71 protein-coding genes, 2 tRNA genes and 1 pseudogene are annotated in these 85,895 nt (G+C 41.9%); 38 read left to right on the top strand and 36 right to left on the bottom strand.

Annotated features, from left to right (window positions below):
• The 3 genes from Q7J63_RS10110 to Q7J63_RS10100 form a co-directional block, all read right to left on the bottom strand.
• Positions 1 to 258, bottom strand: a 258-nt coding sequence (locus Q7J63_RS10110) for a ribose-phosphate pyrophosphokinase-like domain-containing protein (protein ID WP_304885841.1), incomplete at its 3' end; no start/stop codon positions are given.
• Complete coding sequence (locus Q7J63_RS10105) at positions 248 to 1,729, bottom strand: nicotinate phosphoribosyltransferase (RefSeq protein WP_304885839.1); 1,482 nt, start codon at positions 1,727 to 1,729, stop codon at positions 248 to 250. The genes Q7J63_RS10110 and Q7J63_RS10105, both read right to left, overlap by 11 nt.
• A gap of 228 nt (positions 1,730 to 1,957) precedes the next feature.
• Positions 1,958 to 2,764: a DMT family transporter gene (locus Q7J63_RS10100; RefSeq protein WP_304885845.1), complete on the bottom strand. Its 807-nt coding sequence runs from the start codon at positions 2,762 to 2,764 to the stop codon at positions 1,958 to 1,960.
• 192 nt (positions 2,765 to 2,956) lie between these two features.
• Between Q7J63_RS10100 and Q7J63_RS10095 the strand changes: the two genes are divergently transcribed.
• The gene (locus Q7J63_RS10095) at positions 2,957 to 3,403 is read left to right on the top strand and encodes a peroxiredoxin (protein WP_304885837.1); all 447 of its coding nucleotides are present in this window, start codon (positions 2,957 to 2,959) and stop codon (positions 3,401 to 3,403) included.
• Between the two features lie 350 nt (positions 3,404 to 3,753).
• Here Q7J63_RS10095 and Q7J63_RS10090 read toward each other — a convergent pair whose 3' ends face one another.
• Positions 3,754 to 4,437, bottom strand: coding sequence for an ABC transporter ATP-binding protein (locus Q7J63_RS10090; protein ID WP_019598463.1), 684 nt, complete (start codon positions 4,435 to 4,437; stop codon positions 3,754 to 3,756).
• A gap of 137 nt (positions 4,438 to 4,574) precedes the next feature.
• Between Q7J63_RS10090 and sucC the strand changes: the two genes are divergently transcribed.
• The 3 genes from sucC to Q7J63_RS10075 all read left to right on the top strand — a co-directional run bounded on the left by sucC (position 4,575) and on the right by Q7J63_RS10075 (position 6,916).
• The gene (gene sucC, locus Q7J63_RS10085; protein WP_019598464.1) at positions 4,575 to 5,801 is read left to right on the top strand and encodes an ADP-forming succinate--CoA ligase subunit beta; all 1,227 of its coding nucleotides are present in this window, start codon (positions 4,575 to 4,577) and stop codon (positions 5,799 to 5,801) included.
• Positions 5,802 to 5,839: 38 nt separating this feature from the next.
• A tRNA-Arg gene (locus tag Q7J63_RS10080) sits at positions 5,840 to 5,913 on the top strand.
• A 163-nt stretch (positions 5,914 to 6,076) separates the two neighbouring features.
• Positions 6,077 to 6,916, top strand: a complete 840-nt coding sequence (locus tag Q7J63_RS10075) for a universal stress protein (RefSeq protein ID WP_304885835.1) — start codon at positions 6,077 to 6,079, stop codon at positions 6,914 to 6,916.
• Between the two features lie 130 nt (positions 6,917 to 7,046).
• Here the strand turns inward: Q7J63_RS10075 and Q7J63_RS10070 are convergent, their stop codons facing one another.
• A complete protein-coding gene (locus Q7J63_RS10070; RefSeq protein ID WP_304885833.1) occupies positions 7,047 to 7,955 on the bottom strand; it encodes a DUF3078 domain-containing protein in 909 nt (302 codons plus the stop codon).
• Positions 7,956 to 8,165: 210 nt separating this feature from the next.
• On the opposite strand from Q7J63_RS10070, the gene Q7J63_RS10065 reads away from it, so the two are divergent.
• The 5 genes from Q7J63_RS10065 to Q7J63_RS10045 all read left to right on the top strand — a co-directional run bounded on the left by Q7J63_RS10065 (position 8,166) and on the right by Q7J63_RS10045 (position 10,485).
• Positions 8,166 to 8,753: a DUF4136 domain-containing protein gene (locus Q7J63_RS10065; protein WP_019598467.1), complete on the top strand. Its 588-nt coding sequence runs from the start codon at positions 8,166 to 8,168 to the stop codon at positions 8,751 to 8,753.
• Positions 8,754 to 8,946: 193 nt separating this feature from the next.
• Positions 8,947 to 9,303 (top strand): response regulator, encoded by a 357-nt coding sequence (locus Q7J63_RS10060; RefSeq protein ID WP_019598468.1) that lies wholly within the window; start codon positions 8,947 to 8,949, stop codon positions 9,301 to 9,303.
• Positions 9,304 to 9,420: 117 nt separating this feature from the next.
• Positions 9,421 to 9,930 (top strand): hypothetical protein, encoded by a 510-nt coding sequence (locus Q7J63_RS10055; RefSeq protein ID WP_019598469.1) that lies wholly within the window; start codon positions 9,421 to 9,423, stop codon positions 9,928 to 9,930.
• Between the two features lie 71 nt (positions 9,931 to 10,001).
• Positions 10,002 to 10,208, top strand: coding sequence for a hypothetical protein (locus Q7J63_RS10050; RefSeq protein ID WP_019598470.1), 207 nt, complete (start codon positions 10,002 to 10,004; stop codon positions 10,206 to 10,208).
• Positions 10,209 to 10,332: 124 nt separating this feature from the next.
• Positions 10,333 to 10,485 carry a hypothetical protein gene (locus Q7J63_RS10045; RefSeq protein ID WP_019598472.1) on the top strand — a complete coding sequence of 51 codons (153 nt, stop codon included), beginning with the start codon at positions 10,333 to 10,335 and terminating at the stop codon, positions 10,483 to 10,485.
• Between the two features lie 59 nt (positions 10,486 to 10,544).
• Here Q7J63_RS10045 and Q7J63_RS10040 read toward each other — a convergent pair whose 3' ends face one another.
• The gene (locus tag Q7J63_RS10040; RefSeq protein ID WP_026333707.1) at positions 10,545 to 12,107 is read right to left on the bottom strand and encodes a peptide MFS transporter; all 1,563 of its coding nucleotides are present in this window, start codon (positions 12,105 to 12,107) and stop codon (positions 10,545 to 10,547) included.
• A 311-nt stretch (positions 12,108 to 12,418) separates the two neighbouring features.
• On the opposite strand from Q7J63_RS10040, the gene pckA reads away from it, so the two are divergent.
• Positions 12,419 to 14,029 (top strand): phosphoenolpyruvate carboxykinase (ATP), encoded by a 1,611-nt coding sequence (gene pckA, locus Q7J63_RS10035; RefSeq protein WP_370691886.1) that lies wholly within the window; start codon positions 12,419 to 12,421, stop codon positions 14,027 to 14,029.
• A 225-nt stretch (positions 14,030 to 14,254) separates the two neighbouring features.
• Positions 14,255 to 14,689 (top strand): peptidylprolyl isomerase, encoded by a 435-nt coding sequence (locus Q7J63_RS10030; protein ID WP_019598475.1) that lies wholly within the window; start codon positions 14,255 to 14,257, stop codon positions 14,687 to 14,689.
• 228 nt (positions 14,690 to 14,917) lie between these two features.
• Here Q7J63_RS10030 and Q7J63_RS10025 read toward each other — a convergent pair.
• From Q7J63_RS10025 to Q7J63_RS10010, 4 genes and pseudogenes are all read right to left on the bottom strand, one after another.
• Positions 14,918 to 16,204, bottom strand: a pseudogene (locus Q7J63_RS10025) (NupC/NupG family nucleoside CNT transporter).
• A 118-nt stretch (positions 16,205 to 16,322) separates the two neighbouring features.
• On the bottom strand, positions 16,323 to 16,928 hold the full coding sequence (locus Q7J63_RS10020) for a bifunctional nuclease family protein (protein ID WP_304885826.1): 606 nt from the start codon (positions 16,926 to 16,928) through the stop codon (positions 16,323 to 16,325).
• A gap of 5 nt (positions 16,929 to 16,933) precedes the next feature.
• On the bottom strand, positions 16,934 to 17,902 hold the full coding sequence (locus Q7J63_RS10015; protein ID WP_304885823.1) for an electron transfer flavoprotein subunit alpha/FixB family protein: 969 nt from the start codon (positions 17,900 to 17,902) through the stop codon (positions 16,934 to 16,936).
• A gap of 30 nt (positions 17,903 to 17,932) precedes the next feature.
• The gene (locus Q7J63_RS10010; protein WP_019598479.1) at positions 17,933 to 18,670 is read right to left on the bottom strand and encodes an electron transfer flavoprotein subunit beta/FixA family protein; all 738 of its coding nucleotides are present in this window, start codon (positions 18,668 to 18,670) and stop codon (positions 17,933 to 17,935) included.
• A gap of 73 nt (positions 18,671 to 18,743) precedes the next feature.
• Here Q7J63_RS10010 and Q7J63_RS10005 point away from each other — a divergent pair, with 73 nt between their 5' ends.
• A complete protein-coding gene (locus Q7J63_RS10005; protein WP_019598480.1) occupies positions 18,744 to 19,073 on the top strand; it encodes a hypothetical protein in 330 nt (109 codons plus the stop codon).
• A gap of 81 nt (positions 19,074 to 19,154) precedes the next feature.
• Here Q7J63_RS10005 and Q7J63_RS10000 read toward each other — a convergent pair whose 3' ends face one another.
• From Q7J63_RS10000 to dnaB, 3 genes are all read right to left on the bottom strand, one after another.
• Positions 19,155 to 20,168, bottom strand: a complete 1,014-nt coding sequence (locus Q7J63_RS10000; RefSeq protein ID WP_304885821.1) for a zinc-binding dehydrogenase — start codon at positions 20,166 to 20,168, stop codon at positions 19,155 to 19,157.
• A 340-nt stretch (positions 20,169 to 20,508) separates the two neighbouring features.
• The gene (locus Q7J63_RS09995; protein ID WP_304885820.1) at positions 20,509 to 21,705 is read right to left on the bottom strand and encodes a PD-(D/E)XK nuclease family protein; all 1,197 of its coding nucleotides are present in this window, start codon (positions 21,703 to 21,705) and stop codon (positions 20,509 to 20,511) included.
• A gap of 440 nt (positions 21,706 to 22,145) precedes the next feature.
• Entirely contained in the window at positions 22,146 to 23,732 is a 1,587-nt protein-coding gene (dnaB, locus tag Q7J63_RS09990) for a replicative DNA helicase (protein ID WP_019598483.1), read from the bottom strand.
• A gap of 394 nt (positions 23,733 to 24,126) precedes the next feature.
• Between dnaB and murC the strand changes: the two genes are divergently transcribed.
• Positions 24,127 to 25,500, top strand: coding sequence for a UDP-N-acetylmuramate--L-alanine ligase (murC, locus tag Q7J63_RS09985; RefSeq protein WP_304885817.1), 1,374 nt, complete (start codon positions 24,127 to 24,129; stop codon positions 25,498 to 25,500).
• 1 nt (position 25,501) lies between these two features.
• The gene (locus Q7J63_RS09980) at positions 25,502 to 26,308 is read left to right on the top strand and encodes a 3'-5' exonuclease (protein WP_019598486.1); all 807 of its coding nucleotides are present in this window, start codon (positions 25,502 to 25,504) and stop codon (positions 26,306 to 26,308) included.
• A gap of 35 nt (positions 26,309 to 26,343) precedes the next feature.
• Here the strand turns inward: Q7J63_RS09980 and Q7J63_RS09975 are convergent, their stop codons facing one another.
• Positions 26,344 to 27,144: a M48 family metallopeptidase gene (locus Q7J63_RS09975; RefSeq protein ID WP_019598487.1), complete on the bottom strand. Its 801-nt coding sequence runs from the start codon at positions 27,142 to 27,144 to the stop codon at positions 26,344 to 26,346.
• A gap of 107 nt (positions 27,145 to 27,251) precedes the next feature.
• On the opposite strand from Q7J63_RS09975, the gene Q7J63_RS09970 reads away from it, so the two are divergent.
• The gene (locus Q7J63_RS09970; RefSeq protein ID WP_304885814.1) at positions 27,252 to 27,728 is read left to right on the top strand and encodes a DUF4442 domain-containing protein; all 477 of its coding nucleotides are present in this window, start codon (positions 27,252 to 27,254) and stop codon (positions 27,726 to 27,728) included.
• Positions 27,729 to 27,985: 257 nt separating this feature from the next.
• Here the strand turns inward: Q7J63_RS09970 and Q7J63_RS09965 are convergent, their stop codons facing one another.
• A complete protein-coding gene (locus Q7J63_RS09965) occupies positions 27,986 to 28,723 on the bottom strand; it encodes a hypothetical protein (RefSeq protein WP_304885813.1) in 738 nt (245 codons plus the stop codon).
• Between the two features lie 205 nt (positions 28,724 to 28,928).
• Here Q7J63_RS09965 and Q7J63_RS09960 point away from each other — a divergent pair, with 205 nt between their 5' ends.
• Complete coding sequence (locus Q7J63_RS09960) at positions 28,929 to 29,804, top strand: tRNA glutamyl-Q synthetase (RefSeq protein WP_019598490.1); 876 nt, start codon at positions 28,929 to 28,931, stop codon at positions 29,802 to 29,804.
• A 106-nt stretch (positions 29,805 to 29,910) separates the two neighbouring features.
• On the opposite strand, the gene Q7J63_RS09955 is transcribed toward Q7J63_RS09960, so the two are convergent.
• The 3 genes from Q7J63_RS09955 to Q7J63_RS09945 all read right to left on the bottom strand — a co-directional run bounded on the left by Q7J63_RS09955 (position 29,911) and on the right by Q7J63_RS09945 (position 34,185).
• Entirely contained in the window at positions 29,911 to 31,395 is a 1,485-nt protein-coding gene (locus Q7J63_RS09955; protein WP_304885810.1) for a S10 family peptidase, read from the bottom strand.
• Positions 31,396 to 31,608: 213 nt separating this feature from the next.
• Complete coding sequence (locus tag Q7J63_RS09950; RefSeq protein WP_019598492.1) at positions 31,609 to 32,283, bottom strand: potassium channel family protein; 675 nt, start codon at positions 32,281 to 32,283, stop codon at positions 31,609 to 31,611.
• 228 nt (positions 32,284 to 32,511) lie between these two features.
• A complete protein-coding gene (locus Q7J63_RS09945; RefSeq protein WP_304885807.1) occupies positions 32,512 to 34,185 on the bottom strand; it encodes a cation:proton antiporter in 1,674 nt (557 codons plus the stop codon).
• A gap of 555 nt (positions 34,186 to 34,740) precedes the next feature.
• Between Q7J63_RS09945 and Q7J63_RS09940 the strand changes: the two genes are divergently transcribed.
• Complete coding sequence (locus tag Q7J63_RS09940; protein ID WP_019598496.1) at positions 34,741 to 35,151, top strand: OsmC family protein; 411 nt, start codon at positions 34,741 to 34,743, stop codon at positions 35,149 to 35,151.
• A 164-nt stretch (positions 35,152 to 35,315) separates the two neighbouring features.
• Here the strand turns inward: Q7J63_RS09940 and Q7J63_RS09935 are convergent, their stop codons facing one another.
• On the bottom strand, positions 35,316 to 37,868 hold the full coding sequence (locus tag Q7J63_RS09935; RefSeq protein WP_304885803.1) for a phosphoenolpyruvate carboxylase: 2,553 nt from the start codon (positions 37,866 to 37,868) through the stop codon (positions 35,316 to 35,318).
• 246 nt (positions 37,869 to 38,114) lie between these two features.
• Between Q7J63_RS09935 and Q7J63_RS09930 the strand changes: the two genes are divergently transcribed.
• From Q7J63_RS09930 to Q7J63_RS09890, 9 genes are all read left to right on the top strand, one after another.
• A complete protein-coding gene (locus Q7J63_RS09930; RefSeq protein ID WP_304885801.1) occupies positions 38,115 to 40,421 on the top strand; it encodes a putative monovalent cation/H+ antiporter subunit A in 2,307 nt (768 codons plus the stop codon).
• A gap of 1 nt (position 40,422) precedes the next feature.
• Complete coding sequence (locus Q7J63_RS09925) at positions 40,423 to 40,833, top strand: Na+/H+ antiporter subunit B (RefSeq protein ID WP_019598499.1); 411 nt, start codon at positions 40,423 to 40,425, stop codon at positions 40,831 to 40,833.
• Between the two features lies 1 nt (position 40,834).
• A complete protein-coding gene (locus Q7J63_RS09920; protein ID WP_019598500.1) occupies positions 40,835 to 41,191 on the top strand; it encodes a Na+/H+ antiporter subunit C in 357 nt (118 codons plus the stop codon).
• Entirely contained in the window at positions 41,184 to 42,707 is a 1,524-nt protein-coding gene (locus tag Q7J63_RS09915; RefSeq protein WP_019598501.1) for a proton-conducting transporter membrane subunit, read from the top strand. The genes Q7J63_RS09920 and Q7J63_RS09915 overlap by 8 nt, the downstream gene beginning before the upstream one ends.
• Positions 42,704 to 43,183 (top strand): Na+/H+ antiporter subunit E, encoded by a 480-nt coding sequence (locus tag Q7J63_RS09910; RefSeq protein WP_304885797.1) that lies wholly within the window; start codon positions 42,704 to 42,706, stop codon positions 43,181 to 43,183. Before Q7J63_RS09915 ends, Q7J63_RS09910 begins: the two co-directional genes overlap by 4 nt.
• On the top strand, positions 43,180 to 43,455 hold the full coding sequence (locus tag Q7J63_RS09905) for a cation:proton antiporter (RefSeq protein WP_019598503.1): 276 nt from the start codon (positions 43,180 to 43,182) through the stop codon (positions 43,453 to 43,455). The genes Q7J63_RS09910 and Q7J63_RS09905 overlap by 4 nt, the downstream gene beginning before the upstream one ends.
• Positions 43,448 to 43,843: a monovalent cation/H(+) antiporter subunit G gene (gene mnhG / locus Q7J63_RS09900; protein ID WP_019598504.1), complete on the top strand. Its 396-nt coding sequence runs from the start codon at positions 43,448 to 43,450 to the stop codon at positions 43,841 to 43,843. The genes Q7J63_RS09905 and mnhG overlap by 8 nt, the downstream gene beginning before the upstream one ends.
• Positions 43,844 to 43,847: 4 nt before the next feature.
• Entirely contained in the window at positions 43,848 to 44,987 is a 1,140-nt protein-coding gene (locus Q7J63_RS09895) for a lactonase family protein (protein WP_304885794.1), read from the top strand.
• 182 nt (positions 44,988 to 45,169) lie between these two features.
• Positions 45,170 to 45,361, top strand: a complete 192-nt coding sequence (locus tag Q7J63_RS09890) for a cold-shock protein (protein WP_019598506.1) — start codon at positions 45,170 to 45,172, stop codon at positions 45,359 to 45,361.
• Between the two features lie 54 nt (positions 45,362 to 45,415).
• Here Q7J63_RS09890 and Q7J63_RS09885 read toward each other — a convergent pair whose 3' ends face one another.
• Positions 45,416 to 46,510, bottom strand: a complete 1,095-nt coding sequence (locus Q7J63_RS09885; RefSeq protein ID WP_304885791.1) for an o-succinylbenzoate synthase — start codon at positions 46,508 to 46,510, stop codon at positions 45,416 to 45,418.
• Positions 46,511 to 46,629: 119 nt separating this feature from the next.
• Between Q7J63_RS09885 and Q7J63_RS09880 the strand changes: the two genes are divergently transcribed.
• Positions 46,630 to 47,859, top strand: a complete 1,230-nt coding sequence (locus Q7J63_RS09880; protein WP_304885789.1) for an S-adenosylmethionine:tRNA ribosyltransferase-isomerase — start codon at positions 46,630 to 46,632, stop codon at positions 47,857 to 47,859.
• Positions 47,860 to 47,866: 7 nt separating this feature from the next.
• Here the strand turns inward: Q7J63_RS09880 and Q7J63_RS09875 are convergent, their stop codons facing one another.
• Together Q7J63_RS09875 and Q7J63_RS09870 are read right to left on the bottom strand one after the other, a co-directional pair.
• Entirely contained in the window at positions 47,867 to 48,286 is a 420-nt protein-coding gene (locus Q7J63_RS09875; RefSeq protein ID WP_304885787.1) for a LytTR family DNA-binding domain-containing protein, read from the bottom strand.
• A gap of 364 nt (positions 48,287 to 48,650) precedes the next feature.
• Positions 48,651 to 49,694 carry a hypothetical protein gene (locus Q7J63_RS09870; RefSeq protein WP_304885785.1) on the bottom strand — a complete coding sequence of 348 codons (1,044 nt, stop codon included), beginning with the start codon at positions 49,692 to 49,694 and terminating at the stop codon, positions 48,651 to 48,653.
• A 771-nt stretch (positions 49,695 to 50,465) separates the two neighbouring features.
• Between Q7J63_RS09870 and Q7J63_RS09865 the strand changes: the two genes are divergently transcribed.
• The gene (locus Q7J63_RS09865) at positions 50,466 to 52,022 is read left to right on the top strand and encodes a hypothetical protein (RefSeq protein ID WP_304885783.1); all 1,557 of its coding nucleotides are present in this window, start codon (positions 50,466 to 50,468) and stop codon (positions 52,020 to 52,022) included.
• Positions 52,023 to 52,304: 282 nt separating this feature from the next.
• Here the strand turns inward: Q7J63_RS09865 and Q7J63_RS09860 are convergent, their stop codons facing one another.
• Positions 52,305 to 52,583 (bottom strand): hypothetical protein, encoded by a 279-nt coding sequence (locus Q7J63_RS09860; RefSeq protein WP_304885781.1) that lies wholly within the window; start codon positions 52,581 to 52,583, stop codon positions 52,305 to 52,307.
• 325 nt (positions 52,584 to 52,908) lie between these two features.
• On the opposite strand from Q7J63_RS09860, the gene Q7J63_RS09855 reads away from it, so the two are divergent.
• The 3 genes from Q7J63_RS09855 (at position 52,909) to Q7J63_RS09845 (ending at position 54,064) form a co-directional block, all read left to right on the top strand.
• Entirely contained in the window at positions 52,909 to 53,094 is a 186-nt protein-coding gene (locus tag Q7J63_RS09855; RefSeq protein ID WP_304885780.1) for a hypothetical protein, read from the top strand.
• A gap of 266 nt (positions 53,095 to 53,360) precedes the next feature.
• A tRNA-Ser gene (locus tag Q7J63_RS09850) sits at positions 53,361 to 53,452 on the top strand.
• 429 nt (positions 53,453 to 53,881) lie between these two features.
• Positions 53,882 to 54,064, top strand: a complete 183-nt coding sequence (locus Q7J63_RS09845) for a hypothetical protein (RefSeq protein WP_304885778.1) — start codon at positions 53,882 to 53,884, stop codon at positions 54,062 to 54,064.
• Between the two features lie 55 nt (positions 54,065 to 54,119).
• On the opposite strand, the gene Q7J63_RS09840 is transcribed toward Q7J63_RS09845, so the two are convergent.
• From Q7J63_RS09840 to Q7J63_RS09790, 11 genes are all read right to left on the bottom strand, one after another.
• Positions 54,120 to 55,394, bottom strand: a complete 1,275-nt coding sequence (locus Q7J63_RS09840) for a glycoside hydrolase family 88 protein (RefSeq protein ID WP_304885777.1) — start codon at positions 55,392 to 55,394, stop codon at positions 54,120 to 54,122.
• 5 nt (positions 55,395 to 55,399) lie between these two features.
• Entirely contained in the window at positions 55,400 to 57,397 is a 1,998-nt protein-coding gene (locus tag Q7J63_RS09835) for a hypothetical protein (protein ID WP_304885775.1), read from the bottom strand.
• Complete coding sequence (locus Q7J63_RS09830; protein ID WP_304885773.1) at positions 57,384 to 58,439, bottom strand: dihydrodipicolinate synthase family protein; 1,056 nt, start codon at positions 58,437 to 58,439, stop codon at positions 57,384 to 57,386. Before Q7J63_RS09830 ends, Q7J63_RS09835 begins: the two co-directional genes overlap by 14 nt.
• Positions 58,436 to 59,452 carry an NAD(P)-dependent oxidoreductase gene (locus Q7J63_RS09825; RefSeq protein ID WP_019598520.1) on the bottom strand — a complete coding sequence of 339 codons (1,017 nt, stop codon included), beginning with the start codon at positions 59,450 to 59,452 and terminating at the stop codon, positions 58,436 to 58,438. The genes Q7J63_RS09830 and Q7J63_RS09825 overlap by 4 nt, the downstream gene beginning before the upstream one ends.
• A gap of 21 nt (positions 59,453 to 59,473) precedes the next feature.
• Positions 59,474 to 60,685, bottom strand: coding sequence for an Nramp family divalent metal transporter (locus Q7J63_RS09820; protein ID WP_304885770.1), 1,212 nt, complete (start codon positions 60,683 to 60,685; stop codon positions 59,474 to 59,476).
• 2 nt (positions 60,686 to 60,687) lie between these two features.
• Positions 60,688 to 62,172, bottom strand: coding sequence for a PQQ-dependent sugar dehydrogenase (locus tag Q7J63_RS09815; RefSeq protein WP_304885768.1), 1,485 nt, complete (start codon positions 62,170 to 62,172; stop codon positions 60,688 to 60,690).
• Positions 62,173 to 62,175: 3 nt separating this feature from the next.
• Positions 62,176 to 63,675 carry a BNR-4 repeat-containing protein gene (locus tag Q7J63_RS09810; RefSeq protein WP_304885766.1) on the bottom strand — a complete coding sequence of 500 codons (1,500 nt, stop codon included), beginning with the start codon at positions 63,673 to 63,675 and terminating at the stop codon, positions 62,176 to 62,178.
• A gap of 286 nt (positions 63,676 to 63,961) precedes the next feature.
• The gene (locus Q7J63_RS09805; protein WP_370691885.1) at positions 63,962 to 65,428 is read right to left on the bottom strand and encodes a RagB/SusD family nutrient uptake outer membrane protein; all 1,467 of its coding nucleotides are present in this window, start codon (positions 65,426 to 65,428) and stop codon (positions 63,962 to 63,964) included.
• 8 nt (positions 65,429 to 65,436) lie between these two features.
• A complete protein-coding gene (locus Q7J63_RS09800; protein WP_304885765.1) occupies positions 65,437 to 68,928 on the bottom strand; it encodes a TonB-dependent receptor in 3,492 nt (1,163 codons plus the stop codon).
• A 151-nt stretch (positions 68,929 to 69,079) separates the two neighbouring features.
• The gene (locus tag Q7J63_RS09795; RefSeq protein WP_304885763.1) at positions 69,080 to 70,099 is read right to left on the bottom strand and encodes a FecR family protein; all 1,020 of its coding nucleotides are present in this window, start codon (positions 70,097 to 70,099) and stop codon (positions 69,080 to 69,082) included.
• Between the two features lie 264 nt (positions 70,100 to 70,363).
• Positions 70,364 to 70,975, bottom strand: coding sequence for an RNA polymerase sigma factor (locus Q7J63_RS09790; protein WP_304885761.1), 612 nt, complete (start codon positions 70,973 to 70,975; stop codon positions 70,364 to 70,366).
• A gap of 290 nt (positions 70,976 to 71,265) precedes the next feature.
• Here Q7J63_RS09790 and Q7J63_RS09785 point away from each other — a divergent pair, with 290 nt between their 5' ends.
• The 7 genes from Q7J63_RS09785 to Q7J63_RS09755 all read left to right on the top strand — a co-directional run bounded on the left by Q7J63_RS09785 (position 71,266) and on the right by Q7J63_RS09755 (position 82,159).
• A complete protein-coding gene (locus Q7J63_RS09785; RefSeq protein ID WP_304885759.1) occupies positions 71,266 to 72,462 on the top strand; it encodes a PmoA family protein in 1,197 nt (398 codons plus the stop codon).
• Between the two features lie 785 nt (positions 72,463 to 73,247).
• Entirely contained in the window at positions 73,248 to 73,841 is a 594-nt protein-coding gene (locus Q7J63_RS09780) for a TetR/AcrR family transcriptional regulator (RefSeq protein WP_304885757.1), read from the top strand.
• Positions 73,842 to 73,954: 113 nt separating this feature from the next.
• Positions 73,955 to 74,242 (top strand): cupin domain-containing protein, encoded by a 288-nt coding sequence (locus tag Q7J63_RS09775; protein ID WP_304885755.1) that lies wholly within the window; start codon positions 73,955 to 73,957, stop codon positions 74,240 to 74,242.
• 13 nt (positions 74,243 to 74,255) lie between these two features.
• Entirely contained in the window at positions 74,256 to 75,593 is a 1,338-nt protein-coding gene (locus Q7J63_RS09770; protein WP_304885752.1) for a TolC family protein, read from the top strand.
• Positions 75,594 to 75,603: 10 nt separating this feature from the next.
• Entirely contained in the window at positions 75,604 to 76,662 is a 1,059-nt protein-coding gene (locus Q7J63_RS09765; RefSeq protein ID WP_304885750.1) for an efflux RND transporter periplasmic adaptor subunit, read from the top strand.
• A gap of 113 nt (positions 76,663 to 76,775) precedes the next feature.
• A complete protein-coding gene (locus Q7J63_RS09760) occupies positions 76,776 to 79,895 on the top strand; it encodes an efflux RND transporter permease subunit (protein ID WP_304885748.1) in 3,120 nt (1,039 codons plus the stop codon).
• Between the two features lie 638 nt (positions 79,896 to 80,533).
• Positions 80,534 to 82,159 (top strand): long-chain fatty acid--CoA ligase, encoded by a 1,626-nt coding sequence (locus Q7J63_RS09755; RefSeq protein ID WP_304885746.1) that lies wholly within the window; start codon positions 80,534 to 80,536, stop codon positions 82,157 to 82,159.
• Positions 82,160 to 83,055: 896 nt separating this feature from the next.
• Here the strand turns inward: Q7J63_RS09755 and Q7J63_RS09750 are convergent.
• Positions 83,056 to 85,419 (bottom strand): ABC transporter permease, encoded by a 2,364-nt coding sequence (locus Q7J63_RS09750; protein WP_304885745.1) that lies wholly within the window; start codon positions 85,417 to 85,419, stop codon positions 83,056 to 83,058.
• Between the two features lie 284 nt (positions 85,420 to 85,703).
• On the bottom strand, positions 85,704 to 85,895 hold a 192-nt coding region (locus tag Q7J63_RS09745; RefSeq protein ID WP_304885743.1), incomplete at its 5' end, for a hypothetical protein.

Genomic DNA, 85,895 nt, shown 5'->3' with positions numbered 1-85,895 from the left:
CAGAAAGATGGATTTTGCGCCATATTTAATCAAGGCATAAGCAAGGTCATAAATTTCTAGGGTATCGGTATCTGCCACGGTTCCTCCGATCAAGACCACATCCCTACCACTCACATCCGTCTGGATTCTTTGGTACCGCTCGCCATCGGGAAATAACTTAACCTCTATTTTCCCTTTTTCAAAGTCGCCCAACAACAAGACTTCATCTCTTAAATAGCGGTAAGATTGAATACTGAATATGATTTTTTTATTCTCCATTGTAGTTCTTCATTTTAAATACCAAGTCAGTCCTTAACTGATACAGGGATTCTTCCAATCCAACTGGATAGGTGTGTGGATTTACCAATCTTTTGTGCGCTTTATCGAAATAGGAAAGGTTTGTCTTCGCTCTTTCTCGGATGGTGTGGATATCGGGTATTTTGTAAATCATTTCACCATTCCTGAAAATAGGCTTCAGCAAAATTTCCTGGTCCATTCCCTTGGTAAAGATTTTCTTTCTTTTGGTCGGATCCACCGGATCGATAATGACAAAAGTTTCCTTGTCAATATCTTCCCCCTCCAGGTAAATCATGTCTGCTACCACCTTATCGTTTTTCGAATACCGAATAACCTCTTGATTTCCTGGAATATTAATTTTGATGGTTTGTTGGGAGATCTTTATTTTGGGCTCCCATTGGCCATCTTCTGACTTGATGGCGGCAAGTTTATAGACTGCCCCAAGCGCCGGCTGGTCATAGGCTGTCACCAATTTGGTTCCAATACCCCATGTGTCGATCGTGGCTTCTTGGGATTTCAAGGAGGCAATTATGTGCTCATCGAGATCGTTGCTCGCAACAACTTTGGCATTTGGAAAACCCGCTTCATCCAGCATTTTGCGGGCAACATTGCTGAAGTAGGCCAGATCACCAGAGTCTATCCTCACCCCTTCCATTTCATTTCCTGTTTCCCTCAACTGCTTCCCCACTTGAATGGCATTTTTGATCCCATTGACCGTGTCGTAAGTGTCGACAAGAAATACGCATTTGTCAGGGAAAGCTGCTGCATAGGCCTCAAATGCAGCGATTTCGGTGCTGAAGGCCATGATCCAACTGTGGGCATGTGTGCCCGAAACTGGAATATCAAATAATTTTCCCGCCATCACATTGCTTGTTGCCGAGCATCCTCCGATATAGGAAGCACGGCTGGCAGCCAATGCACCGTCAATTCCCTGCGCTCTTCTCAAACCAAATTCCAGCACGGCATCCCCTTTTGCCGCAAAGACAATCCGGGAGGCCTTGGTGGCGATCAGTGTCTGAAAATTAATGATATTCAAAAGGGGAGTTTCAAGCAATTGACATTGCAACAATGGCCCCGTCACCTTGATGATGGGCGAATGCGGGAACACTACCGTACCTTCTTCGACAGCATCAATGTCACATGAAAATTTCATGTTTTGGAGATACTCCAAAAAAGCAGTTTCAAATGTCGGAGAACCATCCTTATTTTTCATCTCCCTCAAATACCCCAAATCCCTCTCGTCAAAAGCAAAATTTCTGCAATAGTCAATGACGTAATCCAAGCCTGCGGCCAAGGTATATCCCCCATGGAATGGGTTTTTTCGAAAAAATAAATTGAAAACTGCTGTTTCCTCTGCCTTTCCTGATTTCCAATAGGCATAGGCCATTGTCAATTGGTAAAAATCCGTCAAAAGGGCCAATGAGCCTTGATAGAGATCTTTTGTGATTTTCATGTTCGAGAAATGAATTTATAATTTTTCAGACTAAACCCAATAAAGCTACCGATTCACGAAATTAATGATCTCTGCGGAATTCGGGTGTTTAAAACAACAAATTAAAAAAATAAGAATGAGCGTTCAACCAATGATTCATCTTTAGGCTTTGGTTGGTAAAAGGAAAGGCTACCCCATAATTGATCGGTCTTATTGATGTGAATGGGGTTCAAAAAAATGAATCTGGATTTACTTTTTAGAAGTGATGTTCAAAATCACCCCAGCCAAAACCAAAATCATCCCCAAATAGGTGTATAAGTTGTGGGTCTCGCCAAAGAAAACAAAGCCAAACCCGAGGGCATAGATAATTCCGATGTAGCTCAAACTTGCCACTTTGGACAAATTGGCGTTTTGGTAGGCCATGGTCATGAAGTATTGGGCAAATTGGGTCAAAAGCCCAATGGCCAAAAGAATCACCCAATCCCAGCCTTGGGGCTGCACCCAAACAAATAAGCTGATCACGGAGGCAATGGGAATGGTGATCAAAGGGAAATAAAACATGATCACCAGCGGATCTTCAGTGGTCTTGAGTTTCCGGATGATGTTATAGGCGATCCCCATCGCAAAAGCCGCGGTAAGACCGATCAGCAAATCCGTTATCGCAATCCTCGGATCATAGCCCTGAATGATGACCACTCCTACGAAAGAGATCGCAAAATAAATGAAACGGCGGGAAGCGACTTTTTCCTTGACGATGAAAATCCCCAAAATCGTGGTGAATATCGGGGCGAGAAAATTGATCGTCACGGCACTTGCCAGAGGGATGGTCTGTAGCGTGTAGAAGAACGCCATCAATCCTACCGAACCTGCAATGCCTCTGAGGATCAAAAGTTTTTTGTTGTTTCCCAAGACGGGAATATTTTTTGATTTGAGGAAAAAATAAGTCAGTATCAAACTGAACACCGATCTAAAAAGAATGATTTCAAGCGCCGGGATATGAGGAATCAGTTTCACTGAAACATTCATAAAGGCGAAAAGAACACCTGCGATCAGCATGTGCTGGATACTTTTTTTGCTCAAAACTTGGGATGGATTATACAGAAAACTAATGGAAAAAGGATTATAAAATCCAATTGGTTCATTTGAGTCGCAAATTTGAGGTAAACAATTGTGTAATCTTTATTGTCTTTTCAAATGGATATTCATTCCACTCACATTTTCCAAAACAATCTAAATAAAGTTTCCTTTATGCCACTTAAAATAGGACAAAAAGCACCGAATTTTACACTCCCATCCACTTCCGGAAAAGATTTTAACTTGGAAAAGGACTGCAAGGGAAAAAGTTGCATCATCTATTTCTACCCCAAAGATTTCACCAAGGTATGTACTGCGGAAGCTTGTGATTTCCGTGATCAGTTTTCGGCTTTCCGGGACTTGGATATCCCGGTATTGGGGATCAGCCGAGACAGTATCCCCACGCATTTGCGTTTTAAAAAAGAGAACAAACTTCCTTTTGAACTTTTGTCCGATACCAAGGGAAATGTATGCAAAGCATATGACGCCTCCATCCCTATTTTGGGCATGCCAAAAAGAGTCACTTATTTTCTGGACAAAGACCACAAGGTTCAGGGCGCATTTTCTGATCTGTTTGCCTCCAAAAAACACGTGGATGAAATGCTGAAGTTGCTAAAGTAAAACCTCTTTTCCATTTTACAGAAAAGACTCAATTCCTTCAACCGGTTTTCCCTTTGAGCACGTATTGTGGATTACAAAGGCAATTCGGGCCTTTAATTATCAATGATCAATAAGTTGTCAACTATTTTTGATTCCACCCTTTCAATGCCTCGTCATATTGTCCAAATAGTTTGATTTTCTTGCAGTTTAACCCCCTAAGGTATTCTTATGCCTATTTGAGGTTGAATAAATTCGAAAAAGTTAAATATTCAAAGTGGTTATATCCATAATTTAGAAGGCAATATTGTCACCAATTTAAATTGCTCACATCCGGCATGTTCCAAATCCAATAGATAAAGATCAGCATGTCCCTATTGGGATGGCAATTTGGGATTTCGCACTTCACTCAGGATTTTGCCATCGTGCATGGTGAGCATCCTGTCGGCCATTTGTGCCAAGTCCTGATTGTGCGTCACAATGACGAATGATTGCCCGAATTTCTTCCTCAATTCAAAAAACAACTCATGTAAAGACTGCGCATTGTGGGAATCCAAGTTGCCACTCGGCTCATCGGCAAAAATTATTTTGGGATCATTGATCAATGCCCTCGCCACGGCGACTCTTTGCTGCTCACCTCCTGACAACTGTGACGGTTTGTGATCCAACCTGGATCCGAAGCCAAGAAGTTCGGCCAATTCCTTTGCGCGTTCCTTCAATTTCTTTTCGGGAGTTCCAGCGATCAAACCAGGGATCATGATGTTTTCCTCAGCTGTAAATTCAGGGAGCAGGTTATGAAATTGAAAAATAAAACCGATTTCCTTGTTCCTGAATTCGGCCAGCTTGTCCCCCTTCAATTTAGAAATCAAGGCACCGCCAACTTCCACGTCTCCTTCGTCAGCTTGGTCTAAAGTACCAAGAATATGAAGCAAAGTGCTTTTGCCGGCACCGGATGCTCCCACGATCGACACCACTTCCCCAGATTGGATGGTAACATCCACGCCCTTAAGGACATGAAGATCCCCATAATTTTTATGTATTCCTTTTGCGCTTAACATGGAAGAAATTTATTGATCCGAAATTTAAATTACTTTCTTAATTTACCTCAAAAATGCCACAAATTTCCCAAAAAGAGCATAGGTTAATTTGAAAATCAATTGTAAGCGCTTAACTTCGGGCAAAAATTATCACAAGAATGAATATACACGAATATCAAGCAAAGGAAGTTTTAAAGAGTTATGGGGTCGCCATCCAGGAGGGCATAGTTGCCGATACCCCTGAAGCGGCACTAGAAGCGGCCAAAAAACTGAATGCGGAAACGGGTACCTCTTGGTATGTAATCAAAGCACAGATTCATGCCGGTGGACGTGGTAAAGGTAAGATTCAGAGTACGGGTTCAAACGGTGTGGTCTTGGCCAGAGGTTTGGACGAAGTAATGGAGAAAGCCAAAAACATCCTAGGAGGAACCTTGGTCACACACCAAACTGGTCCTGAAGGCAAAAAAGTAAATAAGATATTGATCGCGCAAGATGTGTACTATCCAGGAGCATCCGAGCCAAAAGAATATTATTTGTCCATCCTTTTGGACAGAGCCAAAGGTTGCAATGTAATCATGGCATCTACCGAAGGCGGAATGGACATTGAAGAGGTGGCTGAAAACCATCCAGAAAAAATAATCAAAGAATGGATCGACCCAAAGGTAGGTCTTCAAGGATTCCAGGCAAGAAAGTTGGCTTTCAAACTTGGGCTTGAAGGAACTGCTTTCAAGGGTATGGTGAAATTCATCACCTCCTTATATGAGGCTTACATTGCAACCGATTCTTCTCAATTTGAGATCAATCCAGTATTGAAAACATCAGATGATAAAATCCTTGCTGTCGATGCAAAGGTTAATCTTGATGACAATGCGCTTTTCAAACATAAACACCTTGCCATCCTAAGGGATTTCGAAGAAGAAGATCCTTTGGAAGTTGAAGCCGACAAATACGGTTTGAACTATGTCAAATTGGATGGAAACGTTGGCTGTATGGTCAATGGAGCAGGTTTGGCCATGGCTACCATGGACATGATCAAGCTTTCCGGCGGTGAGCCTGCCAACTTCCTAGACGTAGGTGGCGGGGCCAATGCAACAACAGTAGAAGCTGGCTTCCGTATCATCCTTCAAGATCCAAATGTGAAAGCTATTTTGATCAACGTTTTTGGTGGTATCGTAAGATGTGACAGAATCGCTAACGGCGTAGTGGAAGCTTACAAAACGATCGGTGACATTAAAGTTCCGATTATCGTAAGACTTCAAGGAACCAATGCTGAAGAAGGCGCAAAAATCATAGATGAATCCGGATTGAAAGTATCTTCTGCCATCACTTTGAAAGAAGCGGCGGAGAAGGTGAAAGCCGCAATTCTAGTTCCATCAGAAAAATAAATCCCATTGAATGCTGACTTGTCACCAAGCAGCATCCTGCGTGCGTAGTTCAACTGGATAGAATATCAGATTTCGGCTCTGAGGGTTGAGGGTTCGAATCCTTCCGCGCGCACAAAAGCCTCCCAGTTATGGGAGGCTTTTGTTATTTAAGCTCATTTTTTTATTGTGAATTTTTCTGATTTTAATCACTTTTTAAATATTGCCAAATCTTGTGATATTCCCAGATTAAAATTAACTTTATAATGGTTATTTTTATAATTCTTAATTTTTCGATCATGAACAAAAAGATACTGGTTCCCACAGATTTCTCGGATTGCGCCAACGCTGCTGTTACCTATGCATTTCATTTGGCCAAGAAAACAGAATCCGAATTGATTTTCCTTCACACCATGATCACTCCGGTCAATTGGTCAAAACTTACCAAGGAGCAGGAACTCCTTTTTCCTGAAACGAAATCAAAAATTTCTGAGGCAAAAGAAAAACTCAAAGAACTCATCAAGAAAGCAAATGAGGAGGGATTGACCGCAAAAAAATTACTCATTTACAGCGATGGAAAAGAAAGAATTGAAAAATTTGTCGAATCCGAAAACGCAAATTTGGTCGTCATGGGTTCCCATGGGCAATATGGTTTCAGAGAACATATTCTTGGGACCAATACCTATGGCATGATCAGAAAAGCCAAAGTCCCTGTCATTATCGTCAAAGAGTCCAATACCAAATTGAATTTGGATACTCTTGTGATCTCCACGAATTTCAAGGAAGAATCAGGACCATCTTTTTCGGATTTGGAAAGACTTGCAGAATTTTTAAAGTTAAAATTGAAGATCTTGTTTGTAAACACGCCTACCTATTTCATGGAAACAAATGACATCCTCAAGATTGGTGAATCCTTCCTTTCCACATTCAGCAGTTACCAGCATGACATACATATCCAAGATGCATTCAAAGAAGAGCGTGGGATAATCCAATTTGCTGAAAAAGTAAATGCAGATGCCATCGCCATCATCACCCATGGGAGATCCGATCTCATGCAATATTTTTCCCCGAGTATCACGGAGAACTTGATCACAATGATCGATTTACCTATAATAAGTATAAAGATCCAGAATAAATAAAAAAGCAGGAGAATCTCTCCCGCTCTTTGTATGAAAACTAAACCAACTATTATTTAACTATCCCAATAAAACAAATAAATCAGATAAATCCAAAAAACAGTATAATTATTGTGTCTGAGGAGATTTTCCTTTATTTTTTATTGCTGATCTTGTACAACACACCCAATGCCAAGGCCTGACTATATTGGATCCCCGGATCCATATCAATGTCATACAGATTGATACTGGTAAAAGTCACATCAATAAAACTGGTGATTTTTGCCACCAAAGTCACATCCAATCGGTGATCGATATTCTTGAAAGAAAGCGTTTCATAATTCCCAAACATCTGATACCTGGAATTGATCGTGAAATTCTCACTGATTTGCTTTTTCCAGGTGGCATAAACCAAGAATGCGAGTAATTCGCCCCTGACCTTCTTTCCAGGATCAACACCATAATTATTTGGGACGTTGTTGATGATTTCAGTATTGGTCACAAAGGTTAATCTTGGGGAAAAAGGAGACAATCTCAGCGCAAACTCATCATTGGGCTTGTATTCCAGTCCCAATGAGGTTGTCAAAAAACCTGGGGCAAGAAAACTTGAGATAAGCAAATCATTGCCGTTGTCTCCATACTCGAACCCATCAGCGAACTGGGAAATAAAATTGACCGCTGTAAAATATCCCCAATGGTCTGAGATTTTGTATCCCAACTTTGAATCCAAGAAAATCCTATCCGCCGCCTTCCTTGTACCTTGTCCTTCATTTTTCACAATCCCAAATAGAAACTCCAGGTCATTGTCCCAAGAAATCTTCTCCTTGGCATAATTGGCTTTTCCTGAAATGATGGAGCCGAACGCCACGGAATTAACCCCACCTGATTTCCAGTTTCCACTGAAGGCTGCCTGATTGAAATTGAGCCCAGCGCTGATTTCTGAGTTCCAATAAGTTGTGTCTTTTAATGCCGTCACAGGACTGGGAACAACTTCAATAACGTCCTGCGCTTGAGAAGCATAACCCAACAGTCCAAAGAATAAGATTAAAATCGAATTTTTCATGGTTCCGAAAATTTAAGTTTAGAAAGTATACACAAATAAAATAATAAACAATTTGAAGAAAAAATATAAGCTTTCATTTTGTGTTTTATAATTGAAAATAGCCTTACAGAAAAATTACCTAATCCCGATACCAATAAAATCTATAAATTACAGCACATTGATCCGAAATTCAATTTCAAGCGTTAGATAAGAAGACAAACCGAAATCACAATGAAAATCAATCTATTGAATCCTTATTTTGCACTGATCATTTTCGTTTGCATGGGATGCAGTTCCATCGAAATATTCAAGGAAAATACGGAAATCGCACCTTATAAAGCCTACACCAGTTTTGTACTGATCAATAAAGAAATAGGCATGAAGGGATTTGACGATGACCTTTTGGATGCCCAAGTTTCCCACGACTTACAGGAGCAACTGGAAGCCATCGGCATGAAATATGAGAGAACCAATCCCGACTTGGTCATCCGATATGCCTCAAATGAAGATCTTAGACAAAAGGAGATATACCAAAACAGGTATCCAATGTGGGGATGGAGGGTTTGGGACCCATGGATGTTTGATCCGAGAATGAACAATCGATTCAACACCGTGACCACAAAGGATTATGAGTTGATCCAATTGATCGTGGATTATATAGATCCAAAGGAAGATAAAATCCTAATGCGGCTCACCGCTGTGAGCGAAAGCAACAGCCCAAAGGAAAAAAGGAAAAGACTATCCAAATCAGTCTCTCAGATAGTGAAAACATACCAAGAGCATCTTGACACCTACCTTCCGGAATTAAGAGATAAGTAAATATCAAGTCCTATCCGGAGAATTTTATCAAAATAGGGTCTATCCCTTTCTCACGAAATGCTTGTTTTAATTTTAGAAAAAAAAATAATTGGTTTTAATAAAAATTAATATCGAAGCCATGTTGCAATTCAAAACTATTCCGTTATTTTTGTATTAATAATTTTGCATTTCAAAACATGTATTTTGCATCTTAATGGTTCGGATAGTATTAATCGACGATGATCCCATAAGTACCTTTATTACTGAAAAGCTTATTTTCAACAACATAAAGGTGCCCTGTACAATTTTTAAATTCCAAAGTGCCATAGAAGCACTCAAGGATATTTCCAGTATTAGTCCAAACTACCTTTTTTTGGATTTAAACATGCCGGAAATGACAGGTTGGGATTTTTTGGAAGAATTTGAGCCCAAAACCTATAAGCCGGAAGTTTATATCCTGAGCAGTTCCGTCGATGAAAGAGACATCAATAAAGCTTCAAATTACTCCTTGGTCAAAAAATATTTATCAAAACCACTGATCAAAAAATATATCAAAACCATTTTTAAATAAATCTTCTTAATCATAAATTTTAAAAGGTTCCGTCATTGATAGAGCCTTTTTTTTATGCATTTCTAAAACCTGAATGCCATTTTATGGTTATATTGATAGAACAACAATTGAAGTGAAATGGCAAAAAACAATCTTGATCTCATCAAAGCATTCAGAAAAACGATCGTAAAACTGAAAAATGGGGCACCCTATCAATGGGGCCACATGGGGGCTTGCAACTGCGGAAACCTTGCACAGGAAATCACTCAATTGAGCAAAGCTGAAATCCATCGCTTTGCCATGCAAAGGATGGGTGATTGGAACGAACAGTTGATCGATTATTGCCCCACCAGTGGATATCCGATGGATTTGATGATCGATAAAATGTTGGAAGCTGGATTGACCCTCGATGAATTGAAGCATTTGGAAAGGCTTTCCGACCCAAAAATCCTCAAAGAAATTCCCTTTGAAGAAAGGAATAACCTTCTTAAAAACAGGAAAGAAGATGTAATTCTATATCTCGAAACTTGGACAGGAATTCTTGAAAAGGAATGGCTGGATAGTCAACAAATCCAATTGGAGATCAAGAACCATTTCCTGCCTGATCAAAATCCAAATGGCAAAAAGAAAGCGCTGATCTTGGTGTAAAAAAATATTTTGATTGTTTAGTGAAAATCAATGCAATTAATATATTTGCATCATTAACCAACGTTCACACCATGGAGGATTTTGAAGAGGAATTAGATGATTTCGTAGAAGAAGAGGAAGATGAGTTTGCTGAGCAATTTAAAGACGAGGCATATGACTTGGACGATGACAGTGAGCTTCTCGACGACCATTTTGTAGATTTTGACGACGACGACGACGACGACCTTGAAGACTTCGAAGATGAGGATTTCGAAGACCTTGACGACGAAATTGACTGAGTCAGAAAAACAAAGGCAGATGGAATGGCATTTCCTTCTGCCTTTTTTTGGATCTTTCTTTGAGCAACAAACCTTCTGTATTATCTTTCGAAAAAATTAAGCAATTCATTTAATCCCATATATCATGCTATTACAGATTTTTAATTCCCCAATCGCACCAGGTGCACAATTGTTCCTTTTAATCGTTTGTATCTTGATCGGTGTGGGCGCTGGACTTTCGGCAATGGATGCCCGAAAAAGCCTTTTCAAAAAAGAGGATGACAAGAAAAATCACTGAGTTTATTCGTTAATTTAGAAAAAAAAAGAGAGGACTTTAAAAGTCCTCTCTTTTTTTTTCTAATGGACATTTCCCATCAATTTTCTAATGGGCTTGCTGAGCAGGAGCAAAACCACGCCAGCTCCTATTGCCGTGTAAATGATCATCATGTATTGGTCTGGCATCTGGGCCAAAGCTTCCTCAGTCCCCCCACTTGCCTCGCCAGCGATGATTCCAGCAATCAAATTTCCAAGTGAAACCGAAAGGAACCAAATCCCCATCATTTGCCCTCCATATTTTGCAGGGGCAAGTTTGGTAACCAAACTCAATCCAACTGGACTAAGACTCAGCTCACCGAAGGTGTGAAGCATATAAGTAAAGATCAACCAGGTAGGAGCAGCCAAATCCCCTGACGCCGCAATTTTAGCGGCAAAATACATCACAAAGAAACCAATCCCCAAAAGCAACAAGCCCATTGCAAATTTCAAAGGGGAACTTGGTTCTAAATTTCTTCTTCCAAGCCATACCCACATCGCACCAAATACAGGCGCAAAAATAATGATGAACATGGAATTGACAGATTGAAAATATCCCGCTGGGATTTCCCATCCCAATAAGGATCTATCCGTAAATCGTTCTGCAAATAGATTGAGGGTGGATCCCGCTTGCTCAAAACCTGACCAAAACAAAGCTGAAAATAGAAAGAGGATGGCGATCACCATCACTTTTTTCCTTTCATCCGCATTCAATCCCCCGAAAAGAATCACATATCCCAGGTAAACGAATGCCACGATGGCTATAATTGTCCCAGAAGCATTTGCCAAATCACTGACATTGATCGGAATGATACCCATAAAGAGCAGGGACAAAACAAATAATACTACTGCACCGATGATCAACAGGATTTTTATCAATTTTTTTCTATCCCCAATTTCCTCGTCGGTTTTGAAGGCAATATCCTCACCATAACCCTCCAGGAATTTACTTGTAAATCTGTATTGGATCAGGCCGATGACCATTCCCAATCCAGCCAAGCCAAAACCCAAATGCCAATCGTAGATCGCCAAGGTGCTGCAAGCAATCGGGGCTATCAAAGCGCCAATATTGATCCCCATATAAAAGATGGAGAACCCTGCGTCTCTTTTTGAACTTCCCGCAGGATACAACTGCCCAACTACAGAACTGATATTGGGTTTCAGCAATCCTGTTCCCAAAACAATAAGGATCAATCCCATGAAAAAGGTGTTGGTATCAAAAGAAGAAAGACTTTCCTTTACTTCCGAACCATCCCCGATCAAATTGACCAATCCAGGAAGTGCCATGGTAAAATGGCCCAAGGCAATGATAATTCCACCGTACCACACAGATTTCTTCAACCCAAAAAGCCGATCGGCGAACCAGCCTCCCGGTAATGCCAACAAATAAACCCCCATAGTGTAAAGACCATAGATAGCCCCGGAGGTTTTGTCGTCAAATCCCAAACCTCCATCCACAATGGCTGTGGTCATGAACAAGATCAAAAGGGCACGCATCCCATAATAACTGAACCTCTCCCACATTTCTGTGAAAAAGAGCGTCATCAACCCCTTGGGATGACCAAATATCGTAGGACCTAGGAAGAGATCCTCTCCTACGGATTTCATAGCATTATCTGGGATATTTTCCAAAGTATAATTAAAGTTAATGGGTGGTAGATACGAATGAATTACAATGATAAGAGATTTTTTCATTTCTTGCTACAATTGGTATCGAATTGGCCCAAAGGGAAACCAAACTGATTAAAAATCGAACAGTCTTTGTTTTCCAGCCAAAAACCACAAGTCCAATAGCTATATTTAATTAGCATTAAATCTTTACGTAATCGATTGAATTTGTAAAAAAAGCATTTTTTTGGATAAATGATCTGTCAAGATTTTATATCTTTGAGCAGAAATATAAACCCATTTAAAACTTAATGAATATGGCATATCCGGAGATTAAATCAAGCCAAAAAAGCTTGGCAGAACTAGGTCTTGATAATTCCGACAAAATTTTTAGAAATCTCAGCCCTGCTGAGCTTATAGAACACGCTCTTCTTCGCCAAGAAGGCGTTCTGACCGACACCGGTGCTTTGATGGTCAGCACAGGTGAATTCAGTGGAAGATCTCCAAAAGACAGATTTATTGTCATGGATGCACAAACCAAGGATTCCGTTTGGTGGGGTGATATCAATATTCCCCTTGAAGAAGAGAAATTTGATCAACTCTACAAACAGATGGTTGATTATCTGAAAGACAAAGACCTATTCGTAAGAGAAGCCTATGCTGGAGCGGCACCTGATTACAGGCTAAACCTTACCATTATCAACACCCTGGCATGGCAAAACCTTTTCTGCTACAACATGTTTCTGAGGCCTTCTTCCGAAGAATTGGAGGGATTCCAGACTGACTTTACGATTATTTGCATCCCTGAATTTGAGGCAGATCCTAGTGCGAACGGGACAAGACAAAAGAATTTTGCGATCATCAACCTGTCCAAAAAAATAATCTTGATCGGGGGTACAGCTTACGCAGGTGAAATCAAAAAAGGTATTTTTTCCGTATTGAATTATTTGCTGCCACACGAGCGCAATGTACTATCCATGCATTGCTCATCCAATCTTGGTGACAAAGGCGATACTGCCATATTCTTTGGCCTATCCGGAACGGGTAAGACCACACTTTCTGCAGATCCAAACCGAAGCTTGATCGGCGATGACGAACATGGCTGGAATGATGACACGGTTTTCAATTTTGAAGGTGGGTGCTACGCAAAAGTCGTCAACCTTGAGGAAGAAAATGAACCTGACATTTGGAATGCCATCAAGTTTGGGGCAATCGTGGAAAACACCAAATTTTACCCAGGTACCAGAACTGTCAATTACAGAAACATTGATCTCACTGAAAACACAAGAACGGCCTATCCGATTCATTTTATAAAAAATGCAATGGAACCATCCGTAGGAGGAATACCCAAAAATATATTTTTCCTGACAGCGGATGCTTTTGGAGTGATTCCTCCAATTTCAAAACTGAACAAAAGCCAAGCGATGTATCATTTTATTTCAGGTTATACGGCTAAGGTGGCAGGAACAGAAATGGGAATCACGGAACCCAAAACCACGTTTTCAGCTTGTTTCGGGGCAGCATTCCTCCCCTTGCATCCTACAAAATATGCAACTCTGTTTGGAGAAAAAATGGAGCAGCACGACGTCAATGTTTGGTTGATCAATACAGGTTGGACAGGTGGTCCCTATGGAATCGGTTCTAGAATGAAATTGAAATATACACGGGCGATGATCACCGCTGCCCTCGAAGGACATTTGGATCATGTAGGCTTCAGGAAACACAGTGTATTCGGAGTGGCAATTCCCGAATCCTGCCCCAATGTCCCAAAAGAGGTTTTGAGCCCACGTGCCACATGGGAAGACAAGGACGCCTATGACAAAAAAGCCAGGGAACTGGGACAGTCCTTCATCGCCAACTTTAAAAAATTCGAAGACTATGCCAGCAATGAAATTCTGGCAGGTGCCCCAAGTTGGGAATAAAAACCATAAATAAACCCAAATAATTAAGGGGAGCTTTGCTCCCCTTTTTTGCGGTTTTTTTTCTGAATCGGAACTTCAAATTTTCAAAATTTTGAATAATCTATTTAACCAGCAGTTTTTGCGTGTATATTTGTAACAATTAAATTCAAAAAAAAAATTGAGGATTTTGCGATTCATTTGCATCAAATCACAATCGGATCAGTTTACAATTTTACTAATACCATTATGACTACAGGAGAAATTCACACCGAAAAAGGTGTTATGAAAGTTGAGTTTTATGATGAAGATGCACCAAAAGCTGTTGCGAATTTTATCAAACTTTCCAAAGAAGGATTTTATGATGGATTGAAATTTCATAGGGTAATCCCTGATTTCATGATTCAGGGTGGCTGTCCACAAGGCACTGGCACCGGAGGCCCAGGTTACAAAATTGATTGTGAACTTACCGGAGAACTTCAATACCACGATCGTGGTGTTCTTTCCATGGCGCACGCAGGAAGAAATACAGGTGGATCCCAATTCTTCATTTGCCACAGCAGAAACAACACCAGCCATCTTGACAGAAACCACACATGTTTCGGAAAAGTAGTTGAAGGGTTGGAAACAATTGATCTGATCAAACAAGGTGATAAAATCGAAAAAATCGTAATCCTTGACTAAAAAATAAAAGGCTTAAATCAATTTTAAGCCTTTTATTTTTTTTAAAAATTCAAGTTGGTTCAACCCGTTTTATGCATTATGAACTCAATTCAATAGTATAATTAACTGATGTTCAATTAGTTGTTGTTTTTTTTGACTTCACCCTATTGGTGTCATGAATTTGTCTCACAATAATCTGATTTTTTTGCAGTTTCACCCCCTTAAGGAAAGCCAATGCAAATTTCGGGTTTAACCAAATAGTGCACCTGCAATCGTAGCAGTCATCATACAAGCCAAAGTAGCAGCCAAAAGTGCCCTCATTCCCAATTTCGAAAGATTGCCTTGCTGGTTTGGGGCGATACTTCCAATTCCTCCAACCTGAATAGCGATAGAACTGAAATTAGAAAAACCACATAGTGCATAGGTTGCAATTACGATGGATTTGGGTGCAAGCGTTCCAGCCTCCTTCATTTCAGCCAAACCCAGATAGGCCACAAACTCATTGATGACCGTCTTTTGACCCAGCAAAGATCCTACCTGAAGGGTATCTGTCCATTGAACACCGATTACCCAAGCAAATACCCTAAAAACCTGCCCCAGAATATACTCCAATGAAAAACCAGTAAACTGCCCATCCGTACTGGAAATCACCATTGCATTGAGCCCAGTATAATGTCCTATCAAGCCTGAAAGTATATAGTTCAGGGCCGCAATGACGGCGATAAAAGCCAGAAGCATTCCTCCTACATTCAAGGCAAGTTAGAGTCCATCACTGGCCACTATCGACATGGCGTCGATCAGATTGACACCTAAATTCTCTTCATTTACTTCCAACTTTTCATTTACTTTTTCTTTCTGCGTTTCCGGGATCATGATTTTTGACATTACGATCGCGGCTGGAGCATTCATGATGCTGGCTCCAAGCAAATAGGCTGCAAATTTACTTTGCTCTTCAAGGCTGTCCCCTCCAAGGAAAGCTACATAGCCCGCCAAAACTCCACCTGCGATTGTGGCCATTCCTCCCGTCATCAAGCACATCAATTCGGACCTGGACATGGTGGGAATAAAGGGTCTCACAAGCAAGGGCGCTTCTGTTTGACCCAAAAATATGTTACCTGCAGCCGACAGACTTTCGGCCCCCGAAAGTCTCATGGTCCTGGCCATAACCCAAGCAATGGCGAAAACTATTTTTTGAAGCACTCCCAAATAATACAGCCCGGCAGAAACCGTGGAAAAGAAAATGATCGTGGGTAGAACCTGGAAAGCAAATATAAATCCGAAAGAACTCGTCGCTAAATCCCCAAACAGGAAAGTGGCACCGTCGGAAGAAAAACTCAGGAATTTGACAAAACCCCTGCTCACCAAAGCAAAGATACTGGCAACAAAAGGGACTTTTGTAATGAGGAAACCGAAAATGGCCTGAAGAACCACTCCTATACCTACCAGCCTCCAATCCACAGACTTTCTATGGGATGAAAAAGCAAAAGCCACAAGTAATAATACAAAGATCCCAAGTAAACCTCTAATATATTCCATGAAAGTATGCTAAGCGTATAAATGTTGGGATTTTGATAAATTCTAAAGTGTGGGAAACACCAGCTGTTGGGCACATAAAGCTAAATTGAAAAGCCTGGTAGAGGCCAGGCTTTTCAATTCAATTCCTTTTGTTGATCTCGTCACGGATCCGAGCGGCTCTTTCGTAGTCTTCGTTTCCGATGGCCTCATCCAAAAGTTGGTTAAGCTTATCAAGACTGAAATCTTTCAGCGAGTCCGCGGGTTTACCCGAGGTTACGCTACCTTGACGAGAAGCTTTGCTTGGCTTTTTCGACTCCTTTTTTTCCTCCTCCTCGTTGAATTCAATCGCAGCTTCTGACATCACGCTTTCGGCGCAGAATATCGGTGCATCAAATCTCACCGCTATCGCAATCGCATCAGATGGTCGAGCATCCAATTCAATCGATTTTGAACTGTTCCTACATACGATTTTGGCAAAGAACACTCCCTCTTTCATCTCTGAAATCAGGATTTGCTCAATTGAAAAATTAAAATTGGAGGAAAAGGCCTTGAACAGATCATGGGTCATCGGCCTGTTGGGGACAATTTTTTCTATCTCAATAGCGATTGCTTGGGCCTCAAACATACCAATGACAATCGGCAATCTTCTTATACCGCCAACTTCCCCCATGACCAAGGTAAACGACCCAGATTGGGAGTGATTTGATGATAAGCCAAGAATTTCTAATTCGACAGTTTTATCCACGGATGTTATTTTATAGCTTTTATTGCTGAAGTTAATTTTGGCAACACCTCAAATGCATCTCCTACGATTCCGTAGTCAGCAGCTTTGAAAAATGGCGCCTCAGGGTCTTTGTTGATCACCACGATGCACTTTGATGAATTGACACCTGCAAGATGTTGAATAGCACCCGAAATTCCAACTGCTAGGTATAAACTAGGTGCAACTTTTACTCCGGTCTGTCCAACGTGTTCGTGATGAGGTCTCCAACCGATATCCGATACAGGCTTGGAACATCCCGTTGCAGCGCCCAATTCTTTGGCCAAATCTTCTATTAAGTTCCAGTTTTCCGGACCTTTCATTCCCCGGCCACCAGAAACCACAATGTCTGCTTCTGGCAAAAGAATTTCGCCTGTTGCTTTGTCAGTCGAGATAATTTTGGTGCTAAAATTATGGTCATCAAGATTCAACTCCAATGTTTCCACTACAGCCGCAGCACCGTCTGTTTTTAAAGGAACCGCGTTCTTTTTGACGGCAAGGATTTTATTTTCCGAAGTCATTTCCGTCTGCGCAAAAGCTTTTCCTGTATAAATACTTCTTTTTACTTTAAAACCTGAGGAAGTATCAGGCAATTCCACAACGTTGGAAACCAAACCAGCATTTAACTTAATGGAAAGACGAGCCGCCACTGCATCTCCCAAGGAAGATTTAGCCATAACGAGTGTCTTCGCCCCTATTTTATTAAACACTTGAGCAACTGCTTCTGCATGTGCTTGGATGATTCCAGAAGTCAGTCTGCTGTCTTTTACATGAAGGACTTTGGAGGCTCCTGCAGTACCCGTTTTGGTCAATTCGTCATCGGCAATGTCACCCAAAGCAACGGCAACGACTTCTCCCCCTCCGATTTTCTCCGAAAATGCTTTTGCAAAGGAAAGTGCCTCTAAACTTGATTTTTTGATTGCACCTTCCGATTGCTCTATATATACTAATATGGACATGATTATCTGATTTTTTGGATTCAAAATTAATTAAAGAACTTTTGCTTCATTTTTCAACAACCTCACCAATTCTTCGACATTGTCTTTATCCACAAGTTTGACACCCGCCTTGGCTGGAGGAAGTTCATAGGAAATCACGCGAGAGTTTCCTTCTTCCACTACAGGTTCCACTACTGAAAAAGGTTTGGTTCTTGCAGACATAATCCCACGCATGTTCGGTATCTTCCATTCAGCGATGGGTTCTTGGCAACCTGCAATTAGCGGCAATTTTGCTTCCACATATTCTTTTCCGCCTTCGATTTCCCTTGACATTTTCACTGTATCACCCTCTACTTCCAGTTTCATCACCGGAGAAATAGAAGGCATTCCCAACAGTTCACCAACCATCCCATGAACCATTCCTCCATTAAAATCGATGGATTCTCTTCCCATCAAGATCAACTCATAGCCATTGCTTTTGGCAATATGGGCGATTTGATTGGCGACAAAAAGTGAGTCTTTCGGGAAAGCGTTGACCCTGATGGCATCATCCGCACCGATGGCCAATGCTTTTCTCAAGGTAGGGTCCGAATCAGATTCCCCAACATTCATAACCGTAAGACTTGCACCCAACTGCTCCTTCAACTCCACCGCTCTTGCCAGAGCATAGTCATCATAAGGTCCAATAATAAACTGAACGCCGTTTTTGTCAAATTGGGTATTGTTCTCAGTAAACTGAATTTTGGATGTAGTATCCGGCACGTGTGTGATACAGACAAGAATTTTCATTACGTATATTTAGGTTATTTATTTATAATTTTGTGTGAATTTAGCAATTAAGGCTTTAATTAAAAAAAAATTCATGAGCAATTTGTCCCGCATAGAAATCCTGAAAGAATATGCAGACCAAGAACCCGAAAATCCCTTTAATTGGTACGCTTTGGCCTTGGAATACCAAAATTTTGACTTGGAAAAAACAAGCTATTGTTTCAATAAACTCCTGAAAGAACATAAAGGTTATCTTCCCACCTATTATCATGCAGCCCTCTTTTTCTCGGAGAGAAACCAAATTGACTTTGCAAAAACCATTTTTGAAACCGGGATTGACTTGGCAAAAGACCAAAACAATGAAAAGGCTTTGAGGGAATTGCAAAATAGCTTCCAGAATTTCATTTTTGAAAATGATCTTTGATTTTCAAACATTAAGGAATAATATCAAAGCTTTCTTTTAAATTTTAGATGGGATTAAATCAGAAAATCCCTCCACATAATTCTATTCCTTAGCCGAAGCAATTTTCACCACTATTTTCCCCAATTGCAAACCCGCTTTCATCTTATCAAAGGCCAAAACAGCATCCTCTAGTGGGAATATTTGATCCACAATCGGAATTATTTTGGATGCATTCACCAATGCAAGCATGTTGGCAAAATCCTGGTCACTTCCCATCGTAGTCCCAATGATTTGGATTTGATTCCAAAAGACCTTTCTCGCATCCAAAACTCCCGGATTTCCTTTGGTCGCGCCATAGAGCACAATTTTCCCTCCCGGACGTGCGGCTTTTATCAATTGTGACAATGTATTGCCCATCGCACTGTCGATAATCAAATCAAATCCTCCCGTCAGCGTAAGGGCTTCTTCTGTCCAATTTTCATCCTTGTAATCGAACCCAGCAGTAACGCCCATCCCAATTGCTTTGTCAATCTTGGCCTCACTGCTGCTGCTCACATACACTTCAGCACCTAGCGCCAGAGCAAATTGAACGGCAAACTGGGCCACTCCTCCTCCAAATCCTGTCACCAGAACTTTTTCCCCTGCAGCGACTTTCCCTTGATACACAACAGCCCTGTAAGCGGTCACTCCTCCCAAGGGCAACGCTGCGGCTTCTTCCCAACTCAAATGCTCCGGTTTTGGATGAATACGGTCCGAGGGAACTTGCACGAATTCGGCCAAGGTCCCATGATCCGGCATGCCGATGATTTTAAATTCTTTGGATTGGGCTTTTTGGTTGTCTCCCCAATGAAGTGCGGGGTTGATAATGACCTCCTTCCCCAGTAAATTGGAATCCACATTCGCGCCGATTGCATCCACCACTCCTGCACCGTCCGAACCCAGTATCACCCCATCTTTCAGACCAGGATAAAGCCCCTGCCTGCACCATTCATCACGATGGTTTAGGGCCGCGGCGACAAGCCTGACCCTCACTTCGTTTTCCCCAATTCCGGGCAATTGGATTTCGGATAACTGAATTTTTTCTGGTAAAGAGCTATTGTAGAATATTGCTTTCATGGATTTAAGTGGATAATTTATAGACAAATAGATAGTAAATTATTTACTTTGACTTCAATTATTTTGATGGTATGAGATCTTAAAACTCAAACAAGATGTTATCTTGGTATTCTATAATTTTAAATTAAAATATTAAAATACAAAATCAAATTCATTTATCAGAAATAGGAAGGCGAAAAATTATAAAAATTAACATATTGAATTATAAAATTCAAAAATCAAAAATCATCTCCTTTTGTTATTCATAAAACACTATAAAATTAATCCATAGCTAATATATATAAATTAAAATATTTAGCCAAAATAACTCATTTCATTATATTAATAATTAGCAAGTAATTCATTTGAACTTATCGATTAAAATTTTACAATTATCTATAAATTTCTTCATTTCTACCCAATTGTCTGATATAAACTTTTTCCTATATTCAAAGTTACTTAATCGTAAGGTTTCCTCTCCACTAAATATTTCAAAATTAATGTTAGGATAAATGTTTTTTCTTCCTAGCCAAAAACTATTTTTTAAATGTTCCGAAAATTCCTCTATATCTTTTGCCATTACGTTGAATTTTTCATCTAAGCAATTTTTCCTTATTCCATTTTCATCAATAACAACAAGTCCATAATATAAGTCTCCTAGACCCCTTTCTATATAAATACAAAAAATTTCATTTTCAACTCGATCTATTTCGAACATTATTCCGTACCATGCATTCCTATTTCTGGATCCATGAATTACACTGTTTAATTTATTCTCGGAATATTGAAAATATTTTAAAACTGCAAATTCATTTGATATTACAGAAGAAAAATCTTGCCAAAAATCCCATTCCGTAAACCACTTGATATGTAGCCAGTTGCTAGCAATTTTATGACCTATGAGAATATTATCATTTTCACTCATTAATTTAAAAATTTCTTTTTTTTCATCTGCTAACATAGCTGTTCCGGTTAAATCTGATATTAAGTTTTGATATTGCGCAAGAGTTTCTCTTAAATTTGGATATAAAGGTGTTAATTTGATACTTTCTTCAATCCATGATTTTATATGGAATACATATGAACCTAGTATTAAATTTTTTTCAATATTTTTTAATTCACCAACACTATGATCAGAAGGTTCCCTTCCATTTAAAGTTAGGTAAATAATTGTAATTTTTTTCACTCCTTCGCTTAAAAGCTTATTGTTATATCTTTCAATTTGGTTATACTGATCACCTGCATTAATTTTATTTTCTATTATAATAGCAGAGCTTTTATTTCTTATTAAGATATCAATACTTTTATATTCTCTTAAAACCTTCACATCTTCTAATTCAAAATCATTTATTTCAAAAATTTCGAGGAATTTTGAAATAAATATATTTTTTTGATTGTGTGTTCCTAATGGATTCAAAAGAGAAAAAATAAATTTTGAGTGGAGTTTGACTTCATCACTTGCTGACAAAAGAACTTTAAAAATATTAAATGTATTTTTTTCTTTCAATTTCAAATACTTAAACTCTATAATCTTAACTTTTTCTAGCAATAACCTCATTTAAATAATTTGATTATATTTGAAATTTATTAAAATATCAATATGCCCTCCGAAATAGCAAAATCTTCCTTCCTCAATCTTTAAAGCTCATAAAGGACTTGATCAATTCGATTTTTTAATTTGTGGATTCTGTTTGAATTCTTCCACTAAGAAAAACAAAAGTTAGAGAAACTAATCCTCAACAACCGAAAACATTCTCCTAAAAAAACATTTTAAATTTTGAAATCACATAATCTTTTCAAAATCAGAGCTATTCACATTTGAAAAAATAAGGAATAAGTAAAAAAAAATATTAAGAATTAAGTTCTAATAAGACTTTATAACTGGTCTTATAGACAAAAAATTGCGAGAATTTTATTCTTTTGAATTTTAGAACCAATTCAAAAAAGCAATCGATTTCGGAAGCCCATCATCTACCAAGGATAAAAATTATCTAATTCTTAAAATGGCGCAGGTTCATTGCTGCCGAATCCTCCGGAAAATGGATCTTCGTTTCCTCCGCCATTGGCTTTGCTGCCCAGACGGATGGTGTTGCTGGTATCAAAGCTTTGACCGCCCGCTGCACTTGGGAATTTACTACCATAGAGTGCATCTTCGGCTTTATAAGGAACGTTCAATTCCAAATCGGTGAATTTAGTGTACTTGCCGATGAAGCGCAACTTCACGTTTTGAAGGGAACCGTTTCTGTGCTTGGCGATGATGACTTCCCCCACGCCTGCGGTTGAATGTCCATCTTCATCTTCGGTAATACCGTAATATTCAGGCCTGTAAAGGAACATAACGATATCCGCATCCTGCTCGATGGCTCCTGATTCCCTCAAATCCGATAGCTGTGGACGCTTGTCTCCTCCCCTGGTCTCTACAGCCCTTGAAAGCTGGGAAAGGGCAATGACAGGCACACTGAGTTCTTTTGCGATTTTCTTCAAAGCCCTTGAAATACTGGCAATCTCCTGCTCACGGTTTCCACCTCCGCCGGATTTGCTATCTCCTGACATCAACTGAAGATAATCAATCACGATCATCTGAATATCATGTTGCGCTTTGAGCTTCCTGCATTTCGCCCTTAATTCCAAGATAGTCAAAGCAGGTGTATCATCCACAAAAAGCGGGGCTTTGGAAAGTTTTGCGGTTTTGTGAACCAGCTGCTCCCATTCATAATCCGCCAAATTTCCCTTTTTGATTTTTTCCGAGTCCAATTCTGCCTCCGAGGAGATGAGTCGGTTGACAAGTTGAACTGAAGCCATCTCCAGGGAGAAAATCGCAACGGGCCTGTTGTGGTCCACTGCGGCATTCCGCAATACCGAAAGGACAAATGCAGTCTTTCCCATCGCAGGACGGGCGGCGATGATGACCAAATCCGATTTTTGCCAGCCTGAAGTCACCCGGTCCAAAGCAGTAAAACCACTTGGCACACCGGTAAGCCCATCCTTTTGGCCTTTTTTGGCTTCAAGTTCCTGAATGGCTTCCTTCATGATGGATTTCAAATCGGAATAATTTTTTCTGATGTTCTTTTCCGAAATTTCAAAAAGTGACTGTTCCATTTTGTCCAAGAGCTCAAATACATCTGTGGTATCTTCAAAAGCTTCTTTTTGGACTTCGCCGGAGATGCGGATCATCTCCCTTTTCATGGCCTGCTCGGTGATGATCCTCGCATGGAATTCAATATTGGCAGCAGAGGAGACCTTTGAAGTCAGCTCGGTGATAAAAAATGCACCACCTGCGATTTCAAGTTTTCCATTTTTCCTTAACTGGTTTGTCACTGTCAACAAATCAATGGGTTGACTTTCTGAAAACAAATCCAAGATCGCAGAATAGATGGCTTTGTGCGCTTCCTTGTAGAAACTCTCGGGCTGGAGCATATCCACTACAGCCGTCAAAGCTTCTTTTTCAAGCATCAACGCACCCAAAACAGCTTCTTCCAGTTCAATCGCCTGGGGAGGCAATTTCCCAAGACCGATTTGATTGGATGAATCGGGCTTTCGACGACCTGTGAGCCTGTCTTTTCCTGCTGGTTTATTTTCTGACATGGGACAAATGTAAGAGGTTTGGGCCAAAGGTTTTAAACAATTTATGCACGAGTTATCAACAAATTCGCTAACATCTAATCAATCAATCTCCTATCTTCCACCCGTCGGATTTTTAGGGATATTGTTTTGGAACATTCTTCCTCGTTTCTGTCCCATTGCAGTTTTTATATAAAAATAAAAAAAACAATTGGGCATGAAATCCAGCGGATACTTTCCAAAAAGGACATGATAAACCTTACCTTTGACCAATTGGAGGAAATTAAATTTTCAAAGGAAAAATCAGCCCCATTTTCCAAGGTCTTGAAAAACATGAAATTGACTTTCCTTCCCTCAAGATCCTTATCTTTAACGATGGAATTATAATAATATTCAACATTTGAATCACCCTCAAAAAATGTCTAAAAAGTATCATTTTATAGCAATTGGTGGTGCAGTAATGCACAATTTGGCCCTTTCCATGGCCGAAAAAGGATTTACCGTCACCGGATCGGATGATGAAATCTATGAACCTTCCCGAACCCGACTTGAGAAAGCTGGGATATTGCCGGAAGCAAAAGGATGGTTTCCAGAAAAAATCTCACCGGACCTCGACGCCATCATTCTCGGCATGCATGCCAGACAGGACAATCCCGAATTGATCAAAGCGCAGGAATTGGGTGTTCCCGTTTATTCCTTTCCTGAATTTATCTACGAACAGAGCCAAGAGAAAATCAGGGTCGTCATCTCGGGAAGTCATGGCAAAACCAGCATCACTTCCATGGTGCTCCATGTTTTGAATGCACAGGACTTGGATTTTGATTATTTGGTCGGTGCCCAAATCGAAGGTTTTGACCTTATGGTCCGTTTGTCCACAGATGCGCCGATGATCATCATCGAAGGGGATGAGTATCTTACGTCTCCCTTGGACAGAAGACCGAAATTTTTCCATTACCAACATGATATCCTCTTGATGAGTGGTATCGCTTGGGACCATTTCAATGTTTTCCCAACCTTTGAAAACTACTGCGAACAATTCGAAAAACTGGTGGACATGACTCCGCCCGCAGGTACTTTTATCTATTGCCAAGAAGACTCCATCGTCAAGCAATTGGGCGAGAACTGCAAAATCAGCAATGTAAATCTGGTGCCTTACAAAGCACATCCTTATACCATCCGTGACGGTAAAACCTACCTGATAACCCCCGAAAACGAGATTGAAATCCCAATCTTTGGCGAGCACAATCTCCAAAACCTTCAAGGTGCATTGGAAATCTGCGGAAGTCTTGGCTTAAGTGATGCTCAGTTCTATGCATCCATTACTTCATTCAAGGGCGCTGCAAAAAGACAGGAAACAATGGCAAGCTCTGAAACCAGTGTTTTGTACAGGGATTTTGCACATGCCCCATCAAAATTAAAAGCAACTGTGAATGCAGTGAAGAACCAGTTTCCAGACCGGAAATTGGTGGCTGTTCAGGAACTTCACACTTACAGCTCCCTCAACAAGGATTTTATCTCCAATTACGCACACACCTTTGATGCAGCAGATGAGGCGATTGTCTATTTAAACCCAAAAGCCGTATCTTTGAAAAAATTGGAGCTGATGGATGCCCAAACCCTTCGCGAAGGATTCCAAAAGGAAGATTTGCTGGTATTCACAGACATCAATTTGTTGAAGACCCATTTGGAAGCCAAGGAATACGCGCAAACCAATTTGCTGCTGATGAGTTCGGGCAACTATGACGATATGGACTTGAGTATTTTAAAACAGAAAATCAATCAAAAAATATAAGATGAATTTAAATTTAAAAACCCCAATTGCTTTTTTTGATCTTGAAGCGACAGGTATCAATATCTCCACGGACAGGATCGTAGAGATCTCTGTCGTCAAAGTACATCCCGGAGGAAAGGAAGAAATCAAAACGATGAAAATCAACCCTACCATTCCCATTCCAAAGGAAACTTCTTTGATCCATGGCATTTATGACGAGGACGTAAAAGATGCCCCGACATTCAAAGATGTGTCGCGTGAACTTCACCAGTTCTTTGCCGGAGCAGATTTGGCGGGTTTCAATGTGCTGAAATATGATATCCCCCTTTTGGTTGAGGAATTTTTGCGGGCAGGCATTGACTTTGACATCGAAAAAAGAAACCTTCTCGATGCACAGAAAATATTCCACATGATGGAAAAAAGGAACTTGGCCGCAGCTTATAAATTCTATTGCGGAGAAGACTTAAAGAATGCACACAGTGCGGAAGCAGATACTTTGGCCACTTATGAGGTATTCAAGGCGCAGATAGACCGTTATCAGGGAGTTGCAGCTGAAGATCTTTTGGGCAACCCACTGGGCACTTTGGAAAATGATATGAAAAAGATCCACACCCTTTTGAATGAGAAGATGGTGGATTTGGCCGGTAGGTTTATTTTCAATTCCGAAGGCGAAGAATGTTTTAACTTCGGAAAGCACAAAGGAAAAACCATTGTGCAGGTCTTGAAGGAAGAACCTTCTTATTACGATTGGATGATGAAGGGTGATTTTCCTTTGGATACCAAAAGGAAGTTTACCCAGGTAAAATTGAAAAGTTTCAACCAAAAATAAAAAAAGAAGCCTGGCGATAACCAGGCTTCTTTTTTTTATTTGTTTTTTTCATAATACACCATGGCCTCCGCCATTTGCTTGTTCAGCTGATCCTTTCTCTTACTCGGACCAGGGTGGGTAGAAAGAAATTCCGGGGGTCTTGCTCCATCTGATCCGGCTTCCATCCTTTCCCAAAATTTTGGAGCTTCTCTAGGATCATAACCGGCTATTGCCATGAAATTCAATCCAAGCTGATCTGCTTCCAATTCATGCTTTCTTGAATAACTCAACATCCCCAACTGTCCACCATATCCGACGGCCTGTAGAAATATACTTTGGGTCAAGGTTGGATTTTGTCCCATCGCTACCTGGGCACCTCCCAAAAGACCATTCAACAACAATCCATTGGACATCCTTTCTCTTGCATGACTTGCGATTGCATGGGCGACTTCATGTCCCATTACCACGGCAATTCCAGTCTCGTCCCTGCATATCGGTATAATGCCTGTGTAAAAGGCAACTTTTCCGCCTGGCATGCACCATGCATTTACCTGATCACTTTCTATCAGGTTAAATTCCCAATCGAATCCAACCAGAACATCTGCGTATCCTTTTTCTCTCAGATATTTGTCCACGGCTACGGCGATTCTTTTTCCAACCTTGACCACTTTCTGGCCATCTGCGGATTTGGTTACCAGCTTACTTTCCTTCAGAACCTGGTCATATTGATCATAAGCCATTGGCAGAATCTCGGCATTACTCACCAAACTAAGTTGGTTTCTACCACTCAAGGGAACCTTTGCGCAAGAGTACATCAGTAGTCCCGACAAAAACAAAAAGGAAATTTTCTTAATCATAAAATTTTGATTTATTTGTGCAATACTCCAAAAAAGATGCCACTAAAATCGAGTGTCTTCATTTTTTGCCTAATTTAAAACTTTATTACATTCTTCAATCCTACACAATGACACCAGAAGCAAAAAGCTATCAAAATAAAATGAAAAACGGATTCATCTTTTGGTGGGCCATGCTATTCAAACTCCCCTCGGCCGTTTTTTGGAAATTGAAAATCAAGGAGTTGACTGAAGAGGTTTGCCAAGTCACAATCCCCTATTTTTGGCGGACGCAAAACCCCTTCAAATCCACCTATTTTGCGGCTTTGGCAGGCGCAGCTGAATTGAGCACGGGAGCACTTTGCCAATTGAGCATGGCCGGTAAAGGAAAATACAGCATGTTGGTGGTGGATTTCCGGGCGGAATACCATAAAAAAGCCAATCAAACAATCACATTTACCTGCAACCAAGGCAAGGAACTCGACGACTTGATCAACAAGCTCCTGCCTGGCGAAAGCAATACCTTGGTGATGGTTTCTACAGGAACCAATCCAACGGGTGACATTGTGGCCAAATTTTATGTCACATGGTCCTTTAAGAGGAAATAAGAGGTTTGGAAGTTGGAAGACGGAAGATGAAGATGCCTGAAATCCACTGACCATTTTTAGTCCGTTTACTCAAGGTTTTGCGTTGCTATGTTTCGGAGGTATGCTGGAAAATCTTGGTCGCTGCTGAATTCAGGTAATTTGAAAAATTTAATCCTAAGGTGTTTTTTTTAATATACTCCTGAACCTCCCATCAATTTTATTTTCAGGCCATTATTCCCTATAATGCCCCAAGTTGCTATTGCAAAACATTCTATCGCTCAATATTTTTTCCTGTAAGCATGGATTTGGAAGAACTCCAACAACAATTTTTCCACCTGAACCCGATTCATATCCAAAAATTGATGATACTGGTTTTCGAGGTTGAAGGCCACAATGAGACTGTCCAATTCCCGATCTCCCAACAAAAAGGTTTCCTTCAATGCAGTCATCACCGAATCCGATTGGATGACTTCCAAATAATCTTTTTTTCGGGACAGGATATCAAGCTTTTTGGCATATTCCCTTTTATGTCTTTCGCTTTTCATAAAATAGGAAAATGGCCCATCGAGGGTAAGCCCTGGCTGTAAGGAGGGATTATTTGCGAGGCCAGTATAGATTTTGCCTGGACCAGTGGGTCTGTTTCCGAGGGATTTCATTCCGGATACATTTCCCACCTGGAAGGGAATTCTAAATTCATTGGCATAGACATCAAATGTGGGAAGCAAGCGGGCATTGAAATAGATCTGGGTAACAAAATGGGTTTGTTCTCCCACTAAGATCGTATTGGGTATATAGTTATCCTTGGAAAAATGTAAGGAGTCCCCGGAAACACCACTGACCCTGAAATACCCCCTTTCATTGGTGATCGTGCTGTCGTTGTTGGAAAGGTTCACCACCAAGACTTTGTCAATATAAGCCTTGTCCAAGGCATCGATGACATTGCCCGTCAATTTTTGGGAAAGCGCAGGCACGTGGCTGGCGCTAAAAAACAAGAGGAGAAGACAGAACCTGATCACAAAACAAAATTACCAAACCAGATGATTGCATGAAATTATATTCCGTTAAAAAACACTAAATAAAACCGATTGATCCCATTGGAAGTATTTTTAAACGGCTTAGACATTTTTTGAAATTACTTGATTTTGATAGGATTATTCCGGACCGATGGCCGAAAAAAAATTTTTATGCTTAACTTCGGGTCTTTTAAAATAAAAAATACAAATGCCATCATTTAAACTTACTCGTTTTGCCCCTACCCCAAGCGGTTTCCTTCATCTAGGAAACGTTTATTCCTTCATCATCACAGCTTCGCTAGCGCAAAAAAACAATGCGAAAATCCTGCTCAGGATTGATGACCTTGATCAGGAAAGGGTGAAAAAAAAATACGTTCAGGATATTTTTGACACGCTGGATTTTATGGAAATCCCCTATCACTCCGGACCAAAGGACATGGTGGATTTCGAGAAAAACTTTTCCCAAAGTCTGAGAATGCCGCTTTATTCACAAGCATTGGAAGATTTGAAGAAAAAAGGTTCCTTGTTTGCCTGTGATTGCAGCAGAAACAAGATTGAAAAAATGGACCCAAAGGGGTATTACACAGGTTTTTGCAGAACAAGAAAATTAGCTTTTGACCTGCCTGACGTAACTTGGAGAATAAAGGCACCATTGCATCAAGAGGTGAAAATAAAAACCATTACCGAAGGGAAAATCACCAGGAAAATCCCGGGGATCTTGGCCGATTTCATGGTCAAAAAAAGAGATGGATTGCCATCCTATCAAATCACATCCGTTGTGGATGATATCCATTATGGCGTTGATCTTGTCGTAAGAGGAAAAGATCTTCTCGGTTCTTCCCTAGCACAGATCTATCTGTCAGGTTTTCTGCCCAAAAATGAATTTGCCCAGAACACTTTCCACCACCACAATATCCTGACGGGGGCCAATAACCAAAAGCTCTCCAAATCTGCAGGAGATACCTCCATTCAATTTCTTAGAAAATCCGGAAAAACGCCAGCTGAAATCTACCAGATGATTGGCGAATGGATGGGATCAAAAGAGAAATTCAGCAGTTTGGAGGATTTTAAGGAAATTCTCTAAGAAAGGAACTTGATTCTGATGTTTCAACAGAAAAAATTACCCATTAATTTTTTCTGATAAAAAAAAACCCCTTGCGCCCACATTGGTGAACGCAAGGGGTTTTTTGTTAATATTTGGCCGGAACGCCTTTTCCCGGCAATGTGCGTTGTATAAACTGCCGAATATCTTCGTTGGATGTAGCCAAGTCTTCGGCCCTCAGGTACATCATGTGTCCGCTTCGGTATCCTTTGATCGAAAACCTATCCTTCATTTTCCCGCTTGGATCCATCTGCCAAATACTGTATTTGGCATTGAAATAATCTGTACCCCCATCATAATATCCCGACTGAAGCATCACATGCAAATAAGGATTTTGCGCCATGGCCTGACGCAATTGCTCTCCCGTATTTTCATTGGACCTATCCCAAGGATGAACGGGACCGAAGAGATTGTAGGTCAAATCCGTGTTGTATTTCAACACATTCTTTGCATAATGGTTGAAAGCCGGAGCAAAAGCATGGTTCCATGAAGTCAATGCCGGATCATAATCATATCTTTCTCCCGCATCATTTTTGTCGATTCCCCTGTATCGGCTATCCAATCTCCCAACGGTCAGTCCTTGTTCTCTCAAAAGTTCCTTCCAAAAAAAGCCGGTGGGTACGGCAAGGTTGTGTTGGAGAATCGATTTTTCGCTCAATCCCGAGTAAAGGGACATTTTCTTTGCCAAAGCCTCTTTCTTAGCAGGCTCTAAAAATCCTCCTTTTACCATGGCAGGAATCAATTCATTGATTGTAAATGCTTCCACTTCCGGAAGAATTTCGTCCAGATCCTTATTCTGCAAGGAAGGGTCAAGGGCTTTGTGGTACCATGCCGTGGCGGCATAATAAGGAAGATAATTGGCGGCTTCCACCGGACCTCTTCTTTCCAAGCCCATTGGTGTTGGAGAAACCAGAATTACCCCATTGAAATACATCCAATGTGCATTTTGCAATTGATGGACCAATCCGGCAACCCGCGTGGTCCCGTAACTTTCACCAATCAGGTATTTTGGAGATGCCCACCTATTTTGTCTTGTGACAAAGGTATTTACCCAATCAGCAAGATATTTGATATCCGCATTGATCCCAAAAAAAGTGGATCGAGGCGTATCCGTTTTAACAATCCTAGAGTAACCTGTATTGACGGGATCGATGTAGACGATATCGGCCACATCAAGGATACTGTGCGGGTTGGATTTCGTTCCGTAAGGTTGCACTGGATAACCTTCCTCGTCGATATTCAAAACAAATGGACCTGTATAGGCCAAGTGCATCCAAATCGAGGCGGACCCAGGACCGCCGTTAAAAGAGACTACCAATGGTCGGGTGGTCTTGTCCGAAATATCCGTACGCTCGTAATAGGTGAAAAACAGGGAAGCGATGGGTTCTCCCTCTTCGTCCCAAACTGGCATCGTACCGGCAGTGGCCTTGTACGGGACACGTTTTCCCTTGACGGTGACTTCGCCATTGGTGACCACGGCAGAATCAATTGTTATTTTCCGGGTTTCTTGGGCCCACGACAGAGAAACACCAATACTCAATGCCAATAGGACAAATAAAGATTTTTTCAGCATAGTTCATTTGATCAGTAGGTTTCAATTTAAGTCAAATTCCATACATCTTACTCCAAATTATATAAGTAAAATATACGTTGGATAAATGGTAAACAACACTTTAATCCTGCCGAAATGAAAATGTAAAGTTTATGATCGCTGTTGAACCCGAAATATGCAATAGGTTTCCAAATGGAATTGAAATTGAAAGAAAATACATATTTCAGGTTAAACTCAGTCCTTTCTTGAACCTGAAGAAACCAATTTTGCAATCACGACCGCAGGATAAAGAATGCCTGTTGCAGACAAAAAGACCGATAGCATTTTACTGGCAACATTCGCAGGAAAAATATCTCCAAAACCCACCGTGGTGATACAGACAAGGCTGTAATAAATGTAGTCGGAAAAATCTTGATCCCCACCCACCAATTTCACATCTCCAATAATGGATGCGCCGGTCTGAATATGGATGATTTCCAGGACAAAGGCACCAAAAAGTGCCAATAAAAGGTAGACATTCACTGCTCCAATGATTCGGTAGGTATTGATCTCATCGTTTCGAAACAATAGCTTGAAATTGATGAAAATAAAAACCATCAAATTGAGTAAGCCCACAACCTTTTCGACCATGTAATATTCAAAAGGAGTATCACTGAAACGAATCAATTTCAAAATGACATGAGCCAAAAAAAGTGTGGAAGTGATCACAATCATTGCGGGCTCTTTGGAGGAAAATATCCCAGCAAAAAACAAAGACACGAACATGATGTTGAGGAAAAGTGTACTTTCAGATTCTGTATCAATCATCACGGGAAGCACAAACACAGTAAACAACAACATGATCAACAAAGTCACAAAACTGGTATCCGAAACCCAGAATTCTTTGACGTTTTTTAAATAGATCTTCATAAAAATATTAAAAGCTAAGCAACTGGATTTTGAAGAACAGAATATCTGCTTCTACCCGTTAAATACAACATCAATTCTATTCGAGCCTAAAATTTTTTTAATAATCAGATAGTTATGAGCTATTTTTGATTTCACCATATCTGTAATATGCATCATTCTCTAAATTAGACTGATTCTTTTGTCAGTTGCAACCCAATTAGGAAGTCCAATTCATATTTCGGGCATAATCTATTTTTCCAATTTCAGGTCCTTAAATATAGAAGACAAAAATGAATTGAAGAAATTGCTTGCCGCCATTTCGTGGGGTTGCAAAATCTTTACATTATCAGCTACTTTTATAAAAAGTTTGTCTCGGTCATTCAAAGCGGTCAAAAAAACGTCGCCCTTAAATCCATTTTTTTCTAATTGTTTCAAAAAACCAAGCGAATGATCTGCTCCGGGGATGGTATTGATGATGCATTTTACTTTTTTGAGAGGCAAATGTTCCAACATTTCTGGATCTTCAAGGTCTCCGTAAAGAATTGGTTTCTTGGCCATTTGCCAAGCCTTGACCACTTGAGGATCGAAGTCAACTCCCAAATATTTGATCTGGGTGTGTTTGTCCAAGATCCGCACAATGTTTCCACCAAACCTGCCCAATCCGAATATGATCAGGTCAAAATTGTTTTTGGTTTCAAATTGAAACTCATCTTCCCGGTAAGGGTCCTTTTTCTCGAAGATGGACAAGAATGGGGATAAAAAACCATAAATGGAATGAGAGTAAAGGATCAAATAGGTAGACAATGCGATGGTGATCAAGCCTACCAAGGTGATCAAGCCTACTATTTCTTCCGTTAGGTGACCAATAGTCAGTCCCATCCCCGCAAAAATCAAGGAAAATTCACTGATTTGGGCCACCGTCAAACCAGCCAAAAAAGAAGTCCTTTTTCGATATCCCATCCTTCCCATGATGATGAGTACAATGATCGGATTGCCGATCAAAACAAAAAGTGAAAAGAGGATTGCCGCGGGAATTTGCGCCCCTATCACCGAAAGATTTAGCCCAAACCCAAGATTGACGAAAAAAAACAAAAGCAAAAAATCCCTTAAACTCACAAGCCTACTGCTGATCAATTCCTTGAAAGGTGAAGAGGCCAAACTCACACCCGCCAAAAAAGCACCCACTTCTCCGCTAAAACCGATCAATTCACTTATCGTAGCCAATGTTACTGCCCAAGCTACTGCAGAAAGTGTCAAGATTTCTATCGATTTGGCAAGAAAAAAACTTAATCTTGGGATCACCCACTTCATAAAAACCAAGGTCAAAGAGATCATGAAGAAAGTTGACAACAGGGTTTTTCCAATGTTCCACACCATGGAAGAGCCATCATACCTCCCCAATGTGGAGAGAACGATCATCACCATGATCACGACCAAATCTTGCACAATCAAAAAGCCAATGGCGATCTGCCCATGAAGAGAGTCAATTTCTTTTTTGTCGGAAAGCAATTTTACAATAATGATTGTACTGGAAAAAGTAAGGGCCACAGCAATGTAAAAACTATGGAGACTTGAAAAACCCAAGGATATCCCGATCAAGTAACCGATGGCGGAAGTAAAAAAAACCTGCCCAAGACCTGTAAACAAGGCGATTTTGCCTGTGGATTTAATCAGCCTTAAATCAAGTTTCAAACCCACTATAAACAAAAGCACAGCGATCCCAATTTTTGCCAATAGATAGATGTTTTCTTTGGATTTTACGATATCCAAGAAAGATGGTCCCACCACGATTCCCAATGCAATGAACATCACTATCAAAGGCTGTTTCAACAATTGGCCTACGGCACCAAAAAGCGCAGCCAGAAAAAGTATGGCAGTAAATTCGTAAAAAGAATTTTCTGAAAGAATGGCTATCCAATTCATCGATGAAAACTTAAATTCAAAAATCAATAAGCCTATTTTTTTGCACAATCGAAACAAAAAACTGAAGTTTCGGAAAAGGTCAATTTTTTACCCCAAACACCCCGATTCTGTTTTTGGTAAACCAATTGGTGGCAAATCGGGTCTATCCTTTAAAAAGAAATCAAAGTGCCATTGACATTGAATCCTATAAAGTCAATTTAAACCGTGTCATGCATTGCCTATTCAATTTCTACTCAAAATTGCTTAACAATCAGCCAGTCCTTTACAATTTTTGACGTCAACCTTTCGGTAGTATTCATTATTCTCCATATTGTCTGATTTTCCTGCAATTTCAACCACCATTAGGAAACCCAATGCCTATTTCGGGTAAAAAATTGCGGGAATACTTTGGGATATAATGATTTTCACCTTCAAAAAGGAGTGAAAACATGGCATGAAACAATATCAAAAATTGATATTGTTTCATGAAATTTACTGATTTTATATAATAATATTTATCTTGGTTTTTTCAAATCAATGTCAATATCAAGACAATTATCAAATAACGAATTTAATATGAGTAGAAAAGCAACAGCCATTTGGCAAGGAAGTGGAAAAGAAGGTAAAGGCCATCTGAGTACAGCAAGCACTGTTTTAGATAAAGCGCAATATTCTTTTAAATCCAGATTTGAAAATGGAGTGGGTACCAACCCGGAGGAGTTGATCGCAGCGGCACATGCAGGCTGTTTTTCCATGAAACTGAGTTTTAACCTTACCGAAGCAAATCATCCACCGACAGAATTGCAAACGGATTGCGAAATCACGTTTGAGGATGGAGCTGTCACTCAATCCAAGCTGATTCTAAAAGCGAAGGTAGAGGGCATTTCGGAAGAAAAATTTGCGGAATTGGCAAAAGATGCAGAACTAAACTGCCCAATTTCAAAATTATTGAACACCAAAATCGTGTTGGAATACACGCTGAACTAATTTAACCCGAAATATGCATTGGGTTTCAAACTTCTAGTCAATTCGCTGATTATTAATCAATTTTAGATTGGACCAGAGTTGGCATTGCAGAACACGGGAATAACATTCTGATTAAAACAAAAAAGCCCGGTATAAACCGGGCTTTTTTGTTTGTTTTGGGGCTATTACGCTGCGTTTCTCGCCGCATTGATAATCCCAAACATGGTGCGAAGGATCAGTTTTTGTAAAACAGGATCCTCTTTTCCCTCATCCAACATGCTTTGGATGGCATATTGCTGAATGGTGATCAGAGGCAAAACGATTTTTTCACGAATCGCAATTGATTCCCTGCTTACTGGATTGTCCTGAAGGAGCACATCCATTCCCGATACTTCCAAAAGCATTTGGATGGATTTTTTGTATTCCTTGTGCATGATCTGCCAAAGCGCCCCATAATTCGGATTGTCTTTCAGATAGGCTGTGGCCGGATAAAAGGACTTTGCCAAAGATTGCATGGAATTGCCAAGGAGAGACCTGAAAAACAGAGAATCCTGATACAATCTTTTCGTCTGGTCAAATTTACCCGCTTCCTTCAAGGCTTCCAAAGCAGTACCCACTCCAAAAAATCCCGGTATATTCTGTTTCATCTGTGCCCAAGATCCGACAAATGGAATTGCCCTCAGGTCCTCGAACTTCAAGCCCTCGTCTTTCCCTCTTTTCAAAGGTCTAGATCCTATATTCACCTGACCAAAATATTTTAAAGGCGTCACATGCTCAAGGTAAGGAATGAATTGCGGATGATTTTTAAAGCTTTTATAAGCCTGATAACTGACATCGGCCATTTGATCGATCAATGCCCTTTGGTCGGCCAATAGGTTTTTTTCTTGAGAAGGATAAAGATGATTTTCCAACCCAGCAGACAGCAATTGCTCAAGATTATAGGTACAGGAAACCTGCTTGCCGTAATTTGCGGAGATCGTCTGTCCCTGAATCGTTACCTGGATTTCCTCGTTTTCCACATGTTGGCCCAGAGATGCATAAAAATTATGCATATTCCCACCACCTCTAGCAGGAGGTCCTCCCCTTCCGTCAAAAAACACGACGCTTATCTCATACAACCTGGAGATTTTCGTAAGCTGTTCCTTGGCCATCAAAATGGACCAATTGGCCCGGATGTATCCACCGTCTTTTGTCCCGTCAGAAAAGCCCAACATGATGGTTTGTTTGGCTCCTCTTCTTTCCAAATGTTTTCTATACGCTTCATTTTGGTAAAGCTGCTCCATGATTTCAGGCGCCTTGGCAAGATCGTCAATCGTCTCAAATAGCGGAAGGATATCCAAAATCAGTTCTTCCTTGCCTATTCCCAAAGTGAGTTTTGCCAGATGAAAAACCTCAAGTACGTGAAAAGCGGACTGAGCATTGGAGATGATATATCTGTGCAAGCCCTCTACACCGTTATTTTCCTGCACATAGGCGATTGCATCAAAACTTTTTAGCATTTCCTGATGGAAGTTGTCTTGAATGGCGTCCAAATCGGGGAGTTTATCAAATGACAATACCTTTGTAATCTTTTCTTCTTCTGAAGAGCGGACAAAGGCTTCCTTGGCTTCATTTCCACCATCAATTTGGATTATCTCTTCCCAAAGCGCATCGTGCTTTCTGCTGTCTTGTCGGATATCCATATTGGCAAAATGAAAGCCGAATATTTTTACCTTAAGGATAAATTCGTCCAAGTGTTCCAAAAACAAACCATCGTGATGTTGAATAATCGCATCCCTTGCCTCCAAAAGTTCATCCAGCAAGACTTCCTTGTTGGGGTACACTTTACTGTTTTCAAATAAAGTGCTGTAAATGCCCTTTTCGACATTCAAAAGGATCGGCTCTACATTTTTAAACGTGAGTCTTCTTCTGACTTTTCTTACATCTCGGTAAAAACATTTCAAAATGGATTTTTGAAGGCGGTCAGCTACCTGCTCGGTGATATCATGCGTCACAAATGGGTTGCCATCGCGATCTCCTCCTGGCCAGAAACCAACCGAAAGCAATCCGGTATTTTCCCAAGTATGGACTGGGATATCCAGCATATTCAAAAGCCTGATCAGGATATCGGAAATACTGTGGTAAAACACATTCTCCAAAAACCATATTAAACTAATGGCTTCGCCGTAGGGCGTGGGTTTCTCCTTGTTGATAAATCCGGTTTTACCCAATTGCTGAAGAAGTAAATTGACATTTCCAAGATCATTGCCCCTGATGGCAGATTCTAGATCCGTGATAATGCCAAGAACATTTCCGGGATAGAACTGGGTGGGGTGCGCCGTGAGCGTCAGCCGAACTGAGAAAGTCCTTAGTTTCTCGATAAGCGCCTCTTTTTTCTTGTCATTGTCCACTCTAGCCAAAAGGGCCGTGATGGTTCCTTTCCCCTTGAGGTCATTCACTTTTTCGAAAGCGGCATCCTCAATGGAATCAAATAAAACTACCTGCCTTTCGACATATTGTACCATTTGAAAAAGTAATGTATGTCTTTCCTTTTCGCTGTGGTCCAACATCAATTCAGAAAAAAACTGCCCTATGATTTCTTTAGGGGTTTTCCCCTGAACGTAACCTTCGTGACATTTTGACGAAAGTATGGGCAATAGCGTACCAGTCCTATAGATATCATTGAAGGGCAGATCAAGAAAAAGACTGTTGTAGATGGTAAACCGCTTTGCTACCTCGGTTTGATAATTTTTTGACATTTTTGGTTTAATGGTTTGTGTGCCGTGAATTTAACGAAAAAATAGGTCGGGGGGTAAATTTTCCGGAATATTAATGACTTTAGATAAAACACCAATGATTTTGGGGGGTGTTTATCCAATTCATTTTCAAAGCATTAAACAATTCAAAAAAAATCCATCTTCGTCTATTTGAATTTTATGACTTACTGATTTGGCAATTTTTCGTACTTTAGACTTTTAAGTCGTAAAGGAATCACCCGAAAAGCTATGATTATTGCCATCTTATCCGGATTTATATTGGCTGCAATAGTGCCGTTTTTCAGTCCCTATTTAAAGAAAAACGCCTCTCTGATTTTCCCTTTGCTTCCTTTGTTGCTGTTCGGCTATTTTGCCAGCTTTTTCCCAAGGATCAAAAACGGGGATCCCGTCAGCATGTTTTATGATTGGGTACCAAGTTTTGGTGTAGACCTCTCCTTCCGATTGGACGGATTGTCTCTGCTTTTTGTGCTCATGATTACAGGAATAGGTGCCTTGGTGTTTTTCTACACCTTCAGTTACATGAAGGGACACGAATACATTGACCGCTTTTATGCTTTCCTTTGCATGTTTATGGCCTCCATGTTGGGCCTGGTTTTGTCTGACAACATCATTACCCTGTTTATTTTCTGGGAATTGACCAGTATCAGTTCCTTTTTCCTCATCGGCTTCAACAACGAAGAACCGGCTTCCAGAAAATCAGCATTGCTAGCACTGAGTATCACTGGATTGGGAGGTTTTTTCCTGTTGGCGGGGATGATTCTTTTGGGAACCGTCGGTGGGTCGTACTCCATCCAGGAACTACTTTCCTCTTCGGAAGCCATAAAAAGCAATTCCCTTTACGGGGGAATTATTTTCTTCCTATTTATAGGTGCATTCACCAAATCCGCACAATTTCCTTTTCATTTCTGGCTGCCCGGAGCCATGAAAGCACCAACACCGGTCAGTACTTATTTGCACTCCGCCACGATGGTAAAGGCAGGGATTTACCTTTTGGCGAGATTTTCTCCGGTTTTGGGAGACACCTTTTGGTGGAACAGCACATTGGTGACTGTTGGGGCGATCACCATGCTATATGCCGCAATCCACGCGCTCTTCCGCTTGGATCTTAAGGGGATTCTGGCATATTCCACCATATCCGCTTTGGGTATCTTAGTGTTTCTAATCGGCTTGGGAACCGACGAAGCGCTTCTTGCAGCAGGGGTCTTCATCTTGGTACACGCTCTTTACAAAGCAACACTGTTTTTGGTAGCTGGAATCATCGACCATGAAACAGGCACACGTGATGTCACGGTATTGTCTGGATTGGGGAAAGTGATGTTACCTGTTGCCCTTGCCGGAATCCTTGCTGCCTTGTCCAATGCTGGGGCTCCCCCCTTCTTCGGGTTCGTCGGGAAAGACCTAATTTATGAAGCCACCATGCAATATGGAGAATGGGCAGTGGTTTTGACAGGCGCTGCCATCGTGACCAATATCTGCCTGCTGTTCGCCGGAATATTGGCTGGTGTCAAACCGTTTATCGGAGCCTTGCCTGAAAAATTCGGAAAGGTTCACCTTCCTTCACCTTTGATGTGGGTTCCACCTCTGATCTTGGCCTCTTTAGGTCTTGTCTTCGGGTTGTTTCCTTCTCTTATAGAACAATCCCTCATCCAGCCTTTGTTCAGCAGTATTTCAAAAAGTGGAACCGAAATCCATCTCAAGCTTTGGCATGGCTTCAATTTGATTTTCGGATTGAGTATGACCACCTTAATATTGGGCACTCTCTTGTTTTGGAAATTGAAGCCCTCCAAAAACCTATTTCAAAAAGCCTTTCGCTTTGAATTCCTTTCACCCGAAAAACTTGTCGGACACTTCGCCAGAGGCTTTTCGGGATTTGCCCGTATTTGGACGGGATTTTTTCAAAATGGGTATTTGAGAAATTACGTGATTACCATTCTTGGCTTTTTGACGGTCCTCCTTGCCTATAGACTGTACAATGGGATTGGTTTTCAGATCAAGGCGGAGATGTTTGAAAACGTGACGCTGTATGAAATCATTGTATTGCTGATCATGGCGGTTTCGATCGTATTCACGGTATTCTCCACTTCCAGGTTGGTGGCGGTGGCTTCTTTGGGTGTCATCGGATATTCCATTTGCTTGATCTTCCTGTTTTACTCCGCACCGGATTTGGCAATGACGCAATTTTCCATTGATACATTGACGGTAATTTTGTTTGTTCTGGTCATTTACAACCTTCCCAAATACAATACCTTTTCCAGCACGCCGATCAGAATCCGGGATGGAATACTTTCTGTGTTTTTCGGATTGTTGATTGCCGTGTTGACCCTGGAAGTTTTGAATGAGCCATTGAACCGGGAGACTTCGGAATTTTATGCCCAGAATGCCTATACCCTTGCGAAAGGGAAGAATGTAGTCAATGTGATCTTGGTGGACTTTAGGGGTTTTGACACCTTGGGAGAAATCTCGGTGTTGGCCATTGCAGCATTGGGCGTATTCAGCTTGTTGAAATTGAGATTAAAAAGTATAGAAAAAGAATAATATGAAGACCCTTATTTTCAAAACAGCATCGTCCTACCTGCTGCCACTCTTGATCCTGTTCTCAATATTTATCCTGCTTAGGGGTCATTATTTGCCCGGAGGCGGATTTGTGGGGGGGTTGATAGCATCGATTGCCTTTGTGATCCACTCCTTTGCCAACGGGCTGGAAAAGACAAGGACAATTATCAAATTTCATCCTGGTTTTTTGATCCCCGTGGGCCTGCTCATTGCCATTATCAGTGGTGCTGCTCCCCTTTTTTTAGGACAAAATTTTATGACGGGTCTTTGGATGGACGACCCCATTCCGGTGATTGGCATGGTGGGAACGGCATTGTTTTTTGATACAGGGGTTTATATTGTAGTCATAGGAATTACACTTACCATCATTTTCACCATTTCAGAAACATTATAGGATGGAAATATTATTGATCATTATCATCGGTTTGTTATACGCCGCGGGCATTTACATGATGCTGCGCAGGAGTATGGTGAAACTCATCATTGGTCTGATCCTGTTGGGTAACGGTGCCAATATGCTTATCTTTTTATTGGGTAGAATCGTCAAAGGCAAACCGCCAATCATAGAAAGTACCGCTAAAATGTTTACTGAAATCTATGCGGATCCTATTCCCCAAGCTTTAATCCTTACGGCCATCGTTATCAGTTTTGGATTGCAGTCATTTGCGATCATACTCGTAAAGAGGGCCTACAAAGTGGCCAAGACAGATGATTTGGATGAATTGAATACAACAGACGAAATATATGAATAACCCATACATCGTATTGCCCATCATATTTCAGCTGTTCACAGCCATTTTGTTGATGTTTTTCTGGCTCAATGTCAATGCTCAGCGACTGATCAGTGGTATCTTCAGTCTTATTTCCTTGGGAATATCCATTTGGCTGTTTTCGGAAATCTGGCAGAATGGCATTCTTATTTCACAAGCAGGTGGATGGCAGGCGCCCTTTGGCATCACCTTCGTGGCGGATGTTTTCAGTGCCACCATGGTTTTGTTGACTTCCATTGCTGGATTCGCCGTGGCAATTTTCTCAGCGGGAAGTATTCGAAATGCCAGGTTGAAATTCGGCTATTTCCCCATCCTTCATTTTCTTTTGATGGGCTTGAATGGTGCATTTCTGACAGGAGATATTTTCAATCTCTACGTATGGTTCGAAATCATCATTATCGCCTCGTTTGTGTTGATCACGCTTGGGGGAGAAAAATCCCAGATTGAGGGTGCCATCAAATATGTAACCTTGAATCTTTTGGCTTCTGCCATCTTCCTTACAGCGATCGCTATCTTGTATGGGCTCGTCGGTAGTTTGAACATGGCAGATCTTTCCATCCAAATCGCTGAAGTTGAAAACAGGGGCTTGGTCAACGTCACTGCCATTCTCTTCCTGATTGGATTTGGGATCAAGTCCGCCATTTTCCCCTTGTATTTTTGGCTTCCCGCTTCTTACCATACGCCCCCTCCTGCCATTTCCGCTATTTTTGCCGGATTGCTCACCAAAGTTGGCGTGTATGCTCTGCTTCGCATATTCACCCTGATATTCATCCCCGATGAATTTTTGAGCAATCTGCTGATTGGATTGGCGGCCTTGACGATTCTATCGGGTGGCTTGGGTGCTTTGCTTCAGGTAAACATGCGGAAAATGTTCAGTTACCTAATCATTTGCCATATTGGATTTTTGATTGCAGGATTGGGCATGTATACGGAATTGGCCTTGGTCGGCGCGCTTTTCTACCTCATTCATGACATCATCGTCAAGACCAACCTGTTTCTGGTCGCGGGATTGATTTTCAAATTGAAAGGAACTTTGAATATTGAGAAATTGGGAGGCTTCTACCGACAATTCCCTAAATTCTCCCTATTGATGGCCATTCCACTTTTTTCTTTGGTCGGCATACCACCGCTCTCTGGTTTTTGGGCAAAATTATACCTTATCCAAGCCGGCTATTTGAGTGGACAGTATGTACTGATAGGTTTCATCTTGTTAGGAAGTTTCATCACCCTTTGGGTCATTGCCAAATTATGGGCGGAGGTATTCTGGAAACCCGACGTGAGCATTCCAAAGAAAATCGGGGTGAAGTACTTTTATGAAATAAAACCTCTAAAAAGATGGGCCATGGTCCTTCCTGTTATCCTACTTGGCATTACTTCTTTGTATATTGGATTCTTTGCAGAACACATCATCGTTTTATCAAAGCACATTTCAGCAGACCTGATGAATCCTCAAAATTATATCGATGCAGTTTTGGGAGCTAAACCCCTCACACCATGATCAAAACCAGGTTTTTGAGCAATCTTCTGCTCTCCTTTATTTGGGTCGCCATTACTGGTACCTTTTCGGCAGAAAATTTCATCTTTGGATTTATGCTGAGCTTTATCCTGCTTTGGATCATCAGCGTCAACAGAAGTGAAAACAAATACTTCACCAGGGGACCGAAAATCATTTATTTTATTTTCTTCTTTCTGTACGAACTCGTCAAAGCCAATATCGAAGTGGCATATGATGTGATCACCCCGAAGCATTACATGAAGCCAGGGATCGTAAAAATACCGCTGACAGCCAAGACGGATTTGGAAATCACCTTGCTGGCCAATCTGATTTCCCTTACGCCTGGAACGCTCAGCTTGGATGTGTCTGACGACAGAAAGGTGCTTTATGTTCACGCGATGTATGTACAGGATAGGGAACAATTTATACTGGGAATAAAAAACGGCTTCGAAAAGAAGCTCTTAGAGATCATAAGATGAATTTATACGACTATCTTTATTACATCATTTTACCGATACTCAGTATTTCCGTATTGATTATCTTCATCAGGTTCCTGATCGGACCAACGCTTTCTGATCGGGTGATTTCCTTGGATTTATTGCTGACCACCGGCATTGGGATCATTGCAGTGTACAGTATCCATACCAATCAGCCTACTTTCTTGGACATTGCCATGATTTTGGCCTTGATCGCTTTTTTGAGTACGGTCGCTTTTGCTTATTATCTAGAAAAAAGAGAAAGAAATGACTGAAATAACCATCTTTATCCTGAGTTCTTTGGGAACATTATTCATCCTGTTGGCAGCCATCGGGGTGGTCAAAATGCCTGACCTTTATCTGAGGATATCCGTCACCACCAAGGCCGCAACCCTGGGTATCGGCCTGATTCTGGTAGCCGCAGCATTTTATTTCAACGACAGCTCCATTACCGCCAGGGTGCTGGCCATTATCCTTTTCATGCTGCTTACTGCACCAGTCGGGGCACACATGATTGGAAGGGCATCCTATTTCACAGGGGTGAAAATGTGGAAAAAATCCATCCTGGATGATCTTGAGGGTCAATATGATCCAAAAACCCACAAATTAAGCAGTGAAGACCAAAAGAGTCTTAAAAAGGATTCCCACAACCCAGAAGAATAAGACCATGAAAAAGCAAGGATTTTTTTTCTCACTTCTAGCCTCCATGTTGATGTTGTATGCTTGCGATGAATCTCCTTCCGAGGAAAAAGTGGATCCGGTTTTTTCATTTTTAGTTGGTACCTACACCGAATCTGGCTATCAAGGAATACAAATGCTTTCCTTTGATCCTCAAAAAATGGCTTTAACGAGCAAGATCATTGCGCCTACCCAGAACCCATCCTTCGTGATTGCCAACAAGGCACAAAACCTGGTCTTCAGCGTGGAGGAAACTGCTGGTGAAAATGGAGGAAAGGTGAAATCCTTCAAATTTGACAGGATGGAGGGAACGCTGGAATTGATCAGTGTATTGGATACTTTTGGTGACCATCCCTGCTACCTCAGTCTAGATCCTTCCGAAGGATTCCTTGTTGTTGGCAATTATTCCGGAGGAAACCTCAGCGTATACAAAGTCAATGAAGGTGAATTGGTTCATGTGCAGACAATCCAGCATGAGGGACAAAGCATCAATGCTTCGAGACAGGAAAAAGCCCATGTCCACAGTACTGTTTTTCATCCGGACGGGAAAAAACTACTGGTTGGCGATTTGGGCTCGGATAAAATCCATATCTATGATTTCCATCCCGATTATTCTGTTCCGCTTGTTCCATCCAATCCTGCATATATTGAAGTGACGCCGGGATCAGGGCCAAGACATCTTGTGATCCATCCAAAAGGCGATCAATTTTATCTTGTCCATGAGCTGTCCGCAGAACTTGGCGTTTACACGTATGCTGCGGGAAAAATAAGCCAAACACAAACCCTGCCACTCACCAACCCCAATTACAGTGGAGCAGTGGGTGCTGCAGAGGTACGTATTTCTGCAGATGGGAAATTTGTATATGCTTCCAACAGGGGCGATGCCAATGAAATCAGCGTGTTTGAGATTGGCAATGATAAGAAACTTAGTTTGGTTCAGCGGATCTCCTCAGGTGGTCAGATGCCCAGAAATTTCAACCTAAGTCCTGATGGGGAATTCTTATTGGTGGCCCATCAAGCCTCCAATGACATCGTGGTCTTCGAAAGAAACACCAAAACCGGAGAGTTGTCAAAAACAGATTTGCGGTTTTCCATACCCAAACCTGTTTACCTTTACGCTCTTCCTTGAGAAAACTATTCAATTAAAGATCAATGGTTTAGGTGGACGAAACACCAATTTTGAAATATAAAGCCTTTTTTTTGGACCTTGTGAAGAAAATAAATGGAAAATAATTGGGCTAAATGTTTGAATTCCAAAAACAATGGTTACCTTTGGCTTAATCAATACATTACAATTTATATTATAACATCATGAACACAGGAAAAGTAAAATTTTTTAATGAGTCCAAAGGATTTGGATTTATCGTAGACGACGAGTCTTCAAAAGAGTATTTTGTACACATCTCAGGATTGGTTGATGAAATCAGAGAAGACGATGATGTAACTTTCGACCTTAAAGAAGGAAGAAAAGGCCTTAACGCTGTAAATGTAAAGTTAGCTTAACACATACATTGACAACAATCTAAAAGCTCCCCTTATGAAAATAAGGGGAGCTTTTTATTGTGATATCCCCCAGCCCAAATTTTTATCGTACCGGATCTTGCCTTTCTCTATCACCAAAGGAGAATCAAAATTGTTTTCATAGAGTTGTCCAGTTCCCAGACCTTGGGGAAGTATGTTTTCAAAAGTTGAGGTGAGTTGCGCAATGGCATTCAAGCCAATATTGCTTTCAAGTGCCGAAGTCATCCACCAGCCAATTCCCAACTCATTTGCAAAATCAATCCATTCCCGCGTGGCTTGAATACCTCCTACCAGAGTTGGCTTTAGGACGATATAATGCGGCATGATGGATTCCAAAAGCCCTCTTCGCTCCGATTCCCCATAAACCCCTATCAATTCCTCATCCAAAGCTATCGCAAGTGGTGATACTTTGCATAATTCGGCCATTTGTCCCATTTGACCTTGCCGTATAGGTTGCTCAATGCTTTGCAAGTCAAATTTTGAAAGAATTTGGAGCTTGGCCAATGCCTGATCTGGAGAAAATGCGCCATTGGCATCCACCCGCAGGGTAATCTTATCCTTTGAAAATCTGGAGCGGATGTCATACAGCAGTTCGCATTCCTGCTCGAAATCAATCGCACCGATTTTGATTTTGATGCAATCGTAGCCTTCGTCTAACTTTTTCTCGATTTGGTCTTTCATGAATCCTTTATCCCCCATCCAGATCAAGCCATTGATGGGGATCGTTTTTCCAACTTTGAAAAAATCCGTATCAAAAATCTGTTGCTTGCCTCCATGGAATAAATCCAGTAAGGCAGTTTCGAAGGCAAATCTGATGCTTGGGAAATGTTCGGAGATATTGGTATTGATCCAATTTGAAAATCCAGCGGCATCCATCGGTATGTCTGCTCCTGAAAGGGATTTGCAAAAACCTGACATTTTCATACCGAAGTCTGGAATGTCGTCCAAACTCAAAAGTGGCAGAGGAGCCGCTTCACCGAAACCCACTGTACCAGTATTTGAAAAAACCGAAGCTTTCAAAATATAGGTGGTTTTTTGTTTCAAAACACCTCTGGAAGTACCTGCCTCGAATTTGAATTTCAAGAGGTGTGGGAAATAATCAAAGTTGACGTTTCGAAGTATTGAATTCATTGGGAATTGGTTTTTCAAGAATGAAACAGCTGAGATTGCATTGGGTTCAGCCAAACGGGAAATTTTATCTCTTATATTTGTGGCTGAATTTCAAATACTGAAGACAACAGCGATTTAATATGCGTACAAACCCCACTTGGGAAGATCTCAAATTATCGGATTACGAATATACCTTACCAGAGGATAGGATTGCAAAATTCCCGCTTGAAAAACGGGATGAGTCAAAACTCCTTCACTATAAAAATTCGAAAATCGAACATTTACATTTTTCGGAGCTTCCAAAATTGATTCCATCAGGCAGCTTGATGGTCTTCAACAATACCAAGGTTATCCCTGCGCGGTTGATTTTTCAACGACCTACAGGTGCCAAAATCGAGATTTTCCTACTTAAACCCGTTCTTCCCACCACGGTGATCAATGAAGTGATGCTAGAAACAGGGTCTGTGAGTTGGGAAACCATGATCGGGAACTTGAAAAAATGGAAAGAAGGGGAGGTTTTGGAAGGGGTGATTACGATCAAAGAGGAGAAATTGGTTTTGTCGGCAGAATTGGTGGACCGGGAAAACCGAATGGTCAGGTTGTCTTGGACTGACTCGGATATCCCATTTGTGTCGATCGTGGAAGCAGCCGGGGAAGTTCCTCTCCCACCCTACCTCAACAGAAAAGCAACAGAGGAGGACAAACCAAGGTACCAGACCATTTATTCCAAAAAAGAAGGTGCCGTCGCAGCACCAACAGCCGGTTTGCATTTCACAGAGAAAATCCTTAACCAGATTGAGGAGAGGAATATTGGCATTGACTATTTGACTCTTCATGTAGGTGCCGGGACGTTTCAGCCGATCAAGGAAGAAGAAGTCAGCAAACACGGCATGCACAGCGAGCAGATCGTGGTTGACATTTCTACGGTCACCCGTCTTTCCGAACATGAGCATGCATTGATTGCGGTGGGGACTACCTCCATGAGATCTTTGGAAAGCCTGTATTGGTTTGGCGTAAAACTGCAACAAAATGCCGGTGAAGAATTTTTGATCCCGAAACTTTATCCCTATCAGCCCTTCACAAGCTTACCCAGCAGGAAGGAGAGTTTTGAGACTATTTTGAAGTGGATGGAAGCGAAAGGAATTGGCGAGATTACAGGAAGTACCGAGATTTTAATCATGCCCGGTTACAATTTCCGTGTTTGCCAGGGATTGGTTACCAATTTCCACCAGCCCTCGTCGACACTGATTCTACTGGTTGCTGCCTTTACGGGAGGGAACTGGAGGAAGATTTATGATTCGGCACTAAAAAATGAGTATCGATTTTTAAGTTTTGGAGACAGTAGTCTTTTATGGCATGAAGAATTTTAGGGACAATCTAATCCAAATTTCCAGACCCCAATTTATTGATGCCATTGATCAAGTTTTGATAATAGGTCCTTCCCACAGGTACAAGATCGTTGCAGACTTTCAACTCCCTTGGATTGATGGTATTGATTTCATCGATTCTAACCAGATAGCTCTTATGGATTCTGATAAAATCCTGATCCGGAAGTACAGCTTCAAACTCTTTTAAGATGTTTCTCAGGGAAAAAACGTTTGTTCTGGTCACCAAAGTGGTATAATTCCCATCACCCTTCATCCAAAGAATATCCTCAAATTTCACCTTCACCAGATTTCCTTTGTTTCTGATAAACAGCGCATTTTTGATGAGAATGTTGGATTGAGTTTCGATTGTATCCAAATTTTCAGTACCGCCATTTGACTTCGTTTCAAAATCTTTCAATACCTCTTTCATAATTTTAAGAATTTGATGTCCCTAAATCAGAAACCCCTAACGGCAATGATTGTTTTTTGTGGGACTAAAAAATCTTTATCTCTAAGGAATTTCAAAGGGGTATTTTTTGATCAAATATTTAATATCACTTAGCTAGTTTCAATCCCTCTGCGATAATTTTTTTCCGATTTTTAAATAGATTTCGTTTTCTAACTTTTAACTAACCCTCCTGGATTCTGTGTGTTAAATCTTGTCAGGTAAGTCTTTGGAATCCTTCGCCTGTTCTGTGTCTAGGTATATGCCCATACCCAATATTCTTTCCAAGATGGAAGTTATTGAAATCTCCAAAAGCGTTTATCCCAAAGACTGTTAATTTTATGCAGGGCTAATTTTTTTTCGGGTAAAGTTTTTCGAAGACGTAGGTAAATTCACTTTCACCCTCTTTTTGGATAATTCTCCCTAGATAATCATTCCCCGAAGCATACAACCTACAAGATTGCGCTGGATCAAAATCTTCGAAAGATAACCCCTCTGCACTTAGTTCCGAATCCAAAAGCATCAAAAAACGCTTTCTTTCGTTTGTTTCCAATCCAGCTCCCGTCAACTTGATTTCTCCAACTTCTCCAGTAATCAAAAATTTGTCCTCTATGCTGAAAATGCCGGTAACCAAACCATTCTCCATCCCATATCCAAAGGCTTTCATTTGATCAGAATTGATCAACTCAACGGGATCAGCATCAAATTCGATTTTTTTAAAAGCAGGGTGCTCTAAAAAGGTGACTTTTACCTCTTCGATTCGATTGATATTTGCTTGGTAAAGTTCCAAAGCATGGGAAGGAACAAAAATCAATGAGGACCCCGAACTTGCCATACCCCCTGCGCAAGCATTGAGATTGGTCAAAATCTGGCCCTTTTCCGCATTGCCTAAGGATTGTGCTATTTTTTGGGATATTTTATCATAGACCTGAACAAATGGTTTTCCTGGCAAAGAACTGATATAGGTGTAGATCGCATTCTTTTCTACTTCAAAGTCTTTTATAGCATGATCAAATCCAAAATAGGCTTTTATTGGTTGACCATTGGAATTGTATTCCACCATTTTCAAAAGGTCTTGACACCAAATCAAAAAGCCATCGTCATAGGCACGCACGAGACTTGGGGTATAAACTTCCAACTCCCCTTGACCAATATTATCAATAACCTGTACCTGATAGCCATCGGGTGAAAAGCGGATAATCTGTTGACTTTCCGTAATTACCAAGATGGATTGGTCCGATAAAACTGCAAAAGAAACCGGAGGTGAAATCAAAATGAGATTTTCTTTCAATACCACTTCCTCTGCGTTAAAGGATAAATTGCTTTCATATAAAGGACCTGAAAAACAGCCAGATAAAATGAAAAACAATGAAATAATTGTTAGTTTTTGCATAAAAAAACGAAGTACGGCTTTATTAAGCCATACTAGTTGAAATTTAGTTTTTCTTTTGACAGACAAATTCTCCAAAAGTTTTACAGGTGATTTTAATTTCTCTAGAAGACCAGATCCAAAATCCGCTTAAAACTTCATGTTCCACATCCCAATATCCACAATTGACATTTGCCAATCCTCTTGGTTCACAAGAATTAGAAGGTTCCAACGAGGCATCTTGGCTTCTTCCATATACCAAAGGTCAAAAGACCTAATACGATAATTTTTTTTTCATTTTTCTAAATCAAAAGGTTGAAACAAAACCTATGAATTTCGTAGGCCATAATTAAAAGTCTACCGGTAAAACTAATAATGACCTAAAGAAAAAAAAAATTAATTATAAATTGTAATGTTTTGATTACCAATAAAATATTTTTTTTCTGAACTTTAAGTATAAATATCTATCTGAATGTCAGTTTTTTAATATTTTTATTTAAACAACATTTATCTGTCAATAAACTTGAGTTAAAAAGAAATGATGGGCATAATGCATCAAACAAATCCACTCATCTTGGAGGAAACAAAAACCAAGAACCAAACTCATAAACAGAAAGCCAAGATTTAAATCAAATTAACACAAATTGATTAATTCATTGGGACGCTTAAGCTACTTGCATTTATTCCAAAATCCATTCTTCAATACCAAAGCTCAGGGAATTGAATCGTGAGGATTTGTCAGGACCAAATTTTGAACTTAGATTTGATAGAAAAAAAGCTTAATCCCTCAATTCTATGCGGCAGTTTTACTCAAGTATTGTTCTTTTAATCCTCCTGGTCCTCTCCGGTTGTTTTACCAAAGAGGAAAAACCATCGGAAAACGGCATTCTGAAATTGGAAAGCTTGGAATTATTGAAGTATGATTCCGGGAATCCAAACAACGGACGGACCCAGGAATCCTCCCCTTGGAACCATGTTTTCAAATCCGATGCGGTTCTGAAAATCAAAAATACAGCTACAGGTGCGGAATATTCCCTGAATTACGATGCAAACGCATTTTCGGGCTCAGAACAAGTCACCATCCCTTATGGTGATTATACCTATACAACGGAAGTGACCGGTAGTGCATATGAAAACTACCTGCCCTACAAGGCCTCTGGTAATTTTCGCATGAATGTGCCTGTTTTGCTGATCAAACTCGATGCGGAAACCGAATATGGCTTGGTCACTGTAGAAAACACCAATGTCAAACCCAGTCCAATCTTAATCGATGGACAACAGATTTCAATGAATTTGGTGGGCAATTATTATTACAAATATGTTCTTAAAGACAAGGCCCCTGTTTTGGAAATCATTGAAAACGTCTTTGGAAACACCATTAGGAGATCACTCTCCATTGCGGCGTACAAACACTATAATTATGTCGTTCGGATATCCGACGGCAGCGGCAAGGTCATAGAGCTCGTTCTAAAAGACTTTGAACTGATCGAGGAAGAAATACTGGTCAATGTTGGTACAGTCCCCACAAGCTATGCCCCTACCCTTGTTTCAGCGCTGAATGTGGAATTGAGCGAGAGTTCCGGACTGGCCCTCTTTGCCGGGAAACTCTGGACCATCAATGACAGTGGCAATGAAAACATCATTTATGAAATGGATCCTGTCAATGGAAATATGGGCAGGAAAGTCAGGGTGACCAATGCGGTCAACGTGGATTGGGAAAGTATGGCGCAAAGCGAAACGCATCTATTTGTAGGTGATTTCGGGAATAATTCAGGCAACAGAAAGGATCTCACCATCCTAAAAATCGAAAAAAGCAGTCTATTGGCAAGTGATGCCGTAACTGCGGAAAAAATCAATTTCAGCTATCCCGATCAAACGAGTTTTGTCAGCGCTTTGAACAGCAACAACTTTGATTGCGAGGCCTTCTATTTTCAAAATGATTCTCTTCATCTTTTTACCAAAAACTGGGTAGACAACAAAACGAAATATTATACTTTGAGCAGTCAGCCAGGAGAGAGGGTTGCCAAATATAAAATGGATTTTGATACCCAAGGTTTGGTGACCGCTGCAGATATCAATCAAAATACGGGAGAGATTGTATTGCTGGGTTACCAAAACCTCGGCTTAAGCTCCCAAAGTTTTGTTTGGCTTCTCTCAGGTTATGCGGGGTCACAAATATTTTCGGGCAAAAAGTCGAAAATCAATCTCGGGAGTCCGGCTGTGTTGGGACAAACCGAGGGGATCTTTTTAAACAATGACAATACAGGCTATATTTCTTCCGAAAGGATACAACTTGGAGGCTTTACAGTCCCCGCAAAATTGCTTGCTTTTGATTTCAAGGCATTTTTTTAAACCAAAAATCAAAATTGATTGAACCCGGAAATGCATCAACAATTTTATAACAGCCTGAAATCAAGAAACTCATAAGTGAGTTTCGCGAAATTTTTGACTTCACCCTATCGGCAAAGGCGTTATTTTCCAAAAAGTCAGATTTTCTTGCAATTTCAAGCCCATTGGGAATCCTAATGGGTATTTTGGATTTAAAAAACTATCCCAATATTTCAGCTTTCAAGAAATGGACCGGTCTTTTCTTTATTTCATACCAACCATAATTCACAAAGAAATAGACACTACTCAGGCGTAGATGTTTTCCGAGGAAGATTTTATTTCTTGCAATTCCTTAGCCAAATCTGAATAATTGACCTCTTTGACCATCATGATCAGCGTATTGGCAAATTCTTGTTTACAAATGGGGACAAAAAAGTCAAAACTTTCCCCTTCATAATCCAAAACTCTTTTCTCGCCAAAGACATTGGAGAGTTCCTTTTTTTCATTGGACCTTACAAAAAGCTGATCTTGGTCTTTTTCGCTGGCAATAATGGAAAATGTTCCATGAAGTGATGTTATTACCATAATTTTTTTATTTTTTAAAATTCAAAATCTTTATTACCAAATCGATTCAACTGAACAAAATAAATCCAGAAAACTTTATTTAGACTTGGCTTCAAACAAACTCAAAGAAAATCTCTTTCAGATAAATTTACTGAATTCAAATTTATTGAATTTTTTTCATGAAAAAAATACCATGAAGAGGGTATTTTTTTCCTTCATAAATTATGTTTTTTATTCATAATGTACATTTTATTCTACATTCTGACAAAATCTTTGGTAAATAATTAAAGGAGCCAAGTGAAAACTCCTTGAGGAAAAATTTACATTCAGCCAAACTTGATAATTCATGCTCGTGATCTTCAGAATCCCAATCAACGGGAAAAACCATTGGGCCTATAAAACATATCTGAATGAAAAGCATCAAAATATTATTTGTTCCGAGATCATTCAAAAAGTGTTGATTGAAAAAAAGCCAAACTATTTAAAAGGCCATTTTGATGAATTGTATGCGGCAAAAATGATTTTCCGGTAAAATTCCAGTTCAATTTTTAATCTGGCCCTCTAAATCAAGCAAAATTTATGGATCCAATTATTTAATTCCTGAGAAAGTGAAGGTTTCAAAAAGAATTTCGTACTGATAAACAGCCGATTACTTTCCCTTGCTGTTTCTTCTTCGTCTAAAGACCATTTTAGGGGTTTGGATGTTTGTGAATATGGACAATAATCAATTATATTTGCATCGAACAAGGCATTAACAAACTCGTTTATAGAAACAAATCAAGGTTTGTTTCCGACAATAGAGGGTTGGGTGAGTGGCTTAAACCAGCAGTTTGCTAAACTGTCGTACGTCTTAAAGCGTACCGGGGGTTCGAATCCCCCATCCTCTGCCAGTTCAAACCCTAACCCGATGTTTTACAGAGAGTTAGGGTTTTTTATTTTTATTCAGGGGCGATTTTTCGAAGTTTTTTTTTCAAAAATATCGAGTCTTTTGATTTACTCCTCATTCAGGATTGCTTGGGATTGCAGTAAACGAAATTCACCCTATATATTCGAAATCGTTACCGCATTAAAAGGACCGGATTTGGAAACATAGTTAGAAATCATTTTGAAAATGGAGGACCTGTTGAATTTTATTCCACTTTGGCTGATCTCCGAACCTCACCCCAATTCCTAGATCAAACTGTTATCATGACTTTGCAAGGCGAATTTCCAATAGAATAATTGTAAACAAAGACTGATTGTCTAGCAATTTTAGGCTGGGATGAAATTGGGAATGCTTAAAACAGGCTAGGTTCAAAAAAAAAATTGGATGTAACATTATGAGAAAGCGGGCAAGCAGGGCGTTTAGCACTGACTTTGGTGTCATGGCAGCCCTTGAAGGAATCATAAATAATTTTATATTGAGGGAATTGTCCAAGAAATTAGACCTGAGCGCTGTTGGACAATGCCGGGCACACCAAAAAAAGGAATACCAAAAATTGGTATCCCTTTCCCATTTTTAACCCAATCAATCTAATCGTTAATGAATGCCTGTGGCAATATCCAAGGATCCAGCGACTACTTACTTTGTATCTCCTTCAATCGCAGGAGGGCTTCCAAAAAATAATAATCTGCATAGATCAAGGGAACATCAACCTCATTTTTGCTGGGTAGATTTCCTGTACTGTGCTTCAACAAGAAATAGGGGTTTTCTTGATCGGTGTTCAGGTATTGATCTGAACTCAGCGACAGCAGCATTTCCTTTGCCGCCTGATCGTACTTTTTTTGTTTCTCTTCCCCAACAAACCCAGACAATTCCAACAAAGCCGATGCAGCAATGGCAGCGGCGGATGCATCCCGAGGTTGCTTTGGGTAAACCTTGGCATCATATTCCCAATCCGGGAAATAGCCTGGCTCACCTGCATTGAAATCCCAGTAGGGAATATAGTCATCCGGTAGATTGGGATGGTCTAAAAAGTAATCCGCTAAACCCATGGCCGCTTCCAGAAACCTTGGGTCTTTGGTCTCCCTAAAGGTGGTGGTAAAGCCATAAATCCCCCAGGCTTGTCCCCTAGCCCAAGTTGAGGCGTCAGAAAATCCCTGAAGCGTTTGACGGTGCAAAACTTTACCGGATTCAGGATCATAATTCACCACATGAAAAGTACTGTAATCTTCCCGGATATGGTTTTTCATGGTTTGTTCGGCATGCTGAATGGCCACATGCCTGTAAATGGAATCTCCTGTCACAGAACTTGCATAGAAAAGCAATTCCAGGTTCATCATATTGTCCATGATCACGGGAAATGCCCAAGTATTGAAATCCCCTTTTGACTTGCGCTGGTTCCAGGACTGGATGCTTCCCACCTTGGGAGAATACCGCTTGACCAAGGATTGGGCGGAGGTGACCAAAATCTGCTGATAACCGGGATTGTCTTCAAACTGCTTTGCTTTGCCATAGCTGCAGTACATCATAAAACCAATGTCATGGTGACTGGTATTGAACTGGTTGGATTCCAAGGAATGGGTCCATTCCAATGCCGCTTTTTTCCAAGATTCATCCTGGGTATAGGCATACATGTTCCAAAGAATTCCAGGCCAGAATCCTCCTGTCCATTCATCAATCTGAAGATACTTCAAGCTTCCATCGGCCTGAAGGGAATGTGGGTAATTCTCAAAATCATCTCCCGTCTCTGACAGCAGGTTTTGATAAAGCGGAACAGCCGTTTGAAAACTGTGGGCAACAATATCCTTGACCGGTTTTTCTGTTTTTTCTTCATTTGCTTTTGGCTGGCAGGCAAATGATGCGATCAAACAAAAAACCATACAGAGGACAGGCGATAAAGACTTCAACATGTTAATCATTGGTTTAAGTTGGAATTGGTGGATTGGGGAAAGAAAGACCAAAGCTCAGTTCCCCTTTTGAAATACAATCGACCCATTGGGTCCATCACTAAAAGCGATGCATCCTCGGCGATTTCATCAACCTGCATACTTCTCGGATCCAATCGGAACAACTTCTTGTTATCGGTTCCATAGACATAGCCATTGGGATGCAGTACCAAGAATGCGCTCCGCCAGAGGTGGCTTTTGAAAGCTGGGAAATCATAGAGCTTTTGGACGCGCTGCGTCACTTTATTTTTTGGATCAAAAACGAAAAGAGAGCCATCCGCCATCCCCCAGATATTGTCATCCGGGCCAACCATTAACCCTGTAATGGCAGATGCTCCGGGTACGGGAACAGTTTCATACACGACTTTCTTTTCCAAGACATCCCAAATAAAAATTTTGGCTTCCTTGGTTGTGGGTGCAATTCCCAGACCTCCTGAAATGGTTGTTCCGACCAGCAGTACATCCCGATGATAGATCAAACTTGAAATCCCCTGGTCGGGTATTGGTTGCTCAAAGGTGTTCAAATCTTTGGTTTGCTTGTCATACACGACCAAGGCACCTCCAAGTTGACCATACTCAGGGATCATCCCAAAGGCCAGTTTTTGCGTATTGCCCAAGGCTCCAAGGGCAAACCCTCTGCTTTGACCTGGGATTTGGCCCAGAAATCGGGGATTATCTTCCTTTGACACCCATGGTTGTTGGGGATCAAAGACATAGAATTTACCTTTGGGATAAATCCCCATATAGATTTCGTTTCCAGACCGAACCATTCCCTCGGTTTGATCCAAGCCTTTAAACTCTTCTACAGCGTTGGTTTGGGGATCAAAACTTGCATGGCCACCGGCCAAATATCCTCCCGTCCAAATCTTCCCGTCTGCAGCCGCAACAATGGCATTGATCGGAATTGGTTGGCCCGGAATATCCAGTTGGGCACTACTTTCCTTCTGACTTACCGGATCAACGATCATTAAATTCCCTCCGGCAGTCAACACCTTCAAATGTCCGGCTTTTGACCAATGCAAGGCATTGGCTGTCCCGGCTTTTGCGAGGATTGTTTTTGCCTCTTGAAAGGGTTTTTTGGGATCGAATGCCAGAATCCTAGCTTTTGAACTTACATAAACCTGGTCTCCTGAGGGACTGGAAGCCAAAGCTTTGAGGTCCATCCCCTCAATTTCCTGCTCAACCAATTTGGTTTTGAGATTGATCACCAAAGTTTGATTTCCACTAGTCAGCAAAGCAAATAACCGATCTTCTCCCGAAGCGCTGGGAACGATCTCCAAACCGTAGACAAACTCTTTTTCCCGGTAGGCCTCCGGTAGAATATCTGTTTTCGCCCCTGTTTTTGGATTGAGTTCGATCAGATGAGCATGAGAGCCAATTCCAGCATAGAGCAAACCTGTCCTTTTGTGGAAAGCAAGGCTCCTGACATAATTTTCACCCTTTACCAATGGCCCTTTGCCCACGTCCGAAAATCCTTCATCGGGATGGTACCGGAACACCCTACATCCGGGGTAGGTAGCGCCAAAGATCTCACCTTCATTTCCTGCCGTTAGATTCCACAGGTAAGTTTCCTCCGGCAAGGCAATTCCCAAATCCTTGATCTGATCACTGCCAATTTGGTGTTGGAAAAGGGAGCCGTTTGCGCCGGGAATATAAAGATAGCCATCACTGGATTCGGCCAAATCCCATGCTCCATCCGCTTTGGGCAGGGGAACATCAAAGACCAAGGCTTGCGTTTTGACTTCATAAGCCAGTAAATGCGCTGGTTCTCCCCTCACCACCGTATACACCAACTCCCTGCCGCTAGCGTCTTCCACAAATAAACTTCCCTGGATCATGCTGGCTGTCAACTGAGGGCCATGGTTCACCAGCGTTTCTTGAATTTTCTGGGCATGTGATTGGTGGCACATGGCGAAAAACAAAAAACCAAATAATAAAACGTTTAAAGATTTTTTACCTTTTTTCATCACTCAAGAATTCACTTACAAAATCATCATCGTTTAATTCGGGATAGGCGGCGTACACCCTGTCCAATTCTTCTGCTTGTCCGTCTGAAAGCACCTCTTTGGGATTGAGACACCATATCCCTTCCAATAAACCTTGCCTTCTCAAAACTTCGTGGATCCCGGGAATGCAACCATGAAAATGATGCGCCGGATCAAAAATTGCCGCGTTCACATCGGTGATTGAAACGCCTTTGGCCAGAAGTGCCTGCACATTTCCCCCAGCCTTCAAAGTCTTGATTTCTTCCAACAATGCAACTGCCTTATGGGTCCAAACCGCCCAATGCCCCAAAAGGCCACCTACAAACTCTTTTTGATACGTTTCCCCATTGATGGTGAAGACATAAGGGGTCAATAGATCTGCTACAATATTGTCATCATTGCCCGTATACATGGCTATTTGATCCCTGCGGCTGCTGTTCGCTACCGCCCGCATGACATCAAGGGTTTGGTACCGGTTGAATGAGGCGCATTTTATGGCTTTGACCCCTTGGATTTCTGCAAACCTGCACCAAAAATCATAGCTGAAGATCCTTCCCCCTACGGAAGGTTGCAGATAAAACCCAAATACAGGGATCACCTCCGCGACTTTTTGTACCCGAACAATGATTTGGTCTTCCGTCCATTCTCTCAATCCCCCCATGCTCAGCAAGCCCATGTCATAGCCGTATTTCACGGCCAATTCTGCCTCCTGAACTGCTTGGGCAGTGGGGCCGCAAATCCCAGCAATCTTTATAAATGGGCGATTGATTTTCTCTTCCGCACAAACCTCCGATGCCATCCGCAAGACAGTTTCGAACAGATCAATTTCTGGATCCCTGATTTCAAATTGCGTGGAATGTACTCCAACCGCTATACCTCCCGCACCACTGCGGATATAATATCTGGTCAACAGTCTTTGCCTGGATTCATCCAAATTCCTGTGTTGATCCAAGGCCAAAGGATGTGCGGGTATCACCGTACCTGCCATCAAATGATTTTCCAATGCGATGTCCAATGCTTTCAAAACTTACCTCCTCTTTCTTGAAAATGCGTTGCTTTCCCGAAGGATTCCCCACCTTGGGTAATCCAGTCAGCTGTCGCCGTGATGATTTCACGGATCCCTACCCTCGGATAGCCAAACAACCGGTGACAGGCGGAAGCATTGTTCAACAAGGCTGTGCCTGAGGATTGATTGGTGAAAACAGGGGTTTTCTGAAACAGCATCCCAAACTGCTCGGCTATCCAGCGAACGGACAAAATCTCGGGACCTGTAACATTCAGGATTTTTGCCGGATGCTGACAATACAACAGCGATCTGATGGCGATTTCATTCGCATCTCCCTGCCAGATCACGTTCACATTTTCAGTACTCAGATCAATCGTTCTGCCTTCCAAGACCGACTTGGCGATTTCATGAACCACCCCATACCTGAAATCCACAGCATAATTCAATCTGTAGATCAGCATCGGTGTTTGGTTCTTTTTCGAGAAGTATTCAAAAACCCTTTCTCTACCCAAGCAGGATTGTGCATATTCGCCAACAGGCTCAGGAGCGGTTTCTTCACAGGCTCCACCTGAATTCACCCCAACGAAAGGCAAAACGTTTCCGGAAGAGAAAGCAACAATATTGGAAGCCGAAAAATGAGCAGCAACCCTTCCCGGCAGGTAAGTATTCATTGCCCATGTGAACCCTTCGTTTCCTGTGGTTCCAAACTTATTGCCCGCCAAATAAATTATATTTTTTACAAGGGGTAGTTTTGACAATTGTGCTTCATCCAGCAAATCACAGGCAATGGTCTCGACTCCATTTTCCTGAAGCATTTTTTCAGCTGTTTTGTCCGAAAACCTGGACACTCCGATAATCCGTTTTTGGACACCGGCAAGCTTACAGGCTTGAACCGCCAGCTTCCCCATACTTGGACCCATTTTTCCGCCGATACCCAGCAACATGATATCCCCTTTTATGCGGGAAATATCCTGTATCAAAGCCTGCGAAGGGGCCAGCATTCGTGCTTCCAATTCTTTTAAATCTGTCATAACACTTTATAATTATGTTTTTTAGTTGTTGAACAATTCCCCGAAATTCCAGATGGCCAGTCCAACCAGCAGCATGATGCCGGCAATACCACCGAACTTGATGGCCGTGGAATTCACCCTTTCTTTCATGAGTCCTTTGTCGTTGGCGATCATAAACATCGACAAGCCTATTATCGGGACCAAAAATATCGTGACCCGCTGCGCAAAGATGATCAGCTCCAAAGGCAGATTGCCGAAGATCAACGCAATGCTTGCTCCTGCCACCATAACCAAAGCAATGCAGTATTTCACACGCTTTAGGTGCAATTGATGTCCAAAGCCCAATGCATCTGCCAACAAACTCCCCCCAACCGTGGCATTTCCTACCAGGGAAGAAAAGGAAGCACCAAACAATCCCACCAAAAATAAATGGGCGGCATTGGATCCAAACAAAGGTTCGAGTGCAATGGACATTTCTGATGCACTGCTCACCTGGATCCCTTGAGGATAGAGAACGGTGGCGGCACAGATAATCACGACAGCACTCATGACTCCCAAAATCAAAATCCCTGAGCTACTTCTGTTCTTTTGGGGAATGTTGATTTTTCTTTTTTCCTGAATCAGGTACGCTTGGTAAAACGCTCCGACAATGGAAAAGCAAGAAGCCATAAATGCGATCATCAAGCCCGCAGATCCATCGGGAATACTGGGTATAAACCCTGACATTACTCCTTCAAAAGAAGGCTTTACCATAAATAAAGTCAGGGTGAAAGAAAAGAGCATGATCCCTACCAATCCAATCATCAGTTTTTCCAATATTTTGTAAAAACTTTTGAAAAAAAGCAATCCGATTCCTAGTGAGTTGAAAACCAAAATCCAGAGCCAAATCGGCGTATGGCTTGCTTCAGCCACGGCCAATCCCACCCCTATCGAATTCCCAGCTTGAAAAGATGTCGAAACCAAGAATACACCTAAGCCAATACTTATCCCTATGGCCTTTCCCCATTTATTCCTGATCAAAGTCAACAAACTCAAAGGGCTGCTCAGGCCAATTCTTGCGCCCATATTGGTGAAGATGACCATGAAAAATATGGCGAGAACCACGATCCAAAGCATGTCATGGCCATAAGAAGCCCCCAGTTTGGAAGTAATGGTGATCTTACTGGGGCCGAAGACCAAAGCAGCAGTAATGATCCCTGGACCCAATGCTGCATATCCCCCAAAAACCTTATTCCTGAATCCTTGTCCTTCCATACTTATCTGAATTTTGCAACCTTCTCTGGTGTCACCACTTCCTTTTTCATGTTGGTCAGCAGGTAGAGGTAGTTGGTGATCGCTGCGATTTGGTCATCGGAAAGGAAAGCGAAAGAGGGCATTCGCTGATCGGTTTGCGTGCCTTCACTTCCGCTCAGCAATAATTTTAGCAGGGCTTCCGTATCCCCTTCAACAACTTCATTGCCGAGCAAAGCCGGAAAAATCCCGGAAACACCTTTCCCATCCGGTTTGTGGCAGGAAGCGCAATAGTTGTTGTAAAGCTCCTTGCCTTTCAACTGTGTATTGGAAGCCAAATCATCCGCCATAATCGGTTCGAGGACGGCTTGATTCGCGATGCTGATTTTCAATATCCGATCATCACCCACTTTTGGAAAACCAGGTTGCGGATTCCAATCCTGGTTGCTTGTGGAGATGTAAATATCCCCATTGGAGGCAACCGCAACATCTCTGAGCCTTCCATAACGCTGATAGAAATAAACCTTTTCACCGATGATGCGCTTGCCTTCCCTGTCCAGCGTCAATACCCGCAAGGCCATTCCTTTCAGGGCTGTCAACAATAAACTGTGGTTCCAAGCGGCTATCGGGCCCTGGTAATACGTCAATCCAGAAGGCGCGATGACGGGAGTCCAACTGTAAAGCGGTTCAAGGGTGGATTGGGCTTCTGCAAATTCTTTTTCTTCCTTTAAATCATGGAACCCTTCTATAAAAGGCCAGCCATAATTTGCTCCTTTCACGATCAGATTGATTTCATCCTCGATGGCATCTCCATGCTCTGAGCTATACAGTAACCCTTGGGCTGAAAAGTCAAGTCCCTGGATATTTCTGAATCCTTTGGCCCATACATAACTGTCCGGAAAAGGGTTGTCCTCAGGTATTTTCCCCTCCAGGTCCATCCTTAAAATTTTCCCATTCAGACTGGCGGGATCCTGCGCATTCTCAAAAACATAAGCATCTCCCGTTGCCCAATAAATCATCCCATCAGGCCCGAAGGCGATTCGGGATCCATTATGGGCGGTATTGGCTTGGATCTCCAACAATTCTTTGGGGCTTTCCAGACGTCCGTTTTGGAAGGTGAACCGCATCAATTTATTGCTCCGTTTTTCTCCTTGCTCCACGGTATAATTCACCAACACAAAAGGATGATTTTTAAAATCCGGGTGTACCGCCAGGCCCAATAAACCTGTGGTCCTCAATCTCCACACCTCTTCCACAAAATGAATGGTTTCGAACTCCCCTGTTCCCAGATTGATTCTGGAAATCCTTCCTCCTTGTTCTGTCAACCAAAGGAAATCATCCGAAGCATAAGCAAGGTCCCATGGAACATCCAGGCTATCTGCCAGTATTTCGATTTTCAGCAACCCATCTTCCAAAAGGAGATTGTCGCGCAATTCCAGATTTAGATTTTCTTCTTTCTTACAGGAAAAAAACAAAAGTGAAATAAGGAAGCAGTAGGAAAAGTATCTCATCCCCTATTTATTTAAAACTTTAACCCGAAGTGGCTTGGCGAATTCAGCATCCATACTTAAGGGCAACTGGTAAACCTTTCCTTTCTTGTCCGAGAAGTAAAGCCGGGAGACGGATGGTTCCCTTCCGTGACCATCTGCCCAGAAGGCATAAAAATCCTCCTGTACACCAACTGGTCTCCTGGCATAGGAGTGGTTGTAGGTGCTATTATCAGTCAAAACCTTGGCTTTCCAGCTTTTCCCCTGATCCGAGCTTTTCCACAAAACCATTTCTCCTCCAGTATTGAAAGGTTGTGGGCCGGTCTTGGTTGGTCCAATGACGATCCATTCCTTTTTGGAATCGATGTAGAGAGAACCCATATCATAATTGTTATCGGATTGGGTGATGGGGAGGATTTCCCAATCTTTCCCGGTAAACCGAGCGGTATGCCACTCTCTAGGTCCCATTTCAGGTCCGGCTTCATATCCTTTGCTGGTGACAAAAAGTATGACGGGATTGCCCAGTGCGTCATAGGTCAAGTCATTGATGTACACGTTCAGTCCCATTGCCTGATAATCTTTTATCAGCGCTGGATTTTCGACAGTTGTCAAAGGCAATGTTAGATCAACGGCATTGGCATTTTGCCAAGTTTTACCAAAATCCTTGGTTTGGATATAGTACAGATTGGTTCTATAATTCAATCCATTTTCATTTTCCTTGTAAGGATGAAAGTTAAAACTGGTACCCAAAACCTCTCCAATCTGGCCGCTGGTCTGGTAATGTCCTTCCTGAATGGCCGCCAAATCTTTCCATTCAGAATACTGCACACCATCGGGACTCGTCATGTACCCGATGGTTCTTCTTGGTTTTGAAGGTTGACCGGGAATGACTTTCCTTTCATAATGGGTAAAAAGGTTGATAAATCCATTGTTGGGTTGGAACCAAGTCTGCAGGTAGGAAAAATTATCCATCGGTACAGTTTGATCTTTCACCAATTTGTTGGCAAATACTTGTTCGAATTCGGCAATATCATAAGGCTTCTTGCTCTTGTGGATGTAGGCGGGCGTGTTGGTGCCGTGTGCCGTGGAAAAAATCCAAATATATCCTTGGTCGTCAATGTTCATGACCGGATTGTCATGCGCATTGTTGGTTTCCTTGTCCAACACGATCGTTGGCAAAGGAACCATGCCCGTTTTGTGGTCAAAATAAGAAACCATGTGCAGGAGGGTTTTCCCTTCTTTGTCCGCTCCGCCGTAGCAAAAAAAGGTTTTTTGTTCGGAAGGCACATGAATTGAAAAAGGGTAATGGTTGGCTGGGTAGGTACCCAAGCCCCCGCTGTACTTGTAGACATATTCGTCATTGGAAGGCTGGTTGCTGTACCATATTCCACGGTAGCCATCATCTTTCTGATTGAGGGTCAGGCCCTGTGCCGAAGCCTGCTGCCAACCTAAACCCGGAAAAGAAAGCGCTAATAAAAAGACAAGTATAGAAAGGTGTTTTCGCAACCTAATTTGAATCAAATTCATAATTTTCAGTGTTTTAAAATTTAATTACCCGGAAATTTCAACCCGTAATATCCATGACCAAATCCCTCCCAGCCTGGAATTGCTGAACAATCGGTTATTTGGTTTACTGTTTTTGACTTCACTACATCGGCACGCTGCCTTCATCTCCAAAAAGCCTGATATTTTTGCCCTGTGCCCATTAAAAAAACGATATGTCTATTTCGGGTCTAAGCAATAGTCCTCCAGGCCTACGGCCAAATGATTTGGCCGTAGGCAGGAAAAACTATCCATGATGAGGAGAAAACTTCTAGTACCCTGGGTTTTGGGTAATCTTGTTGGGGTTGATATCGATTTGGCTTTGGGGAATGGGGAAAAGACGCATGTGGGTCTGCATTCCTAGGTTACCCAAGACTGCCACGGCTCTTTCAGTCCGTATCAGGTCAAACCATCTGTGGCCTTCAAAAGCCAGCTCCACCCTTCGCTCCTGCTCAATGGCCAAACGGAAGGCCGCCTGATCCGGAACCGATAATCCAGACTCGGGATTCATCGCTGACTTGGGAAGCAAACCCGCACGCTCACGAACTTGATTCAGATAACCAAAGGCAGGTCCATCAGCAACGTAGCCCAATTCATTCAAGGCTTCGGCATACATCAGCAACACATCGGCATAGCGCAAAACAATCCAGTTGTTATCGCTATCCAAGTTTGCTGCTGGCGTTCCCAAGTATTTGGTCACATAATTATGTTTTACGGTATTGCCATTCAGAACATAACTGGTCTCAAGAGAAACCGCTTTTCTTAGGTCGCCTTCTTCATAGGCTGCGACCATATTTGCGGTAGGAATATTTTGTCCCAGTGGATTTCCGACCGATACGACAGCTCTTCCCGATCCAATGGGTGCAAACTGATTGGAAAAGGGACTTCCTTCTCCGGCTACACCACTTTTGAATTGAACTTCAAAAATGGATTCCGCATTGTTTCTGTTGGCGGCTCCAAAAAGGGATCCATATTCAGGGAGCAGCTGCAATTTCGCTGTGCCGGCATTATTGACCAGCTCTTCCAAAACCTGTATCGCTTGTTGGTGATTTTTCAGGGTGAGGTGAACTTTACCCAATAAACCAAGTGCGGCAGCTTTGGTTGCCCTGCCAATATCGGCAGTTCCGTACGTATAAGGCAAACTTGCCACGGCCTCATCCAAGTCAGCAACAATGGTCGCATAAATTTCCGCTACCGGATTTCTTCCGTACGAATAGCCATCCTGTGGGTTATTGATTACTTCCAAAACCAAGGGTACTTCCCCATAAATCCTGACCAAATTGAAATACATCAAAGCCCTCAAAAACTTGGCTTCAGCAGTATACCTGGCTTTGAGATTTTGATCCATAGAAACCGGGGCAATTTTCTCGATGACAATATTGGCGGATTGTATCCCTTGATAATGGGCATTCCAAGTGCTGCTGCTGATCGAATTTACCGCTACGTTGGTAAAATTATCAACAGCCTGAAGGTCTGCGCCCGCATTGGGATTGGTAATCTCTGTATTGTCAGAGCGCAAGTCTCCAATGACATGTAGGGAAGAATAGTATTGTCCTCCATACTGCAAGGAACCATAAACTGCCGTCAAGGCATTGTTCATATCTGCTGCTGTCTTGTAGAAGTTGTTGCTGTTTTGTTGGGAAATAGGTGCGCGGTCCAAAAAATCATCCCCACATCCTACCAAAGCCATAATGCTTAATGCCCCTATGATTGAATTTAATTTAAATATTTTCATCATCTTTTTGTTTAGAAGCCAAAGTTTAAACCTAACATATAAGTTCTTGCAAGTGGGTATCCACCGGCATCCACTCCAGGCACCAAAGGACTACCTCCCTGTGCGCTGACTTCAGGATTGTACCCTTCGTATTTGGTGAAGGTAAATGCATTCTGAACCGTCAGGTTGACCCTTGCATTCGCTATTTTCAATTTATCCAAAACACTTCGGGGAAAGGAATAGCCCAAAGTGATATTCCTAATCCTTAGGAAAGAGCCGTCCTCCACAAACAAGGAAGTGATATTGTTCACCACATTGCTTCCCGCGTATCCATTGAAGTTCCTGTCAATCATCGGGGAAACTCCATCACCGGGATCTGACTCCGACTTCCAACCATTCGAGGCACTTCTCAATACATTGTAGGAACCGGCATAGTTACCGTAGTATCTTCTGGCGGCATTGAGAACTTCAAAACCTTGGACACCCTGTAGGGTGAATGCAAAGTCAAATTTTTTATAGGCAAACGAGTTCGTCATCCCATAAGTGAAATCGGGGAAAGGACTGCCCAAACGGGTTCTGTCGGCGGCATTGATGACCCCATCACCATTGACATCCTCAAATCTCAACTGACCTGGCTTGGATTGGACAGAACCGTTTCCATTTAAAATGACTGGGCTGTTGTCGATTTCTTGCTGGTTTTGGTAGACACCGATCACATTATAGCCATAGAAACTCCCTGGCGCGGAACCGATTTCGGTAATATGTGTGGGTGCTGATGCAGAGGTTGCCTGTCTGGAAATAATGGGTGATCCATCAGGTCCCAATGCCAATACCTTAATGTCATTTGTAGAAATATTGAAATCGGTAGTCCATCTGAAAGCACCAATTGAATTCCTGCTGACCAAAGTATATTCAAATCCTTTGTTTTGGATTTCTCCTATATTTTGTAGTGCAGTCGAATACCCTGTAAGCGTGGGTACTGGTACTGATAGCAAGAGATCTGATGTCCTTTTGTTATAGTAATCAAAGGACATATAAATCCTGTCATCCAACAATCCAAACTCCAAACCTAGGTCCAACTGCTTGTTTCTTTCCCAGCCCAACCTGCTGTTGGGAATATTGGAAAGCCTGATTCCGTTGTTCAAATTACCCGATCCTGCTCCCAAAGGATAGTTTTCAGCTCCTGTCAGACCGATGGATCCATAATTGGTGATAAAATTATTTCCAGTCAAACCATAACTCGATCTGATTCGGAGTTCAGACAGCCAACTGACGTCTTTCAAGAAATTCTCTTGTGACAATCTCCATCCCAAGGAAACCGATGGGAAAGCACCCCATTTGTTTTCTGCACCAAATCGGGAAGAGCCATCCCTCCTGTATGTTGCGGTCAACAAATACTTGTCTTGGAAATTATAATTCACCCTGGCGAGGTATGACAATAATGCCCATTCTTCCTTGGTGGACATGGCATTGACGATCTGCCCTGCCGCATTCATGGTTTTGATTTCGTCATTGGGAAAATTGGTTCCGTTGATTCTATTGAAATCAAACTGTTCTTGCTGAATGGTGTACCCAACGACTGCATCAAAGGAATGCTCCTTGATTTTTTTGGCGTAACTCAAGGTGAATTCCGATAACCAGTTTCTTCGCTCTGAGGTGGTGTTGCTCCCCGTGGCAGGTTTGGTGGGATTGACACTGTTTGGGTTGATAATGGAGGAACTGAAGATATCTTCCCCGAAGCTTCTCATGTCCGCACCTACCAAAGCTTTGAAATTCAAATTGTCCACCAGGTTGATTTCAGCGAACGCCGTACCGAGCAAGCGCAAAGTACTTTGTTGGTGAAAATACTCCCTTGCAATCTTGACCGGATTGTCGACTTCCGAGGTACCGATCCCCAATCCGGTGATTTTTGTATAGTTCCCGTTTTCATCATAGGGACTAAGGTGGGGACCTGCTGTGATCGCAGACTGAATGATGCCACCACCCTGCCAGTTTCCTTCCGCCAAAGACTGGTTGGAAAATGTATAGGAAGGAGTAATATTCGCGCCGACTCTGATCCTGTCATTGACTTTCGAATCCACATTTACCCGGAAAGAGTAACGTTTCAAGTCAGAGTTGATGACAACACCTTCCTGATCCAAATATCCTCCTGAAATAAAATACTTGGTCTTGTCATTTCCACCTGAAAAATTCAATTGGTAATCGCGCATCATCGCGGAGCGGAAGATTTCATTCTGCCAATCCGTTCCTTCTCCCAAAGCCTCCGGATTGCTGAACTGTTCGGGAAGCAAGTACATGATGTTGTTCAACCTGGCCGAATTCGGATCGGATGCAGAGCGACCCGGCCCGGAATTTACCCATGCATTGTTTCTTGCTTCATTGACATATCTGGCAAATTCAGTTGCATTCAGCACATCCAAGGTTTTTTCTACTTGTTGGATACCGGTGTTGATGCTAAAATCAACCTTTGAAACACCTGATTTCCCTGATTTGGTTGTAATCAAGACAACTCCGTTGGATCCCCTCGACCCGTAGATTGCGGTGGCGGATGCATCCTTCAGTACTTGAATATCCGCTATATCGGCAGGATTGATCGTATTGAGCGGATTGTTTCTTTGGTCAAAATCGTTGGTCACCGGAAATCCATCTACGACATACAGAGGTTCATTTCCAGCACTAAGCGACCCTGCGCCCCTGATTCTGACAGAAGATCCTCCTCCCGGAGCACCCGTCGCCTGTGTCACTTGAACACCTGCCATCTGGGCTATCATCGCTTGGTCAATGCTGACCACAGGTTGATCTTCGATTTGCTTGGATCCCATGGAGCTTACCGCTCCCGTGATGTCCTTTTTCTGCTGGGTGCCATACCCTACGACGACAAATTCCTCAAGGTCATTTTCCTCCTTTATCAGATTGACATCTATTTTCTGGCTGTTTCCCACCACTCTTCTCGCTTTTTGGAAACCGAGGAATGAATAAACCAACACATCGCCTGGTTGCGCCTCGATGGTATATTGCCCATCGATCTCCGTCACCGTACCGACAGCACTGCCCTCCACCATGATCGTAACCCCTGGCAAAGGTTCTCCCAAATCATCTTTGACAATCCCTGTGATGCTGATAAATTCCTTTTGCACCGCCAATACCGGAGCCACCTTGCCCTCGGTTCTTTTGATCACGCTGATGGTATTGTTTACCTGTTTGAAACCTAAATCTGTTTGGATTGCGATGGATTTGAGATGGTCTTCGACGGAGCCATGCGTATCCAGGACAACGATCCTAGGATTAGACTTGAGCAACTTGTCCGTGTAAAAGAATTTGAAATCCGTTTTTTGCTCGGTTTCCTTAAAAAATTGGGACAAGGAATATTCATTTTTTTCCAATCTCAAGAATACTTCATCTATACTCTTGACCTGTGCTTTTGAAGTGCTGGCCATCAGTGGCCCAAACGTCAAGCAGAGTAAAACTACTCCTTTCATTAATAACTTGAACGACATAATTACCAGTAGTAATAATTTTTTCATATTTTTGAATATCTATAATGAAACATTGAATTGATCCATTGAAAAGGTGCTACCAACAACTTTTCATGGAAACATTGATTTGATGGACTCAGGAGCGTATTGATCGTATGCTCCTGTTTTTTTAAAGACTTTAATTTCCCATAGGCAGGCTTTAATTAAATAAAAGGATTACTTCCTTGTCATTGATTTCGAAGGTGAAACCTATCGAGGAACCCAATACATCCAGCACATTTCTTAGCGTTTCATTGTCTTGGAAAGTACCCGAAGCCAAGAAATGATCAGGTTTTCCTTTGACCGTAATCGCCACACCGTACCAGCGCTCCAGCTCATCAACCATCTCGGTGAGTGCCGTTTGGTCAAACTGTAAGACCCCGTCCACCCACAAAATCCTAGATCTTACATCCACCTCAGTTTTCGTAAATATGGTTTGGTCTAGAGAGCTGACCGATTCCTCACCTGGGTTTAGAATCAGAAAATTATCCCTGTCTTTTCTATTGAGTTTGACTTTTCCGGTCAGTAGCGTGACCGTTACTTCTGCTGCTTTGCTGAAAGTATTTACATTGAAACTTGTACCCAATGCCGTGGTTGTAATGCCACTGGCCAAAACTGAAAAAGGATGGTTTTCATCCTTTACCACTTTGAAAAAGGCTTCACCTTCCAACTCGATCCGGCGATTGGTTAAAAAATCTTCACTGTAGCTGATTTTACTACCGGAATTCAGATAGACCGTGGAACCATCGGGCAAGAGGATTTTGGTCTTTTGACCCGCCGGATTCACCCGTTCTACCGATTTGATGCCTGCAGCCAATTGGATCGGCGCTTGATCCTGATGGAATACACCGAACAAAAACAAGCCGGCAAAACCCAGGATCAAAAAACTCGCTGCAACAGCCCACCACTTCCTGAAAGTGGTTCTTTTTGGCTTGACGGGATCTTTCAAAACCACCGGTTTGGCATAACCTTTTTTATTTTTGTTTATTTTTTCCCAAAGGGACGGAGCATCCCATTCCTCGTAGCGATTCTTTTTGGGATTTTCATCCCATAGTTCAAGCACCTCGGCAGACAAAAATTCTTCCCCATCTGGGGTATCCAACCAAACCACCAATTCCCTAGCCTGCTCCTCATCCAGCCTGCCTCCAAAAAAATCCTCCAATTGTTTTCTTCTGTCCATTTTCATTTATTTCTAGGACATATACCCTCAAGCATTGTGAAATACTCACGGGGGTTTAAAAATAATTCAATTTTTTTCGCATCCCTTTTCCCAAGACTTTCCCAAGCCATTTTCAAAACAGGAAATTCGATGAACTCTGGTAGCGCTCCATTAACCCAATAGGCAAATAAATGAGGGGATAATCAGTACGCCAATATCCAAAAAGGAAAAAGCATCAAAGGGTAGTGAAAATACAGCTAAAAATTGAATCCGGATTATCTGGGATCAGAATAAGATGTAGGATTCAGAAAAAACAAAGAAGGCTGAAAATGAAATGATTTTAAGTTTCAACAGGCGGTCCTTTACCTGTTTGGATGCACGGAAAATCTGGTTTTCAACCGTTCGTTTGGAAACACCCAATTGTTCGGCGATTTGTTCCACTGTCAGGTTTTCGTGGTTGCGCAGCATGAAAACCTGCTTTTGCCCATTGGGCAACTGGTCGATGATATCGGAGGATATTTGATGAAAATCGGTATAAATCATCTCATTTTCGGGGTCCAATCCATATTGGAGAGCAAGCAGTGGGATTTTGTACTGCTGATAAGCAAAAAATCGGGCTTCTTTTTTACTCTTTTTGATGACCAGTGACCGCACCATCGCAATCATGTAGGCATTGATGGACAATTCAGGATTTAGGCTTTCGCGTTTTTTCCATATTTTCAGAAAAATGTCCTGCACAATCCCTTCCGCATCCTCATGGCAAAGATTCATTTTTCTGGCGACATGATAGATTTTTTCCGCAAAAAGCGTGTACAATTTCTCGAAGGCTTTTTCATCGCCTTTCGACAAATCCAAAACGATTTTTTGAATTGCAGCTCCTTTGAAATCTGTTGCCATGGGAAAGAATGGATCGAATCCAAAGGAAGGAATTAAATTTAATGTTTCAAATACCCCCCGAAAAATTAAAAAGGCAAGACAGGGTTATTCCTTTTCAAATTGTAAACAAAACCGTTTATTTATTATGAAATCGGTTCAAATACAATAGATAAATTTTTGAATCCACAACAAATCCCTGAAAACACGTTGATATTTTTTTTGATAGAACAAGTATCTTTCACCATATTTTTATGTAACATTGCGCAATTTAACTATTATTTAAAGTTAATTACCGCCTAAATAGAGATGCCATGAAACAGCTTTCCCCGATCATATTGCTCGCGCTACTCGCCCTTTTCTCCTGTCAAAAGCCTTTGGTCAGGGTCAAGATAGAGGCAGGGGAAATCGACAGAATCGGCATCCCAGTCCACTTCGAAATCCCTTCCGGCCTAGACCCCAATTCAACATATGTCCTTGAAGATATGGCCTCGGGAAAACTTTATTCTCCCCAGATATCGGAAGGCCAAATGTCGATTTTTCTAGACCGTTTACAGGCGAATCAAACGCTCACCCTTGAGCTGAAAAAAGGTACGGAAAGCAATTCCGGAGGACTGGATTTGCGAGAAACGGAAGGAAAAATCCAGATCCTGAACGCAGGAAACGAGGTATTGACCTACCACCCCACATTTGCTTATCCCCCCGATGGTCAAAGCGAAAGCTATAAGAAAAGTGGGTTTATACATCCAGTAAAAAGCCCCGAAGGCCAAATCCTGACCGATGATTTCCCTATGGGGCATCTCCACCAACATGCCATTTATAACGCTTGGGCAAAGACCCGTTTTAAAGGGAAAAAAGTGGATTTCTGGAATCAATTGGACAGTTTAGGAACTGTTTCACACAAGCAAACCATCAGCCAAAAGTCTGGCACAGCCTATGCGGAATTGGTGGCGATGCTTAGCCATATCAGTTTGATCGATGGTGAAGCATTGGAAGAGACCTGGGAAATAAAAGTCTATCCAAGCAAAGGATTTCACCTTTTTGACATCCTGTCCACCCAGGTGAACACATCAAACGACACCTTGTTCATGGACAAATACATCTATGGCGGAATGGCATTTCGCGGGAGCAAGGCATGGAACCCCGACGACAGCCTTCAGTACCAAAATCCCTGGGAAATCACAACGGATCAAGGCCATACTTTGGCACAAGCGAACAATCAAAAGGCCCAATGGGTAACCAGCAGTGGAAACATCGATGGCAAGGCAACGGGGATTACCATTTTCGGTTTTCCGGAGAATTTCAAATATCCCCAAGCCATCCGGGTGCATCCCACCATGCCCTACTGGGTCTACTCCCCAGTGATAGAAGAAGGGTTTTTTCTAGCCCCGGGAGAGCGTTACAGCAGCAAGTTCAGGTATCTCGTCTTTGATGGAAAGCCTGACTTGGATCAAATCCAGCAAATTCAAAACACAATTCTCCATCCGATCCATATTCTGGTGAATCCCTAGAAACAAAGCAGATGAAATGGGGCGGTGAAAACGGAACCAAAATGGTAAACAGAGCGCAAGTCTAAAAACCCATTTCCCATAATTTTCAAATGAACATGAAGGATTTGCACGTTAAACCCCGTTTTATACATTACAAACTCAATACAATAGCATAATTAATTGATGGTCAATTAGTTGTTGATTGTTTTGACTTCACCCTATTGGTGTCAGGAATTAGTCTGACAATAGTCTGATTTTCTTGTGGTTTCAATCTCATTTGGAAACGGAATGCATGTTTCCATCTAACTTACTCCAAGATAGATGCTTTACGATTCTTTTTCGTTGTCTTAGAATTCGGGTTAAAAAACTGATTTACAAATTTCCGGGGAGGGGAAGCTGAATGGGATTAAACGCTCAAATCAAGGAATTCGGTTTGATTTCGGAAAATTTATGAGACCTCCCAATTGGGCTTGAAACTGAATGAAAATCAGACGATTTGGAGAATAAAGGTGAAGTCAATAATTGAAGGCAATTGACTGATTGTCTTGCTATTCCAGGCTGGGATGGAATTGGGAATGCACCACAGGGTTTCATTCCAAATACACCCGCAACACCCAATATCTAGAGTATAAAGTTGCCGTAATCCTGACCAAAGGTACACACTCCATTTGTGCCAAGGCCCAGATGTTAAAAAAAACAAAGGCAAAAAGGAGCGATTTTACAGAATAGATTTTTTTACCGGTAAAAGACTTGCACTTCTCCCGGGCATTATCTACTTTTACAGAGTGAACATTCACTTACAAATTATGCAGATATCTGAAAGACAAGTAGAAATAATTGAAGCTGCGGGCAAAATCTTGACCTCTTCTGGCGTGAGTGGATTGACGATCAAGAACTTAGCGAAGGAAATGGACTTCTCCGAAAGTGCCGTTTACAGGCATTTTACCAGCAAGGAGGAAATCATCATCGCAATGCTGGAATACCTCGCCGATAATATGGACAAACGGTATAGCCAAGCCATCAACGCGCAACAATCGCCTCTGGAGAAGTTCACGCTGTTGTTTCAAAACCAATTCAGCTTCTTTAAGAATAATGCCCATTTTGTGGTTGCCGTTTTCTCAGACGGTTTGATGGAGGAAAGTCAGCGGATCAATGAAACGATCTTAAAAATAATGGCTGTAAAAATGAAACACCTTATGCCCATCGTGGTAGAAGGACAACAGAAAGGTGTTTTCACCAATAGCATTACTTCCGAGGAATTGATCCATATCATCATGGGGACATTTAGATTGCAGATGTTGAAATGGCGAATTGCCAACTTTCAATTTGACATTGAACGCAATGGAAACAACATGATTCAAGCCTTGTTGACCATCATCAAGAACCAAAAAAAGGAATAAATACAATGGTCTTTCTTGTATTTGTCGCCTCCATATTTCCAACAATCTGGAAGGGAAGCCTCATACCGAAGGACAAAAACGATCTTACTTAAACACCTCTAACTCCTGTACACATGAACTTACAAGAATTGCACGTTTCAGAAAAAGATGTTTCCGCAGTCAGTCTTTTCAAAGGTGAATTGGCTACTGCAACCTCCATTCAGTTGCGAAAAAACGGCATTTTGAAGGAACACATTACCAAGACGTCCGCATTGCTTCTTTGTATTTCCGGAAAAGTGACTTACCAAGACGAAACAGATAAGCAAATTGTATTGGAAAGGGGTGACTATACTCCTATCGAACCAAATGTAAAACATTGGCTCAATGCTGCTCTTGACTCCCAATTGGTATTGTTGAAATAAAAAAATTTTCAATATGATGTTAGTAAATATTCACAAACTTATATTGGTTGCGCTATTGGCTCTTGGGCTCAATCCAACTCAGGCCCAAACCCAGGTTTGGGCCCTGCAACAATGCATCGATACAGCACAGGTGCAAAACAAAAACCTCCAAATCAACCGGAATTACCAAGCCTTAAGTGAGCAAAAGTACAGGGAAGCAAAGGCAAATTTGCTCCCAAGAATAACGGCAAATGCAGATTACAAGTATTTCACCAACCTTCCCTACCAATTATTGCCCCTTGCTGCATTCAATCCCGAAGCCCCGACCGGTGAATTCAGGGAAGCTCAATTTGGCGTTCCGCACAATATCAATGCAAACCTGCAACTGGCGATTCCCCTTTACAATCCCCAGATTTATGGAGCGATAGAGAGCACTCAAATTGCCAAGGAATTGAGTGAATTGCAACTGCAGAAATCAGAGGAGCAGGTATATTTTGAAATCGCAAACTTTTACTATAACGCGCAAATCCTGCAACACCAATTGACTTTTCTGGACAGCAACCTGACGAACTCCAATAGGCTTTTGGGGAATATCCAATTGCTCCAGGAACATTTGTTGGCTACCGGCAATGATGTGGACAAAATAAAATTGCAGACAACGCAATTGAAGACGCAGCGGGAGACCACAAGAAGCAAGTCTCAGCAAATATTGAATTCGCTAAAATTTATGATGGGCTTGTCTATGGAGTATGATCTCGAAATTGACAGAAACATCATTTATACTGACCAGTTCAGTACTTCAGTGTCCAAAACATTGGATTTGAAAATCGTAGAAACACAGCATCGATTGCTGGAAGTCGAGCAAAACACCTTGTCCAAATCCAGATTTTTACCGACCGTAAATCTATTCGCGACCTATGGTACGACCGGGTTTGGCTATGACAAACAACCCAACAGTTTCTTGAATTTTTACCCGATTGGTTTTGCAGGCATTCAACTCTCCTATTCATTATTTAATGGCACAGTAACAAAAAGAAAAATCAACCAAAAAAAGATTGAGCTCGAAAATAACGCACTTCAACATAGCCTGGTGTCCGATCAAACTTCTATGCAGTTGGAGAATGCAAGCCTACAAAAAAATGTGGCAAAATCCACAGTTGAAACTTCGACAGCGCAAATCCAATTGGCGCAATCTGTTTACAAACAGACTTTGCTTCAACAAAAACAAGGAATTGCAAATCTGACGGATGTACTCCTGGCAGACAATGCGCTGCGAGAAGCGCAACAAGGCTACTTGAATGCAGTGGTAGACTACCTGAAAGCTGACTTGGAATTGAAAAAACTCAGAAATCAATTGAGAACCAAGAATTAAATCTAAAGACATGAATTGGAGGAAAATAGCAGCAATAGTAGCCGGAGTGGCATTGATTGCATTGGTTGTTTTTAAACTGAAAAACAACAAAGAAATCGCCGTAAACAAGGTGTATCAATACGACAGCGAAAAACCGATCCGCATTGATGCAGATAAATTACAATACGGGTATATCAATGGAGATTTGGGCTTTACGGGGACTTTTGAGCCCTACAAAGAATCCAAAATCAGCGCCGAACAATCTGGAAAAATCAATCGGATATTGGTGGATGTGGGAACTGCTGTCAAAAAAGGACAAACCCTTGTTCAATTGGACAATTCCCTGTTGAATTTACAGCTGCAATCCATAATGGTACAGATCGAAGGCGTGGAAAAAGATGTCAATCGGTATACTGTTTTGTCCCAAGCAGATGCGATTCAGGGCGTACAATTAGAAAAAGCCGAGTTGGGTTTAAAATCTGCCCAGGTTCAAAAGGCAACTCTGACCGAGCAAATCGCCAAAACCACCGTCAAGGCCCCTTTTGACGGGATCATAACCGCCAAGTTGAATGAAGAAGGTGCATTTGCCGCACCCGGAATACCCTTGCTGCAAATCACAGATATCTCACAGCTCAAATTCACCATCAATGTTTCTGAAAATGATTTGAAGCATTTCAATCCCAAACAATCCTACGCGATTACAAGTGATGCTTTTCCCGATGTTTCTTTGGAAGGAAAGGAATTGATGGTGGGCAGCAAAGCCAATATGGGCAGTAGTTTCCCCATTCAATTTTTGGTCAGGAATACACCGGATTTGAGAATTAAATCCGGAATGTTTGGCAAGGCTATTCTGAACCTGGAACAAAATAAAAAAGGCATCCTTATACCTGGCGCTGCCATTATTGGATCGTCTAGCCAACCACAAGTATACCTGGTGAAAGATGGTAAAGCGATGCTGCAAAACATCACCATCTCTGAGAGAATCGGAAACAAGGCACTTGTATCCAGTGGATTGAATGAAGGAGATGTGCTGGTCACAAGCGGTTTCATCAATCTTTTTGATGGGGCAAATGTGTCCATTAAGAAGTAAGATGTCTCCTGATCCCTTATGATAAAGCATCTCATCCCCCAAAAGAGTGCTGTAACTGGAGTTCTGACTTTAGCAATTCTGAAATCTGTACCGATAAATTTTAATTGAAAAAAATGAACATCACGGAAATATCAATAAAACGTCCCTCGCTGATTGTTGTATTGTTCAGCGTATTCACGCTCCTGGGGATTCTCGGCTATTACAATTTGAGCTATGAATTGATGCCTGATTTCAATCAGCCTGTAGTGGTCATCAAAACAGCCTATCCGGGTGCAGACCCTGAGGAAGTAGAAGCTTCCGTCTCCCGAAAGATCGAAGATGCGCTGTCTAACTTGGAGGGCGTGGATTATTTGGTGACCAAGTCATTGCCCAATGCATCCATCATCATAGCCAATTTGAAATATGGCACAGACCTGGACAAAACAATGCAGGATGCACAACGCTACATCGACAATATCCGCAAAGATTTGCCAAAAGACATTCTCAGTCCGGAAATGAGCAAGGTGTCCCCGAATGACTTGCCCATCATCTCCATAAGCGCGACGAGCAACCTGCCCCCTACGGAGTTTTACCAAAAAATGAAAGACGAATTTCTCCCGCAGATTCAACAACTCAAAGGAGTGGCTGAAATTACGGTTCTGGGAGGCAAAGAAAGGGAAGTGCAAGTCGCTGTTGATCAAGATAAAATAAGACTGTACAAGGTCTCCCTTAGCCAAATAGTAGAAGCCATAAACCGATCGGGATTGGACTTGCCGGCTGGAAAAGTCCAAACCGATCAGGAAGCCAATTCTGTACGGCTAACCGGGAAATTAACCAGCTTGAAAGATATCAAAAACGTACAGGTGGCCATGCCCGTGGCCGGGAGTCCGATCTATGTGAAAGATATTGCTTATGTCACCGATGGCGTCAAAGAAACCAGCTCCATCAGCAGGTACAACGGAAAAGATGGAATCGGCTTGTTGTTAAAAAAACAAGGAGATGCCAATGCGGTGGATGTTTCCAGACTTGTTCGAGAGAAGCTTGAGGCGATTGAACAACAAAATGCCGATGCGGGCATAAAATTCACCATCGCCGATGACAGCACGGACAATACCATTGCAGCGGTAAACTCCGTGGTTTTTGACCTGATTTTGGCAGTCATCTTGGTTTCATTGGTGATGCTTTTGTTTCTCAGAAGTTTCAGAAATTCCATCATCGTTCTGGTGGCCATTCCTACCTCCCTTGTGACTGCTTTTGCGGTGATGTGGCTTCTCGGTTACACTTTAAACCTGATGACCCTATTGGCAATGTCATTGATCATTGGGGTTTTGGTGGATGATGCCACCGTGGTCTTGGAAAATATCCAACGTCATTTGGATATGGGCAAGGACAAAAGGAAAGCCGCCATGGATGGAAGGATGGAAATCGGTTTTTCTGCGCTTTCCATTACTTTGGTAGACGTGGTAGTCTTCCTGCCTATCCTTTTTCTGCAAGTATTTGTTGCCGACATGCTCAAGCAGTTTTCCGTAGTCGTGATTACCTCCACGCTCACCAGTTTATTGGTGGGATTTACGCTAACTCCCTGGATGGCTTCCCGAATCGGCAAAAAAGAAGATTTACAGCCCACGAATATCTTCAATAAATTCTTGCTTTGGTTTGAAAGCCAATTGCAGCGATTTACCGATTGGTATGGCAGACAACTGGAATGGGTATTGACCCACAAGTTGGTCTTCACGGGAATCGTATTGTTGCTCTTTGTGCTGACTTTGGGAATCATGAGGCAAGGAATTATCGGCAAAGAACTTATCTCAACAGGTGATCAGGGGAAATTCAGGATGGCCTTGGAGTTTGATAAATTCACTTCCATCGGGCAAAACAACAAAGTCTCCACAGCAATCGAACAGTATATATTGACCCAACCGGAAGTCTCCACGGTGTTCAGCAACATCGGTGGTCCAAGCACGGGAATCGGAAGCTTGGGCCTGGGTTCTCCCAATAAAACCGAGTTTACCATTCAATTGAAAACCAGGAAGGACGAACTCAAAGAAACCGGCCAAAAGAAAGTCCCCACCGAGGATTTCATGAGGCGGCTGCGGGGTGAGTTGCAGGAAGAATTTCCGGGCATCAACTACTCGATGGCGGCATTGGGTTTGATCCCGCGTTCCGCGCCAATTGAATTGACACTGAGCGGAAGTGATCCCAAATTGGTCATGCAAACCGGTATTGCCCTGAAAGGGGCAATTGAAAATATCCCGGGTGCAGACAATATGCGCTTGTCTGTGGAGGAAGGTGTTCCCGAGTACAAAATCATTCCCAATACTGATAAAATGCAAAGATTGGGACTCAACACCGCATATGTAGGTGTGAATTTGAGGACCGCATTCACCGGAAACGATGAAGCCACATTAACGGAGGCAGGCACAGAATATCCCGTGCGTATCTGGCTTGACGCATTCAAGCGTCAGAATTTTGATGATGTCCAAAAACTGAGCATTGTGAATCCCATGGGCATTGCGGTGGAAGTTTCCCAGTTTGCTACCGTGGAGCAAAGCAATTCCCCATCCCTATTGGAGAGAAAAGACAGGCAGGCAGCTGTCACCCTAACAGCCGATGCCTTGGGAAGACCATCGGGAACAGTGGCGGACGATGTGGTCGCTTATCTAAGTGACCATCCATTGCCTGAGGGAATCCAAATGACCTGGGGCAGCGATATCAAAAGGCAAAATGATAGCTTCGGAGCTTTGGGATCTGTATTGCTTGTCTCGTTTTTGCTGATTTACCTGATTATGGTGGCCTTGTATGACAATTATATTTACCCCTTTGTCGTCCTTTTTTCAATACCGGTGGCGGCCATTGGAGCATTCCTGGCACTGAACTTATCCTTAAGCAATTTAAGTTTGTTTGCCTTGCTTGGTTTGATCATGCTGATGGGTTTGGTGACCAAAAATGCCATTCTGATTGTAGACTTTACCAACCAGCTCAAAGAAGAAGGCAAACCATTTAGGGAAGCCCTTGTCATTGCCGGGAAAGGTCGTCTGAGACCCATCTTGATGACTACCCTCTCCATGGTTTTTGGCATGTTGCCCATCGCCCTTGCGACGGGAACAGCCGCCGAATGGAAAAATGGATTGGCTTGGGTGATCATTGGGGGACTCCTGTCTTCACTGGTTTTGACGGTTTATTTGGTTCCCATGGTTTATTATTGGGTAGATTCCACCAAGGAAAAAATGGGACGCCGGAAACAAATGCATTAAAAACTTTAACCCGAAATATGCAGTAGATTTCTAAATCGCCTTGAAACTCAATGAAAACCAGACGATTTGGAGAATAAAGGTAAAGTCAATAATTGAAGGCAATTGACTGATTGTCTTGCTATTCCAGAATGGGATGGAATTGGGAATGCATCATAAGGATTTAATTTCCATGCCTAAAATGGACCTTCCCCAGCGTCTTTAAAAAATGAGCGGCCCCAATGGTTTGGACTTGACCAGAATCACAAAACCTGAAGGATCTAAGGAACGAGAGTATACCTCTCGAACAGCTGGGATAGCGTCGCAGCAGGAAGTTCCGGTATTTTTTCTTCTTCTGAACAGCCTACTTGGGTCAAATCCCATACATCCAAAATCTCGTTCTTCGCCCTTATCACCCTACTGAAGAATCCAAAAAAAGTCTATGCCTCACAGGCCCTATCAAATACCAGGGGAAAGAATTGGATATCAGGGAATTAATTTTAATTTTAAAGAATTGGATCGGTTGCAGATAGGATATCAACGGGAGACTTTGGGCCAAAAGGATACAAAGCGAATCTCTGGCATTTGAACAACTTTTCATGGGTTACGACTGAATAAGCTACAAGGTGTAGAACAAAAATTTACCTCTAAATTTTTAATATATGGAAGGCTTGATGATGGATTACCCACTTACGACCAACACTATTCTTGAATATGGAAACAGCGTTTATCATCATAAAAAAATAATCAGCCATTTACCGGATGGAACACGCCATGAGTACCGCTTTGGTGACATGTACAAACGTTGTAAAAAGTTAGCCAATGCATTGGTCCACAAATTGGGCATCACAAATGGCAATATGGTTGGCACTTTTGCATGGAATCATGGTCCCCATGTAGAATTGTACTATGCAATATCTGGGATAGGGGCTGTTTGTCAGACGATAAACATTCGCTTGTCCAGCCATCAAATCGAATACATCATCAACAATTCGGAGGATAAAGTAATTTTTGTCGATGCCACATTGGTTCCCCTATTGGAAAAAATAGCGCCACTCCTCGAAACCGTGGAATACTATATTTTGCTGAATGCTCCAAAAGATTATACGACCACTTTACCAAACACCCTGCATTATGAAGATTTGCTGGCGGAGCAATCCGAGGATTTTGAGTGGCCCAAGCTAAATGAAAATGATGCCTGCGGCATGTGTTATACCAGCGGGACGACGGGTTTGCCAAAAGGAGTTTTGTATTCTCATCGGTCCACGTTTCTGCACGCCTCCACCATTATTTCTCCAAACGCAGGGAATTTCAGCAATTCGGATACAGTTCTTTTGATCGTTCCTCAATTTCATGTCATGGCCTGGGGTTTCCCCTACCTCTGCCTCCTTTCTGGCTCAAACATGGTCCTCCCCTCTTCCCATTTACAGCCCGATAGTATTATCAAAATACTTCAGGAAGAAAAAGTAACCAAAGCCAACGGTGTCCCAACCATTTGGCTGGGCGTGTACCACGCCATGAAAATGAATCCCCCAAAGGAGAAATTAGCGCTCGAAGAATACCTTGTCGGTGGTTCTGCACTCCCCAAAAGTCTGATAGAAAGTTTTGAAAAAGATTTTGGTATCAAGGGTGTTCAGGCTTGGGGAATGACCGAAACCTCCCCACTCGGAACCGTCAGTCGCCTGCAGCCAAAACATGCGCATTTATCCGCCAGTGAAAAAATGGATATCCGCGCCAAACAAGGGTTAGCATTTCCTGGTGTTGAGTTGAGGATTGTCATGGAAGATGGGACTCTGGCGCCAACAGACGGCAAAAGCATGGGGGAACTGCATATCAAAGGTGCTTGGACCATTAAAGCCTATTTCAAAACGAATAACAGTGAAAGTTTTACCGAAGATGGTTGGTTCAAAACTGGCGATGTCTGCACCCTTGACGAAGATGGATACATGGAGATAAAGGACAGAACCAAAGACCTGATAAAAAGTGGCGGCGAATGGATCTCCAGCGTAGCACTCGAATCGGCACTGATGGCCCATCCCAAAATCAAAGAAGCCGCTGTAATTGCGATACCAGACGCGAAATGGGTCGAAAAACCATTGGCACTCATCGTTTTGGTGAATCAGAACGATGAAATTTCGGATGGGGAATTGATTGAATTCCTGTCGAGAGATTTTGTGAATTATCAGATTCCAAAAAACTATGTGTATGTCCACGAGGTGCCAAAAACCAGTGTTGGCAAATTTGACAAAAAAGAAATCAGAAGACTTTTTGCCGAAGGAGTATTGTAGAAACTACACCCAGGGTGCCAGGCGTAATGTCAGGCGCTAGGCGTAGTATTCCACTACGCCTTCCTATCCTTCGAATTTGCAATTCGAGGAGCAAGAACATTCGGTTGAAGCCGGATTCGGTTTTGATTTAGCCATTGGAAATGGCTTATGGTGTGGGGCATTCCATTGGGAAATCACCAATATCTGGGTGTAGTAAAAACTACACCAAGGGTAATGTCAGGCGCCAGGCGTAGTATTCTCCTACCCTTCTAATTTGCAATTCGAGTAGCAAGAACATTCGGTTGAAGCCGGATTCGGTTTTGCTTTAGCCATTGGAAATGGCTTATTGCGCGGGGCATTCCATTGGGAATTCACCAATATCTGGGTGTAGTAAAAACTACACCCAGAGTAATGTCAGGCGCCAGGCGTAGTATTCCACTACGCCTTCCTACCCTTCAAATTTCCAATTCGAGTAGCAAGAACATTCGATGAAAGCCGGATTCGTTTATTCTTTTTGCCATTGGAAATGGCTTATTGCGTGGGACATTCCTGAATAAAATCACCAATATCTGGGTGTAGTAGAAACTACACCCAGGGAATATGCAAGAGGTTTCCAATTGGGATTGAAACTGAAAGAAATCAGCCTATTAAGAGAATAATTCCTGACACCAATAGGGTGAAATCAAAAATTGTCAACATCCAATTGATTGTCAATCAATTACAATATTGAGTTGAGTGCGTGCTGCATAAAACGGGTTAAAGCATGGATAAAATCCTTAGCACTCATTAGATAGGGTGTGTATGCTTGGAAGATTTGTCAGGTTTAGCTTCCGTAGTACCTCCCGTATTTGATATGCGACAGCATTATATCCACCTTCCCATCCTAATAGAGGAGGTTAAAAACAACCCTATGAAAATCACTCACTTCTAAGTGAATGGGTCGGATTGGTCAAAGAGGCTTTGAGGGATTGAAACCCGACTGAGATCAAGGCCACTGCCAACAATCCCAAACCGGAAAGAAGAAATGTAACCCAACTGATATCCACATGGAAAGCAAATCCTGACAGGTAGGATTTGGCAAGGTACCAGGCAATGGGACTGCCAATTAGGATGCTGACCAATACCAACTTGGTAAAATCCCTGCACAGCAAAAGAACAAGATTAAACGAGCTGGCCCCCATCACTTTTCTTATCCCAAGCTCTTTGGTCTTCCGTGCAGCTGTAAAGGTGGATAGTCCAAAAAGGCCCAAGCATGATATCAATATGGCAATGACCATAAAACTCAGCGATAGTTTTCCCATGACCAAATCAGATCGGTATTGCCGTTCAAACAGTTCATCCAAGAAGGTAAATTCAAAAGGATAATCTGGACTATATGTTTTGAAAACCTTTTCGATTCCTGCAAGTGCTTCTGCCATGGAGGCTGGTTGGTTTACTTTTACAAAATAATAGGCTCCCAAATTCTCAGAATAAATAAATACCAAAGGTTCTATGCCCACCTTGAGGTTATCATTGTGAAAATCGGCGGTCACACCGACAATCTTCCCTTTATGACCCCAGACATCCAGTTCGGAACCTATCACTTCATCTTCTGGAATCCCCATGACTTCCATCGCCTTTCGGTTGATGATGTAATGGAGGGAATCCTGGTTTTGTCCAACAAAATTCCTCCCTTGGATCATTTCGATTCCCAAGGTTGGTATGAAACCGGCATCCGACCTGAACAGCTTGAAATGGATGGAAGCATCACTGGGTTTCCCGGGCCATTCGATTTCGGTAGTGGTAATAGGGATCACGTAAATATCGCTTCCGCCAAAGCCAATGTTATCTACAGTGGACAATTGGAGCATGGCGTTTTTGAAAGGAGCGGTATTGGCAATCAGGTTTTTGTTCTGATCAATGACCAGAACCTGACTTTTGTTGAAGCCCAGGTCTTTGTTGCTGATATAATGGATCTGTTGATAGATGATGATACTCCCCACCATCAAAATCACCGCCGATGCAAATTGGATGACAACCAAAGTCTTTCTCAAGCCACTTCCAGTAAGAAGGCTTCCGGCATTTCTTTGGAAAATGGTCAAAGGCTTAAATGAAGAAAGAAAAATAGCTGGATATATTCCTGCGAGTAAGCCACACACCAGTGTAATCATAATTGCCCCTCCCAAAAACAGGGGATCAAAAATATCCAGTTGGATGGATTTGGAGGTAATGGTATTGAAGAAAGGAAGCAAGAGCTGCACCAGCAAAATGGCCAACAAGAAGCCCAGAAAAGCAAGGATAAGTGACTCCAACATAAAATGGACCACCAAGCCGGACCTGTTGGCTCCGATAATTTTCCTGACACTGACTTCTTTACTCCTGCTTGCGGCACTCGCAGTGGCCAGGTTCATAAAATTGATACAGGCCATCAGGAGGATTATTCCAGCGACGGCCCCAAATAGCATAACCTGATCTATTCTTCCACCCACATTTTTCCCTCCCTCAAACTTCCCGTTAAGATATAATTTACTGAAGCCATACAGAAATGGACTTGTAGTACAATCTTCGCAATTGCTGTTGATCAATCTTTCCAGTTTTTGGTTTACTGCAGGCAATGACGCTTTTGGGTCCAGCGTCACATAGGTATTTGTCCCGCCTGTTCCCCATCCCTGCATCCAGGGATTTTCCTGATAATAAACCTCAAAGGGCGCCACGTACTCAAACTGAATGCTGGAATGTAGAGGAACATCGGCGAAAACTGCGGAAACCATGAATTGCTGTGTCTGTTCTACCTGAACCGTTTTCCCTATCGGATCCGTTTTTCCGAACAATTTGTCTGCAAGCTTTTGGGAAATGGCGATGGAATTGATTGCAGGCAAAGGCTTGGAAGGGTCACCATGGATGATAGGGAAGTTGAAGATGGAAAACCAATCAGGGTCTGCATATATCCCCACTTCCTGAAATGAATCCTCCCCGAACTGTAATAATTGCGTCGAGGCCATATTGGTAATGGTGATTTTGTTGACTTCCGGAATTTCAGAAAGAATGGCCTCCTTCAGTTTAGCAGGAGTGGCGCCGTAAGTATGCACCTGCCCATCCGGGAAAGTTTGGTTGATCAAGACCTGGTACAGCTCCTTGTCATTGGGATGGAATTTATCAAAACCATATTCATCCAAAATCCACAAAAAGATAAAAATGGCTGAAGTCAGACCAATAGTGAGGCTGAGGATATTGACAGCAGCATTGGTTTTATGACGAAAGAGATTTCGAAAAGTAGTCCTGAGCGCATGGAAGATCATCATAGAAATAATATTTATCAAACAGTAAGTTCAAGAGCAGTGCCGAATTTAATCGCCCTTACAGGCAAGTAGGAGGTTCTTTAGCTGAAAAATCATTTTTCAGCGGACATTTTTTGTCCGCAGATGGACGAATGGGAATCGCCAGCCTTTGTCAACTTTTGTCCCACTTCTCCATCCTATCCTTCGAATTCGCAATTCGAGTAACAAGGACATTCCGTTGAAGCCGGATTCGTTTATTCTTTTTGCCATTGGAAATGGCTTATGGCGTGGGGTATTCCATTGGGAATTCACCAATATTTGGGTGTAGTAAAAACTACACCCGGAATGCTAGGCGTAATGTCAGGCGCCAGGCGTAGTATTCCACTACTCCTTCCTATCCTTCGAATTTGCAATTCGAGTAACAAGGACATTCCGTTGAAGCCGGATTCGTTTATTCTTTTTGCCATTGGAAATGGCTTATTGCGTGGGGTATCCCATTG

It is taken from the genome of Rhodonellum sp. (assembly GCF_030656585.1).
In the GTDB taxonomy this organism is placed as follows: Bacteria; Bacteroidota; Bacteroidia; order Cytophagales; family Cyclobacteriaceae; genus Rhodonellum; species Rhodonellum psychrophilum.
Note: the sequence above shows the minus strand (reverse complement) of the source record. Positions and strands in the feature narration are given on the sequence as shown.

Bases quoted from the DNA above. Each gene is read 5' to 3' on its own strand.
- Q7J63_RS10105 (WP_304885839.1), bottom strand. From the start codon at position 1,729: ATGAAAATCACAAAAGATCTCTATCAAGGCTCATTGGCCCTTTTGACG.
- Q7J63_RS10100 (WP_304885845.1), bottom strand. From the start codon at position 2,764: ATGCTGATCGCAGGTGTTCTTTTCGCCTTTATGAATGTTTCAGTGAAA.
- Q7J63_RS10095 (WP_304885837.1), top strand. From the start codon at position 2,957: ATGCCACTTAAAATAGGACAAAAAGCACCGAATTTTACACTCCCATCC.
- Q7J63_RS10090 (WP_019598463.1), bottom strand. From the start codon at position 4,437: ATGTTAAGCGCAAAAGGAATACATAAAAATTATGGGGATCTTCATGTC.
- sucC (WP_019598464.1), top strand. From the start codon at position 4,575: ATGAATATACACGAATATCAAGCAAAGGAAGTTTTAAAGAGTTATGGG.
- Q7J63_RS10075 (WP_304885835.1), top strand. From the start codon at position 6,077: ATGAACAAAAAGATACTGGTTCCCACAGATTTCTCGGATTGCGCCAAC.
- Q7J63_RS10070 (WP_304885833.1), bottom strand. From the start codon at position 7,955: ATGAAAAATTCGATTTTAATCTTATTCTTTGGACTGTTGGGTTATGCT.
- Q7J63_RS10065 (WP_019598467.1), top strand. From the start codon at position 8,166: ATGAAAATCAATCTATTGAATCCTTATTTTGCACTGATCATTTTCGTT.
- Q7J63_RS10060 (WP_019598468.1), top strand. From the start codon at position 8,947: ATGGTTCGGATAGTATTAATCGACGATGATCCCATAAGTACCTTTATT.
- Q7J63_RS10055 (WP_019598469.1), top strand. From the start codon at position 9,421: ATGGCAAAAAACAATCTTGATCTCATCAAAGCATTCAGAAAAACGATC.
- Q7J63_RS10050 (WP_019598470.1), top strand. From the start codon at position 10,002: ATGGAGGATTTTGAAGAGGAATTAGATGATTTCGTAGAAGAAGAGGAA.
- Q7J63_RS10045 (WP_019598472.1), top strand. From the start codon at position 10,333: ATGCTATTACAGATTTTTAATTCCCCAATCGCACCAGGTGCACAATTG.
- Q7J63_RS10040 (WP_026333707.1), bottom strand. From the start codon at position 12,107: ATGAAATCCGTAGGAGAGGATCTCTTCCTAGGTCCTACGATATTTGGT.
- pckA (WP_370691886.1), top strand. From the start codon at position 12,419: ATGAATATGGCATATCCGGAGATTAAATCAAGCCAAAAAAGCTTGGCA.
- Q7J63_RS10030 (WP_019598475.1), top strand. From the start codon at position 14,255: ATGACTACAGGAGAAATTCACACCGAAAAAGGTGTTATGAAAGTTGAG.
- Q7J63_RS10015 (WP_304885823.1), bottom strand. From the start codon at position 17,902: ATGTCCATATTAGTATATATAGAGCAATCGGAAGGTGCAATCAAAAAA.
- Q7J63_RS10010 (WP_019598479.1), bottom strand. From the start codon at position 18,670: ATGAAAATTCTTGTCTGTATCACACACGTGCCGGATACTACATCCAAA.
- Q7J63_RS10005 (WP_019598480.1), top strand. From the start codon at position 18,744: ATGAGCAATTTGTCCCGCATAGAAATCCTGAAAGAATATGCAGACCAA.
- Q7J63_RS10000 (WP_304885821.1), bottom strand. From the start codon at position 20,168: ATGAAAGCAATATTCTACAATAGCTCTTTACCAGAAAAAATTCAGTTA.
- Q7J63_RS09995 (WP_304885820.1), bottom strand. From the start codon at position 21,705: ATGAGGTTATTGCTAGAAAAAGTTAAGATTATAGAGTTTAAGTATTTG.
- dnaB (WP_019598483.1), bottom strand. From the start codon at position 23,732: ATGTCAGAAAATAAACCAGCAGGAAAAGACAGGCTCACAGGTCGTCGA.
- murC (WP_304885817.1), top strand. From the start codon at position 24,127: ATGTCTAAAAAGTATCATTTTATAGCAATTGGTGGTGCAGTAATGCAC.
- Q7J63_RS09980 (WP_019598486.1), top strand. From the start codon at position 25,502: ATGAATTTAAATTTAAAAACCCCAATTGCTTTTTTTGATCTTGAAGCG.
- Q7J63_RS09975 (WP_019598487.1), bottom strand. From the start codon at position 27,144: ATGATTAAGAAAATTTCCTTTTTGTTTTTGTCGGGACTACTGATGTAC.
- Q7J63_RS09970 (WP_304885814.1), top strand. From the start codon at position 27,252: ATGACACCAGAAGCAAAAAGCTATCAAAATAAAATGAAAAACGGATTC.
- Q7J63_RS09960 (WP_019598490.1), top strand. From the start codon at position 28,929: ATGCCATCATTTAAACTTACTCGTTTTGCCCCTACCCCAAGCGGTTTC.
- Q7J63_RS09955 (WP_304885810.1), bottom strand. From the start codon at position 31,395: ATGCTGAAAAAATCTTTATTTGTCCTATTGGCATTGAGTATTGGTGTT.
- Q7J63_RS09950 (WP_019598492.1), bottom strand. From the start codon at position 32,283: ATGAAGATCTATTTAAAAAACGTCAAAGAATTCTGGGTTTCGGATACC.
- Q7J63_RS09945 (WP_304885807.1), bottom strand. From the start codon at position 34,185: ATGAATTGGATAGCCATTCTTTCAGAAAATTCTTTTTACGAATTTACT.
- Q7J63_RS09940 (WP_019598496.1), top strand. From the start codon at position 34,741: ATGAGTAGAAAAGCAACAGCCATTTGGCAAGGAAGTGGAAAAGAAGGT.
- Q7J63_RS09935 (WP_304885803.1), bottom strand. From the start codon at position 37,868: ATGTCAAAAAATTATCAAACCGAGGTAGCAAAGCGGTTTACCATCTAC.
- Q7J63_RS09930 (WP_304885801.1), top strand. From the start codon at position 38,115: ATGATTATTGCCATCTTATCCGGATTTATATTGGCTGCAATAGTGCCG.
- Q7J63_RS09925 (WP_019598499.1), top strand. From the start codon at position 40,423: ATGAAGACCCTTATTTTCAAAACAGCATCGTCCTACCTGCTGCCACTC.
- Q7J63_RS09920 (WP_019598500.1), top strand. From the start codon at position 40,835: ATGGAAATATTATTGATCATTATCATCGGTTTGTTATACGCCGCGGGC.
- Q7J63_RS09915 (WP_019598501.1), top strand. From the start codon at position 41,184: ATGAATAACCCATACATCGTATTGCCCATCATATTTCAGCTGTTCACA.
- Q7J63_RS09910 (WP_304885797.1), top strand. From the start codon at position 42,704: ATGATCAAAACCAGGTTTTTGAGCAATCTTCTGCTCTCCTTTATTTGG.
- Q7J63_RS09905 (WP_019598503.1), top strand. From the start codon at position 43,180: ATGAATTTATACGACTATCTTTATTACATCATTTTACCGATACTCAGT.
- mnhG (WP_019598504.1), top strand. From the start codon at position 43,448: ATGACTGAAATAACCATCTTTATCCTGAGTTCTTTGGGAACATTATTC.
- Q7J63_RS09895 (WP_304885794.1), top strand. From the start codon at position 43,848: ATGAAAAAGCAAGGATTTTTTTTCTCACTTCTAGCCTCCATGTTGATG.
- Q7J63_RS09890 (WP_019598506.1), top strand. From the start codon at position 45,170: ATGAACACAGGAAAAGTAAAATTTTTTAATGAGTCCAAAGGATTTGGA.
- Q7J63_RS09885 (WP_304885791.1), bottom strand. From the start codon at position 46,510: ATGAATTCAATACTTCGAAACGTCAACTTTGATTATTTCCCACACCTC.
- Q7J63_RS09880 (WP_304885789.1), top strand. From the start codon at position 46,630: ATGCGTACAAACCCCACTTGGGAAGATCTCAAATTATCGGATTACGAA.
- Q7J63_RS09875 (WP_304885787.1), bottom strand. From the start codon at position 48,286: ATGAAAGAGGTATTGAAAGATTTTGAAACGAAGTCAAATGGCGGTACT.
- Q7J63_RS09870 (WP_304885785.1), bottom strand. From the start codon at position 49,694: ATGCAAAAACTAACAATTATTTCATTGTTTTTCATTTTATCTGGCTGT.
- Q7J63_RS09865 (WP_304885783.1), top strand. From the start codon at position 50,466: ATGCGGCAGTTTTACTCAAGTATTGTTCTTTTAATCCTCCTGGTCCTC.
- Q7J63_RS09860 (WP_304885781.1), bottom strand. From the start codon at position 52,583: ATGGTAATAACATCACTTCATGGAACATTTTCCATTATTGCCAGCGAA.
- Q7J63_RS09855 (WP_304885780.1), top strand. From the start codon at position 52,909: ATGCTCGTGATCTTCAGAATCCCAATCAACGGGAAAAACCATTGGGCC.
- Q7J63_RS09845 (WP_304885778.1), top strand. From the start codon at position 53,882: ATGAGAAAGCGGGCAAGCAGGGCGTTTAGCACTGACTTTGGTGTCATG.
- Q7J63_RS09840 (WP_304885777.1), bottom strand. From the start codon at position 55,394: ATGTTGAAGTCTTTATCGCCTGTCCTCTGTATGGTTTTTTGTTTGATC.
- Q7J63_RS09835 (WP_304885775.1), bottom strand. From the start codon at position 57,397: ATGAAAAAAGGTAAAAAATCTTTAAACGTTTTATTATTTGGTTTTTTG.
- Q7J63_RS09825 (WP_019598520.1), bottom strand. From the start codon at position 59,452: ATGACAGATTTAAAAGAATTGGAAGCACGAATGCTGGCCCCTTCGCAG.
- Q7J63_RS09820 (WP_304885770.1), bottom strand. From the start codon at position 60,685: ATGGAAGGACAAGGATTCAGGAATAAGGTTTTTGGGGGATATGCAGCA.
- Q7J63_RS09815 (WP_304885768.1), bottom strand. From the start codon at position 62,172: ATGAGATACTTTTCCTACTGCTTCCTTATTTCACTTTTGTTTTTTTCC.
- Q7J63_RS09810 (WP_304885766.1), bottom strand. From the start codon at position 63,675: ATGAATTTGATTCAAATTAGGTTGCGAAAACACCTTTCTATACTTGTC.
- Q7J63_RS09805 (WP_370691885.1), bottom strand. From the start codon at position 65,428: ATGATGAAAATATTTAAATTAAATTCAATCATAGGGGCATTAAGCATT.
- Q7J63_RS09800 (WP_304885765.1), bottom strand. From the start codon at position 68,928: ATGAAAAAATTATTACTACTGGTAATTATGTCGTTCAAGTTATTAATG.
- Q7J63_RS09795 (WP_304885763.1), bottom strand. From the start codon at position 70,099: ATGGACAGAAGAAAACAATTGGAGGATTTTTTTGGAGGCAGGCTGGAT.
- Q7J63_RS09790 (WP_304885761.1), bottom strand. From the start codon at position 70,975: ATGGCAACAGATTTCAAAGGAGCTGCAATTCAAAAAATCGTTTTGGAT.
- Q7J63_RS09785 (WP_304885759.1), top strand. From the start codon at position 71,266: ATGAAACAGCTTTCCCCGATCATATTGCTCGCGCTACTCGCCCTTTTC.
- Q7J63_RS09780 (WP_304885757.1), top strand. From the start codon at position 73,248: ATGCAGATATCTGAAAGACAAGTAGAAATAATTGAAGCTGCGGGCAAA.
- Q7J63_RS09775 (WP_304885755.1), top strand. From the start codon at position 73,955: ATGAACTTACAAGAATTGCACGTTTCAGAAAAAGATGTTTCCGCAGTC.
- Q7J63_RS09770 (WP_304885752.1), top strand. From the start codon at position 74,256: ATGATGTTAGTAAATATTCACAAACTTATATTGGTTGCGCTATTGGCT.
- Q7J63_RS09765 (WP_304885750.1), top strand. From the start codon at position 75,604: ATGAATTGGAGGAAAATAGCAGCAATAGTAGCCGGAGTGGCATTGATT.
- Q7J63_RS09760 (WP_304885748.1), top strand. From the start codon at position 76,776: ATGAACATCACGGAAATATCAATAAAACGTCCCTCGCTGATTGTTGTA.
- Q7J63_RS09755 (WP_304885746.1), top strand. From the start codon at position 80,534: ATGGAAGGCTTGATGATGGATTACCCACTTACGACCAACACTATTCTT.
- Q7J63_RS09750 (WP_304885745.1), bottom strand. From the start codon at position 85,419: ATGATGATCTTCCATGCGCTCAGGACTACTTTTCGAAATCTCTTTCGT.